We start from the raw sequence: 115,343 nt of genomic DNA, 5'->3' as shown, positions 1-115,343 counted from the left end.
CAGGCAGGATTGACGTGGAGGAGATAACCATCGAGCCGCGCCGTCGCCATCAGGTCGTTAGTCAGCTGCCAAACCCGATCGCGCTCGGCGGTGCGTTCCTGAACGTGCTGCTCCAGCGTCTCGTTCAGCGCGCGCAGCTCCGCCTGGCTGCGTGCGAGTGCGGCATCGGCCCGAACGCGCGCGGTTGTCTCGTTAGTGAAGATGAACAGGCCGGCGATCTCGCCCTGCCCATCGAGAATGCGCGAGTAGGAGAACGTGAACCAAGTGTCCGCCTCCCCGCGATCGGTGTTCAGCTTCCACGGAAGGTCCGTAAAGCGCCGACTGCGCCCGGCGAATGCATCGCGGATGATCGGCTCGGCCTGGTCCCAGGCATCGGCCCAGACGTGGCGAAACGGAGCACCCATCGCCCACTCGAGCCGAGGCCCGAGCAACGGAAAGTAGGTTTCGTTGAAGAAGAAGGTCAGCTCTTCGCGGCCCCAAGCAAGGATCATCGACTCTGGCGAGTTCAGGACCGTGCTGAGCGTCGCCTTGAGAGCTTCCGACCAACCGCCGGGCTCACCTAGGGGGTGATTCGACCAGTCCCGATCGAGGATCAACCGCGTCGCCTCTCCGCCGCCTTCGAGAAAGCGGAGGGGGTGCGGCAAGGAACGCGGCTCGGCAACTGAAAGATCGGTCATGTCGAGGCGACTCTACCTTCCACGGCATCGCTTTAGAATCGCCCAAAACACGTTGGCAGACCAATCGCCTGTACCATCGTTGCTCTGCTATGCAGTCTCGGCAATTGCGAGGGAGAGCCGTCCTCGAGCGTCTTCCTAAGAATAAATGACCCAATTACGGTCATTCGCGACCTGTTCACCGCGTCCCAGCTGCGACCATTCGTTCATTTTAATCTCTGCTATTTGTTCAAGTTGAAGGAGGATCGGTGGCGATGCGGGTTGTGTAAACTTCCATTGAGGTCACCCCAAGCGCCATCGTTTACCAAATCAAAAGATCAGATCCCGAGAAGGCGCCGATATTCCGCCTCGGCGAACCCATAGGTGTCGCCAGCGAGCCGCAGCAGCCGCTCGCGATCGCGGACGATGACACGCCCGCGTACGGAGCGGACAGCCTCATCCTCTTCGAGCTTATGGAGTGCATCGGTTACGCTGCTGCGGCGGACACCGAGCATAAGCCTGAACTCCTCGTGCGTCATGCAGATGTCGTCCTCGCGTACTCGGTCGTGATAGAGCAGGATCCATCGCGCCATCCGTCGCTCGATCGAATGCGCGAGCGACGAGACGATCGTTCTGGACATTTGGGTCATCACCACATCGACGAAGCGGAGCAGAACGGTTCGGATCGCCGGACGTTCGGCCAGTATCCCATTCAAAGCTGCGGCCGACAGCCTCATCGCCGTGCCGTGTTCGGCCCTCATCACCACGTCATGCGACCAGCGCTCGTTGCCAAGTAGCAACTGCCAACCGATGAACCCCTCGCTGCCGACCAGCGCGACCGCGTAGCGGCGGTCGCCCTCGAGCGAGTCGAGTATTGCAGCGATCCCTGTCAACGGGAAGCAGATGCTGTCTGCCGCATCGCCGGCGCGCGCGATCATGTCACCGTTGCGGAACGGCAACAGCTCCAAATGCGGCGCAAGGGCAGCGCGGTCAGCGTCGTCCAGAAGGCATAGCAGCGCATTCGCCTCGCACGGCAACGCGTTGGAACCTGGGGTCAAATCCACCTTCAAAGCCTGATCATCCATGCCGCTGTACATACTTCCGAACCTCGCTGCTCAAACGCCTGCGTCTACTTTCGTACCGAAACGCTGAGGCTCGCCCAATGGTTGGGAAACAGACAGTTACAGGAGGGACCATTGCGCAGAACCATTTCGATGCTGATCGCCGCTTCGACCGCGATGGCGGGCGTTCCAGCGTTCGCCCAGTCGGCGCGCTCGATCACGGCAGCTCCGCCTCCGCCGCCGCCCACGACGTCCGTGCAACCGCCCAAGGCCGCGCCCGACATGCAGGCGGTCCTTGATGCATTGGCGTCGCTCGGTGGAAAGCCGATCGAGACGCTCACGCCTGCGGAGGCCCGTATGCAACCCTCGGCCGCGGACGGAGCAAAGGCGGCGATGCAGAAGAAGGGGATGTCGACCGCGCCCGATCCTGCGGTGACGACGCAGGACCTGCCGTACGGCAGCGATCCCAAGCAGTTCGCGCGCATCTACAAGCCGACGAACGCGCCCGCAGGTGGCAAGCCCATGCCGGTCATCGTCTACTATCACGGTGGTGGCTGGGTCATCGCCAACGTCGGCACCTACGATGCTGCGCCGCGAGCCATGTCCAAGGCACTGAACGCGATCGTCGTCTCTGTGGAATACCGCCACGGACCCGAGTTCAAGTTTCCGGCGCAGCATGATGATGCGGCTGCTGCCTATCGCTGGACGCTGCAGAATGCGGCCAGCTGGGGTGGTGACCCCGCAAGGATCGCGACGGTCGGTGAGAGCGCCGGCGGCAACCTCGCGGTCGCGACCGCGATCTACGCCCGTGACAACGGCCTGACCGCGCCGCGGCACATCGTCTCTGTGTATCCGATCGCGAACAGCAGCATGACGCTACCATCGCGGAAGGATTCGTCGAACGCCAAGCCGCTCAATACCGCGATGCTGCCATGGTTCGGCTACTACTACCAGACGAGTAAGGCCGATGCGCAGGATCCGCGCCTGAACCTTGTCGCGGCGAACCTGCGCGGCCTGCCACCGACGACGATCATCAACGCGCAGATCGATCCGCTGCGCTCGGACGGTGAGACGCTCGCGGCAGCAATGCGCGCGGCGGGTGACAAGGTCGAGCAGAAGACCTTCCCGGGCGTCACCCACGAATTCTTCGGCATGGCCAAGGTGGTGGGCGGTGCGAAGCAGGCGAACGATCTCGCGGTCGCACGGTTGAGAGCGGCGTTCGAGGCACCTGCAGCCCGCCGCTGAACGTGACGGGGGCGGCGTCGAACCGCCGCCCCCTTGCCGGAGAGGACTAACGACCATGACCCAAACCCCCGTCCGCTATTCTCCCGACGTCGAGGACGTGAAACCAGACGAAGCCGAGACGATCATGAAGCTCAACCAGACGTTCGACAAGATTCTGGAAAAAACAGCGGAGGATTATGGTCACGCCGTACGCTCGGTCCACGCCAAGGCGCACGGGTTCCTTCAGGGAACGCTGACCGTCCATGACGGCCTACCCCCCGAACTGGCACAAGGCCTATTCGCGACCGCCGGCCAGCACGAGATCGTCATGCGCTTCTCGACCAACGCGGGCGACATTCTGCCGGACACCATCAGCTTGCCGCGTGGTCTGGCGCTGAAGGTCATGGACGTCGAAGGCGAACGCCTGCCCGGCGCCGACGGACGGACGCAGGACTTCGTCATGGTCAACGGCCCGGTGTTCCAGAACAAGACCGCCGACCAGTTTTTGGGCAACCTGAAGCTCTTGGCCGGCACCACCGACAAGCTCGATGGCACCAAGGAGGCAATGTCCAAGGTTCTGCGCGGTGTGAACACCGTGCTCAGCGCGGTCGGGATTGAAAGCCCGAAGGTGCAGACGCTCGGCGGGGCGCCCAACTCCGATCCGCTCGGCGAGACCTACTTCAGTGTCACGCCGTTCCGCTACGGTGACTACATTGCCAAATTCGCGATCTTCCCCGTGTCCAAGGACCTGGCCGATCAGACCGACACCACGATCGACGCGACTGGCCGGCCGGACGCCCTGCGGGACGTGATCCGGTCAGAGACCCAAGTGCTTGAGATGGAATGGGAACTGCGAGTGCAGCTGTGTCGCGACCTGGAAGAGCAACCGGTCGAGGACCCGACTGTCGAGTGGAAGCAGGCCGATGCGCCGTTCCAGACCGTCGCAACCATTCGGGCAGCCAAGCAGGACAGCCTGACCAAGGACAAGTTTCAGAAGATCAACGAGGAGATGCGCTTCTCGATCTGGACCGGCCTCGCCGCGCACCGGCCGCTCGGAAACATCAACCGGGCACGCAACGAGACCTACCGCCACTCCGCCGACTTCCGCGCTCACGTGAACGGCTGCCCCTACCACGAGCCTGCTGGCGGTCGCGTCTGACCAAGAGGGTGGCGCTCGGTCCCTTGGCGCTGATCGTGAGCAGATCGGCGTGGCGACGAACTGAGCGCTTGATCGTTCTGGAAGCCATCGCGTCGTTGCTTTCGAAGCACAGGTGAGACGGCGGAGCCGACGACACATTCGCGAAACCTTGAACCGCCAGGAGGCTGACAAATGCCGATGATTACCGCTGGCGACCTGAACATGAAGGTGTCGCTTCACGGCGCGGAGGAGGGACAACCGTTGCTCCTCATCCACGGCTGGCCGGATGACGCATCCACGTGGGATCAGGTTGCACCTGCTCTGGCTGCCGAAGGGTTCCGGGTCATCGTCCCGACGTTGCGTGGGTTCGGCGCCACTCGCTTCCAAAGCGACGATGTCTTGCGAACCGGCAACAGCGCGATGTTGGCGATGGACATGATCGCACTCTTGGACGCGATGGGCATCGACCGCTTCGTGGTCGCCGGGCATGATTGGGGATCGAACACCGCCGAGGCCCTGGCCGTCGGGTGGCCCGATCGGGTGGAGCGGATGGCAATGCTGTCGACTCCTCCCCGGCTTGGCGGCATGCCGACACCGCCATTCGAACAGGCCCAGCGGCAATGGTATCATTGGTTCATGGCGACCGCGCGCGGGGCGGAGGTGGTACGTGAAGACCGGCGCGGGTTCACCCATCTGCATTGGGTCAACTGGTCGCCGCCGGGATGGTTCGACGAGGCGACGTTCGAATGTGTCGCTCGGTCGTTCGACAATGCCGACTGGGCCGAGGTGACACTCCACAGCTATCGCGCGCGTTGGGACGAAGCGGAACCCGATGCACGGAGCGTTTGGCTGGAGGACAAGGTCAAGGCGACCAGGACCTTGTCTCTGCCGACGCTCTACATCCACGGCGATGCCGACGGCGTGAACCCTCCCTCGACCGCGGAGGACGTGCGAGCAAAGTTCGCCGGGCCGTTCGCGCGCATCACCATGACCGGGGTCGGCCACTTCCCGCAGCGAGAGAACCCGCAAGCGGTGGTGCGCCACCTCCTTACCCTCTTTGCCGGCAATCCCGCCGCGCTCACCGATGTCACCGATAGGAACCTGTCCATGAAGAAAGCCGCCCCCTATGCCGCCGGGATCGCCGCCATTGGCTTGTTCGCCGCTGCGGCAGCCGGCGTCGCCCACGCGCAGGGACGCAGCGCGCAGCTAACGCAGGTGGCGCAGTTCGACCATCAGGCGACCGGCGTCGCCGTGACCGAGGATGGTCGCCGCTTCGTCAACTTCCCCCGCTGGACCGACGACGCGCCCATCTCGGTTGCCGAGGTGATGAAGGACGGATCCTTACGCCCCTATCCCGACGCGAAGTGGAACAGCTGGCGCAATGCCCGCGCCAACGAGCTGCCGGTCGCCGATTATTTCGTCTGCGTGCAGTCGATCGTACCCGATGGTCACGGCAACCTGTGGGTGCTGGATCCCGGCGCGCCGGGCAACGAGAAGATTCTCGAAGGCGCGCCCAAGCTCGTCCGCATCGATTTGGCATCGAACACGGTGACGAAGACCATCCCGGTTCCCGGCGACGTGGCGTTGCAGGGCACCTACCTCAACGACATCCGCTTCTCGCCCGACGGCAAGACCGGCTACATCACCGACAGCGGCACGCGCGGCGCGATCATCGTCGTAGACCTGGAAAGCGGCAAGAGCCACCGCGCGCTCGACGGCCATCCCTCCACCCAGATCGACAAGACGGTGAAGGTCACGCTCGACGGCAAGCCGCTCGTCCGCCCCGACGGTCGCCAGCCCGCCTTCGCTGCCGATGGCATCGCGATCTCCAAGGATGGCAAGACGCTCTACTATCAGGCGCTGACCGGCAAGACGCTCTACTCGATCGACACCGCCAAGCTGCGGCCGGACATCAGCGAGGCCGACCGGGCGGCAGCGGTGAAGACGGTCGCGCAGACCCACGTCGCTGATGGTCTGTGGATGAGCAAGGCGGGCGTGCTCTACCTGACCTCGCCGACCGATTACGCGATCAAGCGGCTGAACGGAGCGACCGTCGAGACGGTGCTGACCGACCGCCGCCTGCGTTGGCCCGACACCTTCTCGGAAGGCCGTGACGGGACGATGTACGTCACCGCTAGCCATATCCAGGACACCAACTGGTTCACGCCTGGCGCACCGCCGTCGATCAAGACGCAGCTGTTCTCCTTCGCACCCGCCAAGTGATCGGACATCCCATGACCTATCTGCAATACTCGCCCGACATTGAAACACGAGAGCCCGGCGAACAGGAGAGCATCGACGGCATCATCCAGGGCATGACCCAGGAGAGCCAGACAGTCGAGAAGCGTGATGGGCATGCGGTACGGGCTAGCCACGCCAAAAGCACGGCCTGTGTGATCGGCAAGCTCATCGTCGCGCCTGGATTGCCGCCTGAACTCGCACAAGGCCTCTTCGCGGAACCAGGCACGTTCGATGTCGCCGTCCGTTTTGCGCAAGGGCCCGGTGAAAAACTCGGTGATCGCGTCTCGACCCATCGCGGCATGTCGATCAAGGTGTTCGGCGTCGAGGGCGCGAAGCTGCCCGGCCATGACGCGCCGACGCAGGACTTCGTCCTGGCCAGTGGCACGACCTTTCCGGCGGGGACCGCCGCCGGTTTTCTTTCGCAAGCCAAGAAGATCGGCCTGACGGTTCCCATGCCCGAGGGGGTGAAGAGCGCAGCCGCCTCCGTCGCTCGCAACATCAACAAGGTCCTGAACGCCGTCGGCGCCGGTCCAAGCCCGACGCTCGACTTCTATGGCCACCCCTTCAGCCACCCGCTGATCGAGGAATATTTCAGCCAATGTCCGTTGCGCTTCGGCGACCATGTCGCCAAGATCGGGGCCTTTCCCGTTGCCGCCGAGCAACAGGCGCTCGCTGATTGGCAGCTCAACCCACATCAGGACGAGGATGGCTTCCGCCAAGCCACGGTCGATTACTTCGCGGGCAACGATGCGGTGTTCGAGCTTCGGGCGCAGCTATGGACCGATGGCGAGACGCAGCCAATCGAGGACACCTCCGTCGATTGGCCGACGAGCGAGAGCCCGTACCGCACCGTCGCCACGATCCGGCTGCCGCGGCAGTCCGCCTATGGTCCCGACCGCGTCCGCTACTTCGACGAGGTGATGACGTTTCGCCCGGCTCATAGCCTCGAAGTCCATCGCCCGCTGGGCGGTGTGATGCGCGCGCGGCTGCAGGTCTACCAAGCGCTCGGCGATTTTCGCCATCGCGAAAACGGCATCGCCGCTGCGAACACCGCCACCATCCAGGACATTCCAGCCTGAGCTGAACGCCAGTGCTGCTGATGATGAAAGGACAGTTATGAAGCTCGAAAGCAGGAACACCGGTCAGGCGGAGAACGCGTGATGGCGCGCTTTTCCGACAAGGTCATCGTCATCACCGGTGCCGCCTCCGGGATCGGTGAGGGCGTGGCGCGCCGCTTCGCCGAAGAAGGCGCGACGCTGGTGCTGGGCGACATCGACAAGGGTGCGCTCGACGAGCTGGCGGGTGAACTGGGCGGGACGGTCGAGACCCGCGAAACTGACGTGTCCGACCGCGCGGCATGCGAAGCCCTGGTTCAAGCCGCGGTCGACCGCTTCGGTCGAATCGACGTGTTGGTCAACGACGCCGGCGTCGACCATCTGGGCAAGGTGGACGAGGGCAACTTCTCCGAATTCACCAAGGTGATCGAGACTGACCTCTACGGCGTCGTTCACATGAGCCGCGCGGCGATCGCACACTTGCGCCGGTCGAAGGGCTGCATCGTCAACGTCTCGTCGGTGTCCGGACTGGGCGGCGACTGGAATCACAGCTTCTACTGTGCGGCAAAGGGCGCGGTGAGCAATTTCACCCGCGCGCTGGCGATGGACGAGGCGAAGAACGGCGTGCGCGTCAACGCGGTCAACCCGTCGCTCACCTACACCGCGCTGACCGCAGGGATGAAGAAACAGCCCGAGCTGATCGCCAAGTTCGAGGAACGCATCCCGCTCGGGCGCGGCGCCGAGCCTGCCGACATCTCGGGCGCGATCGCGTTTCTCGCCAGCGAGGACGCGCATTTTGTGACGGGCGTGAACCTGCCGGTCGACGGCGGGCTGACCGCATCCAACGGGCAACCGCCGCTGTCGTGACTGTCGGGGCGGGCCATGCGTCCGCCCACTATTCAGGATTGGACCATGCCGCTGGTGCCTGATCCATCACGGGCAAATCGCTCAGGTCGATTGATTCACGTCGCAACAATTTGACCCAGTTTCGGTCGTTCACGCCTGCTCTGCCGCTACCCGTAAGCGGACGTTCGTTCAGGGAGATGCTACGGCCGGGAATGGCCGCCAGCAGACTGTCTGCTTTCAATACAGCGATCACCTGAAGCAGAAACAAAGATGCTGCTGACGCAGTCTACCTTAGCGGATCGCTTGCTGAGTTGCGGCATCAAAGCGACGTTGTAACTTAGCTGGTGTCTGCTACTCTCAACTCCGTTCGAAATCGCACTTCTCCGCGAGCGCAGCGCCCCGGCGGACCAACGCTTCAGCCGGCATCCTCCCGTCGGCCTCCAGGAATCGCAGGGCCATGCCTGGCTCGCAGCTCGCGGTCCCATTTGGCCATGTCGAGGACGTAGGACGAGAACGCGAGCTCGCGGTATCCCATCGAATAGCGCCACTCGCGAGGGTCCAGCGCCGCAAGCTGATCGGTGGCAATCGACGTGGTTCCGAGATAGGCGATCAGGTCAGCGGTCTGGAAGTCGTGGCCGATCCAGAACGACAGGCTGTCCTCGTCCGCGACAATGCGCCCGCTGGTCAGCACATTGATCAGCTCATGGGCCTGGCGGATCGGGTGGCCGTTGAGGCTTGCTCCGTGGAAGACACGGTTCGCGATGACGATGCCGGTGTGCACGTCGCACGGCGCGTCGACCTCCCAGTTGAGCTTCTGGAAGAACGCCACCTGATTGGCCGGGTCGGCAAAGATCTCGCGCCGCTTGTCGAGCTGCTTCCTGGCGCCGCGGATGTGGTCCCAGCTGTTGCGCATCTCGTGGACGGACACCGGATGGTAGGCGTTCTTGCACTCGAGGAGGAAGAGCGACCCGTCGCGCCAAGCAACGACATCCAGTTCCAGCTCCTTGCCGGCGATCTTTGTCTTGAAATCGTTCCGGACCAGGAAGCCGACGGAGCGGAGGGCCTCGGTTACAGCGAGGACCATTCGGTCCCTTGGACCGATGGCGGCGGCACGGAGGCGGTTGGCGACGATCACGTTGCGCACGAGGTTCGAGACGGCGACCACGTGCGGCGCAATCACGTAGTAGCCGCCGGCATCCACGAAAGGGCGGTACTGCAGGTCGAGGTGCGGCTCGCCTATGTCCATGGTCAGAAGCGAGATGATCTCCCGGGACTTGTCCTCGTCGCCAAAGATCAGCCGCATCTGCTCGACCAGGTCGGCGTGTCTGATCACAAGTAGGGTCGAGGTGAGCGTAAGCTCCCCTCGCTCGGCCGGATCCTCTAGGTCAGCCAGACGTCGCTGGTAGGCGCAACTGAGGAAATTGAAGTAGCGCTGCACCTTGAAGATATCCATCGAGGTCACGCGATCGGTGATCGGGAAGATCAGCTCGTCGAATGTGCCGAAGTTGTCGACGTCGAGCGCGAGCATCGTCTGAAGCTCGTCACGGAATAGGTCGTCTCGTCCGAAGAACTGCTCGAATAGCTCGGGCACGGCCGGCAGCTTCAGAACCAACCGGCGCACGGGCTTCTCGAGAATTTCGAGCAGAGTTTGGAAACTGCCGTCGTCGAAGCCGCGATCGATCACGGATCGCATGGAGACAGCCGGATCGGCCTCCTGCAGATAGGTGAACCGGATCATCCCTTGGTTCTGCGCCTGGATGTAGCCGAGACGTATGGAGCGCTCGACGTCGGGATCGATGGAGGAGACCGTGACGGTCTCGCCAGCGTTGTCAGCGCGGTAAGGGAGGCCATCGATGAACAGCTCCGCCTCCCTGAACTTGGTGAGACGGATCGCGGCGACCAGCAGCCGTTCGTAGACTAGCGCGTTCTTGCCCACGGCGTGCGCGTCCACATAGGCGAAGCTGGCGCCATCGACAGGGAACATCGAGGCATAGGTGCGCAGGACCAACGAGGCGGCTTCCGCGTACTCCTCCGAGGAGTAGCGATGGCCGCTCAGGGAGCTCGCCTCGTTGTCGTTCAGCCAGCCATGGTAGAATAGGCTGTTGACCATGACGAACACGGTCTTCAACACCTCGGCGCGGCGCGACCGGATAGTCGCCTCAATCTCCTGCTGCAAAACGAGAGCATTGCCGGCGAGGCGCGAAAGCGCCTCGACCGATTCGAGATACGCGATCCGGTCCGGCGACGCGGCCAGAAGGTCGCGGACACCGAGCGCGGCCTTGGCAACCCTAGCTATCAAAGAACCGCGAAACCCGTAGCGAGAGGCCCGCAGAACCCCATCGCGCCGCACGCAAGCGATCGCGTGATCCGCGTCCATGAAGACCATTGCGAGCGTAGTCGCGATTGCCTCGCGAGGCCGGTCGTCGGCTAGATGGCGCTCAAGCACATCGACGTGCGCCTTGACTTCCGCGGCGAGCGCCTTCGACGTCGGGGGACGCGCTTCAGCGCGCAATAGCGCGACCATCGCGGCCTGGGTCCGGGCGGCGACCAGACGGGCCAACAGATCGGCAACGGGCCGCGGTTTCGACAATTCACGCTCTTTCTACTTGGCGTCGGGGCATGCCGATATGATGCGGATACTCGGGCTCCGCCACGCGAAAATAACCATTGCCGCTCCACATAGTGGCGACGACCGACGTGGCTCAGCAACCGATAGGAGCTGATCTAATCGGCACACAAAGCGACACGGACATTCAGCCGATACATCTCGCTTCCAGAAGGCGCGGGAGGTTCGCACCGCCACTTGCCGTCCAGCCGCCGCGCGGGCAATGAAATCGTAAGAGGGGCAGATGGCATCAGACGAACACGTATCGGTAGCCGTTCAGGACGACTTCGTCGCTCGGCAGACGCGCGCCAAGCCAATCCCCGCCCTTGCGGAACTGATCTGGAACAGTCTGGACGCCGACGCCACGCGGGTTGAAGTGGAACTCGTCTACGGCAGTCTGCTGGGAGGGCTTTCGCGAATCGTCGTGCACGACAACGGAGACGGGTTCTCGCGAGACGAGGCCAAGGGGCTGTTCGGCAACCTCGGCGGGTCTTGGAAGAGGATGACGCGGCGGACCAGGACGGGCGACCGCATGATCCACGGCCAAGAGGGACGCGGCCGCTACAAGGCGTTCTCCCTTGGCGGCATGGCCACTTGGAAAGTATGCTACGCGGCCGAGGGTGGGAACCGGGCGTTCGAGATCCGCATCGCCGAGCACGACCTCACCGACGTCGTGATCACACCGGACGAACCGGCACCGGACCGCACCACGGGCGTGATCGTCGTCATCGACAACCTGCGGCGCGAGTTCCGCTTGTTCGAGACCGACGAGGGCTTCCAGGAGCTCGCGGAGATATTCGCCCTCTATTTGAAGAGCTACAAGGCCGTAAGCATCTCGGTCGGAGGCAACCGGATCGACCCGGACCAGGCCATCCGGTCCGAGGCTTCGATGACGCTAGCCCCGATCACGGCCTCCGACGGTTCGCAGCATGACGCCGAACTTCAGGTGATCGAGTGGCGCGCCGACACCAAGCGGATACTCTACTTGTGCTCCCGTGACGGCTTTCCGCTCGACCAGTTCGAGACCAAGTTCCACGTTCCGGGCTTTTCGTTCTCCGCCTATCTGCGATCGAGTTACGTCGAGCACCTACAGAACGAGGGACGGCTCGGCCTGATCGAGCTCGACCCGCCGCTGTCCGGCGCGATCGAGCGCGCCCGGTCGGGGATCAAGGACTATTTCCGCAACCGCGCCGCAGAGAAGGCACGGACGGTCGTCGACGTATGGAAGGCCGACGAGGTCTATCCATACGAGGGCGAACCCCTGACGACGGTCGAGAAAGCGGAGCGCCAGGTCTTCGACATTGTCGCCGTTCACGTTCAGGAACTGGCACCCGAGATCGGCGAGAGCTCGGCGACTGCGCAGGCGCTCCACCTGCGCATGCTGCGCAACGCCATCGAACGCGGTCCAGAGGAGCTGCAGCTCATCCTGAAGGAGGTGCTTGACCTTCCGCCCAGACAGCATAAGGAGCTCGCCGCGCTTCTCCAGGAGACGAGCCTCACCGCGATCATCACCGCCGCGAAGACGGTCGCCGACCGGCTGAAGTTCATCGCAGCGCTCGAGAGCATCGTCTTCGATCCCGTGACCAAAGGCCGCCTCAAGGAGCGCAGCCAGCTGCACAAGATCCTGGCCGAGAATACCTGGATATTCGGCGAGGAGTATAATCTGTGGGTCAACGACAAGGACCTGCGCAACGTGCTGGTGCGGCACAAGAAGGTCCTCGACCCCTCGCTGCAGATCGACGATCCGGTCAAGGTCTCCGGCCAGAAGCGCGCCATCGTCGATCTGATGTTCTCGCGATCCACACGCCGTCACCGCGCAAATGACATCGAGCACCTCGTCGTCGAACTCAAGGCGCCGAAGGTCAAGATCGGTGCCGACGAGATGAACCAGATCAAGAAGTATGCGCAGGCGGTCAGGGCCGATGACCGGTTCAGCACCGTGAAGGGCATCCGCTGGCACTTCTGGATCGTCTCGAACGGTTACGACGAGATGGCCAAGTACGAGATCGAGGCTGGTCCCGATCCCGAGCGTCGCCTGATCGCCCGGACGGGAGACCATACAGTGGGCATCAAGACCTGGGGCGAGATCATAGAGGAGAACCGCGCCCGGCTGCAGTTCTTCCAGGAGCAAATGCAGCACACCGTCAGCGAGAGCCAGGCGGTCGAGCACCTGCAGGAGAAGTACAGCCGCTTTCTCGAGGGTGTGCTACCGGGCGAAGGTGACAAAGCCGAAGCCGAAGCTGAACGCGACACCGACGGCCAGCCCGGTGAAACAAACATCGAAGCATACGAAGAAACCGATGAGGCGGCAAACGCGCCCCGATAAGTCCTCATCAACGTGAGCGAGGCCGAAGGTGGGTCGGTTGCAGACTGACAGTTCGTAGATGCGGGTTCGGCAAAGCTGTCGCCAACGGGTTGCGATTTGAACTCCTCGCCGACATCGCTCACGGTGGCCGACGGACAGGTCGCACTCAACGGCAACAGCACGACGGCACTGGCGCGAGGCAATGCCGCCGACGATGCTGTGACGTTCGCGCTCGGCACGCCCGGCGGCGCAACACCGGCGATGACCAAGGCCACCCGGTTCGATGTGACCGGCAAGGCGGAAGCGGCGCTGGTCAACAACCAGTCCAACGCCGCTTCGGTGCTTGCGTCCGCGGTCGAAACCGCCGGTATGCCGCTTAATGCGGGAAGCGTGCGCGGATCCTCGATCGGCATCACCGGGAATGAAGCGGCCGCCACCGCCTATGGCAACAGCGCGACCAACGACGGACCGTATCGGGGATCGGTCAGCTGCCGTTCGCCCTGATCGCCAACCTCCAGACCGACAACGGTGCCGTGATCGCGCAGGTGACGGGCTCCGGGTTCAGCGCCCAGCCCGGTCCGGTCATCGGCACCCAGTTCGACATCAGCGGCAACGGCCTCGCGGCGACCGCGGTGGGCAACCCGGCGAGCAGCGCGATCGCTGCCCCCCACTGACGCGGCGCGTTGCTGAGTCTTATTTAAGCCCCCGCGATCCGGTGGCGGGAAAGGCCGTCAGGCTTCCCCGGCGCGGTGGCCTTTCAAGTCTGGCGCGGGCGGCGCGGCCGCAGCGGCTACATGGTCGATCTCATCATATTCCACGACGCGCAACCACAGATCGTCGTCTGACTCGGTTTTGTCCGCGTCCCCCGGGACTACGTCGCTGTTTTCAGCAAATAGCACGATCGCGTCACGACCATTCTTGGTGCTGGAATAGAGTACGCCAAGGACCGGCTCGTCGTCGCCCCCCGATACCGCTGTTCGAAAATACTCGGTGATGACCTGCGTAGGGAGATAATCGACATGGGGTCGGCGCTTCCGATCGATCTGGGCTCGGAAGTCGTCGATGAACGAATGCATGAACATGGCGACCGCGCGATCCTTGGCGAATTCGGGGTCGAAAAGACTCGGGACGTCAGGCGCACGCCGCACATCGAGCACGAGAACGTCTTTCAGCGTCTCGAACCTGGCCGAAGCAAAGCGCGCGTTCTGATCGGCGACTTCGGCAAGGGCGGTGGCCTGGTCGATCGCACCATAGAACATCGGGATCCCGGCCGGGCTCATCCGATTGGGCATGTTAGCCAGCTCGTACGGCGGCGGCCCCATCCGTCTCGGGCTGAAATCATGTTCGCCGACCCCCAACTCCTGCACGCGGAACCACAGCGACCCCACGGCGAGCCTGATGATCAGGCGATGGTCATGGGCGAACCTGCCGATCCGCTCGAGCAACTCGGGAACGTCATAGGCGGCTTCACCCCAGGTCAGATCATGGTCGAGGTCGCGATCCTTGTGCTGGAGGAAGAAAAAGCGCCGACGATGCTTCACGACGTTCTTGAAGGCTTCCCAGCTATTCCCGATCGCCTCGTCATCGGGCGTCCCCAAAGGGTTCAGCAGGCACCAGTCCTGCTCGGGCAGCGCGTCGGCGATGTCCGCCACGAGCGAACAATCATAGTCATTGGGAAGTTCAAGCTCGATATAGGTCTCGAGCAACTCTCGCGCGTCGAACTCGTCCTCCGGAAACATGCGATCCTTGGTCTCGGGATCCTGCGGCAGGATCTGATCGGCGCTCGCATATTCCAGCTCGATCTGCGGGAGCATGAACTCGAGTACCGCCGTAAGCGGTGCGGCGACGACTCCTTTGCCGAGCGCGCCGCAATAATCGCAAGCGTTCGCCACTGCGTTGTCAGCGACCGCCTTTTTTAGGTGCGGGTCGCCGAAGCAGGCGGTGCACACCGTCTTGCCATCGATGTGACTGAGCCTGAGCGACTGGTCTTCCTCCATAATCGCGAGCTCACTGAAATGTCCCATGTCGCATCCATATCCAATGTGTGGTGCTCGATGTGCTCCTTCGACCAAACCGCCGCAATCGCCAAGGGTGCTTGGCGCCCTGTCACGTCTCGGTGCGGCGACGGTGAACGGCTTAGGCGCCACCGTGATCGCTCAAGCGCTCGCCAAGGCGCAGGGCCTCGTTTTCCTTCTGACTTGCCACTAGCGCCGCCTTCAGGTCTTCAATTGCGTCCTTGTCGCCGAGCGCGTGACGTATGTCGTATCGAAGCTCGAGGAACTCGCTGCGAAAATGCTCAGCGGTCAGCCGTCCGAGAGCTGAGTCGATCCAGCGGAGTGCGTCTGCCGGGTTGCCCCGGGCGAGACGGGCGCGCGCCATGAGGCGTTCGATCCATTCGCTGCTGTCCAGATCCTTGCGCGCTCTGAGGATCGCCTCGGCATCCGCCGCTCGCCCCATGTCAATGAGCAACTCGGCTTTTCGCTGGAGGTGAAAGGGCTGCGGGGCGACTTCGGCCGAATAGAAGGCGAGCGCCTGGTTTTGCAGCGCGGCGCGCTCGCCCTTGGGCAGCCGCGATGCCTCGAAGTAGATTTCGCCCCACGAAGCCTTGTCGTTGTCGGAAGACAGCGATTCCGGGGTTGGCCGCGTCAGCCGACTGAAGATGGACTCGAAGAGCTGCGGTTGCTCGGTTGAAAGATACCGACCGATGGCGCCGAAGGTGCGGTATGCCTGCTGGACGCCCATTTCGGCGGCATCGACAATCGTATTGGCGATCACGTTGGCATGTTTGCGGAACAGGTCGGAGCGCCACGCCCCACCGCCCCAAGGCAGACGTTCGACCGCACCAAGGAACACGGAATAGGACACCTCTTCGGTGCCGGCGGATTGGGTGAGGATATCGTCGACAAGGGCGACCGCGCGCGGAGCGGTATCCTTGTTCGTGCGGTAGATGTCGATCAGTTGGAGACGCGTCTCGCTCAAGGGCGCCGGCCCTTTCAGCACCTGCTCGAAAAGCTCGGCAGCCTCGCGTGTTTCGCCGAGGCGCTTCAAAGCCTTGGCCTTGTGGTGCCGCACCTGGGCAGTTTCGAGGTCCGACAAGTCAGGCAAATTTGCGAGCAGGTCGAAGGCGGCGAGCCGCTCGCGCAGCCGTCCCGCCGCGACGTCGTCGCCGTCGGTCTTGTCATGGAGAAAAAGCTGCTCGATCGCTTCGATCACGGCGATGACCGCGAAGAGCGGAGGCTTTGCGGCGCGAAGCCCCTTGGCCTCCTCGACCGGATCGGGAATCAGCTCGGGACGCAACTCACCGGTGTCCCAGACGGCAAACAGCGCATAGCGAAAAATAGCGGGCCGGCTTCCCGACGCCACCAGGCGCTCGAGCTTCTGCAGCATGATCCGGCAGATCGTCCAGAACCGCAGGCCGGGTTCGCCCGCCACCTGAATCAGATACGCTTCGAACAGCCCATCGAGTTCGCGATCGCGCTCGGCGCGGCACCAGGTTCGGGCGCTTAGAGCTCCGAACACGACATCGTGGAGCCGGGCAACTTCCAGCCGGTCGGCTGACATCAAGCCGTTCGTGCGCAGCTTGCGCAATCCGAGCGGCAGGATCGTCGTTTCGAGGAAGTCACGCCCGCAACCGGGTTGTCCTGCCCAGGCGAACACCGAGAGTTCCCGCTCCAGTGCCGGCCACAACCGTCCCAGAAGCCGGTCGGCGAGGCGCTGAGTGCCATCAGCCATTTCGCCGACCGCCTGGCAATCGGCTTCGATCTCGGACCAGCTTGTCCCTTGCCGGACCACCGCATTCATTAAGGCCAGGCTCAACGGATGCCCGTTGACCGTCTGCCAGATGGTCTGAAACACCTCGCCTGGACAGGGTTCGACATCCTGGTTGAGCAGGCTTTTCGCCAACTCTTGCTGCATCAACGGCAACGCATAGGAAGCGGCTGAAGCCTGACGCTGGGTCAGGATGACGTGGGAACCCTGACCGCAAAGTTCGACCAACGCGGGCACGGTCAGCGTCGGGTCGGCATCGTCGATGACGAGCAGACATGCGCGGGTGCGCAGCAGCGCGACGATATTGCGTTGCTCGCCGCCCCGGTCGAGGGGCATGCTGTGAAGTTGCTGGATGCTGGTCACGCCCATACCTTCCAGCCAGATGACAAGATCATAGTCATCTTCGTGGCTGGAAGCATAGGCTACGGAGGCCGCGGATTTTCCAAGCCCGCCCATGCCGCTGATCGCGATGCCGCCATCGGCCTTCAATCTTGCGCTGATCTCCTCATCGACGAGACTGCGCGCCAGATAGGCTCGGTCCGGCAGCGGCGCGAGATTGCTCACGGCCTCCTCGTCGCGGAGTCGCTGCAGTTCCGGGAGATAAGAGGCGAGCCGCCTGACGACGGTATCGCTCACGATGAGCTCGTCGATGAGGCGCTCGGCGATCTCCTCGCTGCCCCAGAGATGCAGGGTGCGACCCTGCATCTGGGGAAGCCTTTGCATCCGCGTTTCGAATGCCTGGGCAATTTGCGGCCGCTTGCGATCGCCCGCCAGGAGGAAGATGTCGGTTGCCGATGGCTTGCTCGCCATCGCTTTCAACAAATCCCCTTTCGCCTTGGACATTTGCCCCCCGAAATAGCCTTTCCGATCGGAATATTCGGCTGCGATACGACCATCGTCGCTGACGGAGTCGACAACGCCAGCCACCGGATAACCGAGCAGGTTGGTACCGGCATGACTCATTGGGACAAGAAGAAGGGCGTCGAGAAATGCTGCTCCGAACTTTTCGAAATCCGCAGAAATATATCCGACCGCTTGGGCGAGCCGGTCGATCTGCGACGCCCTTCTCTTGAGATGTATTCCCATCTGTTTGCAGCCTCATGTTCGGTCCGCCGGCATTTAGCGCCATTATAGGAGCGTTCTATCAGATCGCGACGCAATTGAACGGTTCTCAGACTGGCCATCACCGGCGTCATGCGCGTGCCTCAACGGCGGCTTTTGGGAAATGCTAAGCCGTGGTCGAACGACCGAAGTTGGGGCGCGTAGCTGCCGTCGCGAGCTTTATGAACAAGCGTCCGCTTACGCTATCTGCGTACCCGAAAGCGGACCGGCCGTATTCCACCCAATTACAACGTATGTTTATGAGGAAGGCGACGCACTTTCGGCTGTGCGCCGCCGCTCTCCGGCTCTCTGGTTCCATCGTTCAACGCAACCGAGCTCTTGCCTCGCTGCAAATCAACTAGTCTGATTGTTGAATTGGGCGTTACTTCGTCAGTCCTACGCTCAGCGTTGCGTGAGACGACGCTTTCGTTGCAATTCAGCAGATCCAAGCCACGTCCAACGCCGAAATCACATGTTTCGACATTCCTCCTAAACCCATTTCGCGGTTGCAAAAGCAAGACGATTGTAATGCAAGCACCTTTCCCCGATTAGGGCCGACTTTCTCAGGGAGAGAGGTTGAACTGAAAGGATCGGCATTCACAACACACTCTCCCTCCAACGTCAGGCGCGTGTCGCCCGCTTGGAACGATAGGGTCGCGGCGCGTAGTTGAGGTTCTGCACCCAGGGAAAGCTGGGGCGGCGATGCTTGTTTGCGATATTGGGAATGTCCTGATCAATCGCGCCGGGTGACAGCGCCATGAGGTGCGGATTGGCCAGCGGCTTCATGGTCGGGTTGAGATAGCCGCACTTCAGCACCACGATCTTGAACGCCGTGGGCTCCAACTTCAAATCGCGGAACGCCTCCGCCGCATGATAGGCGCGCCGCTTGGACGACAGGGTCATGGTGATGCCGTCGAATTCGATCACCGCCTCGCGCTCCGCCGGATCGGTAACGGGGTGGAGGTACTTCACCGTTGCGTTCACCTTGACCGGTTTGCTTTCGACCGGATCGAGCGTCGCGCCGACCGAGAGCGGGATCGTCTTGCCGACGCCCGCCGCATAGCAGGCATCGGTCGCCGGCTTGTCGGTCATGCCGCCAAGCAGCACGTTCTTCGCGCCGGCCTTCATAATCGCCTGAAGGAAGTGCGTCTGGTCCGCATTGCCGCCGCCACCGGGATTGTCGCCGCTGTCGGAAATGACGACCGGCTGCGTCTTGGCGGCCATGGCGGTGGCGATCGTCTCCTCGATCGTGCCCGTCGGGCTGCCGAACTTGAACTCTTCGCGCGCATCCCAGTAACGGGCGGCGAGTTCGGCGGCGATGCGGGCCTGCATCGCGGGATCGGTGCCGGTGACGCACACCGACGCCGCCGAGCGCGGCTCGTCCGCCCAGACGTAGCCGACCAGCTGCGACACATCGAGCACGCCGGGCATGCGGTTGTACTCGCTCAGGTCAGCCCACAGTCGCCGGCCAGGATCCCATTCGGTGCTGCTCTGCTCGCCCGCGAGGCCGACCGGAATGGTCGCCCAGACGATGCTTGGCTTGATGCCGTAGCGCAGGCAGTGGGTGAGCATGTCGGTGGCTCGCATTGTATTCTCGACACGGTCGACGTGCGGTGCGGTGCGATAAGCGGTGATGCAGTCGAGATTGTCGACGATCCGCTGGCTGACGTTGCCATGCAGGTCGTAGCTGGCGGAGATCAGGCAGTCGGGGCCGACCACCTGGCGCGTCGCCTCGTACCAATCGCCCTCGGCGTCGTTCATGCCCTCCACGAACATGGCGCCGTGCATCGCGCAATAAACACCATCGAGCGGCAGCATGGCGCGCAGCATGCCGAGATATTCCGCCTTCAGCGTATCATAAGCATCGCGCGCGATCGGGCCGCCGGAGCCCGCGTTCGCCACCAGCGTCGGCATGAACGGCACGTCGTAGCGCTTCAGAAAGGTGAATTGCGGGCTGTCCAGGATCTCCTGCCCGCGCAGCACGCGGAAATTCTCCAGTCGCGACCGGATGCGGCTGTAGGTGCTGCACTCCGACGCAATGCCGCCGATCGCGATGCGCGGCTGCTTCTTGTACGGCGGGATGATCTGCGCGGTGGCCGAGGTCGCCGTCGCGGCAAGCGCGGCGACGGAGGTGGACTTCAGAAAGGAGCGGCGTTCCATGGGGCTAATCCTCCGCGGTTCGTAGGCCAGAAGTAACCGCCGCCGCCCCGATGGTCGAGGCGACGGCGCAAGGGGATCAGAAGGCGGCGCTCAGCGAGGCGGTGATGCCGAACCCGCCGCCGATCGTATAGGTCGGGTTGGAGGCCGGGATCAGCGTCGAGCCGTCCGTGCTGCGCGTCGGCAGCGCGTTGGACGTCACGCCCTGGATGCCGACGAGCTGCTTCTCGTCGGTGATGTTGGTCATGTTGAGCGTAAACTGCGGCTTCTTGATGAAGCCGATCGTATCGAAGCGATAGCCGAGCGAGGCGTTGGCGGTGCCGTAGCCGGGCAGTTCCTGATCGTTCATGAAGGTCGAATACTGCGAGCTGACGTAGCTGCCCTCGACAAGGGCGAAGAGTCGCCCGTTGTCAAAGCGCAGACCAGCCGACCCGACCCATTCGGGGCTGAGTGCCGCGCGCTTGCCCGCCGTCGGCAGGAAGACGCCGCGGGTCGGATAATTGTTCTTGGTTGTGGCCTTCAGATATTGGCCGGATACGTACGGGCTGAAGCCCTTGTACGGTACCAGGCCGATCTCCGCTTCGACGCCGCGTGCGCTCTGATCGCCGACATTCACCGCGAAGCCCACGTTGGTGCCGCCCACGATCTGCGTGCCCTGCACAAGACGATCGGTCAGGTCATAGTTGAACGCTGCGATGGTGAAGTGGACCAGATCGCCGTGGTGGCGAAAACCAATTTCCTGCCCGACTGAATATTCGGGATTGAAGTTGCCCGATGGCGTGCTCGAGGCGATCCCGGTCGCGACGTTGTAGATGTTAATATAGGACGACACCGCTGAGGGCGCGCGAAACGCGGTGGTAATGTCGGCGAAGATCTGGTTGCGATCATCGAAGCTGTAGCGGATCGAAGCCTGCGGCAACGGCTTTGCGCTTAGGCTGTCGGTGCGCATCGCGGTGCCCGGCAGCTCGCTGGTCGCGGTGCGATCGACCCAGACGAACTTGAAGCCGAAGTTGATGAGCAGCTTGTCGTCGGCCAGCTTGCTGGTCATGTCGGCATAGACGCCGTTGACGTTCTGTTCGATGCGCGCGGCGAAGTTGCGCAAAATGCGGCCGTCCTGCAGCGTAACCGACCCGACCTTGCCGAACGTGTCACGCACCGTGCCGTCCACGCTGACCGGCTGGTATGCGGCCTTTTCGGTGTGGACGAAGTGCGAATACCAATAGCCGAGGCGGAACTGGGCGGCGCCGACGTTCCAGCGCAGATAGCTGTTCTGGCCGTAGGTCTTCTGGTCGTAATAGTCGACGTTCATCATCGTCGCGGTGCCGAGCGGCGTCGCCGCGGTAACCGACCCCGGCGTTACGACGGCGCCCGGTGCGACCAGCGGCCCGGTCGGCTCGGTACCGTAGAAGCCGCCCGCCAGGTTGAGGTTGCTCGCCCCGTTGGTGACGCCGTGAGTGTAAAGGTAATAAGGCGTGACGACAGCGTCGAGGCTGTCGGTCAGCGTAAAGGTTGACGGGGCACTGATCGACAGGCTCTGCCGGTCATTGGCGCGCAGGCGGTAATAGGTGTTGCGGCCCGGCGCGTAGGTATCGTCCCACGAGAAATCCTTTCCGAACTCCGCGAACTGCGCCAGCGTCGGATTGCGCGCACCGGCAAAGGAATTGGACTCATTGTACGTCGCGACCAGCGAGATCGTGTCGCCGTTCGCGAATTCCTTCACGAACTTGCTGTCGATGTGGTTGCGATAGGCAACGCCCGGTCCACGCCACGCCTCGTTGTAGGTGCGCGAGCCGGAGACGAAGCCGCGTATGCCGCTGTTGCCGATCTCGCCGGTTTCGAGCCGGAGGAAATAGCGGCGCAGACCGTAATTGCCGATCCCAACCGAAGCGAATGCGCCAGGGGTCATGGGCGGCGAGATCAATTCGGACTGGAGCAGCGCACCGACCGAATTGTAGACGGGCGCGGTGATGTCGGTGGAGCCGCGCGTCAGGTTCAGGACGCCGATATTCTCGCTGTCGGACCATTCGTTGGGAAAGGCGCTGTAGGATAGCTGGTCGCCGATCGGCGCGCCTTCGAAGTTGAAGCCCAGCGACGTCTGACTGAGGCCGCGGATCGACAGGTTGGGCGCGCTGCCGAACGGATCGCCGCTGCCGACCACCACGCCTGGCAGGTTGCGGATCAGGGTGAAGCTGTTGGTAGTGCCGGCCTGCACGTCGATATAGTCGCGGGTCACCGTGCTGCGCAGCTTGGTGCCGGTCTGCACCGACATGAGGCCGCCACCTGGTGTCGCGTTGGTGACGCCGTTGGCCGATCCGCGGCTGCCCGTCACGACGATGTCGCTGTCACCCGCGTCGGCGGTGCCGTCGAAACGCTCGCGCTGCGTGTTGCCCGGGGTCGAGGACCCGGCCTGCTCGGCGGTATTCACGGTCGTTTGCGCAAAGGCCGGCGTGATCGCAACCGTGCCGAGCGCGGTGGCGATCAGCAGGCGCGCGGTGTGGCGAGTCTTCAACATACATTCCCCCTAAAGCGCTAGAACGATGGTGTTTTCCTGCGGTCGTTCGGGCGATCTGCGTCGCCTTTCGGAAAATCGGGTTTCGGATTGTTCAGACGCGGAAAAATCCGCGTCCGGCCGCGATGCTTGCGGCGCCGATGGCCCAGGCCTGGTTCTCCAGGCGCGTAATGGTGAGATCGAGCCGGCGGTGATCGTCGGGCATGACGTTCGCCTCCACCGTCTGGCGCACGACGCGCGCGAAAAGCCCGGTGACGGGCCCGTCCGTCATGCCGATGACCATGCGTTCGGGATCGAGCGATTGGACGATCTGCGCAATGGCGAGGCCCAGAGCGGCCCCTGCCCCGTGCAGGATGTCGATTGCCGCACGCTCGCCGCGATTGGCCGCCGCGTCCAGTGCGGCAAGGCCGCAGTCCAGACCGGCAGCGCGCGCCGCCGCGGCGATGCTGCGCACCGAGGCGAGCGTATCGAGGCACCCGCGCTTGCCACACTGGCATGGCAGGCCGGACGGATCGACCGTGGCATGCGCGATCTCGCCCGCGCCGCCCCTTGCACCGCGGTGCAGTTCGCCGTTGATGATGTGGCCGCAGCCGATGCCGTCGCCGACCGCAATCATCGTCCCCTGGTCGCAGCCGCGCAGCGATCCGAACAGATGCTGGCCGAGCGCGAGCGCGTTGGCGTCATTCTCGACATAGGCCGGCAGACCGGTCGCCGCCGCCACCAGATCGCCGATCGGCACGTCGCGCCAGTCCAGCAGCGTGGAGCGCACGCACGTGCCGGTTGCCGCGTCGACCACGCCCGGCACCGCCAATCCGATGCCGGCAAGTCGATCGAGCGCCTGCGGGTGGCCATCGAACAGCCCCGGGATCGCCGCGGCGATCTCCTCCACAATCGCCTCCGGCGTTGCGCCCTGTGTCAGTTCGGCGGTGGAAAGCACCCCGCCCCGTAGGTCGGTCAGCGTCAGGGTGAACGGCACGGTGGCGAGCGAGACGCCGATAAAGAAGGCGGAGTTTGCCGACAGCTCCAGCCGCACGGAAGGGCGCCCGGCGCCGTACACCATTTCCCCTTCGGCAAGCACACCGCGGTCGATCAGATCGGACGCCAGCGCGGACATGCTCGCCTTGCTGATGCCCAACTGCCGCACCAGCTCTGTCCGGCTCAGCGGGCCGAACTGATTGATGAGGCGCAGGACACTGGCATGGCCGTCGGTCAGCATGGTTGGCGCGCATCCATTAATTCGTGATTCGAACTATCTTAGATCATGTTTGCCTGTTTGTTGCAAGCTTATGACGAGAAAACCGGACGGCACGTAACAAATAGTCTATTTGACAGGCCGGCGTCAGCCCCATTAGCAAAGGCTGTTGGCGGTACCGCCATCAGCACCGCTGGTTAGTTTGCTCTTCGAACCAAGGGCTCGCTGGTGTGGCTTCGCCACGGGGGACCTCATGACGAACGGCAATCAGGCGAGCGGCGCACGATCGCGAACGACCATCGCAATCATTGGCGTCATGTTCTTCATCTTCGGCTTCGTGACGTGGCTGAACGGGCCGCTCATCACCTTCGTCAAATTCGCCTTCACGCTGGACGACGTTTCGGCATTTCTGGTGCCGATGGTGTTCTACATGTCCTACTTCTTCCTGGCGCTACCCGCCGCGTGGCTCCTGCGCCGCACGGGCATGAAGAAGGGCATGACGATCGGTCTGCTGGTCATGGCGCTCGGCGCGGCACTGTTCGGGCAGTTCGCCACCATGCGGGTCTTTCCCGGCGCGCTGACCGGATTGTTCGTAATCGGTGCCGGCCTGTCGATCCTGCAGACCGCGGCCAACCCCTATATCTCCATCGTTGGACCGATCGAAAGCGCGGCGCAGCGGATCGCGGTAATGGGCATCTGCAACAAGGTGGCGGGCATCCTGGCGCCGGTCGTTCTCGGGGTGCTGGTGCTGCGCGGCATCGGCGAACTGGAGGCGCAACTCGGCAGCATTGCCGACCCGGCGGCGCGCGAGGCATTGCTGGAACGCTTTGCCGCGCAGATCCACACCCCCTATATGGCAATGGCCGCGTTGCTGGCGCTGCTTGGCGTCTTCGTGTTCTATTCGCCGCTGCCGGAGATCGTACCGGACGATGCGGCCGGATCGTCAGCCGGAGAGGATCGGCGCGGCCTCGGCGGCTTTCCGCACCTGTGGCTCGGCGTGTTGTGCCTGTTCCTCTATGTGGGCGTGGAGGTGATGGCGGGCGACGCGATCGGCATCTACGGTCAGGCGTTCGGCCTTCCCACGCAACAGACCGCGTTTTTCACGTCGCTGACGCTGGCGGGGATGCTGGCCGGCTATCTCGTCGGCCTGGTGGTGATCCCGCGCTTCGTGTCGCAGGAACGGTATCTCGGGCTGTCGGCGATGCTCGGCATCGGCCTCACGCTATGCGCGTTCGTCACCCGCGATTACGTGTCGGTAGGCTTCGTCGCCGCACTCGGCTTCGCCAATGCCATGATGTGGCCGGCGATCTTCCCGCTGGCCATCCGCGGACTCGGCCGGCACACGGAAACCGGGTCCGCGATAATGATCATGGGCATTTGCGGTGGCGCGATCGTCCCGCAGCTGTTCGCCATCCTGAAGGCACATGCGCCGTTCCAGACCGTGTTCCTGCTGCTGATGGCGCCGGCCTATGCCTATATCCTCTTCTACGCCCTGCGCGGCCATCGCGCCGGCGGGATCGGCAGCGTCCCGGCGATGCGCAGCGATGCCGCGGCCGGCCTGGTTGAAGGTTGAACCGATGGTCGACACGTTGATCGAAATCTGCGTCGACAGCCCGGGCGGCCTGCACGATGCGGTGGCCGGCGGCGCTGACCGGATTGAGCTGTGCGCCGCATTGTCGCTCGGCGGGCTGACGCCGAGCCCAGGGCTTATGGCGCTGGCGCTCGATTGTCCGGTACCGGTACGCGCGATGATCCGCCCGCGGGAAGGCGACTTTCACTACGACGCTGCGGAGCGCGCGGCGATGCTGCGCGACGTGGATGCGGCGCGCGACGCGGGGCTGAGCGGCGTGGTGATCGGCGCGCTGACCCCGGACTGCCAACTGGACGTGCCGCTATTGGAGCAGCTGGTGGCGCGGGCTGCCGACCTTGACGTGACGCTGCACCGTGCGGTGGACCTGTTGGTTGATCCGGTCGCGGCGGTGGCGATCGCGGCACGGCTGGGCATCCGCACCATCCTTACCGCCGGCGGCGCCCCGACCGCGCGCGAGGGCGAGGCCACGATCTCCGCGATGCGGCGGGAGGCGGGCAATCGAGTCGAGATCATGGCGGGAAGCGGGGTGCGCGCCGCCAACGTCGCCACGCTGGTCGCGCGCACCGGCGTTGCCGCGGTGCACGCCTCCGCCTCCAAGCCGCGCGCGCCGTCCGGAAAGGGTGTGGAGATGGGGTTCGAAACGGCATTGGCGCGCGTCACCGACGCTGCCGAGGTCGCCGCGCTGCGCCGTGCGCTGCAACGGCCGCCCGCCCCCCCTACCGCCCGACCCGCCGAACCGCGCGATCCCGCCACAACGCTGATGCACCGCGAGGCCGGCGAGGCGCCGGCGGTGGTGGCGCAGATGCTGGCGCGCAACCGCACCGCGATCGCGCAGGTCGCCGCGCGCCTGCGCGATCGGCCGCCCCCCTTTATCGTCACTTGCGCACGCGGATCGTCCGACCATGCGGCGACCTTCGGCAAATACCTGTTCGAGACACAGGTCGGCGTGCCGGTCGCATCCGCCGCGCCGTCGATCGCCTCCGTCTATGACGCGCCGCTGCGGACCGATGGTGCCTTGTGCCTTGCCATCTCGCAATCGGGACAAAGCCCTGACCTGCTCGCCGCCGCCGCCGCGCACCAGAAGGCGGGCGCGTTCTTGGTCGCGCTGGTCAACGACGAAGGATCGCCATTGGCGGGACTGGCCGACGCCGTGCTGCCGCTGTGCGCCGGACCCGAGCGATCCGTTGCGGCGACCAAATCCTATATCGCGTCGCTAGCGGTGCAGGTCGCGCTGGCCGCGGCATGGCGCGGGAACGCGGCGCTGACGGCGGCGCTGGAGACCCTGCCCGCCAGCATGGCGAAGGCATTCGATCTCGACTGGAGCGCCGCTCTGCCCCCATTGCTGGCGGCCCGAAACCTCTTCGTACTCGGCCGGGGACACAGTTTCGGCATCGCGCAGGAGGCGGCGCTGAAGTTCAAGGAAACCTGTGGCCTGCATGCCGAGGCCTTTTCCGCGGCCGAGGTGCGTCATGGCCCGATGGCGATCGTCGGGCGCGGCTTCCCGGTGCTGGGCTTCGCGACATCCGACCCGACCGGCGACGACGTGCGCGCCGCTAGTACGCAATTCGCCGATCGCGGCGCACTTGCGCTGGTGAGCGATGCGCGTGGTAACGGCATGCTGCCGGCGATCGCAGCCGACCCGGTTCTGGAACCGATCCTGATGGTACAAAGCTTCTACCGGTTCGTGAACGCGCTGGCCGTGGCGCGCGGGGTCGATCCCGACGCGCCGCCGCACCTGAAGAAAGTGACCGAGACACGATGACCGCGACCCTCCTCTTCCGGAACGGCACGGTGGTGCTGGGTAACGGGCGCACGTCGGATCACCTGCATGTGGCGGGCGACCGGGTCGTCGCGCGGCTGGACGGCGCAGCCGACCGGGTGATCGATCTTGCCGGCGGGTGGCTGCTGCCAGGCTTCGTCGACACGCAGGTGAACGGCGGTGGCGGCGTGCTGTTCAACGACGACCCGAGCGTTGCGACCATCGCGCGCATCGGTGCAGCGCATGCCCGGTTCGGCACTACCGCTTTTCTGCCGACGCTGATTTCCGACACACTGGACCGGGTCGACATGGCGATGCGCGCGACCGAGCAGGCTATCGCCGCGGGAGTGCCGGGCGTTGTCGGCATCCACATCGAAGGACCGTTCCTCAACCCCGCGCGCAAGGGCACGCATGACGAGACCCGCTTCGTGCGCCTGAACGCCGACGCGATCCGCCTGCTCGGCAGCCTGAAACACGGCCGCACGATGGTGACGCTGGCACCCGAAATGTGCTCGCCCGCCGACATCCGCGCGCTGGTCGCCGCGGGGGTCATCGTGTCGGCGGGGCATACCGACGCCGATTACGAGACGATGCGCGCAGGCTTTGCCGCAGGGATCACCGGCGTCACCCACCTCTACAATGCCATGTCGCCGCTGCACCACCGGGAACCGGGCGTGGTCGGCGCGACGCTGGAGAACCAGGAAGTGTTTGCCGGGCTGATCGTCGATGGGCGGCATGTCGCGCCGGCGGCACTGCGCGTGGCACTCGCCGCGCGACCACACGACCGCTTCATGCTGGTGACCGATGCCATGTCGACTGTCGGCACCGACGCCGACCATTTCGTGCTGCAAGGCAAGACGATCCGCATCGTCGGCGGCGTGTGCGTGGAGGAGGATGGCACGCTGGCGGGGTCGGCGCTCGACATGGCGACCGCAGTCCGTAACGCCGTCACCATGACGGGCGTGAGCGTCGTCGAAGCCGCCGCCATGGCGGCAACGGCGCCGGCCGCCTTCCTTTCGCTGGATGATCGCGGCCCGTTGCAGCCGGGCGCGCGGGCGGACCTGGCGTGGCTGGACGCCGCGCTAGCGCCTCGCGGTACCTGGATCGGCGGCGTGCCGCTTGCCGCGGCATGACGCACGGCGCTGTTCAAGGAGAGGGTTTGTGAGGCTTTGCGCCGATATTGGCGGATCGTTCGTCGACATGGGGGTGATCGACGCACATGGAGGGATCCACGATCGACAGCGCCATCCCACGCCCGTCGCGGACTGGCCGGCGCTCGTCGCCCTGTTCCGCGACGCGCTGGATCGCCATGCCGCCCGCATCGATCCGTACGCGCCGGTGTGCCTGTCGCTCGCCGGGGTCGTCGATCCGGCCAGTGGCACCATCGCCAGTTCCAACACGCCTAGCGTTCACGGCCGGCGCTTCGACGATTTCGGCGCGGCGCTCGGCCGGCCTGTCTCGATCATCAACGATGCCGACGCCTTCGCGCTGGCGGAAGCGACGCTGGGCGCCGGGCGCGGCCATCGCCGCGTGTTCGGGATCATCCTGGGTACCGGGGTCGGCGGCGGGGTAATCGACGATGGTGCCGTGGTGGTCGACGCGCACGGCATCGGGGGCGAATGGGGACATGGCGAGGTGCTGGTCGATTCGCCGATCGCGCCCGGCAGCGTGCCCGTGTTCGCGTGCGGCTGTGGCCGGCGGGGTTGCCTGGACACGGTCGGCGGCGCGCGCGGCATGGAAAGGCTGCACGCCTTTCTACACCAGGCGCGGGCCACCAGTGTCGAGATTACGGACGGCTGGATCGCTGGTGACGCGGCCTGCACGGCGACCATCGACTATTATACGCGGTTGCTCGCCGGGCCAATCGCCATGTTCCTGAACAGCTTTCCCGCGACGATCGTGCCGATTGGCGGAGGCCTGTCCAATTGCGCGCCGCTGATCGGGCTGATCGACCGGCGCGTGCGCACCGGCATGCTGACGCGGCCGAGCGAGCCGGTCGTGGTATGCACGCGGCTGCGTGACCGTGCCGGCCTGCTAGGCGCGGCGCTCGGCTCCGGCCTTTGTTTGTCGCTGATGGCGGAGGAGCCAACGGAGGGCTGAGGCATCGTGTCCCCGGCTCTGATTCGCGTCGCGACAAGGGGTACCGGCACCTCGTGCAACGTGGGGATCGACATCAACCATGGATTACTCTGCTCGGCCCGGAGCAGGAGGGCAAAGGCTAAATAGTTTGCTGCCTTTGGCCGCCGTAAAGCAAGTGTTCGGTTGAGGTGGTGCGATTCCGGTGAACCGCGAAGCCGAGCACGAAAAACTGCCGAAATCAAATACCTCTTACGCCCGCGTTGAAGCTGCTAAACCGCACAAAGCCTAGATAGGCGCTTCGTTCGTCATACGGGGGTCACAGGATTGATTCCTGTAAGCGGCACCACCTTCTCTCCAGCACTTCGAAGGAGAGGCCGGCGATCGAGCGGCTGTGGCCAGTCTTTCCCGATAGCCACGGCAAATCGCGCCAAAGCGTCGCCGCACCACTTACTTCTGGCTGTGCTCAACGTGTGCTGACCCCAGGCGGCTACAAGCGAGTGCAGCCGGTCCGCTCCTGCTATACTTCCGATGATCAGTGCCGACCAACGCGCTGCTTGCAGCTCAGGCGACGCCCCGCGCGAAAGGCATCATCTTCAGATCCGTCGTGGCTGCCGTAAGTCGCAGCGTAGTCGTGGGCGACTTGCGGACCTTGGTGCAGTCTTGAATGGGCCGATCGGCACGCGGCACACATCGAGCGCTCGCTCCGCCGTCATCAACGATCCGCCTTTGATCCCTTTCAAACAAAGGAACCCAAGCCATGAAGGCCGAGCGCTCTGCTTTTTGAGCGCTGCAGCCCCAGCCGGCGGTTGCGCCGCACAGGGGAGGCATGGCTGCCATTGACGGCAGCGTTTCGCGGCGGGTAGCGATGGGCCTTCCGCAGCCAAAGGAACGCCATGCGACGGTTCAAAGTAGTTCAAGCGCTGCTCGACCTGTACGAGTCGCCTTGCTATCTCGAGATCGGCGTCCAAAACGGCATCACCTTCCATCAAACGCATGCTGCTCGGAAGGTCGCTGTCGATCCCGTCTTCCGGTTCGATGTCGATGCTGCCCGGCAACAACCTGAGAACGCCAACAGCGACTATCATCAGATCCCGAGCGACGAGTATTTCTGCAGTGAGGGAGCGAACGAAGCCTTTGACGTCATCTTTCTGGATGGGCTGCACACCTTCGATCAAACGCTGCGAGACTTCAATAACGCGCTTGGATTGCTAAAGCCGGGCGGGGTCATCCTAATCGACGATACGATGCCGAGCACGTATGCGGCATCCCTACCCGACCAAGGTTTGAGCGCGCGTGTGCGCCGAGCTACGGAGCCGGACAATCGCGCCTGGATGGGCGATGTCTTCCGGCTGGTCTATTTCATTCGCGACTATTTTCCCCAGTATAGCTACGCGACGCTTGAGGATAACCACGGCCAAACGATCGTTTGGAAGTCGCAGCGCATCTCAACCTCCAACCCGCGTAGCGTCGAGGCAATCGCGCGCCTCGAATTTGCCGACATGATAATCCATCGGCGCGAGTTGAACATCGCACAACTGGCGGACGTGCTGCCCGAGCTTATAGCGGCACAGAGCGCCGCTTAAGCACACCCCCGAGTTCGAGTGCCGTAACCGGCACCACCTTCTTTACGGCACGTGAAGCAGGAAAGCGGCGGGAGCTGAAGCGGCAGGGCTTTGGCGACACGGCGCAAACATCGCTGGCGCGGCGAACTAGCCCCTTGCCCCGACCGGCGATGATCGCAAAAGAGGTGCCGCGCGGCCATGCCGGGCTGCTGGCCCTGGAGGAAAAGGACGCTCCGCCTCCCCCTCGTGGCCTTTCCCTGTGACTGCCGGACTTGTTTCATGAACGTCGATCAGTTCGATTTCGATCTACCGCCCGCGCGCATCGCGCTGCGCCCCGCCGCTCCGCGCGATGCGGCGCGCCTGCTCGTGCTCGATAGCGACGGTACCCGCGACCGCACGGTGGCGGATCTGCCGGATGCGCTGCGCCCCGGCGACCTTCTGGTCTTCAACGACACCCGCGTTATCCCGGCGCAGCTCGAGGGTACGCGCGGCGCGGCGAAGATCGGTGCCACACTGCACAAGCGCGAAGGGCCGCGGCGCTGGCGCGCCTTTATCCGCAATGCCAAGCGGCTGCGCGACGGCGATCCGATCGATTTCGGCGCGGGCGTCATGGCGATCGCGTCCGATCGCGCGGAAGACGGCAGCTTCGCGCTCGATTTCGCCGGTGACGAGCCGGTCGAACTGCTGCTGGAGCGCGCCGGGCGCATGCCGCTGCCGCCCTATATCGCCGCCAAGCGCCCGCTCGATGCGCGCGACGCGCAGGATTACCAGACGATGTTCGCGCGTGAGGCCGGCGCGGTGGCTGCGCCGACCGCCGCGCTCCATTTCACGCCCGCGCTGATGGCGGCACTCGATGCGGCCGGCATCGGCCATGCGACGCTGACGCTGCACGTCGGCGCGGGCACGTTCCTCCCCGTCAAGGCGGCCGACACCGACGATCACCAGATGCACGCCGAATGGGGCCGCATCGATCAGGCGACCGCCGATCGGCTGAACGCCGTGCGCCGCGACGGTGGACGGATCATCGCGGTCGGCACCACCTCGTTGCGGCTGATCGAAAGCGCTGCTGGCGAGGACCGCGTGGTACGCCCGTTCGAGGGCGACACGTCGATCTTCATCACCCCCGGCTACCGCTTTCGCGGCATCGACGGCCTGCTCACCAATTTCCACCTGCCGCGCTCCACCTTGTTCATGCTGGTGTCGGCGCTGATGGGGCTGGATCGGATGCAGGCCGCCTACGCCCACGCCGTTCAAAGCGAATACCGCTTCTATTCGTACGGCGACGCCTCCTTGCTGCTTCCCTAGGGGGCGCTCTCGGGGCCTGCATCTGGTGCCGACGGGATCGGCACGGTCGCCGGCGGGACGGTCGGTGCTGCTACCGTCGGCGGAACGGCGGCAGCGTCGCCGGCCTGCACCACGTCGCTTTTGGTGACCGCATAGTTCGGCCGCGCCTTGGCAATGTCCGCCGCCGTCACCAGCGCCTGCTGGATCAGCGCGGCGGTCTGATCCTTTGAAAAGCTCTTGTTCTTCGAAATGGCGCAAATCTGGAACAAGGCCACGTCAAGGAACGTGGCAACGTCGTTGCGGTCCTGCAGCGAGGATACCGCCTCGGTGATCGCCTGCGCCGTCTTCGCATCGACGCTCTGCCCCGATTTGAGCAGCGCCGAAATCCCCGCGCCGCCCGACATGTTTCGCGCCTTTGAGCTTTGCGCGCTCTGGATGCAGGCCGCGTCGCCGCTCGGATAGACGATGGCGGCGACGGCATGCGACGGCCAGGTCAGCACGGTGCCGTTCTTGTCCGTGTTGGTCATGCTGAACTGGCCGGGCACGATCTTGTCCTGGCCGTATTTCCATTCGTACGGCCCGGTTGCGCACGCCGAAAGCGCCAGTCCCGCCGCGATGATGGTGATCGTCCGCATGTTCCCACCCCTTTTCGTCAGTTCCAGCGGAAGCGGTCGCCAGAACAACCGCATCCGGCATCACCCGAAAGGGGGAGGTGAGAGAACGTCTGATCCGTTGCTGATGCAATTGCCCGGTCATGGCGCGGGAACGACGGCGCACCACGCGCGCTCGCTCCATCTGTCAGTCGCCCTCGCAAGCCGCTGGAATGGCGACGCGCAGAACTTATCTTGGCCAGATAATTCGGCTACCGCGTGCCGGCCCTGACTTAGTGGTAGGCGCAACGATCCACCGCAGCGCTAATCAAGGACCTGTAATGTCTCGCGTTTTCGATCGTCGTCAGCTGCTGCACGGCGCCGGCCTCGCCGGTGGCGGCCTGGCCTTGTCGGCGTACATGCCGGCATGGGCGCAGTCGGTATCGCCCGGGGTGATCCGACCGCTGCCGACGGTTTCGGGCGCTGACATCACCTTGCGAGTCGCGCACCAGATGATGATGATCGACGGCCGTACCAGTCACGCCATCGGCATCAACGGCACCGTGCCCGCGCCACTGATCCGGCTGCGCGAGGGACAGAACGTCCGCCTCCATGTCGAAAACACGCTAGACGAGGATACCTCGATCCACTGGCACGGGCTGATCCTGCCGTTCCACATGGATGGCGTGCCCGGCATCAGCTTTCCCGGGATCAAGCCGCGCTCCACCTTCACCTATGAATTTCCGATCCGCCAGTCGGGCACCTATTGGTATCACAGCCATTCGGGGCTGCAGGAGCAGATGGGCCACTATGGGCCGATCGTGATCGACCCCGCCGGCGCCGATCCGGTCGCGTCGGATCGCGAGCATGTGATCGTCCTGTCCGATCACAGCCCGATGCACCCGCACCTGATCTTCAAAAAGCTGAAGCAGCAGGGCGGCTATTTCAATTATCAGAAGCAGACGCTCGCCGGGCTGCTCGCGGGCAAGGACCAGCCCGCCGCCGAGCGCACCCGCTGGGGCGCGATGCGCATGGACCCGGCCGACGTCGCGGACGTGACCGCCAGCACCTACACCTATCTGGTCAACGGCCATGGCCCGCGCAACAATTGGACCGGGCTCTTTCAGCCGGGCGAGCGGGTACGGCTGCGGCTGATCAACGCTTCGGCGATGACGACCTTCAACCTGCGTATCCCCGGCCTGAGGCTAACGGTGGTCGAGGCCGACGGTCTTCCCGTCCAGCCGGTGACAGTGGACGAAATGCAGATCGCGGTTGCCGAAACCTATGACGTCATCGTGCAGCCGCCAGACGACCGCGCCTATACCATCGTCGGCGAAAGCGTCGATCGTTCCGGCATGGCCCGTGCGACGCTCGCCCCACGCGCCGGCATGGTCGCGCCCGTGCCGGCGCTGCGCAAACGCCCGCTCGCCGACATGAAGGACATGGGCATGGGCGCGATGGATCACGGTGACGGCGGGACGACCATGCCCGGTCACGGCGAAATGCACGCGGGCATGGATCACGGCGCGATGACTCATGCATCTCCCGCTCCCGCGCCGGCTCCCGCCTGTGCGCCCGAACACGCCGCCATGGGGCATTGCACCCTCCCCGGCGCACCCGATGCGGGCGCCGTTCCAGCAGGCGGCGCAGGCCATGCCGCGGGTGCGATGGATCATGCGATGCGCGACTTCTCGAACGCGCCCGAAGTAAAGAAGACGCCAACGGTGCAGACCATTTCGCCCATGCCGATGGACCGCATGGGTGATCGCGGTCAGGGACTGGAGGGCGTGCCCCATCGCGTTCTGGTGTATACCGATCTGAAGGCCGTGACGCGCAATCCCGACACGCGCGCGCCCAGCCGCGAGCTGCGCATCCACCTGACCGGCAACATGGAACGCTATATGTGGGCGTTCGACGGCGAGAAGCTTAGCGAGGTGACCGCCCCGATCGCGTTCAGCCAGAACGAGCGGGTTCGCGTCACCCTGGTGAACGACACCATGATGGGTCACCCGATCCACCTGCACGGCCATTACTTCGAGCTGGTCACCGGCCATGGCGATCACGCCCCGCGCAAGCACACGATTCAGGTGCAGCCCGGCGGCACCGCCACCTTTGATCTGACCGCCGATGCGGTGGGCGATTGGGCGTTTCACTGCCATCTGCTCTACCACATGCATGCCGGGATGATGCAGGTCGTCTCCGTCCGTCCCGCTGGTGAGGCCGCCGCATGATCGCGCTCGCCCTCCTCGCGGCAGCCCTGACCACCGGCGACGCGCCAAGCCCCCCGCAGCGTCACGGCGAGCACATGCAGCATCAAGCGCCGGCTGCTGACGCTACGCCGCCCGAGCACCATCCTCCGCAGCCGACCGATGCTCCGGACTCTTCAGCGCATGCGCATCACGCCGGCGCGATGGATGCGCCGAGCCCGGCCGATCCCGCTTGCCCGCCCGAGCATGCGGCCATGGGCCATTGCACGCCGAAACCCGCCGGAACGATGCCGAACGCGGCCGGCCCTCACCCCGCTTCCCCCTTCCCGCCTGCCGTCACTCCGCCCTCACCCGGCAGCGTTCAGCCGACCTACGCCGATCGCATCTGGGGCCACGACGCGATGGCCGCGGCTCGCGCCACCATGCGCCGCGAGCATGGCGGCATGGCTTTTTCGCAGGTCATGCTCGATCTGGCGGAGGTGCAGCTGCGCGGTGGCCGCGACCGCTACCGCTGGGACGGCGCCTTCTGGTATGGCGGCGACATCAATCGCCTGACGCTCAAGACCGAGGGCGACGGGGCCTTCGGCGGCAGCACCGATGCCGAGGTCCAGGCGCTCTACAGCCGCGCGATCGGCCCGTATTTCAACCTGCAGGCCGGCGTCCGTCAGGATATCGCCACTGGCCCCGACCGCACCTACGCCACCGTCGGCGTCGAGGGCCTTGCCCCCTATTGGTTCGACGTCGAAGGCGCGCTGTTCCTGTCCAACAAGGGTGAGCTTTTGGCGCGGATCGAAGGCTATTACGACCAGCGGATCACCCAACGCCTCGTTCTCCAACCGCGCGCAGAGATCAACCTGTCCGCCCAGCGCGTCCCCGTCCGCCAGCTCGGCAGCGGCGTGACCGATGCCGAGCTTGGCCTGCGGCTGCGCTACGAAATCGCGCGAGAGTTCGCCCCCTATGTGGGCATGTCGTGGGAGCGCCAGCTCGGCGGCACTGCCCGTTATGCGCGCTCGGTTGGAGATGACGCCGGTGGCTTCGGCGTCGTCGCCGGTATCCGCGTCTGGTTCTAAGCAGTTAGCAAAAATGCTCACGGTCAACGCCTAACGACTGAGATAAGGCGTATCGCGATCGATTCTCATTAGAGATTGACTCTGATAATCGTTCTCATTAGCCGTCACCCTCAACAAGGACTTGGGGGTTCCATGACAGTGTCTTCAGCGCCGCGGGCGGCATCATTCCTGGCGATATCGTGCGTCGGTTTTCTCGCCACCGCGCCCGCCGCTGCCGAGACGCCATCAGGATCGTCGACCCCGCAGGATCGCACCGCCGCCAACCAGAGCGACGACGAGCGCAATGACATTTTGGTGAACGGCCAGCGCGAACGTAGCGAGCTGCAAGGCGCCAAGGCGATCGCCCCGCTCGTCAACACGCCGCGCTCGGTAGTCGTTCTGCCCAAGGACGTGATCGAGCAGACCGGATCAACCACGCTGGCCGATGCGCTGCGCACCGTGCCCGGCATCACCTTTGGCGCGGCCGAGGGCGGCAATCCGGTCGGCGATCGCCCCTTCATTCGCGGCTTCGATAGCCAGGGTTCGACCTTCGTCGATGGCGTCCGCGATCTGGCCGCGCAGACCCGTGACACCTTCGCGGTCGAGCAGGTGCAGATCGTTCGCGGGTCGGATTCGACGCTCGGCGGGCGCGGCAGCGCCGGCGGCTCGATCAACATCATCACCAAGTCACCGCAAACGACCGACTTCGTTCGCGCCAGCGCCAGCATCGGCAATGCCGACTACAAGCACGCCGCAGTCGACGTGAACCAGTATCTCGGCAACGGCATCGGCGTGCGTGTCGCCGGCATGTGGCACGATCAGGATGTCGCCGGTCGCGACGCCATCTGGTCGCGCCGCTGGGGCGTTGCGCCCTCGATCACCATCGGGCTCGAAAGCGACACGCGGCTGACCCTGTCCTATTACTATCTCGAAACGCATGAGCTGCCCGACGCCGGCATCCCGTACCTCTACACGGTCAACAATCTGCCGGGCACGGGCGAGATCTATGTCGAGCCGGCGATCGGCCGCGTCACCACCATCGCGGGCGTAACCGGCACGGTGAAGCGCGACGCCTTCTACGGCCTGAAGAGCCGCGACTTTCGCGATACCGTCACAAACCAGGCCAGCATGCGCGTCGAGCACGATTTCGGCGGCCTGACGCTGCGCAACACCTCGCGCTTCAGCCACAATCGCCAGGAATATGTGCTGACGCAGCCCGACGATCAGCAGGGCAACGTGTTCGGCACCAACCCTGCCTCGCCGACGACGGCCGGCGGGCTGGTCTGGCGCCGCAGCAACACGCGGCACGGCTATGTCGAGGGGCTGAGCAACCAGACCGATCTGTTCGGCATGTTCTCGACGGGCGCAATCAAGCACAGCATCGCGGCCGGCGTCGAGTTCAGCTGGGAAAAGGCGCGGCGCGGCACCTATGCGGTGGCGAATGGCTCCACGCTGTCGCCGCGCTGCACACCCGATGCGCTCGCCCGGTTCAACTGCACCAGCCTGTTCGATCCCAATCCGAACGATCCCTGGATCAATTACGCAAGCGACGCCTCGAGCGTCGCCACCCCGATCGCCAAGAACCCGTTCAGCACGCAAACGCAGAATGCCGCCCGTACGATGTCGGCCTATGCCTTCGATTCGATCACGATCACGCCAGCGCTGATCCTGAACCTCGGCGCACGCTATGACGATTTCACCTCGAAGCTGACGCCCGGCCAGCCCGCCACCGCTCCGGACACCTTCACCGTCGACCGCAATGACAAGCTGTTCAACTGGCAGGCCGGGCTGATCTTCAAGCCGAGCCGCAATACCTCGCTCTATGCCAGCTACGCCACCGCCGCGACGCCGCCCAACAGCCTGCTCGGCGAGGGGCAGGAGCCGAACGCACTGCCGACCACCTTCACGCCGGCCAATGTCGCGCTGCTCGACAGTCTGAAGGTGGAAAAGACCAAGTCGTACGAAGTCGGCGCCAAGGCCGATCTGTTCAACGAACAGCTCGCCCTCTCGGTCGCCGCATTCCAGACCGACACCAGCAACGCGCGCGTGACCGGTCCGGACGATACCGTGCAGTTCATCGGCAAGCGCCGCATCCGCGGCGTCGAATTCAGCTTCAACGGCAACGTCACGCCATGGTTGTCGCTCTTTGGCGGCTACACGCATCTCGATCCGAAGATCGTCGACGCCGGCTTCACCGCACTTACCGCACCGGCGATCACCGCGGGCGGCGTCACGCTCCAGCCGGCGCAGCGGGTGCTTGTTCCCTCGGCCAGCACCGGGCGGCAGGCGCCGCAAACCGCGCGGGACAGCTTCACCATGTGGGCGAACGTCACGCCCGTCGAAGGATTGTCGATCGGCGGCGGCGCTTTCTACATGAGCCGTGTCTTTGGCGGCTATTCCGATAACCGCCGCGCGACGCAGGATGCGGCCGGCGCCGTGACGGTGACGCCGGCCACCCGCGTCCGCGTCGTGACGGTGCCCGATTACTGGCGCTTCGATGCCCGGCTCGGTTACGCGATCAACGAACACATCGACCTCAGCGTCAACGTGCAGAACCTGACCGACAAGGTCTATTTCCCGCAGGCGTTCACCGCGCATTACGCCAGCATCGCCCCTGGCCGCACCGCCTTTGCCACGCTGGGCGTGAAGTTCTGACCGACCGCCTCGACCAGCTGTCGCCCGACGAGGTGCGCGCCCGCCTCTCCGGTTCGCCGGAGGAGCGGGCGGCGCTTATCCGCACGGGCGCCGAACAGGGCGTGGCGGACGCCCAGGCGGTGTGGGCGCAGATGCTGCTCGACGCGGGCAAGGCATCGGCGGGCTTTGCCTGGTTCAACAAGGCGGCGACGCAGGGGCACCTCATGGCGCTCAACATGGTAGGCCGCTGCTACGATCAGGGCTGGGGCGTGGCGATCGACAAGGACCGCGCCGCCGAATGCTTTCGCCTGGCGGCCGAGCGCGGACTCGACTGGGGCATGTACAATTACGCCACGGCGCTGACGCTCGGCGAAGGCGTCGCGGAGGACAAGGCTGCCGCGCTCGGCTGGTTTGAACGGGCCGCCGCGCTCGGCAATGCCAAGGCGATCAACTATGTCGGCAGCTTCCACGAGGACGGATGGGTGATCGCGCGAGACATGGCCAAGGCCGCCGAATGCTACGCCCGCGCGGCAGCCGGCGGTGACTTCCGCGGTGCCTTCAACCACGCCCGCATGCTGATCGCGGCGGACTGCCTGGACGAGGCGCGCGCGTGGCTAGCGCAATGCGCCCAAAGTGCCACACCGGCATTTCGCCGCAAGGCTGCGGCCTGGCTCGCCACCTCTCCCCACCCCGCCCTAGCCGAGGTGCTGCATGTCGAAACGGCAGATTGCGAAGTGGTGCCTTAGACCGCTTCCGCCATCAGCGCCTTGGCCTCCGCGCCGTTCCACTCCATCGCCCCGCTCACCCGCCAGAGCTCGCGCCCCTCGGCGTCCAGCATGATCGTGGTCGGCAGGTTCACCTTGTACGACAGGCTGAGGCCAAGATCAGGGTCGACATAGGGCGCGAGATTCGCAAGCTTGCGCTCGGCGAAGAACGGCGCGACCTTTTCGCGCTGCATGTCCTGGCTGATCGCAACCACGCGCACCTTGCCCTTCATGGCCTCGGCCGCCGCATCCAGGCTCGGCATCTCCTTGATGCAAGGTGCGCACCACGTCGCCCACAGGTTCACGAGCGTCGGCTGGCCGCGAAACGCGGCAAGCGTGATCTTCTTGCCCGCCGGATCGTAGAAGGACACGTCCGGCGCGGCCTCCCCCTTGTGCGATCGGTCGACCTTGCCGGCGGGCGTCGCCGCGTTGCCCGCCCCCGGAGTGACCTCGTCCGACGTCACCTCATCGGGCGCTGCGACGTTTGCTTGCTCCGGCGCAGGCGTTTGCCTATCGCAAGCCGCGGCCGTCAGTGCGGCCGCAAGGAGAAAGACGGTTCCCGAGCGCGATGGCATGAGCGATTCCAACCAGATGTGGGGCGGTCGGTTTGCCGAAGGCCCGGCCGCGGTGATGCGCGAGATAAATGCCTCCATCCCCTTCGACAAGCGAATGTGGCGGCAGGACCTGCGCGGCAGCCAGGCGCATGTCGCGATGCTGGCCGAGCAGGGCATCGTCGACCGCGACGACGCTGCCGCAATCGCGCGTGGGCTGGAACAGGTCGCCGCGCATTACGAGGCGAACGGCGTCGCCGAAGATCTGACGCTCGAAGACATCCACATGCAGACCGAGGCGCGGCTCGCCGAGGCGATCGGGCCGGTCGCCGGCCGCCTGCACACGGCGCGCAGCCGCAACGACCAGGTCGCCACCGACTTCCGCCTTTGGGTGCGCGACGCGATCGACGAGAGCGTTGCCGCCCTGGTCGCGTTGCAGAAGGCGCTGCTTGCCCGCGCGGAAGAGCATGCCGACAGCGTGATGCCCGGCTTTACGCACCTGCAATCGGCGCAGCCCGTGACGCTTGGCCACCACCTGATGGCCTATGTCGAAATGGCGCGCCGCGACGTTGGCCGCTTCACCGACGCGCGCGCCCGCATGAACCTGTCGCCGCTCGGCTCGGCCGCGCTAGCCGGCACCGGCTTTCCCGTCGACCGCCACGCCACCGCGGCCGCGCTCGGCTTCGACGGGCCGACGCGCAACTCGCTCGATGCGGTATCCGACCGGGATTTCGCAATCGAATATCTCACCTGCGCCGCGCAATGCGCGCTGCACCTGTCACGGCTGGCCGAGGAGTTCGTTCTCTGGGCCTCGCAGCCGTTCGGCTTTGTGTCGTTGAGCGATCAATGGTCGACCGGCAGCTCGATCATGCCGCAAAAGCGCAATCCCGACGCGGCCGAGCTGGTCCGCGGCCATGCCGGCCGGATCACCGGCTGCCTTGTCAGCCTGATGGTGACGATGAAGGGGCTGCCGCTCGCCTATTCGAAGGACATGCAGGATGACAAGCCGCCGGTCTTCGAATGCCACGACCTGCTCGGCCTGTGCCTCGCCGCGATGACCGGCATGGTGGAAAGCGCGACCTTCCGCACCGACCGGATGCGCGGCCTGGCGCAGAGCGGCTTTTCGACCGCGACCGATCTGGCCGACTGGCTGGTGCGCGAGGCCGGGGTGCCCTTCCGCGAGGCTCATCATATCACCGGAAAGGCCGTTTCCCGCGCAGAAGCGGCCGGTGTGCGTCTGGACGAATTGCCGATCGGCGACCTGGTCGCGATCGACAGCCGGATCGACGCGCGGGTGTTTGACGTGCTTTCGGTGGATGCTTCGGTCGCCAGCCGCACCAGCTTCGGCGGCACCGCCCCCGACAATGTGCGCGCCGCCATCCGCGAAGCGCGCGAGGCGCTGTCGTGAAGGCCGCCGTCCTCCTGCTCGGTCTGCTGCTGGCCGGCTGCGGCGCCTCGCGCGAGCTTAAGCCAGCTGAGGGCAAGCAACTGCCGGTTGCGCCTTATGGCGCCACCGCGACGCCGACCCCAAGCGACCTGCTTCAGGCAGAGCCGCAGGCCCGTCCGGGCCGCAGCGACGAACTGCTCCGCAACTCCGAGGAGCGGCGCAGCGACGAATTCGACCTCCCGCCAAGGTAATCAATGGACCATTTCGCACTCGTCAACGGCGAGCTTCACTGTGAAGCCGTTCCCCTGTCCCGCATCGCCGCGGAAGTGGGAACGCCTGTTTACGTCTATTCGGCCAATACGTTGCGCCGCCAGGCACAGCGCTTCCGCGACGGGCTGAAACCGGCGGGGCGCGTGCATCTCGCCTACGCGATCAAGGCGAACCCGAATATCGCCGTGCTGAACGTGCTGGCACGCGAGGGCTATGGCGCGGACGTCGTCTCCGGCGGTGAAATGGCGCGCGCGCTGGCCGCTGGGATGCCCGCCCACGACATCGTGTTTTCGGGCGTGGGCAAAACGCGCGCCGAGCTGACCAAGGGCATCGAAGCCGGTATCGGACAGTTCAATATCGAGCTGGAAGAGGAAGGCGTCGTCCTGGCGCAACTGGCCGCCGCCCGCGGCACCAAGGCGCGCGCCGTGCTGCGCGTGAACCCGGATGTGGACGCCGGCACCCACGCCAAGATCTCGACCGGCAAGCGCGAAAACAAGTTCGGCGTGCCGATCGACGAAGCCGCCGGCATCTTCGCGCGCCTGTCACAGCTCGACGGCCTGGAGCTGCGCGGCGTCGCCATCCACATCGGCAGCCAGCTGCTCGACATTTCGCCGCTCGAAGCCGCCTATACGCGGGTTGGCGCGCTGGTCGCGGAACTGCGCGCGGCCGGGCACACGATCACTCACGTCGATCTGGGTGGAGGCCTCGGGGTCAACTACAAGACCGGCGACGTGCCGCCCGATCCGGCGGATTTCGGCGCCATGGTGGCGCGCGTGACGCGCGACTGGGACGTCACCTTGATGTTCGAGCCAGGCCGGGTGATCGCGGGTAATGCCGGCGTGTTGGTGACCGAGGTGATCTGGGTGAAGCCCGGCGTCACCAACCCATACGTCATCGTTGACGCCGCAATGAACGACCTGGCCCGCCCTGCCCTTTACGATGCCTGGCACGATTTTCAGGCTGTCCGGCCGAGCGGCGAGCGGATGGTCGCCAGCATCGCCGGGCCGGTCTGCGAAACCGGCGACACCTTCGCGCGCGACCGCGAGATCGATGCCGTGAAGTCCGGCGACCTCGCGATCTTCCGCACCGCCGGCGCTTATGGCGCCACCATGGCGTCGACCTACAATTCGCGCCCGCTGGTGCCAGAGGTTCTGGTGGATGGCGACCGCTACGCCGTGGTTGCCGATCGTATCGCCGCCGAGACGATCCTCGCCGCGGAGCGCGTGCCGGACTGGCTGTGAGCCTGCACAGCCTGCCCATCTTCGTGCGGCTGCAAGGCCGCCACGTGATCCTGGTAGGCGTCGGCGAAGCGGCCGATGCGAAGCGGCGGCTGCTGGAGCGCGCCGGTGCGATCGTTGTCGGGGAGAATATCGGGGAGAGCGCGGCTCGGCTGGCCATCGTCGTGGACGATGACGCGGCGGTCGCGCGGCTCAAGGCGCGCGGCGTGCTGGTGAACGCGGTGGACCGCCCCGAGCTGTGCGATTTCACGTTGCCGGCAATCGTCGATCGCGCGCCGGTGCTGGTGGCGATCGGCACCGGCGGCGCTTCGGCCGGCCTCGCCGCAGCGCTGCGGCAGCGGCTTGAGGCCCTGCTCCCCGCAAGCCTCGGCCGCCTCGCCGACGCACTATTTGCCGCGCGTCCGGCGTGGCGGGCGCGCTATCCTGAAGCGGGTGCCCGACGCCGGGCGATTGCCGCCGCGCTCGCGCCCGGTGGCACTTATGATCCTCTGCAGCCGGCCAGCCTGCTTGGCACCCCGCCGGAACAGGATGGCGTTGCCGAGAGTAACGTCGTTTCGATGACCTTGCACTCCCGCGACCCTGACGACCTCACGCTGCGCCAGGCGCGGCTGCTCGCCAATGCCGACTGTGTCACGCATGCCGCCGACGTACCTGCCGCGATCCTCAACCGCGCGCGGGCCGACGCCGATCGCATCGCCTGCGACACGCCACCCGCCGGGCTGTCGGGGCTGGTTGTCGACGTGAGAATGGCGTGACCGGTTTCGCCTTTCAAATCAGCGACCAAGTCGCCAAAAGCCTTCCGGTAAAGGGGGCGATTTCTGGTGGTGCGGGGATGGTTTGGGTGCACCTGACCACGACCGCCGAGCATGCGCAGAACTGGCTGCGCGGTGAAGCCGGGCTGCCCGACTACATCGTCGATCCGCTGACCGCACAGGAAACGCGGCCGCGGTGCGATGCCTTTGATGAGGGGGCGTTCGTCAACCTTCGCGGGCGGACGGAGGAGGAGCTGGATCCGTCCGACATGCTCGCGTCGGTGCGCATCTGGGCGGAAAAGGGCCGCGTTATTTCGGTGACGCGCAAGCATTTGCTGGCGATCGACGCGGTGAAACGGGAGGTGGAAAGCGGCCGCGTCCGCGATCCCGGCGACATCATCACAGCCTTCGCCGGGGCGATAACGGCCGATCTAGACCCCGTCGTGGCCGACCTCGGCGACAGCCTCGACGATTGCGAGCAACAGCTCGACGCCGCCCGCGCCTTCGCGCTTCGCCGCAGCGTGACACAGGTGCGCGTGGAGGCGATCAACTATCGCCGCTTTCTCAATCCGCAGCGGGCAGCACTGGAAAAGCTTGCCGCCCTGCCCGGCGACTGGCTCGGCGCGGACGACCGCGCGCACCTTGCTGCTGCCGCCGACCGCGCGGCGCGCATGGCGGAGGAGGTGGAGGCGATCCGCGAGCGCGCCAGCCTGATCCACGAAACGCTGACCGACCTGCGCGCCGAGCAGCTCGACCAGCGCGGCCTGATCATCTCGATCGCCGCCATGGTGTTCCTGCCGCTCACCTTCATTACCGGCCTCTATGGCATGAACGTGAAGGGCCTGTGGCTGGCCGACGCGCCCTGGGCGTTCGACGCGATCGTCGGCTTGTGCGTCGTGATCGCCGTCGCCGTCACCGGATGGTTCGTCGCGCGCCACTGGCTGCGCTGACGCGGGCTGATCAGGCGGCGCGCGCCATTTTCCACGCGTCGGCGATTTCCGAGATCGTATCCGCTACCTGGCGGAACGGTGCGCCGTCCTGGCCCAGGCTCGCGTCGATCACCTGCTTGCGCGCGCCCGCATAGACGCGCGCCAGCGTGGTCGAGACCGGGCCGCCCCGTTCGAAATCGAGATTGGCCTCCAGCGCGAAGAGGATCGCGGTGGCGCGGGTCACCCGCTCGCTCTTCACGGCATATTTCTTGTGCTCCGCCGCCCAGGCCGCGACGCGCAGCGCGAGGCACAGCTCCTCGTAGAGCAATTGCACCAGCGCCGGGCCGTCCGCATTGGCGGTACGGCCGGCGAGGTCGATCTGGCGGTACGTCTGCGCAGGATCGCGCGACAGGACGGATGCGTACGCCATCAGTTGTTACCGTTCGTCCACGCCTTGATCTGGTTTTCCATGAACGTCTGCGTGGATTTGTACGCCGCCACGCGCGCGTTCATCGACGCGAATTGCTGCGTCAGCCGCGTGGTCATCTTCTCCTGCTGCGTGGTCAGCCGGTCCTGCTGTTCGGTAAGGTCGCTCTTGGCCTGATTGTACCGCGTGGCCGAGGCGCCGAGCCCGTACAGCGTGCTGGTGGCATTCAGCTTGATCGAGTTCAGCGCGGAAAGCACGCCCGAGCCATCGGACGAATTGGAGAACATAGCCTCGATGGCACCGGGATGATCGGCGATCGCCTTGCTCAAGGTGGCGCTGTTCACCGACAGCGTCCCATCACGGTTCGTCAGCACGCCAAGCTGCGCCAGCGTGCGCGGCTGATCCGCAGCGCCGCCCGGCAGCAGATCGCGCAGCGACAGTCCCTTCAGGCTGCGCATCATGTTCTGCGCGCCGGTGTCGCCGCGCAGGTCGCCGGTGATCGGATCGGTCTGCTTCTGCAATTCGCCCAGCAGCAGATTGTATGTGTAGACGAAATCCTCGACCGCACTGGTCAGTGCCTTGGTCGGCACTGAGGAGGACAGCGACACGGGCGTCGTTGAAGTGCCCGTGAGGTCCAGCTTCACGCCCTCGACCAGATCGCTGATGCTGTTGCTCGCACGCTCCACGGTGATGCCGTCGACCGACAGCACCGCGTTGCCGGCCTTGCCGGTGACGTTCATGCCGGCGGCGTTCGGGCCGACGTTGAACTGCGACAGCGTGCCTGAAGGATCGCTGGTCGCCTCCAGCGTAAACGCCTTGGCCGACCCGGTCTCGCCGCGCAGCGACAGAAAGGCGCGGCCATCGGCATCGGTGACGACCGAGGCAGTAACGCCGGCCTGCTTCTTGTTGATCGCGGCCGCGATGCTGGTGAGCGACCCATCGGTGATGTCGATCGCGATCGTGTCCTCGGCGCCGTCGCCATCGGCATCGGTGCCGGTGATGCCGGTCATCGCGCCGCCCGCATCGTAGCTGGCCGTGCCGAGCTTCAGCGTGAACGTGCCCGAGCCGATCACCTCGCTCTTGCTGGCGACGCTGTTGACCGACACCGCCGTTTGCGCGGTTGCGAGCCGATCGACGCGGATGCTGGCGGTCATGCCCGTCAGCTTCGCGCCCGAGATCGGCGTGGCGGTGAGCACCGACGCGTTGCTGCTGACCGGCTGCGACTGGAGCGTCCCGCCCTTCACCAGCGTATCGAGCGCGGCGGCGAAATCGGTGATCGCGCTTTTCAGCGTCGAAACGCCCGACAGTTGCGCGGTCAGCTTGTCCGACTTGGCGGTGAGTGCGGCGTTCTTGGACGCGAACTGCGCCTGGACGAGGCCGGTCACCAGCGCGTCGGTATCGACGCCCGATCCGGTGTTGAGCGAGGTGAGCAGCGCGCTCGCGGCGGACTTGGTGACGCTGGTGGTGGTCGTACCCGCCGCGGAGGTGCTGGAAACATCGGTCATGACACGAATAGAAACGACCGAAGCTGCGGAAGATTTAGCCCCTCACGGCAAGCGGCACTTAATTCAGCGCCGCTCCGTTTTCGTCGAAGCGCGCGCCCACCGGCACGTCGACCGCGGGCAGCGGCGCGCTGCCGCCCATTTGCGCGTTGAGCCCAAAGACGAACGCCAGCACCGTCGCGATCGCCATGTAGAGATCGTCGCGCACCTCCTGGTTCTCGCGGCTGGTGTAGTAGATCGCACGCGCGAGCATCGGGTATTCGAGGATCGGCACCGCCATGTCGCCGGCGATCTCGCGAATGGCGAGCGCGGTCGCGCCGCGCCCCTTGGCGACCACCACCGGCACCTGATCGCGTCCGCGATCGTAGCGCAGCGCAACCGCGAAGTGCGTCGGGTTGGTCAGCACCACATGCGCCTCACCCACCGCACGGCGCGTGGAACGCGAGAGCATGGCGTGCTGGCGCGATCGGATCTGCGCCTTGACCTCGGGATTGCCTTCGCTCTCCTTGTGCTCGTCCTTCTGCTCCTGCTTCGACATGAGCAGCTTCTTCATGCGCTGGAACATCTGCAGCGGCACGTCGATCATCGCGATCGCGACCAGCCCCATCGACATGACGATCATCAACGTGGTGAGTGTGCCGCCGAGCGCGCTGACCGCGGCCTCGATGTTCGCCCGCGCAAGGCCAAGCGTGGTGCGCGCCGAACTCATCAGCAGCCAGGCGCCGATCGAGCCGAGCAGCGCCACCTTCAGCAAGGATTTGCCGAGCTCGATCCAGCCGTTCATGCCGAAGATGCGCTTCAGCCCGGAGGCGGGATTGATGCGATTGCCCTTGGGCGCGAGCAGCCCGGCGTTGAACTGAAGCGAGCCGAGCGCGGCCGAACTGGCGACGCCCGCCGCCATCACGATCGCGAACAGGGTGCCGAATGCGGGAAGCAGCTTCCACCCGGCGGCGGCCAGCGGGCGGAACGGCTGGAAATCCTCCACGTCGCTGCGCGTGAACTGAAAGCTTTCGGCCATCACGCCCTTGCAGGCGGCGATCAGCATCGGGCCGAAGAAGACGAGCCACGCCACGCCGGCGAGCGCGACCAGCGCGGTCGCGAACTCGCGCGATTTGAGAACGTCACCCTTTTTCCGCGCGTCCTTGAGACGCTTGGGTGTCGGGGCTTCTGTCTTTTCGCCGAACTCGTCAGCCAAGTACCAGGCTCCGTGCCGCTTCCAGGCCCTCGCGTACGACGACCAGCATGTAATCTCCCATCGCCGGGAAGGCTGCTGCCATCGCGATCACGCCGACCGCCAGGCTGGCCGGCAGACCGATCGAGAACAGATTCAGCGCCGGTGCCGACCGCGAGATCATACCGACCACGAGATTAAGGCAGAGTAAAAGAAAGCCGACCGGGAGCGCGAGCAGCAGCCCGGCGAAAAAGGCGTAGCCGCCGAACAGCGCGATGTCGCGCAGCTGCTCGGGCGCCATCCAGGCGGCGCCCGGCGGCAGCGCGGTGTAGCTGCGCGCGACGGTATCGACGAGTACGAGGTGCCCGTCGATCGACAGGAACAAAAGCGTCAGCAGGATCGAAAGGAACTGGCCGATCGCGGGCGACGAGCGCCCGGAGTTCGGATCGATCATGTTGGCAAAGCCGATCCCCATCGATCCGCCGATCAACTCGCCGGCGATCAGCGGCGCGGCAAAGGCGATCTGGAGGATGAAGCCGAGCGCCAGGCCCACCAGCGCCTCGGCGGCGATCGACAGGAAGGTCGCGACCGCGAACACCTGCGGCGGGGGCGTGATGTCGTGCATGCCGAGCACCAGCACGCCGATCGCGCCGGCCAGCACCACGCGCACCTGAAGCGGCACGGAGACGTTGCCGAACACGGGCGCGGCGACGAACGCCGCCCCCACGCGCACCATCACGAACAGGAGCGCCCATAATTGCGGCTCGATCGAGAGGCCGAAGCCCAGCATCGTAGCCTAGCGGACCAGATCGGGAATACGCTCGAAGATCGAGACGGTGAAATCGCTGATGAGCCCCAGGATCATCGCGCCGAAGATCACCAGCGACAGGCCGACCACGATCAGCTTGGGCACGAAGCTCAAGGTCTGTTCCTGGATCGAGGTTGCCGCCTGGATCATGCCCAGGATCAGGCCGGAGACGAGCGCGGGGATCAGGATGGGCGCGGCGGCGAGCGCCAGCACCCAGAGCGTCTGGTTTGCGACGGTGAGGAAATAATCGGCGTCGACCATGATCCCTAACCCGCGAAACTGTTGGCGAGGCTGCCCATGGTCAGCGCCCAGCCGTCGACCAGGACGAACAGCAAGAGCTTGAACGGCAGCGAGATGATCGTCGGGCTGAGCATCGCCATGCCAAGCGCCATCAGCACCGTCGCGACGACGAGATCGATGACGAGGAACGGCAGGAAGATAAGGAAGCCGATCTGGAATGCGGTCTTGAGCTCGCTGGTGACAAAGGCGGGCAGCAGCACCGAAAAGGGGATGTCATTGGGGCTCGCGTACGGCCCGGACTTTGCCATTTCGGCGAACATCGTCACGTCCTTCACCCGCGTCTGCTTGGCCATGAAGGCATGGAGTGGGGCGCCGGCGGTCTTGATCAGATCGGTGCCGCCCATCTGCCCCGCCGCATAGGGCTGGATCGCGGTGGTGTTGATCTGGCTGATGACGGGCGCCATCACGAAGAACGACAGAAACAGGCTGAGGCCGATCAGCACCTGATTGGGCGGGGTCTGCTGCAGGCCCATCGCCTGGCGCAGGATCGACAGCACGATGATGATCCGCGTGAAGCTGGTCATCATCAGCAGGATGCCCGGCAGGATGCTGAGCAGGCCCATGATGATGAGCACTTGCAGCGACAGCGACATCGAGCCCGAGCCGTTCTGCCCGCCACCTAGCTGGCCGAGCGCGCGGTCCACCGCGTCACCGGCGCCGGGCGCGGCGGGTGCGGCTTGCGCGAAGGCGGGCATGGCGACCAGCACCGCCACGATGAAGGCGAAGGCGATCAGCAGCGCCTTGCTCCAAGAAAAGGAGGCCGGGCGGCTGTCGGCGGCGTCGCGGAACAGCGCGGGGCCGTTGCCCATCCGGGTGACGCTCACGAAAAGGTCCTCGGCGCCTCGGCACGGTCGACCAGCGTGACGCCGCCGCGCCCGACCGAAACCAGCAGGCGCTTGCCCTCGAACTCGACCACCGCGAGCTTCAGGCCCGGCGAGATCATCATCGTTTCCTTGACGGCGATGAGGCGCATGTCGGCGCGGCCCGGCATGCGGGTTTCCAGCTTGCGCCAGAGATAGAGGCAGCCGATCATCAGTCCGCAGACGAGCGGCAGCAGCACGATCAGCTTCAGAATGTACGACCACATCATGGCGGTGGATCAGCTGCGCTTGTCGGGGTTGACGAGCTCGGTCATGCGCACGCCGAAACGGTCGCCCACCGTCACCACCTCGCCGCGGCCGATCAGCGTGCCGTTGACGAAGACGTCGAGCAGTTCGTTGGCCTGGCGATCGAGCTCGATCACGCTGGATTCGCCCAGCGCCAGCAGTTCGCGCAGCGTCAGCTGGGTGGAGCCGATCTCCACCGTCAGCTTCACGTCGACGTCCTGCAACAAGCGGAAGTTCGCGGCGAGGGCGCCGTCGCCCAGATCCTTTGGCGGAAAGCCGCCGCTCATGTCGTTCACTGGGTCAATCCTTCGAGAGAGGCGAGCGAGGTCAGTTTGATCGCGGCATGGCCGTTCGACGTGCCGACGGTGCCGCTGCCCAGGCGATCGTTGCCGACCATCACCGGCACGTCCTGGCCGAAGCTGATCGGGATCACGTCACCGGTCTGGAGCGACATCAGCTTGGACAGCCGGATCGTCGGCTCGGCGAGAACCGAGCGGACCGGAAAGCGGACGTTCATCGCCGCGCGGGTGAGCGCGGTCTGCCAGGCGGCATCCTCGGCAGCGGCCTTGGCCACCACCTTGCCGGTCAGCGCGGTGCCGTGCGGCTTCAGCGCGGACACCGGATAGACGAGGTCGATAAACGAGGGCTTCGCACTGCCCGGCGCAATGCCGAAGCGCGTGACGATCAGCGCATCGTCACCGTCGAAATTGGACAGCATGGAGGCGTTCGCCTCGCACCGCCCGACCGTGAACGTGACGCGCGCCAGCGGCTCCCACGCGGCGGTGAGCGGCTGCGCGATCATCTGCCCGAGCCGCGCCACCATCGCCTCGGCGGCCGGCGAGAATTCCGCCGGCATCTCGGCCGGCGCGGCCCCGGTGCCACCAAAGAACAGGTCAAGCAGTTCCAGCACGAAGCCGCCGTCGAGCACCAGCAACGCGGTGCGATCGTCCATGCCCAGCGGCAGCCAGGCGGTCAGCCGATCGGGGCGCTCCGCGCGATAATCGGAAAAGCGCTGCACCGCGAGCGGCTCAGCCCAGGCCCGCACCTCCTCGCGCAGCAACGGCTCGAACACGCCGCGCATGCCCCGCGCCAGTCGCGCGGAGAGATGCTGCAACGTGTGCAGGTCGCCGAACGGATTGAGCTTCGCCTGACCGAGGCCGCCCGTCTGGACGGCCTGCGGACGGGCGCGCTCTCGCCGTTCGCGAGGAAGATCTGGCTTGGCGTTAACCATAGAAGGTCACTGAACAACAAAATTGGTAAAGTAGACGTTACCAACGCCGCCAAAGCCCTCTTTCTGTTCCAGCGTTTTGTTGATCGCGACGGTCAGCCGCTTGGCCAGCGCCGCCTTCCCCTGCGAGGAAAACACCTGATCCTCGGTGGTGTCGCCCAGCGCCATCAGGATCGCCGAGCGGATCGCGATATCGTTGGTCTTGATGTTCTGGATGACCGTGTCGTCGTACGGCGTGGAGATCGCGACGCCGACCTGGATGAAGTGCACCGAATCCTGAAGATTCGCGGTAAACTCCTTTTCCAACGCGAAATAATTGGAGGCGTAGCGCTCGCCGCCGTCGCCCGCGGGCGTCGGCTTGCCCTCGTGCGACGATGCCTCACCCTCGCCGCCGCCACCGTGACCGCCGCCCGATTCGCCGTCCTCGCCGGCCCGCTTCTGCTCGCTCTTGGGCACCAGCTTGGGCTTCGGCGGGCCTTCCTCATGCGCCGCGCCGCCGCCGACTAGGCCCGAGCCGGCGGCATAAAGCCCCGCGCCGACGCCGCCGCCGATCAGCACCGCGCCGCCGGCCGCGATCACCAGGATCTTGCCCAGCTTGCCCTTCTTCTTCTTGGGCGGCGAATCGGCCGCGTCCTTTTTCTCGTCACTCACTGCTCAACGCCCCTTGCGGTTCATGCGATTCGTTCGTCGGCCACGCCGACCGCGTCCGATGACGCGGGCTGGCTATACCGATGGGAGGAAAGCGGCACCGACGCCGGCGCGCGCTGCCCCTGCGATTGCTGCTGCTGCTGCTGCTGACTAGGATCACCGCCGGCCTGCGCGGACAGCTTCAGGCCCTTTGCCTCGGCCAGCTCGGCCAGTTTCGGCTGCGCGTCGGCCAGCAGCTGGCGCGTCTCGGCCTGCTGCGCGTTGAAGTGGACGGCAACGCCATCACCCTCGCGGCGCAGCGACACGTCGATGGTGCCGAGCTTGTCGGGTACCAGGCGGATGCTGGTATCCGCCGCGTCCAGCGCGTCGCGCATCATCTCGATGCGCTCGATCATCTTGGCCGGCCAGGTCGCGCGCGCCATGTCGAGCGCGGCGTGGCGACTTTGCTCGACCGCGGCTTGCGGCGTCAGCTCGGCCGTCGGCGCGAGGCCGGCGATCATCGCGTCGCTCGCCTCGCCACGACGCTCGTCTCGCGCGGCGCGATGAATGGCGGCGGCGAACATCTGCGCGGCGGGCGCGACCTGCCGTACCTGTACCGGCAGCTCGACCTGCACAGGCGCCTTCACGCTCGGCGGCAGGTGGTTCATCGCGATAGCTTCGGCGCGGTCAGGCTTGCCTTGGCCGTTCGCTTCAGCGCCGACGGAAAGCGCCGGTGCACCTGAAGCAGGTTGCGCCTGCGCCGCAATGTTTGGCGTCACCGATAGCTGAGTGGGCGCTGGACCACCGTCCGGCGCGGCGGGCGGCGCAAGCGAGAAGGCCGGTGCGGCGACATTCTGCGACGACGCCGGCATGGCACCGACCGGTTGCTGCGCAGGAAAGCCATTCGAGGGCGTCGTACCCGGTGCGAGCGGCGGCAACCCGGCTGCTGGCGTCAGAACCGCCGCGCCCTCGGGCGCCGCACCGACGGGCGCGGAGAGCGTCACCTCGCCCTCACCCGCCGCGCTGGCGCCCGCCGCTACCGCCAGCGGGATTGCCGACGTGATCGTCGGCTGCGCGCCGGCGCTCACCGGCGCAGGCGGCGGACAGGTGACCAGCCAAGTCGGCGGCGCGATCCAGCCGCCAGGCTGCACGACATCGCTGCCGTCGTCGTCCTTGCCGGGGCTTGCCGGCAAGCCGTTGCCGCCCTCGCCGTCATCTTGCCGCGGCGACACCGGCGCCAGATTCCCCGGCAGCAGGACCACGCCGCGCTCGCCGCCAGCCGCGCCCGGCTGGCGCGGCATCACGGGCGCGACTGGACCCGGCACGAGCGCCGCCCCGTCGTCGTCGCCGTCTTCCCCCGGCTGGCGCGGCATGACAGGCGCGACAATGCCGGTCAGCGACACCGCAGGATCGTTGCCGCCTGCCGTGCCGGGTTGTTGCGACATCACCGGCGTCACGGATGCGGGGAAATGCGGCGCGAGACCCTGCTCAGTGGTGACACCTGGCTGCTGCGGCATCACCGGTGCCACGAATCCGGGAAGACGGGGCGCAAGACCGTTGTCGATAACGACGCCCGGCTGCTGCGGCATCACCGGCGCCACCGGCCCCGTCAAAAGCGCGGCAAAGCCGCTTTCGCCATGCGCGCCGGGCTGGCGCGGCGTTACCGGTGCAACATGCCCCGGCAGCGGCGCCACCTGCCCCTTGCGCGGTGCGGCCTTGCCCGGCGCGCCGCCAGGATGCCCGGCGGCGAGGGTATCGGTAAAGCTGGTCAGCGTTGGCATCATGGCAGCGATCTGCGTCTCGTCACGTTATTCGACGAGCAATCAGCAAGGATCGTGCCGAATTCCCTGCTTGATCGGCCGGGTGGGCGGCGCGTCCTGTAGCGCGCGGATCGCGCGCAGCGCGGCCTCCGCCTCGCCACGCGCGATCAGCTTTTCCACCGCGGTCTGGTCGCGCTTGGCCGAACGGGTCGCCTCGGCGGCGCGGGTCGCCTCGGCAGCGGCGTTGCGCACGCGATTCGCGATCACCTCGGCATTGCGGTGCAGCTTTTCGCGATAATGCGCCATGGCGGCGAACGAGACGGCGGCGCCGCTCCCCTCCCCCGGCGCCACCGCCGATGCGAGCTGCGCGATCCGCTGCGACAATGCGGTTTCGCTCGCCACCTGCTCGTGCGCGCGCGTTTCTTCCGCGCGGGCGAGGCCGAGCTGCAGCGTGCGCACGCGGTGGATGCGCTGGAGCTTCTTGTTATCCATCGCCGAACACGCCGGTAAGCTCGGTCACCGCATCGTCGAGCGAGACGCTGGCATCCGAATCCTGCCGGATGAACTCCATGACGGCGGGGTGGTAGGCGATGGCGGCGTCGATCGCGGGATCGGCGCCGGCGCGATAGGCGCCCATCAGCACGAGATCGCGGTTTTCCTCATAGGTCGCCAGGTGCCGGCGCAGCACGCGCGCGGCCTGGATGTGCGGCTTCACCGCAATGTCGGTCATCACGCGGCTGACCGACTTGGACACGTCGATTGCTGGATAGACGGCATGTTCGGCCAGCGCGCGGCTCAGCACGATATGCCCGTCGAGGATCGAGCGGGCGGAATCGACCACCGGGTCGTTGCCGTCGTCTCCGTCGGCCAGCACGGTATAGATGGCGGTGATCGCGCCGCCGGTGTTCACGTCGGTGCCCGCGCGCTCGATCAGGTTCGGCAGCATGGCAATGGCGGACGGCGGATAGCCGCGCGCCGAGGCGGGCTCGCCCAGCGCCAGCCCGATCTCGCGCCCGGCGTGCGCCACGCGGGTGAGCGAATCCATGATGAGGAGGACGTTCTTGCCCTCGTCACGGAATGCCTCGGCGATCGCGGTCGCCCGCAGCGCGCCGCGGATGCGCAGCACGGGCGAGTGATTGGCGGGAACGGCAACGACGACCGAGCGCGCACGCGCCTCACCCGCGACCTTGGTTTCTAGGAAGTCGGCGACCTCGCGGCTGCGCTCGCCGATCAGGCCGATGACGATCACGTCGGCCTTGGCCGCGCGCACCATCATGCCGAGCAGCACCGACTTGCCGACGCCCGAGCCGGCCATGATGCCGACGCGCTGGCCCTTGCCGATGGTGAGAAGCCCGTTGATCGCGCGCACGCCGACGTCGAGCGGCTCCAGCACGCGGCCGCGATCGAGCGGGGATTGCAGCTTGCCGGCAAGCGGCCAGCGCGTAGCACCGCGGATCGGCCCCAGCCCGTCGATCGGATTGCCCGCGCCGTCGACCACCCGGCCGAGCAGCGCCGCGCCCACCTCCGCCTCGCCCGGCGCCCCGGTCGGACGAACCGGCATCTGCGGCAGCAGCGCGGCGGGGCCGCCAAGGTTCATCAGCAGCGTGCGCCCGTTGCGAAAGCCGATCACCTCCGCCTCGACGCCCACGCCTGCGTCGCCGATGCGGCAAACGGTGCCGACCGGCAGCGTCAGGCCCACCGCTTCCATCAACAGGCCGTCATACGACGCGAGCCGGCCGGCGACCTTTGGCGCCGGGCGGAAATCGGCATTGCCCAGCGATTCAAGATAATCGGCGGTGAAGCGGTTGAGCATCGGGGATCCTGGCAAGCCGGCGTCGGCGGGTATGCCCGCCGCCAGCGAAGGAATGATCAGAGGGCGGGAACGGCCACCTTGTCGAGCGCGCCGGTGAGCTGTTCGAGCCACAGGTCGGGGCCATCCTCGACGATGGTCGAGGCAGCCTCCAGCACGAACGAGCCACGCGCGAGCGTCGCGTCGCCGACCGGGAAGATCGTCTCGGGCAACCGGCCCGCGAGCAATGCCACGTCGTCGGGGTGGACGCGCAGAATGGCGCTTTCCGCCTGGTCGGCGAGCAGGTCGGCCGCAGCCTCCACCCGACCGGCAAGCAGGTCGGCGGCGATGCCGGTCTGCCCAATCAGCCCGCTGACAAGGTGCAGCACCGTCTGGCGCAGCTGCCGCGCGATCCGCTCGCGATCGACCCGCTCGTCGGATTGCAGCGCAGCGGCGATGTTCTCGATCAATGCCAGATCACGCGCCGCAGCGGCCTGCCCCTCCGCCTGCGCGGCAGCAAGACCGGCGTCGAAGCCCGCCTGATAGGCATCGGCCAGTGGATCGACGACGGGCGCTTCCGCCATTGCGGCGGCGAGCGGATCGACGATCGGCGCTTCCGCCACCGGCGCCGGCTCGGGGGTCAGATGCGGCTGCGGCGCGGCGGCGAACGCTTCCTCGATCCGCGCGATCAGGTCGCCCGGCGAGAAGCCCGCGGGGCGCGCCGCGAACGAACGCTGCAGCCGGACCGCCGCATCGTCCTGACGCGGGGCGAAGCCGGCGACGAAAACATTTGCCGCTGCCTCAGACATAATCGTCCTCGCCCCCACCCATCATGATCGTGCCGTCCTTGGCGAGATTGCGTGCGATGCTGATGATCGCCTTTTGCGCGTCGAGCACTTCCGACAGGCGCATCGGGCCGCGGGCCTCCATCTCGTCGCGGATGCCGTCGGCGGCGCGCGCCGACATGCAGCCGAGGAAGCGTCCGCGTGCCGCCTCGTCCACGCCCTTCAGCGCGCGGGTCAGCAGATCGCTGTCGACGTTGCGGATCAGCGCCCCCAGATTCTTGTCGTCCATGTCGAGCAGGTTGTCGAAGACGAACATCGCCTCCTCGATCTGCTTTGCCGTTTCCTTGTCCAGCTTGAACAGCTTGGGCATGACGCGCTGCTCGGTTGCCTTGCGCGCACCTTGCAGGATCTTGGCCGCCTCGCGCGTGCCGCCCAGTTTCACCTGCGTGCCCTGCGCGGCGCTGATCGTGCGGCTGCCGATCATGGTCTTCAGCGTCTCGACCGCCTCGGGCGTGATCGGGCCCAGCTTTGCGATGCGGTGCAGGATCTCGGGCTGCGCAGCGTCGGGCAGCAGCTCCAGCACCTGCGCGCCGACCGCGGGATCGAGATTGGCGATCAGCAGCGCCGCGACCTGCGGATGCTCCTTTTCTATCATCGCCGCGATGTCGGTCGCGTCGAGCCAGTCGAGCAGGTCGATCTCGCACGCCGCCTCGGGCGGGGTGATGCGGGCGAGCACGCTTTCGGCCTTTTCCTGCCCCAGCGCGCGATGCATCACCGCCTCCACCTTGGGCTTGGGGTCGAAGGTGATGCCGGTCCGCTCGCGCGCGCGGCCGACGAAATCGTCGAGCACGCCCTCCACGTCGGACTCGCTGACGTCGGCGACGGTGTACATCGCGCGGCCAAGCTCGCGCACCTCGTCGGGCTCCAGCTTCTGGAGGATCGCCGCGGCCTCGTCTTCTCCGACCAGCATCATCAGCACCGCGGCACGCTCCGTGCCGGAAAAGGTGCGCAGCGCCAGTTCGCTCACTGGGCGGTCGCCTTCATCATGTCACGCACGGCGAGCGCGGCACGGGCGGGGTTGTCGCGGGTGAAGCCGCGTACCTTGCCGATGCGCTCGTCATAATTGCGGCTTGCGTCGATCTCGTCGAGCGTGACCGGCGGCGCGACGGCGATCTCGCCGCGGGCGTCGCCTTCCGCGCCATCCTCGTCGCCACCCATCGGGCGGCCGAGCGCCGGACGCGGGCCCTCGGCTTCTTCCTTCTTCTTCATCAGCGCCTTGGCGAGCGGGCGCACGCCGAGCAGCAGCACGAGCAGCGCGATGACGATGGCGGTGACGTTGCGCGCGATCACCGGCAGCCAGCTGTTGTCGTACCAGGCCGGGCCGTCGCTCTCGTCGGCTTCGCCGGCGAACTTGCGGCTGATCACCGTCACCTGGTCGTTGCGCGACTGATCGAAGCCAACCGCGGAGCGCACCAGCTCGTTGATCTGGTTGATCTCGGCGGCAGTGCGCTTGCCCTTCTCGGGCTCGCGCAGCAGCACCGCGACCGACAGGCGCTTGACCGCGCCGGGCGCCGCGCGCGTGACGGAAACTTCGCGGCCAAGATCATAGGAACGCGCGAACTGATCCGACTGCTTGTTCGCATCGGGCGCAGGGCCGCCGGCGACCGGCTGACCCGGCGCCACCGGCTGACCGTTCGCACCCGTCGCGGCCTGCGGCTGCTGAAGCGCCGCGGCGGGCGGCGGCGTGTTGCTGAGCGCACCGGGGATGCCACCGGGCGCCTGGTTGCCGGGCGCCTGATTGCCGGTCCAATTGCCGGTTTCGGCGCGCAGCGCACCTTCCTTGTCGTAGCTTTCGCGGGTCGCCTGCGTCTCGTCCATGTTGACGTCGGCCTGCACCTCGGCGGTGAAGTTGCCGGCGCCGACCAGCGGGGTCAGCAGCTGCATCAGCTGCTGGCGATACTTTTCCTCGACCTGGCGTTGCAGCGCGATGCGCTGTTCGGTGCCGCTCTGGCCCATGCCGCCGGGCTTGGAGAGAAGGCCACCCATCTGGTCGACGATCGTCACCGCTTCGGGCTTCATGCCGGGCACGGACGAGGCGACGAGGTTGATGATCGACTGGACCTGCGCCTCGCTGAGCGCACGGCCGCCCTGCAGCTTCACCACCACGGAGGCGCTGGGCTGCGCATTGTCGCGCACGAACACGCTCGATTCCGGCATGGCGAGGTGCACGCGCGCCTCGGTGACGACGTCGATCTCCTGGATCGAACGCGCCAGCTCGGTCTCGCGCGCCTGGCGCAGCCGCTCGCCCTCGACGGCGCGGCTGACGCCCATCGGCAGCTGGTCGAGGATTGCATAACCGCCCGGCGCCGCTTTCGGCAGGCCTTGCCCTGCGAGCAGCAGGCGGGCGCGGGAATAATCCTCCTCGTTCACCGTCACCGCGTCGGTCGCGTCGTCGATATGGCTGTCGATGCTCGCGGCGGACAGCGCCTGGGTGACCGCCGCCTTGTCCGCGTCGGGCAGGCCCGAATACAGCATCTTCTGCGGCGGCGTGGACAACGCCGACCAGGCAAGCGCCGACGCGCCGATCAGGCTGACCATCAGCGCCATCGGCCCCGCGCGGCGCACGGCGGGCTGTGCGAACACGCCCTGGATCTGCCGCAGCGGATTGGCGAAGCGTTCCGGGATCACCGGGTTCGAGGGAGCGAGTGCGTTTGCCATATCAGACCGGCATGCTCATGATGTCCTTGTACGCGGACAGGATCTTGTTGCGGACTTGCAGCGTCGCCTCGAAGCCGACGGAGGCTTCCTGGCGGGCGAGCATCACCTTGGCGATGTCTACCGTTTCGCCGCGCTCATAGGCTTCGGACAGCGCCGATGCCTTTTGCGTCTGGGTGTTGACCGATTGGAGCGCGTTTTCCATCGTCGCGGCGAAGCTGCCGGCCTGCTGCACGCCGGACGTCGGCGCCGCGTCGGTTGCGGCAACGCTTGCATTCGCGCGGCTCAGCGCGGCGTTGCGTTCCAGGATCTGGGCACGCAGCGCCATCACCCGGTCGATCCCGCCTACACCACCAACACCATTCATGCCGTCAGTCTCCGATCATGCGGCGCGGCGATCTCCTCGCCCTGTTCACGCGCCTTCGCGAGACGGTAACGCAAGGTTCGTTCCGAAATGCCGAGACGGCGGGCAGTTTCGATACGATTTCCGCCACAGGCCTTCAAAGTCTCGCGAATGGCGGCAAATTCAGACAGTTGGACGACTGCGCCGAGCGTGTTGGCACCGGGTGCCGCGGGCTCGTTGGCGAATACGCCGGGGCGCGGCGCAGGCGCGCGATCGAACAGGATGTGCTCGGCCTCGATCGTGTCGCCGCCGCAGAACAGCATGGCCCGCTGGATGACGTTTTCCAGCTCGCGCACGTTGCCGGGCCAATCGTGCTGGGTGAGCTTGGCGATCGCCTCGTGCGAGGGCCAGGGCACCACCGCGCGATTGCCGGCATGGCGCAGGATCATGGTCGCGGCGAGCGCCGGCACGTCCTGCGCCCGATCGGCCAGCGAGCGGGTGGTGAGCGGAAACACCGACAGGCGATAATAAAGGTCGGAGCGGAAGCGGCCGGCGGCGACTTCCTCCTGCAGATCGCGATTGGCGCAGGCGACGACGCGCACGTCGATCGGGATCGGGTGCGTCGCGCCGATCGGCACCACCTCCCGCTCCTGCAGCACCCGCAGCAGCTTGGCCTGGAGCGGCAGCGGCATTTCCGCCACTTCGTCGAGCACGATCGTGCCGCCGTTCGCCGCGCGGAAGAAGCCGTCACCGCCGGCCGATGCGCCGGTGAAGCTGCCCTTCACATGACCGAACAGCATCGCCTCCAGCATGGTTTCAGGCAGCGCGGCGCAGTTGATCGCGATGAACGGCCCGTCGCGGCGCGAGGAATTGCGGTGGATCGCGCGGGCCAGCACTTCCTTGCCGGTGCCGGTCGGCCCGTTGATCAGGACGGTGATGTCCGCCTCGGCCACCCGCTCGGCCAGCGCGAACAGCGCCAGGCTCTCGGGATCGGCCGCGGTCGGCAGCTCCGGGCCGCCGGCGAGTGCGCGCACAAAGGCGTTGCCGATCACGGCGTCTTCATGCCCGAAGGTCAGACGCGCCGGCGCGCCATCGCGGAACGGGATCACCTCGCGCGCGCCGCGTGCGAGCACCACCGTGCGCGCGGGCACGGGCGACGTTTCGCCCTCGGCGACCAGCCACGCGGTGTCCGCGTTGGGCCGGCCAGCGGGTGCCGTCGTGCCGAAGCCCTGGGCGCGCAGCGACGACACCAGAGCAACATGACCATCAGCAACCGTTACGGACGGAACAATCGAGCGCATTCTTAATCCCCTGCGATTGATTCCCTCCATATGGGTGCAGTGGTTAACGGCCTGTTTAACCGGCAAGCTGCCGGCCACTTTTTGCCGCAGTGATGCCGGGTTACGACAAACCGGGGGGGCTCCGGCTGATCGGGCTTTTGCCTGCCGTGGCAAGGGTTTGCCGGATGAGCGGCAAATTCCGGCTAAAACTTGCCGGGCGGCTGCCGTTTGAGGTGGCGACGGATCGACACCCGCAAGGGGACCTGCGGTTTCGTCGATTGTTTCGGAGACCTCACATGACCGTTATCGCCTCGAACACCTCGGCACTGCGCGCCGCCAACGCTTCCACCAGCGCGAGCAAGAGCCTGTCGGCCGCCATGGAGCGCCTGTCGACCGGCAAGCGCATCAACTCCGCCAAGGACGACGCCGCCGGCCTCGCGATCAGCAGCTCGATGACCGCGCAGATCAAGGGCATGAACCAGGGCATCCGCAACGCCAACGACGGCATCAGCCTGGCGCAGACCGCCGAAGGCGCGCTGGACGAGGTCGGCAACATGCTGCAGCGCATGCGCGAGCTTCAGGTGCAAAAGGACAACGGCACCTATTCGACCGACGACAAGGCGAACATCAAGCTCGAGCAGGACGCGCTCGCCACGCAGATCACCAACATCCTGAAGGACACCGAGTTCAACGGCACCAAGCTGTTTGACGGCTCCACCGCCACCACCCCGGCAGCCGGCACCAACGGTTCGGTGAAGATCCAGGCGGGCGCCAACGCCTCCGACGCGATCACCGTGTCGCTTGAGCGTCTGACCGACGCCGCCGCCATCACCAACGTCGCCGGCGCGACGGCGGTCAACGCGACGGCCGATCTCGCCAAGTTCGACACCGCGATCGACAAGATCGCCAGCGTCCGCGCCGGCCTTGGCGCCTCGCAGAACCGGCTGGAGAGCGCGGTGAACAACCTCACCAGCAACGCGACCAACCTGTCGGACGCACGCAGCCGCATCGAGGATGCGGACTTCTCCACCGAATCGACCAACCTCGCCAAGGCGCAGATCCTGAGCCAGGCATCGACCGCAATGCTGAGCCAGGCGAACCAGTCGCAGCAGGGCGTGATGCGCCTGCTCGGCTGATCCGGCGGACGGCGCCGACGCCCTACCCGTCACAGGGAGCGGCGCCGTCGCCCACGACCGATCGTTTGGGCGATAGGAAGCCCCGGCAGCCGCACGGTTGCCGGGGCTTTTTGCTTGATTGCGACACGCGTCTGCCGGCGACCGGCATTTTGCAAAGTTTTTCCTAAAGTCCGTCCCGCATCGGCCGTTTGCAGGGCTGGTATCCGGATCTTCGCCACGGGGGCGGTGCAGGATGCCGGATTTTGGAGACATTCAGTGACCGTCATCGGAAGCAACATCTCGTCGCTGCGCGCGACGAACGCATCGACCAAGGCGCAGGACATGCTGTCCACCGCCATGGAGCGCCTGTCGACCGGCAAGCGCATCAACTCGGCCAAGGACGACGCCGCCGGCCTCGCCATCGCCAGCTCGATGACCGCGCAGATCAAGGGCATGAACCAGGGCATCCGCAACGCCAACGACGGCATTTCGATGGCGCAGACGGCAGAAGGCGCGCTCGACGAAGTCACCAACATGCTGCAGCGCATGCGCGAGCTGACCGTGCAGTCGAAGAACGGCACCTATTCGGCCGATGACAAGACCAACATCAAGTCCGAGATGGATGCGCTGAAGGGTCAGATCGGCTCCGTGCTGAGCAACACCGAGTTCAACGGCGTGAAGCTGTTCACCGCGGCGAACGATGTGAAGATCCAGGCCGGCGCGAATGCCAGCGATTCGATCACGCTCAGCCTCACCGCGCTCAACACCGGCACCGACGACATCGTCACCGCGCTGGCGGTGAACGTGTCCAACGCCGACACCGGCACGGCGGGCACCGACGATTACCTCACCAAGTTCGACAATGCGCTGGACCTCGTCGCCGAAAAGCGCGCAGGCCTCGGCGCCGTGCAGAACCGGCTGGAAAGCGCGGTCAACAACCTGACCAGCAACTCGACCAACCTGTCCGACGCGCGCAGCCGCATCGAGGATGCGGACTTCTCGGCGGAATCGACCAACCTCGCCAAGGCGCAGATCCTCAGCCAGGCATCGACCGCGATGCTCAGCCAGGCGAACCAGTCGCAGCAGGGCGTGCTGAAGCTGCTCGGCTAACGCCGCCAGCGGCTCCGGCCCCGCCCCCGTCACAGGGGATCGGAGCCGACATTCACGCAACGGGCCTCGGCGACCGATCCGGTTGCCGGGGCCTTTTGCATTCCGGCGACGTGGGCGCGCACGATTTCTCTAAAAGATGCGGCGGAACAGTCGTTTGATGCTGCGGGTGGCTCGGCCAATCGCCTGGGGGCGCGGCCCGCCAGAGATCATTCGGAGTTCGATCAATGACCGTTATCGGAAGCAACATTTCCTCGCTGCGCGCCAGCAACGCATCGACCAAGGCGCAGGACGCGCTCTCCACCGCGATGGAGCGCCTGTCGACCGGCAAGCGCATCAACTCGGCCAAGGACGACGCCGCCGGCCTCGCCATCGCCAGCTCGATGACCGCGCAGATCCGCGGCATGAACCAGGGCATCCGCAACGCCAACGACGGCATCAGCCTGGCGCAGACCGCCGAAGGCGCGCTGGACGAGGTGAGCAACATGCTTCAGCGCATGCGCGAGCTGACCGTGCAGTCCGAGAACGGCACCTATTCGGCCGACGACAAGCAGAACATCTATGCCGAGCAGAATGCGCTCGCCGACCAGATCCGCTCGGTTCTGACCAACACCGAATTCAACGGCACCGCGCTGTTCAAGGGCAACGGCACCGCCGGCACCGCGAAGTCGGTGACGATCCAGGCCGGCGCGAACGCCAGCGACACGGTTTCGATCAGCATCGACGACCTGACCGAGAATGACTCGGCGAACAACGCGCTGGCCGCGATCGTCGATCTCGACACGACCAAGGCGGGCATGGCGGGCGATTCCAACCCGGCCGATCCCGCCGACCTCGAAGTGCCGACGCTCGACCAGTTCGACGCCGCGATCCAGCAGGTCGCCACCGTGCGCGCGGGCCTCGGTGCTTCGCAGAACCGGCTGGAGAGCGCGGTCAACAACCTGACCAGCAACGCAACCAACCTGTCGGATGCACGCAGCCGCATCGAGGACGCGGACTTCTCGGCGGAATCGACCAACCTCGCCAAGGCGCAGATCCTGTCGCAGGCGTCCACCGCGATGCTCAGCCAGGCGAACCAGTCGCAGCAGGGCGTGCTGAAGCTGCTCGGCTAACGCCGCCAGCGGCTCCGGCCCCGCCCCCGATCCGGGGGTCGGAGCCGTCACATAGTAAAAGGCCCCGGCAACCATTGGTCGCCGGGGCCTTTTATTCGCGCGTCGGCAGCGCGCCTTACATGCGGTTGAGCATGTCGATGTGGTGCTGCACCACCGGCGCGACCTTGCCCGCGACCATCTTCAGCGGCGCGGCGGTGCCGGTCTGTGCATAGCTCTTGTGCAGCGCGAGCGCCTTCTGGTGCGCGGCCTTCTGCTGGGTCAGGTACACCTGATCGCGCGTGGCGGCGGGTGCCGCACGCAGTTCCGCGATCATGCGCGTCTGATCGGGCATCAGCGCCGGCGGCTGCGGCGTGATGCCGGCCTGCTTGGCGGCGGCCTTCACCTCGTTGGTGCTCTTGGTGTGATCGGTGATCATCATCTGCGCGAACTGGCGCACCTTGGGGTTCTTGGTCGATCCCATGACGAGCTGGCTCGACGTGCGCTCATACAGGTCGCCGGCGCCCGCCTTGGCGACATAGTCGGCTGGTGAGGTCGCCTGGGCAAGAGCCGGCCCGGCCACCATGATCGAAGCAACGATCGCGAAACTCGGCAATGCTTTCACTAGCCTTCTCCTTTATCCCGTCGGTGCAGCGCGAATGTTATTGGCTTGCGACCGAGATAAGGGCCAAACAGAGGCTCGGCAGGCTAGTTCCGTCAGCAATTGTCATTGCTGATGTGGATCAAACACTTTCCGGTTAATCTTACGGAAGAACGCGATAATCGATCGGCTTGAAGCTGCCGCCGTTCGAGGAATAGGCCGAACAGGCGGTTAGGCCGATGACAAGGTCCATCGCAGCGCGGAACACGATCTTGTCGCCCGCCTTGCTGATCGGCGGCAACACCTCGAGCTTCCCGGTCTCGCCGTTCACCGGCACGTTCATGAAGCAGTTGAACGCGCACGGGATCATGTCCTCGGTCACGCCATAGGGCGCCAGCGCCTCGGCCAGATTGCCGAAGCAGCCGCGGTGCAGCGGCTTGTCGGGATAGAAATGGCGAAACGTGTCGTAGCTGCACGGCGTCAGCAGGAAATCGTGACGGCCGACATCGTCCGCGACGATCTCCAGCATCGGGCGCGAGCGATTGGAATAGAGCGTGTGGCCGGTCGTCAGATAGATCGTCTCGGCATAATCGAACGTGCGCCCCGACGAGATCGCCTCGCCCACATCATCGGCGTTGAAGGCTAGCAGGTCGGACACCTGAACCCCCATCGGATCGATCACTTCCAGCGTGGCGCCCTTGGGCAGGCGAAAGGCCGTGCCGCTGCGTTCGGGAATACGGATGGCGTCAGTCATTCTGGCCCTGGTAATGGAAGGGGCAGCTCCAGCCATCCTCGACGATGCGGCCGCTATATTGCCGCGCCTCGCTCGACTCGCCGTGGCGCGACAGCATCGGGTTGCGCGATCCGGCGAGCGCCTCGTCGCGCACCAGGATCTTCTCGCGCATGCTCTCGTATAGACCGTCGGCGCGCAGCGTCTCGAACTGGTCGTGCAAGTTGAAGACCAAAGTCGGCTTGGCGAAGCGGCGCGCCGGGCGGCTGGCATTGGGGTGCAGCCCGACGACGAAGAACGCCTCCCCGCCGAAACTCAGCGAAAAATGCGTATCGGCCGGATCGGGGCTGACGCGCGTGTCATATTCCTGTCCGCGCCACACGTCCTTGTCGCTGAGCGACTGGACGCGCTTCCATAAGGACTGCTCGAATTCCGCCTCGGTCAGCTCGGTGGGACCGTCGAAGACCACCGCGAAGCTGCGATACAGCGCCGGCTCCTCGCGATAGGCCGCGGCAAAGCGCATCAGCCCGTCGTGAATGCGAAGATCGTCCCAGCCGCTGTCGATGCGATTGCACGCCAGGACGTTGAGCGTCCCCTTGGCGAGCGCCGCCTTGGCGCCGACGCAGGGGAACAGCCGGTCCTGAACATGCGCCTGGAGCAGGCGTTCGAAACGGTCCTGGTCCTCATGGCGCCAGGGGAACAAAGGGGTGAGAGGCGCTGGCATTGGGTCGGAAATACGCGCGGGTGGCGCGGTACGTTCCCCGCTAACTGCTTGATCCAGATTACGTTGCCCGCAGCATCGCCTTTTTCAGCTTGGCCTGCGCCGCGCTCTTGATCTGGCAAACGCGGGCCGCGCCGACCCCCAGCACCGCCCCGATCTCCTCGAGATTCAGCTCTTCCACATGATAAAGCTGGATCACCATCTGATCGCGTTCGGGCAGCGAGGCGATCGCGGCGATCAGCCGGTCGCGCACCTGCCCTTCGGCCAATTGCTCGAACGCGTTGGGCTCGTCGCTGGCGAACCAGGGCTGGTCGTCGGCATAGACTTCGTCGATCGAATCGAACTGTACCGCCTCGGCAGTCGCATAGTCCGACCGCAGCTTGGCGACGCTGATCTCCAGCGTGGCGGCGATCTCGACCTCGGTCGGCGCCCGACCGCTGGCACTGGTCAGCGACTTGATCGCGCGTTGATACTCGCGCCGCCGCTTGATCGCGCCGCGCGTCATCGCGGCATGGCGGCGCAGCTCGTCGATCATCGCGCCGCGCAGGCGCGTCGAGAGATATTGCTTGAACGTCACCTGGCCGCGATCCTCGAACGATCCCGCCGCCTCGACGAGCGCGACGAGGCCGACCTGCACCAGATCCTCCACCTCGACCGCGGTGGAAACGCTGCCGTGGACATGCCACGCCAGCCGGCGGACGAGCGGCAGGTGCTCGCGCACCAGCGCGCCTTCGTCGCGCGCGCGGCTGCGCGGCGTGTAGGTGAGCGGCGTGCCGCGCTCGAACTGCGCCTGCTGGGGCATCGCGCTCATGCCGCCACCGCCATCTGCGGCTGGCCGCCGATGACGGGATGCGTGTCGTTCGCGCCGATCACGGCGACGACCTCCACGGCCTTGTCCTCGGGGACTTCGAAGAAGCTCATAACGGGGGTGTCCGGCAGACAGGTTTTGACCAACTTGCGGATCGCGACGCGGATCGCGGGTTGCACGACGAGCGCAAAGGGTTTGGCCTCGGCGATCATCGGCTGCGCGGCGCGCTGCAGCGCATCGACGATGCGGCGGCCGAGTTCGGGCTCGACGACATGGCGGCGCGACGGGTCGGAGCGCATCGCCTGGCCGAGCAGCCCTTCGAGCCCACCCTCCAGCGTCATCACGCGCAGCGGCTCGCGCACGCCGCACAGCTTCTGGATGATCAGCGGGCCCAGCTCCGGGCGGATCAGCTCGACGATTTCTTCGGCATCCTGCGTGCGCTGCGCCACCACCGCGATGGCGGCGGCGATGCGGCGGAATTCCTTCAGCGTAATGCCTTCGTTGAGCAGCGCCTTCAGCACGCTGGTGAGCGTGGTGAGCGAGAGCGGCGACGGGCACATCGAGGCGACGAGCTGCGGGTTGCGCTCCTTCAGCCCGTCGAGCAGCGCCTGCACCTCGTCCGCGCCCAGCATGTCGGCAGCGTTCTGGCCCAGCGCATGGTTGAGATGCGTCGCGATCACGGTGCCGCTGTCGACCACCAGATAGCCCGCGCCCGTGGCGGCATCGGCATCGCCCGGCGCGATCCAGGTCGCGTCGAGGCCAAAGGTCGGATCCTTCGCCTTCTTGCCCTGCAGCTCGCCAAAGCCGGTGCCGGTGTCGAGCGCCAGCATCTCGTCCGGCGACACCTGGTCCTCGCCGACGACGACACCGCCGACCAGCAGGCGATAGGTGTAGGGCGCCAGGTTGATATCGTCGCGCACCTTCACCTGCGGCACGACGAAGCCCAGTTCCTTCGACAGCTGGCGGCGCACGCCGGTGATCCGGCCCATCAGTGGCGCGCCCTTGCGCTCGTCGACCAGCGGCACGAGGCCGTAGCCGATGTCGAGATTGACCAGCATGCCGTCGGTCACTTCCTCCCAGCCGATGCGCGACTGGTCGACCGGCTCGGGTGCGGGCGCCGCTTCGACCGGCGCGGGGCGCTGCGCGATCTGGTTGAGCTTCCACGCGGCGAACCCGGCAATGCCGGCGGCCGGCAGCAGGATGAGGTGCGGCATGCCGGGCAGCACGCCGAGCAGGCCAAGGATGCCGGCCACCGGCGTCCAGGTGCGCGGGGATCCGAACTGGCTGCCGATCTGGCCGGCAAGGTCCTTTTCGCTCGACACGCGGGTGACGATCGCGGCAGCGGCGATGGAGAGCATCAGCGACGGCAGCTGCGCGACCAGCGCGTCGCCGATCGCCAGCAGGGTATAGCCCTTGGCCGCGTCCGCGATCGACATGCCGTGGCTGACCGGCCCCAGGATCAGGCCGCCGATGATGTTCGCCGCCAGGATCAGGATCGCGGCGATCGCGTCGCCCTTCACGAACTTCGACGAACCGTCCATCGAGCCGTAGAAATCTGCCTCGGTGGACACTTCGACGCGGCGCTTCTTGGCTTCGTCGGGGGTGATGAGGCCGGCGTTCAGATCGGCGTCGATCGCCATCTGCTTGCCGGGCAGCGCGTCCAGGGTGAAACGCGCCGACACTTCGGAGACGCGCCCTGCACCCTTGGTCACCACGATCAGGTTGATGATCATCAGGATCGCGAAGACGAAGATGCCGACGATATAGTCGCCGCCGATCAGGAAGCTGCCGAACGCCTCGATCACATGGCCGGCCGCCGCCTCGCCCTCATGCCCATGCACCAGCACGACGCGCGTCGAGGCGACGTTGAGGCCGAGGCGGAACAGCGTGGTGAAGAGAAGCACCGTCGGGAAGGACGAGAAATCGAGCGGCTTTTGCGCGTTCAGCGCGACCATCAGCACCGCGAGGCTGATCGCGATATTGGCGACAAAGAAGACGTCGAGCAGGAATGCCGGGATCGGCACGACCATGACGAGCACCAGCAGCAGGATCGCGGCCGGCAGCGCCGCCTGGCGCGAATTGGCGAGCAGCTTCACTCGATCAGCCCCCCATGCTCGCGAGCATCATGTACGCCAGCCGGGCATTGTCGGGCGACGGGCGGAGCAGATTGGCCGTCTGCACGCGCGCCGCGGGATTGTTCCGGGCGATCGCGGCGGTGGCCCAGCTCATCGCATCCGACGCGGACTGGTTCGCGCCGGTGATGACGGTCGCGCCCTCCATGTCGAGCATCTGCGCGGCGAATTGCAGACGCGGCAATTCGTTGCCGGCATTGCCGGTGTTGCCGGCAGGCCCGGCGCCGTCGCCCAGCTTCGCGCCGAACCGCTCGTACACGTCAGACAGCGAACGCGCCGAACCGTCGCGATTGAAGAACACGTTGCGATTGGCGCCGGCGGCGGCGGGGAACATGCTGGCGGCGGCGCGATCGGGCGCGGCCTGCATCGCCTTCAGGAATTGCTTGGCGCCGCCCAGCCCCAGGAAATGCGCCATATAAAGATCGGTGCCGGTCGCGCTGCGGCCAAGGCTCGCCTCCAGTGCGTCCTTGTTGTCCGAGGCATGCTCGGCCGCCATCAGCGAGGCGGCTTCGGGATTGTTGCGCAGGTCGAGGATGGCGCGGCGCAGGCCGGGATCGCTGACGCTGAGGCGGCCCGACGACGTGCGCTGAATGCCGTCGGCGGCCCAGCCCATGCCGTGCTTCGCGCCGTGATCCTTCATCACCGCGAGCCAGCTCTGCTCGATGAATTGATACAGGCCGCTGGCCGACGAGGTGCGGGCGCGCGCGGACGCGTTGAACCCGCTTTCGACCTTGGCCTGACCCATCAGGTAGTCGAAATCGATACCGGTGCGGGCGGCAGCCTGCTGGATTGCGGACTGGACCCGGCCGGCGGTGGAATAGACGGCGTTGACGGTCATCGTTGCTGTGCGCACTTCCCTGTTCTTCAGGGAGCCATCAGCAAGGGCCGTGCCAGATCAGCAGAGGGAACGAGGCTGCGCGAGGTAGATGGCGTGCCGGGCCGCAGCCCGGCGATCAGCGCATCAGGCGTAGGCGACGGCACCCGGGCGATAGGCATTGCCGCCCTCGCCGGTCAGAAGTTGCAGGCGGCGGCGAACATTTGCCGCCATCAGGTTCACGTAGATGCGGCAGGTGTCGTTCAGCCGGTTGGCCTCGTCCGCCAGCTCGCGCAGCTCGGGACCGGCCGGCCCTTCGCCCAGCCCGCGCAACGTGTCGATCGCGACCAGTTTTGCCGAGGTGGCCTTTTCCAGACCCGCGACGTCGTTGGTCTTCAACGCCGTGATTTCCTGGTGCAGCGTGTCGATCACGCGGATGAGGGCATCACGCCTGGTCATGCGACATCCATTCGTAGCGCGCCGCGATCAGCGTGTCGGCGATGGTGGTTGGGGACAACGGATACTCGCCCTTGGCGATCGCCTGCTTGATCCGCTCCACCCGCGCCGTATCGACCGGCGCCGCGGCGGCAAGCTGCGCCGCCACGGTCGGCGCCTGCGCCGCCTGCGGCTGCTTCGTCACCGACTTGGCGGCGGCCAGCGTGCCGACCCGCGATACGGCTCCAATCTTTCGATCCAGGGGCCTCTGCCCGATTGAGTCGACCATCTTCACACCTGCTACGCCTCGATCCCACCGGGTTAAACGGCAGGGTGGCGCAGGGCTTTAGGACTTTTTTCACTCAACCCACCCCGGCAGTGTCGCACGGCCGGGCGCCATGGCGATCGCCTGCACCGGCATCTTGCTCCCATCGACGCGCACCATCAGGCGCTGGCCCTCGGTGGCGTCCGCCATGGCGACGCCTTCGCGCGTGATCGAAAAGCCATCCGAGCCCGCCTCGATCATCAGGGGATCGCCGCGCTTGATGATCTTTTCCGCCGCAACTGGCGCTGCCGCAGCCGCGCTCGCCACGGCAATGCCGGGCGATTGCGCCGGCTTTCGGATCGGCACGAACACGCGCCATTCCGGCCCGGCACACGAGACGACCACCGCGTCATGCGCGTCGGTGCGCCACGACAAGGCGACGGTGGGGCATTGCTTCAGCCGCAGCCGCGAATCGATCGCCGCGCGGGCGCCGCCATCCTCGCCGATCGGCCGGCCGGTGAAGCCGGCCACGACCTTGTCGAGCGCGGCGGTATCCTGATGCGGGGCGGCAGCGGCGGCAAGCGCCAGGGCGAACGCGATCACTGTGGTTCTCCGGTGAAGGCAAGGGTGACGACCACGTGGCGGCGCGCGGGCCGCTCACTGGTCTGGATAAGAAGGCGGTTACCGGGCACCACGGGAGCGAGCGCCACCGCCACCGCGCGGGCGCGATCGGCGGCAAGCACCGCCGCGCTGCCGGTCGCCGGGTCGACGTCGCCGGGCGAGCCATCGACGGCAGCGGTGATACGCAACGAGACACGCGGGTCGCGCGCGGCCTCCTCAGCCCAGGCGCGCAGGCTGGCGACCGATTGCGCCGGCACCGCGGAGCCGCGGCGGAAGTCGAACACGCCGGCCGCGGCGATCGGCAGCGCGTCGCTTAGGTCGCTGTCATCCTTCGGCGCGGACGGTGCGCCGAAGCCGGCGCGGATACCCTCGGCCAGCTTCTCGCGGTCAAGCGACTGATTGGCCTGCAACAGCACGAAAAAGCCGACCAGCAGCAAGGCGAGATCCGCCAGCGTGACAAGCCACAGCGGCCGCCCCTCGCGGGCGGGTGGAAAACCGTCAACGGCGCACGGATCGGCAGCGGTCATGCCGCCTCGCTCGCTTCGTGGATCGCCCGCACGGTGGCGGAGCGCGGCTGCTCGCGGGCGGCAAGCGCGACGAGTGGCGCAAGCAGGCGCTGGCGCTCGAACGCCTCCACCCGCGCCGCGGCGCGCAGGCGGCTCGCGATCGGCAGGGCAACGAGGTTGGCGAGCAAGGCGCCGTACAGCGTGGCGAGAAGCGCCACCGCCATCGCGCCGCCGATCGCCTGCGGATCGGTCATCTGCACGAACATCGCGACCAGCCCGACGAGGGTGCCGACCATCCCCATCGCCGGCGCGGCCTCGGCCATGCCGGCCCAGACGTCGGCGGCGGCGCAATGCCGCTCGATCCGCGCCAGCCGCAACTGACGCAGCTGATCGCCGACGGCTTCCGCGCTGCGCCCGTCGACGATGTCCGCGATCGCCGCCGCCACGTCGCGATCGGCGATCACCGACTTGTCGAGCGCCAGCGGGCCATGCCGACGCGCAATCCGGCCAAGCGACGTGATCTGTTCCAGCAGCGGATCGGCAGAGAAACGGCGGCGCGGCAAGGTGCGCAGCGCCGCCAGCGCGCGGCCGAGATCGGCCGCCGGCGTGCGCAGGATCGCGGACACCAGCGTACCGCCGCCGACCAGCGCCAGTGCCACAGGGTCGAGAAACGTGCCGAAGTTCATGCGCAGGCAAGTGCAAGCGCCGGGCCAGTTTGCTCGGCGTTGCGCGTGGCCGAGGCGGCACAAGCCTCCACCATCGTCATGCCGGGCTCGTCCCGGCATCCACGGTGCCACGAACGCACGGGTGCCGAGTGCGCGAAAACGGTGGCCCCGGCACAAGGCCGAGGTGACGGGTGGCTGCTACAATGGCGCCCTAGCCTGCCCCACCCGGCAACACTTGCCGGCCGCCCGGCAAATGCTTGCCGCCCTGCCCTGCCGCCACCGGCAACCTGCCCCGGCAGCGCCACTTGGCACATCAATTGCGACGGCTCTCGCGCACAGCAGGTGCGGGAGATTTTCGGCCCATGGCCAGCAACAGTCTTTTCGGGGTTCACGGCGCGGCGCTCGAGGTGCGGGCGCAGCGCATGAACGTGCTCGCGTCCAATATCGCCAATGCCTCGACGCCGAACTTCAAGGCGAAGGACATCGATTTTACCCAGGCGCTCGCCTCGGTGGAGCGGCAGGGCGGCGTGGATGCGGCGATGCTGTACCGCGTGCCGGATTCGCCCTCGATGGACGGCAACACGGTGGAGCTCAGCAAGGAGCAGACCGCCTTTGCCGAAAACGCCGTGCAGTATCAGACGACGCTCTCGTTCCTGAACGGGCGCATCAATCAGCTCACGCGCGCGCTCAAGGGAGAATAAGCCGTGGCGAACCAGCCCCTTTCGATCTTCCAGGTCGCGGGCCGCGCAATGTCCGCGCAGCTCGTGCGGATGAACACGACCGCCTCGAACCTCGCCAATGCCGGCGCGGTCACCGGCTCGTCGGAAACCGCCTATCGCAGCATGAAGCCGGTGTTCCGCACCCAGTTCGACCAGGCGAGCGGCATGGCCACCGTCGATGTCGAGCGCGTCGTCACCGCAGGCGAGGATCCGGTCAAGATCCGCGATCCGAACAACCCGATGGCCGACAAGGATGGCTATGTTTACCAGTCCGCCGTCGACGAAACGCGCGAGCTGGTCGACATGATGGAAACCGCGCGATCGTATCAGAACAACGTGGAGGTGATGAACACCGCCAAGTCGCTGATCGTCGACACGCTGAAGCTGGGGCGCTGATAGATGGCGACCTCCTTTGACGCGACCATCGGCAACCTTGGTCTTTCCACCGCCAACACCGCGGCGAAGAACGCGGCCAAGTCCCCCACCATGGGGCAGGCCGATTTCCTGAAGCTGATGACGGCGCAGATGAAGAACCAGGATCCGTTCGATCCGGTCGACAACACGCAGATGGTTGCGCAGATGGCGCAATTCTCCTCGCTCGCCGGCATCACCGAAATGTCGTCGACGCTGAAGGCGATCGCCGACAAGCTGGGCGCCACGAGCACGCAGGATGCCGTCAGCTATGTCGGGCGCACCGTGCTGACACCGGGCAATGTCGCGTATGGCCGCGCCGCGGGCGGGATCGCCGGCGCGATCGAGCTTGGCGCGGATGCGAGCAACGTCACCGTGTCCATTTCCGATGCGAACGGCCAGCTGCTGCACACCGCCGATCTCGGCGCGCAAAAGGCCGGCACGGTCAGCTACGATTGGGATGGCAAGGCGGCCGGCGGCGTCGACGCGGGCGCTGGCCCCTTCACCGTCAGCGTCAGCGCCAATGACGGCAGCCGCTCGGTTGCCGCCAACGGCCTCGTCTGGGCGCCGGTCACCTCGGTTGCCACCACCAGCGGCACCGCCGTCCTCACCTTGCCGGGGATCGGCGAGGTTCCCGCCTCCGCCGTTCGCCAGATCGGCTGACCTCTCCCTTCCCCCGACCTTTCCCGTTTTCAGGAGTTTCCCACCATGTCCTTCTACACCTCGCTTTCCGGTCTCCAGGCTGCGCAGACCGACATGTCGACGATCTCGCACAACCTCGCCAACGTCTCGACCAACGGCTTCAAGAAGAGCCGCAGCGAGTTCACCGACATCATGGCGTCGAACTTCACCAGCGATCCGCGCCGCCTGACCGGCTCGGGCGCGGCGCTGGCGCAGAACAAGCAGATGTTCGGCGCGGGCAGCCTGGTGACGACCGGCTCGTCGCTCGACCTCGCGATCGCCGGCGACGGTTTCTTCCCGGTGAAGACCACCGCGGCGGGCGGCTCGACGATCGCCTATACCCGCAACGGCAGCTTCGGCGTCGATCCCAACCGCTTCATCACCGACGCGCAGGGCAGCCGGCTGCAGGCCTATGCCGTGGAAACCGACGGCACGGTGCCGGGCAAGGGCACGCTCACCGACGTGCAGGTGCCGATGACCAGCGGCACCGCCAAGGCGACCGGCGCGGTGACGCTGAAGGCCGCGCTGAACAGCGGCGCGACCGGCACCGACGTCGATTTCAGCCGCACCGATCCGTCGACCTACACCAGCGCGACCAGCACCACGGTGTATGACGACATGGGCAATGCCCAGACGCTGACCAACTATTTCGTCCGCAAGCCGGCCGAGTCTGCCACCGACGGCACCGAGCTGAAGTCGAGCGACTGGACCGTCTACAGCTACATCGGCGATTCCGAAGCGAACGAAGGCAACGGCACGCCGCTGTCGTTCGATGCTGAGGGCAATCTGATCAGCGGCAATGGCGCGACGCTCAATTTCGAGGGCGTCGGCACCGCCGGCGCGCGCACCGTCACGCTGGACCTCACCGGCACCACCGCGGCCAAGCAGCCGTTCGCCATCGCCTCGCGCTCGCAGGATGGCCAGGCGCTGGGCGAGTTCGCCGGCATCACGGTCGACAGCGCGGGCGTCATCACCGCCAGCTATTCGAATGGCGACGCGGTGAAGCTGGGCAAGGTGGCGCTGGCGAACTTCGTCAACCCGACCGGCCTGCGCCAGAACGGCGGGCAATATTGGAGCGCCACCGGCCTTTCGGGCACCGCCACGATGGGCGGCGCCAACGAAAGCGGCTTCGGCAAGCTGATGTCGGGCACGATCGAGGGATCGAACGTCGACATCACCGAGGAACTGGTCGAGCTGATCGCGGCGCAGCGCAATTTCCAGGCGAACGCCAAGGCGCTCGATACCTCCAGCCAGATCTCGCAGACGATCTTCAACATCCGCGCCTAATCTGGCCTGACTCTTGCTGTGTTCCGTTTGCGCTTCGGCGTGAACGGAACACCTTTGGATCGATCGAACCATGGACAAGCTGGTCTATACGGCGGCAACCGGCCTCAAGGCGCACATGGCGGCGCAGGCCGCGATCGCCAACAACATGGCAAACGCCTCCACGACCGGCTTTCGCGCCGATCGCGTGGTGTTCGACCGGATCGAGCTGAAGGGCGGCGGCGCGCGGTTCGAGGCGCGCGCGCCCGCTTCGCAGGAAGTGACGGACGCCGACCGCAGCGTCGGCGCGCTGGTCCAGACCGGCCGCAACCTCGACGTGGCGCTGACCGACAGCGATACATGGCTGACGGTGCAGGCGCCCGACGGGACCGAAGCCTATACGCGCCGCGGCGACCTGACCGTCACCGCATCGGGCACGTTGCAGACCGGCGACGGCTATCTGGTGATGGGGTCGGGGGGCCCGATCACCATCCCGCCTTATAGCTCGCTGTCGATCGGATCGGACGGCGGGATCTCCATCGTGCCGCAGGGCGGCGCGGCGACCGACGCCACGGTCGTCGACAAGCTGAAGCTGGTGTCGGACAAGGGTTCGGCGACGGTGAAGGGCCTCGACAATCTGATGCATGTGCGCGGCGGCGGGGTGCTGCCGGAAAACATGGACGCAAAGGTCGCGTCGGGCACGCTCGAACAAAGCAACGTCAACATGACGCAGGTGCTGGTCGACATGATCGAGAACCAGCGCAGCTACGAGGTCCAGGCGAACCTCCTGAAGGAAGCCAAGACCATGGACGAAGGCGCCGCCTCCGTCATGCGGATGCCCGGCTGATCACCTGCACGATTTGTAAGGAACGAACGACATGACCACCGCCGCCATGCACATCGCGCGCACCGGGCTCGACGCCCAGGATACGCGCATGCGGGTGATCTCGAACAACCTCGCGAACGTGAACACCACCGGGTACAAGCGCGATCGCGCCTCGTTCGAGACTTTGAGCTATCAGGTGATCACCGCGCCGGGCGCGCAGTCGACGCAGGAAACGAAATACGCCACGGGCCTGAACCTCGGCACCGGCGTGCGCGTGCAGGCCAATGCGCGGATCGATACGCAAGGCTCGCTCAACACCACCGGCAACAGCCTCGACATGGCGCTGGACGGCGACGGCTATTTCCAGGTGCAGCTGCCCGGCGGCCAGCTCGGCTACACCCGTGCGGGCAATTTCTCGCGTTCGCCCGAGGGGCTGCTGATCACCAGCGAAGGCTATCAGGTAATGCCGGGCATCAACGTGCCCGAAAATGCCACCGCGATCACCATCGGCATGGACGGCACGGTGTCCGCCACGATCCCGGGGCAGGCGGAGGCATCGAACCTCGGCCAGATCCAGGTGGCGAGCTTCCCGAACACCGCCGGCCTGCAATCGATCGGCGACAACTATCTGGTCGAAACGGCAGCGTCGGGCACCGCCAACATGGGCGTGCCGGGCGAGGACGGCCGCGGCAAGATCCGCCAGGGCATGCTGGAGGCGTCGAACGTCAACGTCGTCGAGGAGCTGGTCGACATGATCGAGACGCAGCGCGCGTACGAGGTCAATTCCAAGATGATCTCGGCCACCGACGACATGCTCAAATACGTCAACCAGAACATCTGATGCGGGATCGGACGATGCGTGTGCTCGCTCTTGGCGCGGTGGCGCTGCTGGTCGCCGCACCGGCGCAGGCCGGGCTGTTCGGCAAAAAGGCGCCGGCGGAGGATTTCACCGCCGTGCATCCGCAGCCGCTGCCCCCTGCCCTGCCGCCGGCGACCGGCGCGATCTTCCAGGTGGCGGACGGCTATGCCGCGCTGCACGAGGGCTGGCGCGCGCGCCGCGTCGGCGACCCGCTGACGATCGTGCTGGTGGAGCGGACTGCTGCGTCCAAATCCTCAACCTCCAAGCTCGACTCGGGTGGCGGCTTCGGCCTGACCCCGCCGACGACCGGGCCGTTGAACCTGTTCAACACGACCGACGCCAGCGTCAGCGGCAATCGCAACTTCAACGGCGTCGGCACCGCCGGCCAGGCCAACTCGCTGTCGGGCGAAATCTCGGTGACGGTGGCGGCGGTCTATCCCAACGGCACGATGCTGGTGCAGGGGCAGAAGCGCGTCACGCTCAACCGCGGCGACGAATTCATCCAGATCAAGGGGCTGGTGCGCACCGCCGACGTCGACCGCGACAATCGCGTCGCCTCGACCCGCGTTGCCGATGCGCAGATCGCCTACACCGGCAAGGGCGACGTCGCGCGCGCCGGCCGCCAGGGCTGGCTCAGCCGCTTCTTCCAGGTGGTCAGCCCGTTCTGATGGCGCGGCCACTTAGCCTCGCTTTAACCATCTTGCCTCACACCCGAGCATCATGACCATGTTCCGCACCCTTCTCGCCTGCCTTGCTGCCATCGTGGTCGCCACGACGCCTGCCACGGCCGACCGGATCAAGGATCTCGGCGGCTTTCAGGGCATCCGCTCGAACCAGCTGACCGGCTACGGCGTGGTCGTCGGCCTGCCCGGCACGGGCGATGACAATCTCGAATATACCGTGCAGTCGATGAAGGCGGTCGCCTCGCGCTTCGGGCTGCAGCTGCCGCCCAACGCCAATCAGGGGCTGAAGAACGCCGCGGTGGTGATGATCACCGCCGAGCTGCCGGCCTTTGCCAAGCCCGGCCAGCGAATCGACATCACCGTGTCTTCGATGGGCAAGGCCAAGTCCTTGCGCGGTGGCAGCCTCATCATGGCGCCGCTGCTGGGCGCGGACGGGCAGATCTACGCCATGGCGCAGGGCAACCTCGCCGTCGGCGGCCTCGGCGCGGAGGGCAAGGACGGCTCGCAGATCGTGGTCAACACGCCCTCCACGGGCCGTATCCCCGAAGGCGCCACCGTGGAGCGCGCGGTCGCGACCGGTTTCGCCGACGCGCCCAACCTCACCTTCAATCTCCAGCGCGCCGATTTCACCACCGCGCAGAATGTCGCCGCTGCGATCAACCAGAAGCTGGGCTTCGGCGTGGCGCAGGCGGTCGACGCCGTCTCGGTCGCGGTCCGCGCTCCGGTCGGCGCCGACGTGCGCGCGACGCTCATGTCGACGATCGAGAACCTCGACGTGACCACGGCCGAGCCACCCGCCAAGGTGATCGTCAACGCACGGTCGGGCACCGTGGTGATCAACTCCGCCGTCCGTGTCGGCCCCGCCGCCGTTACCCACGGCAAGCTGACGGTGCGCATCGACGAGAATCAGCGCATCAGCCAGCCCGCGCCGTTCAGCCAGGGGCAGACCGCGCGCGAGCAGAAGTCGGGCGTCGCGGTGGAGGAAGAGCATCGCCCGATGTTCCTTCTCGCCCCCGGCCCGAAGCTGGCCGACATCGTAAAGGCGGTGAACGCGATCGGCGCCTCGCCGGCCGATCTGGTGGCGATCCTGGAGGCGCTGAAGGAAGCCGGCGCGCTCAAGGCCGAGTTGATCGTCCTGTGACCGGGTCAGCTGTAACCGGGCCGGCGCCCAGCGGGCAGATCAGCGGCGCGACCGGCATCGATTCGGGCCTGAAGCGCACCGCCACCCGCGACAATCTGAAGGCCGCGGGCCAGCAGTTCGAATCGGTCTTCACCTCCATGATGCTGAAATCGATGCGCGCGGCGAAGCTCGCCGACCCGCTGTTCGACAGCCAGGCGATCGACACCTTCCGCGACATGCAGGACCAGAAACTGGTGCAGCAGATGGCCGAGCACACGCCGCTCGGCATCGGCAAGGCGATGACCGACTTCCTGTCGCGTGGCCTTTCGGCAACGCCGCCGGAAAATCAGCAAGCCACTGCACAGCCGGGTAAAAACGGAGACGCTTCTCAATCCGGTCTTAACCAACCCACGGGCATCTAAGCCGGGTGAGCGACCTTCTTTCCATCGGCGCGTCGGGTATCCGCGCGAATCAGACCGCCCTTGGCGTGGTGTCGGAAAACATCGCGAACGCCGGGGTGACCGGCTATTCGCGCCGCACCGTGTCGACGGCAGAGGTGGTCAGCCTCGGCAAGACCGGCGGCGTGGCGCAGGGCTATGGCGTGTTCGTCACCGGCGTCACCCGCGCGGCCGATCAGTTCAAGGCGGCGGCCGTGCGCACCGCCGGCGCCGATCTCGCGCGCACCGAAGCGGGCGGCGTATGGCTGGATCGCGTGCAGTCCGCGCTGACCGGCGCGGGGCTCGACAGCCGTCTTTCCGCCTTCTTCAACGCCGCAAAGGGCGTCGCGGCCGATCCCACCGCCACCGCCCCGCGCGCCACCATGATCGAACAGGCGCGCTCGCTCGCCAGCGCGTTCAGCAGCACGGGCGCGGCGCTGAACCAGGCAACTGCCGAGCTGGACGCAACCGCCGATCAGTCGGTGGCCGATCTCAACAGCCTGTCGGCCGCGCTTGCGAAAGTGAACGATGGCCTCGGCCGCGTCGGCGCCAACACCACCGGCGCGGCGAACCTCGCCGATCAGCGCGACGACATTCTCGAAAAGATGAGCCAGCTGGTCGACGTGACTGCCAGCTTCGATGCCGCGGGGCGCGCCACCGTGCGCGCCGGCACCGGTAGCGGCGCCATGCTGGTCAGCGGCACGCAGGTCGCAACCGTCAGCTATGCCCGCAACGCCGAAGGCACCGTGGCGCTCGCCGTGCAGAACGGCACGGACGTCTCGATGCTGGCGCCGGGCGGCGGCACGCTCGGCGGGATCGTCGACGGGGCGCAGCGGATCGCCGCCGCGCGCACCTCATTGGCCGAGATGGCGACGAGCTTCGTGGCCGGCGTCAATGACGTGCAGACCGGCGGACAGACGCTGGACGGCGCGGGTGGCCAGCCGCTTTTCGCAGCCGGCGCCTCGCCGACCGACATCACGCTGGTGATGGACGATCCGCGCGGCATCGCCGCGGCGCGGCCCGGCGAGGGCACGCGCGGCAACGGCAATCTCGCCGCACTCGAAACCTTGCGCGGCGCCGCCGGGTTCGAAGGAAACCTCGGCGCGCTCGTCGCCAACAATGCCGCCGCGATCCAGGCGCGCGGCGTGGTGGGCGATGCGCAGGCCGCGATCCACGATGCCGCGATCATGGCGCGTGACGCGATCTCCGGCGTCGATCTCGATCGCGAGGCGGTGGACCTGCTGCGCTTCCAGCAGGCGTATCAGGCGTCGAGCAAGGTGATCTCGATCGCGCGCGACACCTTCCAGACGCTGCTGGATATCCGCTGATGACCACCAACGTTTCCACCGGGCTGTTCTACAGCCGGTCCACCGCGTCGATGCAGAAGCTGCAGGCGCAGTTCGACCGGCTGAACGAACAGGTTTCCACCGGCAAGAAGCTGCTGGCGCCGTCGGACGACAGCGTCGGCTATCAGCGGTTGCAGGTGATCAACCGCGCCAACGCCGATGGCGTGCAGGATGCCGCCAATGTGACGCTGGCGCAGGCCAGCCTCCAGCAGGCGGGCAGCACGCTGTCGCAGATGACCGAGCGGCTGCAGCGCGCCTCCGAGCTGGTGCTGCAGGGCAAGAACGGCACGAATTCGGATACGGCCAAGGCGGCGATCGCCACCGAACTGGAGGGCATTCTCCAGTCAATCGTGACGCTCGCGAACGCCAAGGACGCGCGCGGCATGCCGATGTTCGGCGGCAAGGATATTGGCGCGGCGGTGACGCCGGGCGCCGCCGGCGCGCTGGGCTTTGCCGAGGGCAAGGCGGCGGCGATGCCGCTCGGCGACGGGCAGCGCGTCGAGGTGACGGTCAACGCCAAGGAATTCCTGGCGACCAAGGACGGGGCCGATCTCGGCAGCGCGATTACCGCGATGGTCGCGGCGCTGCGCGCGGGCGAGGCGCTGCCGGAAGATGCGGCGGATACGCTGGGCACGGTGGCCGATCAGGTCGTCGCGACCCAAGCCTCGCTGGGTGCGCGCGAAGTCCGCGTCGACCTTTTCGCCGCGCAGCTGAAAACCGCGGCGGACGACCGCGAGGTGCTGCGCGCCGGCATCGAGGATGCCGACCCGACCGAAACGATCGTTCAGCTGCAAAAGACCATGACGATCCTTCAGGCGACGCAGGCGAGCTTTTCCAAGCTCTCCAGCCTCTCGTTGTTCGACTATCTTCGATAGTGCCGCCCGCAGCCGGTCAGCCGGCGGCGATTAAACCCTAAAAATCCTGTCCTTTCGGTCGTTTGATGGATCGGACACGACGTATTTTCCGGGGATAAGCATGTTCGCCGCCATCGGCCTTGTTGTTCTCATTGCCATGGTTTTCGGCGGCTTTGCCTTCACGGGCGGCGCGCTTGGCCCCGTGTTGCATGCGCTCCCGCACGAGATGCTGATCATCGGCGGCGCCGCGGCCGGCGCGCTGATCATGGGCAATTCGGGCAAGGAGCTGAAGGCGATGGGCGGCGGCCTCGCCAAGGTGTTCAAGGGCCCGAAGTACAAGAAGCAGGATTATCTCGACGTCATCTTTCTCGTCAGCAAGCTGATGAAGATGCTGCGCATGGACGGCCCCATCGCGCTGGAGCCGCATGTCGAGGATCCCAAGTCCTCCGCGGTGTTCACCGAATATCCCAAGCTCGTCGCCGATCACACGCTGGTGAACCTGATCGCCGACACGCTGCGCCTCGTCGTCGTTTCCTCGGGCACGCTCGACGTGCACGCGGTCGAGGATGTGATGGATAACGCCATCAAGACGCACCATCACGAGGTGGAAGGGCCGCATACGACGCTGTCCTCGCTCGCCGATGCGCTGCCCGCGCTGGGCATCGTCGCCGCCGTGCTGGGTGTCGTGAAGACCATGGGCTCGATCGACCAGCCCCCCGCCATCCTGGGCGGCATGATCGGCTCCGCGCTGGTCGGCACGTTCCTTGGCGTGCTGCTCGCCTATGGCATCGTCAGCCCGCTCGCCTCGCGGCTGAAGCAGGTGATCGATGCCGATGCCGCGATCTATCACGTGGTGAAGCAGATCATCATCGCCTCGCTCCACGGCCACCCGCAGCCGCTGGTGATCGAGGCCGCCCGCTCGGGCATCGCCCACACCAACCAGCCCGGCTTTGCCGAGGTGTTCGACGGCCTCAGGGGCAAATAAGTGGCCGCGCGCGCGCCCCACGGTAGCAACCAGCCCCCGAAGATCATCGTCAAGAAGGTCTATATCGAGGGTCACGGCGGCCATCACGGCGGCGCGTGGAAGGTCGCCTATGCCGATTTCGTGACCGCCATGATGGCGTTCTTCCTGCTGATGTGGCTGCTCGGCGCCACCACCGAAAAGCAGCGCAAGGGCGTCGCGGACTATTTCGCGCCGACCATCCTCAACACCAAGTCGCTCGGCATCGGCGGCTCGGGGCTGCTCGGCGGCCAGTCGGTGACGTCCGACCAGAAGACCGGGCCCAACGACGGCAATTCGCGCATGCCGACCATCGTGTCGAAAGCGGAAGGGTCGGGCGGCACGCAGATGGGCACCGGCAAGAAGGGATCGCTGCGCAGCCCGGATTCGATAGCGGCGGAGGATCGCAAGAACTTCGCGAAGCTGAAGGAAAAGGTCGAGCGCCAGCTGCGCGAGCGCAAGTCGCTTGCCGCGCTGGCCAAGCACATCCGCTTCACCATGACGCCCAACGGCATGCGCATCGACCTGGTGGACGACGCGAACTATTCGATGTTCGCGCTCGGCACCACGACGCTGGAAAAGGACGCGTCCGCGCTGATCGGCATGGTGGCCGAGGGCATCCGCGCGACCGCCAATCCGATCATGATCCGCGGCCATACCGACAGCCTGCCCTATGGCGACCCGCGCGCGATGAACAACTGGATGCTGGGCACCGCGCGCGCCGAGGCGACCCGCCGGCGACTGGCGCAGGGCGGCATCCCCGAACAGCGCTTCTACCGCATCGAGGGCGTGGCCGATCGCGAACCGATGATCACCGCCGATCCGATGGACCCGCGCAATCGCCGGGTCGCCATTACCCTTCTGTATCGCGAAGGCGCATTCGGGCAGTAAAACCGCCAAAATGAATATTTTGCCGCGCGTGTGAGATACTTGGCGCGGGCCACGGCAACGTTTAGGGGGTGAAGTCTTGTCCCGGGGGGGATGTGTGATTTCACCAGTGTTTTCACGGCCGATTGTTGCAAGGCCGGTATTCCTGAGGGCAGCACGGGCGCAGGCCGCGGCAACGCTTCTGGCGGGCGCGGCGCTTGCCTGCTTGCCCGGCCTTGCGGCCAACGCGCAGGGCACCGCCCCAGCGGCTCAAATCCCGGCCCAGACCCCGCCACCGGCGACCCAGCCCCCGCCACCGGCGGCTCAGAATCCGGCACCCACAGCCGCCGCGCCGCTCCTGCCCGGCCATACCGGTAATCCGATGGCCATCCGCGCCGAGGATGATCCGCTCCTCGCCCTCACCCGCCGCACCGCGCCCGTTGAAACGCTGCAGCGCATCGTCGAGGAGACGCTTGCCCGCAATCCCGAAGCGACCGAGGCCGAGGCGAACCGCGATCAGGCCGATGCCGCGCTGGGCGAGGCCAAATCGGTGCGCCGCCCCACTGTCGACGTCACCATCACCAGCTATGCGGTGCTCTCGCGCAACTTCGGCAACAATCCGGAGAACGTGATCGAACAGGCGCGCCCCGGTCGGCGTACCGATCAGCTGCTGACGGTCGATCAGCTGCTGCTCGACGGCGGGGCCGCCAACGCGCGGATCGGCGCCGCGCGCAACCGGCTGAACGCCGCCGAGACCGACATTCTCGGCGCGCAGGACCGGATCGCGCTCACCACCTTGTCGTCCTGGTACGACGTCTTCACCTATCGCGCGCTGGTCGCGCTCGCCACGTCCTTTGCCGACAGCCAGCGCGAATTGCGCGCGATGGTGGAGGAGCGCATCCGCCGCGGCGCATCGGCCGAGGCGGATATCGCGCGCGTCGACAGCTATATCGCCTCCGCCGACGCGCGGCTCGCCCGCTTCCGCCGGCTGGAGGCGCAGGCCGCCGCACGCTTCGAATCGCTGACCGGCACGCCCCCACCGCCGGGGCTCGCGCGCGCGCCGTTCATCGGCCAGGCGACGGTGAGCAAGGATCTGGCGGTCGCACGCGCCGTCGACGTGCCGGCGGTCCGCTCGGCGCGGGCGTCGGCGGATGCCGCGCGCGCCGACGCTCGCGCCGCCCGCGCCGATCGGCTCCCGACGCTCAGCGCCGGCATCGATTCGGGCCGCTACGGCATCTACGAAACGCCGCGCGACTATGACGTGCGCGCCCGGCTCACCCTGCGGCAGCGCCTGTGGGGTGGGATCGAGCAGCGCGATCAGCAGGCGCAGGCACGCGCGCGCTCGGCCGAGGCACGCGCCGACCGCATCTCGATCGAGGCCGCGCGCGATGCGGAGATCGCCTGGTCCGACGTGCAGGCGCTGGAGGAGCAGCGCCGCGCGCTGGAGGCGACCTATTTCGCCAGCCGCCGCTCGCGCGACACCATTGCGGAGCGGTTCCGCGTCGCCTCCGGCACCTTGTTCGACGTGATCGGCGCGGAAGACAGCTATTTCGAAACGGCGGTCGGCTATCTCCAGGCCGTCACCGAGCTCGACGCCTCGCGCTACGTCCTGCTTTCGCGCACGGGGCAATTGCTGCCCACCCTCGGCATCACCGATCCATCCCAAGGACGCCAGCCATGAGCGACCATACGCTCGTCCCCGATCCCAAGAAGCGTTTTGCGCCCTGGCTGCTCGAGCCGATGCTCGAGAACAAGCAGACCTATATCAAGGTCGCGGCCGCCGCGGTGCTGATCAACATCTTCGCGCTGGTGACGTCGCTGTTCTCGATGGTCGTCTATGACCGCGTGATCCCCAACAATGCCATGTCCAGCCTCGTCGCGCTGTCGATCGGCTTCGGCATCGTCATCGTCTTCGATTTCGTGCTGAAGATGCTGCGGTCGTATTTCGTCGACATCGCCGGCGCCGACATCGACCTTCAGGTCGGCGACCGGGTGTTCCGCAAGCTGCTGGCGATCCGGCTCGATCACAAAAAGGGTTCGACCGGCGCGCTGGCCGGCCTGATGCGAGAGCTGGAGGCCCTGCGCGATTTCTTCGCCTCAGCCACCATGTCCGCGCTGGTCGACCTGCCGTTCCTGATCCTGACGGTGGCGGTGATCTGGGCGATCGGCGGCAAGGTGGTGATCGTCCTTCTGGTCATCATCCCGGTCGTGCTGCTCACCGCCTGGGCGAGCAATCCGGCGCTGGAACGGCTCACCGCGCGCACGCTGCGCGAAGGGCTGTCGAAGCAGTCGGTGCTGGTGGAAACGATCGGCGGGATGGAAACGGTAAAGGCGTCGGGCGCCGGCCCGATGCTCACGCGCCGCTGGCTGAGCGCGGTGCGCCAGCAATCCGAATCCTCGCTGCGCCAGCGGCTGATCTCCAGCATCGCGATCACCGTCGCCGGCTCGGCCAGCACGATCAGCTATGCCGGGGTGGTGATCGTCGGCGTGAACCTGATCGCGGCGCGCGAGCTGACCTCGGGCGGCCTCATCGCCTGCTCGCTGCTGGCCGGCCGCGCGATCGCGCCGTTGGCGACGATCTCGCAGTTGCTCGGCCGCCTGTCCGCCACGCGCACCGCCTATCGCCAGATCAACGCCATGATGGAGCAGCCGAGCGAAGGGCCGGCGGGCGAGCCGCTGCAGATCGCCGCGCTCAACGGCAAGATCGAGTTCCGCAACGTCAGCTTCCGCTATCCCGGCGCGTCGGAGCCGGCGCTGCAAAGCGTGTCGTTCAGCATCGAGCCGGGCGAGCGCGTGGCGCTGCTCGGCCGGGTCGGCTCGGGCAAGTCCACGGTCACCCGCCTGATCCTCGGCCTCTATCCGCCGGCCGACGGCCTGGTGATGATCGACGGCACCGACCTGCGCCAGCTCGATCCCGCCACGCTGCGCGCACAGATGGGCGTGGCGATGCAGGACAGCGTGCTGATGACCGGCAGCGTGCGCGAGAACATCATGCTCGGCCGCCCCGGCATCGACGATACCGAGATGCTGCGCGCCGCCACCCTGTCCGGCACGCACCAGTTCATGGGTCAGATCGCCAACGGCTACGACCTCAAGCTCGCCGATCGCGGCGAGGGGCTCTCGGGCGGCCAGCGCCAGTCGATCGCGATCGCCCGCGCGCTCGCCGGCAAGCCGCCGATGCTGATCTTCGACGAACCCTCCGCCAGTATGGACACGCAGACCGAACAGGCGCTGATCGAGCGGCTGCAAAGCGAGGTGCAGGGGCGCACCATGGTGCTCGTCACGCACCGCCCGCCCTTGCTTCAGCTCGTCCAGCGCATCATCGTGATGGAGCGCGGCCAGATCGCGATGGATGGCCCGCGCGACAAGGTTATGCAGCAACTCACCCGGCCAAAGGTGGCCTGATCCATGTCCGAGCTTTCCACCACCCCCGTCCCCCAGCCCGCTGCTGCTGCCGCCACCGCCACGCCGCTCACCAGCCCGCCGGTGCCCGGCGAGCAGACCCGGCTGGAGGAGATCGCCGAGCGGATCAAACCGCGCCAGGCGTCGAACCTGCTGCTGTGGTCGATCCTCGCCTTTTTCGTGATCTTCGTCGTCTGGGCGTCTTGGGCGACGCTTGACCGCACCGTGCGCGGCTCGGGCCGGGTCATCGCCAGCTCGCAATTGCAGACCGTCTCCAATCTCGAAGGCGGCGTGGTGCAGGAAATCCTGGTGCGCACCGGGCAGATGGTGAACGCCGGCCAGCCTCTGGTCCGGCTCGATCCGACTGCGACGGGCGGCGAGCTCGGTTCGGGCGAGGCGCAGACCGCCGCGCTGCAGGTGAAGATCGCGCGGCTGAAGGCCGAGGTGCTCGGCCGCGAGCCGGTCTATCCGGCCGCCACCAACGCCGCGGTGGCCGAGCAGATCGAGATCGAGAAGGCGCTGCACGCCGCGCGCATGCAGGAACTCGCCGGCATCACCGGCTCCTATGGCGCCCGCGGCGTGCAGGCGAACCGCGCCGTGGCCGAGGCGCAATCCGCGCTGAGCGCCCGGCAGAGCGCCCGCGAGGCGCGCGCGGCCGAGCTCGCCACCATGCGCCCCCTGGTGGAGAAGGGCATCGAGCCGCGCCTGTCGCTCACCCAATCGGAAAGCGCCGCCAGCGTCGCCGCCAGCGAGGCCGCGCAGGCCAGTGCTTCGCTCGCGCGCGCGCAGGCGGGCGTCACCGAAGCCAATGCGAGCCTCGCGCAGGCTCGCCAGGACTGGCGCGCGCGGGCCGCGGACGAACTGGCCAAGGCGCAGGCGGATCTCGCCGCCCGCGCCTCCACCCTCCCCGCGCTCGCCGCACGGGTGGAGCGCACTATTGTGCGCGCGCCGCTCGCCGGCCGCATCAACCGCGTGCTGGTGACCACCGTCGGCGCGGCGATCTCGCCGGGCGCACCGATCGCCGAAATCTCGCCGTCGCGCGACACCCTGCTGGTCGAGGCGCGCATCCGGCCGGAGGACATCGCCCGCGTGCGCACCGGCCAGCACGCCCGCATCAACATCACCGCCTATGACAGCTCGATCTACGGCTGGATCGACGGCAAGGTGGAGTCGATCTCGCCCGATGCGATCGTCGATGAACGCGCGCAGATGAGCTATTACAACGTCTTCGTGCGCACCGACACTAAGGGGCTGCTCGATCGCCGCACGGGCAAGCTGCTGCCGATCGGCACCGGCATGACGGCGGAGATCAACCTGCTCGGCGATCCGCGCACGGTGATGCAATACATCCTGACGCCGATCACCCGCCTGTCCGAACGCGCCTTCCGCGAATGACGCTGCGCCGCGCCGCCCGGCCATAGGGCTAGTGCAGCGCGGCTTGGCCCCATGACTTTCGTCATCCCGGCCTTGTGCCGGGATCCACTGTTCCGCTCGATCAACAGCTTAGAGCGTGCGGCGCGGTGGATGCCGGGACCAGCCCGGCATGACGGCGTGAGTGTCGCAGCGGCCCCGCCGTTGATCTCGGCCAAAAGAAGCTTCAACCGGCCTAGGTCGGCTCCTAAGCCACCATCTCCGCCAGGCTGCGCACCGTGCGCACGTTGCGCGCGGTCCAGATGCCAGTCGCCGGGCCGACCGCCATCTTCGATCGCCCCGCCCCGTCCCCGAAATACAGCCAAAGCGCCTCGCCCTGCTGCACCACCCGCTCGTTCTCGCCGGCGCGCGCCTGCAGCGCGCTCACGTGCGCATCACTCGCCGGCTGCTTGCCGATGCACAGCATCACCAGATTGGGCGCACGCTCGCTCTCTTCCACGAAGGGATTGGCGTCGAGATAGCCGCGCCACTGCGCCGCCGATCGCACCACCACGTCGACCGCAAAGCCGAAACGCTCGGCGATCAGCCGCTCGAGCGCCTGCTCCACCGCCTCCGGCGGCTGATCGCTGGCGAGCACCAGATTGCCGCTCGCCAGATGGGTGCGCACCTCGCCATAGCCGGCCCCCGTCGCCAGCGCGCGCAGCTCGGCCATCGGCACGCGGCGATGCCCGCCGACGTTGATCCCGCGCAGCAGGGCGATGTGCTTGCCCACCGCCACCTTACGGCTCGTCGCGATAGATCGCCACGGTTGGCGCGCTGCCGGCGCTCACCCGCCCGCGGTACATGCCCGGCGTGTTGTAGCTCCAGGCGGTCGCGCCCGACGGCGTGTTGACGATCACCCCGCCGTCGCCGCCCATCGCGCCAACCTCCGCCATCACCGTGTCGGCCGCGACCTGCGGGCTCTCGCCCTTGAAGCGGATGCGCGCGCAGATCTCGTGCGCCACGCCCTCGCGGATGAAATATTCGCCCGATCCGGTGGCTGAAACCGCGCAGGCGCGATCGTCGGCATAGGTGCCCGCGCCGATTACGGGCGCGTCGCCGATCCGGCCCCAGCGCTTGCCCGTAATGCCCCCGGTGGAGGTCGCCGCCGAGACATGGCCGTTCGCATCGCGCGCCACCGCGCCGACGGTGCCGTATTTGTGGTCCACGTCGATCGCCGACAGCTTCTTGGCCTTTAGCGTCTCCAGCTGCTGCCGCCGCTCGGGCGTCGCGAACCAGCTCGCGTCCGCCTGTTCCAGCTTCTGTTCGCGCGAGAACGCATCGGCCCCGGTCCCGGCGAGGAACACATGATCGCTCTTCTCCATCACCGCGCGCGCCAGGCTCACCGGATGGCGCGTCGCGGTGACGCCAGCGACGGCGCCCGCCGCGCGGGTGCGCCCGTCCATTATCGCTGCGTCCATCTCGTTGCGCCCCTCCCAGGTGAAGACCGCGCCGCGCCCGGCGTTGAAATGCGGATCGTCCTCCAGCACGTGGATCGTCGCCTCGACGGCATCCATCGCGCTGCCGCCCTTCTCCAGCACCGCCGACCCCGCCTTCAGCGCCTGGTTCAGCGCCGCGCGGATCGCCTTGTCCTGCTCGGGCGACAGCTTGTCGCGCTCGATCACCCCCGCCCCGCCATGGATCGCGAGCGACCAGCGCGGTGTCTCCTGCGCGACCGCGGGTGTGGCGAGAAGGGCGGCGAGCAATGGCAGGATCAGGCGCATGATAATCCTTTTAGGTTCAAACAATCGCGGGGCGGGAATCGGGAATGTCGGCGCGCTTGCGATGGAGCCGCAGGCCGATCAGCGGGCGCAGCCACGCCACCCGCCGCCCGCCGAGGTAGAAGGCCCAGCAGCCCGCCACCGTCGCCACCACCAGGATGATGAAGTCGAGCACCAGCGGCAGGCGCGCGAGCAGCAGCCAGTACGCCACCACCACGATGATCGTCTGGTGGATGATGTAGAACGGAAACACCGCCTCGGTCAGCATCGGGCGCCAGCGATGGTCGCGGTTCCAGAACGTCTCCGCCACGCCGATCAGCGCCGCGATCGTCATCCATCCCTGCACCCCGCGCGCCAGGCTGAAGATCGTGCCGAACGGCCGCGGCGTCACGCGATAGCCGGCAAAGACGATCTGGATCGTCGCGACGGTGAGGAACGCCAGCAGCGCGGCGAGCGCCGTCACCTTCCACCAGCGCGCAAAGGTCGCGATCATCCGCTCGCTGCCGGCCATCGCGTAGCCCAGCACGACCATCGGGAAATAGGAGGCGTGCGCCACCCAGTCGCCCCACATCTCATGCGTCTCGCGCGCACCGGGGAACAGCACCCCGCTCACCAGCATCAGCCACGCCATCGGCAGGATCAGCGCGCCCACCCCGCCGAACAGCCGATCGAACAGCCGCTGCGCCGCGGCCTTCACACCCCGCGGCGTCACCGTCAGAACGACGGTGAACAGCAATGTGTAAACCCACAGATAGGCGACGAACCACAGGTGGTTCCACGTCGGCAGGAAGATGCCGTCCAGCCGCGCAAAGGCGAAATAGTCGCTCGTCCAGAATGCCGGAAAGCCGCGCGCATAGCCGTGCTGCGTCACCAGCTCGACCCAGGATTGCGGCGGCACGATCACCGCCATGCCGAAGACGAGCGGAATCAGCAGCCGCGCGGTGCGGTTGCGGATGAACGGCCACGGCCCCGTGTGGCGCACGAACAGCGCGCGGCTGGCGTAGCCAGAGACGAGGAACAGCAGCGACAGCCGCCACGGGTTCGACAGCATCATCGGCACCGTCACCCATTGCTCGGCGGCGAGCTTCGCGTGAAACCCCCACGGCACGAACACCATGCCGATATGGTAGAGGATCAGGATCGCGAAGGCTCCGATGCGAAGCCAGTCGAGGCCAAAGTGCCGCTGCATCACTGCGCGCCTAGCAGATACCCGCCCGGGGAGATACGGCTACGCCAGTTGCCGCACCGGCGCGGGTCGCGCGGGCGCCAGGCCGATCAGCGGGCGCAGCCAGGCGATGTCGCGCCCGATCAGGTAACAGGCAGCGCAGGCCGCGACCGTCGCGCTCAGCAGGAACACGAATCCGGCCCCTGCCCTCAGACCCGCCGCCGGCGCTGCCCAGGCCAGCACCACCAGCACCGGATGATGGACGATGTACGCCGGGAACACCGCTTCGGCGAGCGACGCGCGCAGCCGGTGATCGCGGTTGAGCACCGTATCCGCCAGCCGCAGCAGCGAAACGATCACGCCCCACGCCATCGCCAGCCGCGCCGCGCGGTCCGCCGCCATCATCGCATGGCCGGGAACGGCGGCGCCCTGGTAGTGCAGTTCCACCCAGGTCACGACAAGCGCGCTCGCCGCTGCGATCATCGCCGCGCCGCGCCAATGGCGTGCTATTCCCCGCCACAAGGCCGGCGCGCCGCCCAGCGCAAAGCCGAACAGGAACAGCGGCAGGTTCACCGCATGGCCCGACCAGTCGGTGAACAGCCCCTGCGTTTCGGGCACCACGAACATCAGCGCGATCTTCGCGCCCGCCAGCACCAGGATCGGCAGCCAGACGATCCGATGCCCCACCGACAGCCATGCCGCCGCGCGATCGATCCAGCCCGCGCCACCGGCCTTCAGCAGCGCCGCGAGCACCATGGTATACGCCCACAGGTAGACGACGAACCACATATGCTCCCAGGTCGGGAAGCTGCGTCCGTAATGGACGATCGGGCTCCAGTAATCGCCCAGCCAATAGGCCGCGAGCCCGTCCGGGTCGCCCGCCAGCCGCACGCGCACCCACAATTCGGGCGGCAGCAGCACCAGCATGGCAAAGGCGAGCGGCACCAGGAGTCGCAGGCTGCGCTGATGCGCGAATTCGCCAAGCGACGGCATCCGCGCGAGCAGCCGGCGCGTGGCAAAGCCCGACACGACGAACAGGAGGAGAATGCGCCACGGCGTCAGCAGCGCCATCGGCACGATCAGCGCCGGAAAGGTCTGCGGCCATTTCACCACCCATGGCCACGGCGCGAACACCATCGCCACATGATAGACGATCAGCAGCGCGAACGCGCCGATCCGCAGCCAATCAAGCCCATAATGACGCATGGCGGGCACGGACCTGTCCATTGCCCGCCGCTATAGCAGCATCATCCGTAACGAAAGGTTGCCGGCTTACGCCGCCGCCCGCTTCATCCGCAGCGCGCCAAGGAAATCCCGCTTCCCGATCTTCATGCCCTGCGCGCGCAGGATCCCGTAGGCGGTGGTGGCGTGGAAATAGAAATTGGGCTGCGAGAAGGAGAGCAGGAACTGCCCGCCGGTGAACGGCATCCGCATCTCGCCCATCGAGAATTGCGTGTCCTTGTCGGCCAGCGCGTCGAACTCGGCCCGGTCGATCCCCTCCAACGCCGCGATCGCGCCGCGGATCCGCTCGTGCAGGCCGGCGAAGTCGGTCGGCCACGGCGCCATGCTGGGCGAGAAATTGCCCCCGCGCACGCCCTCGATCGCGGCCATCGAATGCTCCGCCACCGATTTCACCTGATACCCGAACGGCAGCATGTCGGGCGCGAGCCGCGCGTCGATCAGCTCGGCCGGGCTCCTGCCCTTTTCCGCCGCAAACGCCTCCGCCTTGTCCAGCAGGCGGTCGATCGCGCCCAGGATCTGGATGTTCGACGGGATTACCGCATCGTACAGCGAAAGTGTCATCGTCCTGCCCCACGTTTCGTTTATAACTGCGACACGCTATATCGACGGCAAAGCCGATAGGAAGCCCCCCATGTCCCTACGCCCCTGGCGTGATATCCACCGCCGCGCGAGCCGCCAGATCATGGTCGGCAACGTGCCCGTCGGCGGCGACGCACCCGTCACCGTCCAGACGATGACCAATACGCCGACCGACGACGCACGCGCGACGATCGACCAGATCCGCCGCTGCGAGGATGCCGGCGTCGACATCATCCGCGTCAGCTGCCCCGACGTCGAATCCACCGCCGCGCTAAAGCAGATCGTGCGCGCCTCGCGCGTGCCGATCGTTGCCGACATCCATTTCCACTACAAGCGCGCGCTCGAGGCGGCGGACGCCGGCGCCGCGTGCCTGCGCATCAACCCGGGCAACATCGGCTCGGCCGACCGCGTCAACGAAGTGGTCAACGCCGCCAAGGCGAACGGCTGCGCGATCCGCATCGGGGTCAACGCCGGCAGCCTCGAAAAGGACCTGCTCGAAAAATATGGCGAGCCCTGCCCCGAGGCTTTGGTCGAATCGGCGCTCGATCACATCAAGCTGCTGCAGGACCGCGACTTTCACGAGTTCAAGGTCGCGGTAAAGGCGTCGGACGTGTTCCTCGCCGTCGCCGCCTATCAACAGCTCGCCGAGGCGGTGGATTGCCCGCTGCACCTTGGCATCACCGAGGCGGGCGGCTTCGTCGGCGGCACGGTGAAGAGCGCGATCGGCATTGGCTCGCTCCTCTGGTACGGCATCGGCGACACGATCCGCGTCTCGCTCTCGGCCGAGCCCGAAGAAGAGGTCCGCGTCGGGTTCGAGATCCTGAAATCGCTCGGCATCCGCAACCGCGGCGTGCGCGTCGTCAGCTGCCCGAGCTGCGCGCGGCAGGGCTTTGACGTGATCCGCACCGTGCAGACGCTGGAGGAACGGCTCCAGCACATCCGCACCCCCATGTCGCTCTCCGTGCTCGGCTGCGTCGTCAACGGCCCGGGCGAAGCGCGCGAGACCGACATCGGGCTCACCGGCGGCGGCAACGGCAAGCACATGGTGTACCTGTCGGGCATTACCGACCATGTCGTGCAGGACGAAGGCATGATCGACCACATCGTCCGCCTGGTCGAGGCCAAGGCCGCCGAGATCGAAGCGGCTTCAGAGGCGACAAAGGTCGCCGCCGAGTAAAAAGCCGCGCACCGAATCAAGACCGTCATGCCGGCCTCGTGCCGGCATCCACTCTTCCGCGAGCACAACAGGCGTTGAACAAGCGGCACGGTGGATGCCAGGACCAGTCCGGCACGAGGCGCACTACGCCCTCAATGCGGCACGACGCCCAGCTCTACCCCCGTCTTGTCGTGCAGCGCAAAGCGGTCAATCAAATCGGCGCTCGCGCGATTATAGCCGATCACCTCGACCACCGACCCATCGCGCCGCAGCCGCGCGACGATCTTGTCGAGCGCGCCAACACCCGAAATGTCCCAGAAATGCGCCGCCGACACGTCGATCGTCACCGCGCGGCCGTCTTCGGCTGCGAACGCCCGCGTGAAGCGATCGACCGAGGCGAAGAAGATCTCGCCGCTCACCAGATAGCGCACGCGATCGCCGTCCTCGTCGCGCACCACTGCGAACATCCGCCGCACCTTGCCCGCGAAGAAGATGCCCGACAGCAGCACGCCCGCCAGCACGCCCTGCGCCAGATCATGCGTCGCCACCACCACCGCGACCGTCACCAGCATCACCGCTGACGACGTCGGCGGATGGCGGCGCAGGTTCGGGATCGAATTCCAGCTGAACGTCCCGATCGACACCATGATCATCACCGCGACCAGCGCCGGCATCGGGATGCGCCCCACGATCGGCCCGAGCACCGCCAGCAGGAACAGCAGAAACGCGCCGGCGATAAAGGTCGACAGCCGCGTGCGCCCGCCCGACGTCACGTTGATCACCGACTGGCCGATCATCGCGCAGCCGCCCATGCCGCCGACCAGCGCCGCGACCATGTTGGCGCCGCCCTGCCCCATGCACTCGCGCCGCTTGTCGCTGTCGGTATCGGTCATGTCGTCGACGATCTGCGCCGTCAGCAGCGATTCCAGCAGCCCCACCGCCGCCATGGTCAGCGAATAGGGCAGGATGATCCGCAGCGTGTCGAGCGTCAGCGGCACGTTGGGCCAGGCCAGGCTCGGCAGCCCCTCGGGCAGGCGCCCCATCTCGCCCACCGTCCGCACCGGCAGGCCGATCGCGATGCTGGCGATCGCCAGCACGACGATCGCCACCAGTGGCGACGGCACTGCCTTCGTCACGCGCGGCAGCAGGTAGATGATCGCCAGCCCCGCCGCGACCATCGCATAGGTATGCCACGTCACACCGGTCAGCTGCGGCAGCTGCGCCATGAAGATCAGGATCGCCAGCGCGTTGACGAAGCCGGTGATGACCGATCGCGAGACGAACTGCATCAGCAGGTCGAGCCGCAGCAGCCCCGCGGCGATCTGGATCACGCCCATCAGGATGGTCGCGGCAAAGAGATACGGCACACCATGATCGCGCACCAGCGGGATCACCACCACCGCAACGGCAGCGGTGGCGGCGGAGATCATCGCCGGCCGCCCGCCAAGGAACGAGATGACGATGGCGATCGCCACCGAGGCATACAGGCCGACGCTGGGATCAACCCCGGCGATGATCGAAAATCCGATCGCCTCGGGGATCAGCGCCAGCGCGACGACGATGCCGGCCAGCGCCTCGCGCCGCACATCGCCGGCGCCAGCGAACCATTCAGTTCGGAAACGAGAAAGCATGAATAGTGGAAACCTGTTGAACGCAACACAGACAGCCGCGCGCAGCAGAAGGCAGGCGGCAGAACAATCAGATCTGTGCAGGTTGCCCGGCGGATCAGCGGCCGGGATAGCCACCCGGGCTTGCACCGGGTCCATGCGAATGCGCGCCTCATAGTCAAAGATGGTGCCTTTGCGCAAGTCGCCGCCATGCCGGGCCCATCCCGGCATAACGAGGCCACCGCGAATTGCTCCCGCCGCCCCACCAACCGCGTCATCCCGGCCTTGTGCCGGGATCCACTGTTCCACACACTCAACACCTAAGGATCTGCGGCACGGTGGATGCCGGGACCAGCCCGGCATGACGCGATGCACTCCGCAGAAGTCTCGCAGAACAAACCACGCCCTTTCAGCCCGCTGAATAACAATCCGCACAGTTGAAACCGCCCCGGCCATCCGGTAGGCCAAAATCCAACAAGGAGAGCGCCGGTCACCTCCAGTCGCGTCTCCGCTTTTTTGCAGGAGCAGACCCCATGACCCTCCGCCGCGCCGCCATCGTCGCCCCGATCCGCACCGCCGTCGGCAAGTTCGGCGGCAGCCTCTCCTCGCTCACCGCGGGCCAGCTTGGCGCCACGATCCTGAAGGCGCTGATGGAGCGCACCAAGATCGATCCGAGCCGCGTCGACGACGTCGTCTTTGCGCAAGGGTACGGCAATGGCGAGGCACCGGCGATCGGCCACTGGGCATGGCTCGCCGCCGGCCTGCCGATCGAGGTGCCCGGCTATCAGCTCGATCGCCGCTGCGGCTCCGGCCTTCAGGCCGTGATCGACGCCGCGATGATGGTGCAGACCGGCGTCAGCGACGTCGTCGTCGCCGGCGGCTGCGAGAGCATGTCCAACGTCGAGCACTACACCACCGACATCCGCAAGGGCGTGCGCGCCGGCAACCTCACCATCCACGATCGCCTCACCCGCGGCCGCCTCATGTCGCAGCCGGTCGAGCGGTTCGGCGTGATCAGCGGCATGATCGAGACGGCCGAGAATCTCGCCAAGGATTACGGCATCAGCCGCGAGGAGGCCGACGCCTATGCGGTCCGCTCGCACCAGCGCGCCACCGCCGCCTGGGAAAAGGGCCTGTTCGCCGACGAGCTCGTCCCCGTCTCGGTACCGCAGAAGAAGGGCGAGGCGATCGTCTTCGACCGCGACGAGGGCTACCGCCCCGACGCGACGCTGGAATCGCTCGGCAAATTGCGCGCACTCGAAGGCGGCGTCGTCACGGCCGGCAATGCCAGCCAGCAGAATGACGCCGCCGCCGCCTGCCTCGTCGTCGCCGAGGACAAGTTGGAGGAACTGGGTCTGGAGCCGATCGCCTGGTTCCACAGCTGGGCCGCCGCCGGCTGCGATCCCTCGCGCATGGGCATCGGGCCGGTGCCCGCGGTCGAGCGGCTGTTCGCGCGCAACGGCCTCGGCTGGGACGATATAAACCTCGTCGAGCTGAACGAGGCGTTCGCGCCACAGGTGCTCGCCGTCCTCAAGGGTTGGGGCTGGAGCAAGGACGACAGCCGGAACGACATCCTCAACGTCAACGGCTCGGGCATTTCGCTCGGTCACCCGATCGGCGCCACCGGCGGCCGCATCCTCGCCAATCTGACGCGCGAACTCGTCCGCCGCGACGGCCGCTACGGGCTGGAGACGATGTGCATCGGCGGCGGCCAGGGCATCGCCGCGGTCTTCGAGCGCGCCTGATGCTGAGGGCGGCACTGGCGGCGGCGCAACGCTATCGCGACGACGCCCGTGCCGCCCTCGCGGCCCGGCTCGATGCCGCGCCGATCGACAGCGAGCAGCGCGCCGCCCACGGTTTCGCCTGGGTCGCCACGACAGTCGCAGCGCTGGAGGCGGTGGCCGACTGGGCGGATCGCAACTCAGGGGACGTTAACGCCCTCGTCGCCCGCCTCGCCTTCGGGGAAAGCATCGCCCAGCTCGTCGGTGGCCTGCCGATGGGCCAGAACGAGCTGTTCCGCCCCGCCGACCTCGGCCTCGCCGCCGCCGCCCGCACGCTGGCGGCCGCCTGCGCCGACCTCCTCGACCACGACGCCGCCGCCGACCGCCGCGCGCTGGTCGATCGGCTCGCCGCCGGCGAATGGCCCAGCGAAACGCTCCACGACACGGAGCTGGACGCGATCCGCGACCAGTTCCGCCGCTTCACCGATACGGAAGTCCTGCCGCACGCGCACGGCTGGCATCTCGCCAACGATCTGATCCCCGACGCGACGGTCGCGCGCATGGCCGACCTCGGCACGTTCGGCGTCTGCATCCCCGACACTTACGGCGGCCTCGGCCTGTCGAAACTCGTCATGTGCATCGTCACCGAGGAATTGTCGCGCGGCTGGATCGGCGCCGGCTCGCTTGGCACCCGCTCGGAAATCGCCGGTGAGCTGATCGCCGGCTCGGGCACGGAGGCGCAAAAGGCCGAATGGTTGCCCCGCATCGCCAGCGGCGAGGTGCTGCCCACCGCCGTCTTCACCGAACCCGATGTCGGCAGCGACCTCGGCTCGCTCCAGACCCGCGCCCGCCGCGATGGTGATAGCTGGCGGATCGACGGCGCCAAGACGTGGATCACCCACGCCAGCCGTTCCGACCTCATGACCCTCCTCGCCCGCACGCTGCCGGATGCAAAGGGCTATGCCGGCCTCTCGATGCTGCTCGTCCCCAAACCGCGCGGCACCGATGGCGATCCCTTCCCCGCCTCCGGCATGTCGGGCAGCGAGATCCATGTGCTCGGCTATCGAGGGATGCGCGAATATGCGCTTTCCTTCGACGGCATGGCCGCCCCCGCCGACGCGCTGCTCGGCGGCGAGGAGGGTCAGGGGTTCAAGCAGCTGATGCGCACCTTCGAGGGCGCCCGCATCCAGACCGCCGCGCGCGCCGTCGGCGTCGCTCGCCGCGCGCTCGAGCTTGGCCTGAGCTACGCGCTCGATCGCAAGCAGTTCGGCCGCGCGATCATCCACTTCCCGCGCGTCGCCGACAAACTCGCGATGAGCCTCGTCGATCTCATCGCCGCGCGCGAGCTCACCTATGCCGCCGCCCGCGCCAAGGATTCGGGCAAGCGCTGCGATATCGAAGCCGGCATGGCCAAGCTGCTCGCCGCCCGCGCCGCGTGGAGCAATGCCGATGCCAGCCTCCAGATCCACGGCGGCAACGGCTATGCGCTGGAATTCGAGATCAGCCGCATCCTGTGCGACGCGCGCATCCTCAACATCTTCGAAGGTGCGGCGGAAATCCAGGCGCAGGTGATCGCCCGCGGCCTGGTCGCGGCACGCAACTGACACGCCTCTTGCCTCCGGCCCGCTGATCGCGCCAAGACGGCGCGGCCGTGCAGATCAAGCGCCTTCGCCTTTCGGGTTTCAAGAGTTTCGTCGATCCCGCCGACCTGCGCATCGAGCCGGGGCTGACCGGCGTCGTCGGCCCCAACGGCTGCGGCAAGTCCAACCTGCTCGAGGCGCTGCGCTGGACCATGGGCGAGAATAGCGCGAAATCGATGCGCGGCGCCGGCATGGAGGACGTGATCTTCGCCGGCACCGCCACCCGCCCCCCGCGCGACTTCGCCGAGGTGTCGCTCCTCGCCGAAGTGAACGGCGAGGAAACAGAGGTGGTCCGCCGCATCGAGCGCGGCGCCGGCAGTGCTTATCGCATCGACGGCAAGGATGTGCGCGCCAAGGACGTGTCGCTGCTGTTCGCCGATGCCGCGACCGGCGCGCATTCGCCGGCGCTCGTCAGCCAGGGCCGGATCAGCGCGGTGATCGCCGCCAAGCCCGCCGACCGCCGCGCCATGCTGGAGGAAGCCGCCGGCATCGCGGGCTTGCACGTCCGCCGCCGCGACGCCGAGCAGAAATTGCGCGCGACCGAGGCCAATCTCCTGCGGCTGGACGAAGTGATCTCCGATCAGGAGACACGCGCCGCCGCGCTCCGCCGGCAGGCGCGGCAGGCGGAAAGATACCGCCTCCTTTCCACCCAGATCCGCGTTGCCGAGGCGCGCATGATCTTCACCCGCTGGCGCGAAGCAGCAGCCGCCGCCGATCTGGCCAAGGCTGAAGCGGCGGCGGCCGAGGTGCGCGTGAGCGAGGCCAATCTTCTCCAGCAACAGGCCGCGACCGCGCAGGCCAAGGCCACCGAAACGCTCGCCGCCGCACGCGCCGCCGCCCTCGCCGCGCGTGACCAGAGCAGCGAGATCGCCCACCAGCTCGCCACCCTTCGCGCCGAGGAACAGGCCACCAGCCGCCGCCTCGCCGAGCTCGCCCAGGCCGCCGCCCGCATCGCCGACGACCGCACCCGCGAAGGCGCCCTCGCCCATGACGCCGCCGAAGCACTCACCCGGCTCGATGCCGAGCGCAAGGGGCTGGAAGCCGCCATCGCAGCCGCCACCGCCGACCTCCCCACTCGCGACACCGCACTCGCCGACGCCGAACGCCACGCCCGCGACGCCGAAGTCGCGCTCGCCCAGGCGCTGGCCCGACAAGCCGCCGAAGCCGCCGACGCCCGCGTCGCCCATGCCGCCGCCACCGCCGCCCGCACCCGCCTCGACCGCGCCGAGCGCGAGGCGGCGCAGGTCGCGCAGCAACGCGCCGCGCTCGGTGACGCCGCCCCACACGAACGCGATCGCGACACCGCCGCCGCCAAGCTCGCCGCCGCGCTCCAGCAGGCCGACGCCGCTCGCTCAGCCCAGGCCGAAGCCGAAGCAGCGGAACGCGCCGCCCTCACCGCCCGCGACGCCGCGCAGGCATCCCGCGCCGCCGCCCGCGCCGATCTCGCCGCGCTCGACAGCGAGGCCGCCGCGCTGCGCCGCGCCACCGAGCGCAAGGGCCGCGATCGCCTGCTCGATCACGTCCGCGCTGCCCCCGGCTACGAACGCGCGCTCGCCGCCGCACTGGGCGACGATCTTGAGGTTGGTCTCGACAAGCAAGCCAATGCCTATTGGTCGGATCCCGCCGCCGCGAGTGAAGGTACAAGCGCGTCGTCCGATCGCCTCATCCACCACGTCACCGCGCCACCACTTCTCGCTCCCCGGCTCGCGCACATCATCGTCCTCGACACCGACGACCAGCGCCCGCTCGCGCCCGGCGACCGCCTCGTGACCCGCGCCGGTCAGCTCCGCCGCTGGGACGGCTATGTTGCGAAGCAAAGCGGCGCTGCGGCCGCCGAGCGGCTCGAACGGCTGAACCGCCTTGCCGCAATCGACACGGCGCGCCCTGCCGCCGACGCGCGGGTGCAGGCCGCCGAGGCTGATCTCGCCCGCGAAGAAGCGACGATCGCTAATGCGCGCACCGCCGCCCGCACCGCCCGCGAACAACTCGCCCGCGCCGACGCTGCCGCGCGCGACGCCCGCACCCGGCAGGACCGCGCCGCCGCGCAGATCGAACGACTGGCGGGGCTGCGCGCTGACCTCGACGCCCGCGCCGCCCGAACCGTCGCCGAGCGCGACGAGGCGGCACGCGATCATCAAGCCGCCGCCGCATCGCTCGCCGCGCTGCCCGAAACCAGCGCCACCGCCGCCAGCGTCACCACGCTCCAGCGCGAGGCGGAGCACCGGCGCACTGCCGTCGCGGAGGCACGCGCCGCGCGTGCCGCGACCGAGCGCGCCGGGGAAGACGCGCGCGCGCGCCTCGCCGCAGCACAGGCCGATGTGAAGAGCTGGCGCGCCCGGGCCGGTGACGCCGCCCGCCGAATCGCCGACATGGGCAAGCGCGAGGCGGAGATTGCCGCAGAGACCGTCGCCATCGCCGCGCGCCCTGACGAACTCGCCGCCGCCATTGCCGATGCCGACGCCGCGCATGAGGCAGCCCGGCGAACCGCAGAGGAACTGGCCACCGCCGAGCGCGCCACCGCATCCGCCCTTCGCCAGAGCGAGGAGGCCGCCCGCCGCGCTGGCGAAGCACTGGCCGAAGCACGCGAGGCGCGCGCCGGTTCCTCCGCGCGCGCCGAGAACCAGGAGCTTCGCCGCGTCGAGCTTGGCCGCGTGTCGGGCGAACGGTTTGAATGTCCCGCCCCCGTTCTTCCCGGGAAGATCGGCTTCGACAGTGCCGCCGTTGGCGCGCCGCAGGAGGAAACCGCCGCTCACGACAAGCTGATGCGCGACCGCGAGCGGATCGGACCGGTGAATCTCGTCGCCGAACAGGAGCTTGCCGAGTTGGAGGCCGGCGCGAGCGGCAATGCCGCCGAACGCGCGGAGCTGGGCCTCGCCGTCAACCGCCTGCGCGGTTCGATCGGCACGCTGAACCGCGAAGGTCGTCAACGGCTCCTCGCTGCGTTCGAGGCGGTAAACGGTCATTTCAGCCGCCTTTTCACCACGCTCTTCAACGGCGGACAGGCGCATCTCGAATTGATCGATTCAGACGATCCGCTGGAGGCGGGGCTGGAGATCATGGCGCAGCCGCCCGGCAAGCGGCTCCAGTCGCTCACCCTGCTGTCGGGCGGCGAACAGGCGCTGACCGCCGTTGCGCTCATCTTCGGGCTGTTCCTCACCAATCCCGCGCCAATCTGCGTGCTGGACGAGGTCGATGCACCGCTCGACGACGCGAATATCGAGCGTTTCTGCGACCTGCTCGACCGGATGAGCCGTGAGACGCAAACGCGCTACCTTATCGTCACGCACAATGCGGTCACGATGAGCCGGATGCACCGCCTGTTCGGAGTCACCATGATCGAGCGCGGCGTCAGCCGGCTGGTGTCGGTCGACCTTCAAGCCGCGGAGACGTTGCTCGCCGCGGAGTGACCAACGGCGCGACCATCCATTCAGGCGCCGGGTGGCGCACAATATCGACGACCATCCACAGCATCGCCGCCGCGCGGAACGCCGCAGCCAGCGCGATATGCTCCTGCGTTACCCCCATACCTGCGCCGCCGGGCGAGGCGAAGAACCAGAATTCGGCCCAATAGGCCGCCAGGTCGCCGACCACGAACCACGCCACCGGCCACAGCCGGCGCGACGTGAGCAGCAGGAACGGGTAGAGCCACAGGTCGAACTGCGGCGAATAGACCTTGTTGGTCAGCAGGAACCAGGCGAGCACCGGGGTGAACAGCACCCACAGCGCGTCGCCATGCCGCCGCCAGCCGATGAGTACGATCGCCGCCGCACCACCGGCGAAGATGACGAACGACCACAGGTTGCGCGTGGCGATGTCGCTGGCCCACCACCCTTGCGTCGCCATGATTTCCCACACCGCCGCCGCCGTGCCGCCGCGTTCGCGGCTGAAGGTGTAGAACTCGCTCCAATTATCGAAGGCGCGCAGCGCGATGGGCGCGTTGAGCATCGCCCAGAATGCGATCGCCACCAACGCGAGCAGGGCGGCCGATCCGATGCGTCGCAACCAGCCGTCACCGCTGCGGAATAGCGCCTTTAGGCCAAGCAGCGGCAGCAGCAGGACGGGAAACAGCTTCGCCGCCGTACCGATCGCCGCCAGTGCCGCGGCGCTCATCGCTTCGTCCCGCCGCGCCGCCAGAAAGGCCGCGACCGCCAGTGCGACCGCCAGCATGTCCCAATTATGCCCCAGGTACAGGATCAGCGGCGGCGCTCCCGCCCAGCACCAGCGCCGCACAATAGGAACCCGCGCGCGCTCCATAAGCCACAGCACGGCGAAGGCGAGCGCCGCGTTGACCATCGAAACCACCAGCAGGAAATCGAATGCGTCCCCGCGCGTGCCCCCGATCGTGCGCACCACCATCCCTTCCAGCCAGATCAGCGCGCCCGTCAGCACCGGATATTCGATTCGCGCCTCCAGGTAAGGCAGCTGCCCAGCTGCGACGCCGCGCAGCCCCCAGAATGGCAAGGCATCCGAATAGCAGCCGGTGATATATTGCTCGTCGCCCGTCCACGAGGCGCCGCAATGCGCCTTGAACAGCCAGCCCGCGACACAGGTGGCGAGCAGCAGCAGGTAAGGGCCGACCGTGTCGAACCGACGCAGATTCATGATGGGGCGATAGCGATGGATTGTGACAGCGTCGATCGCAGGTCGACATCGGGCAGTGCGGAACTTATATAGAACAGATGGCGCAGCTCGATGTCAGGCAAAAGCTGGAAATTCTTGCAGATGCAGCAAAATATGATGCGTCATGCGCCTCATCGGGCACGGCCAAGCGCAACTCGCGCGATGGTAAGGGGCTCGGCTCGACTGAGGGTATGGGCATCTGCCACGCTTATGCCCCCGACGGTCGTTGCATCAGCCTGTTGAAGATCCTGCTAACCAACAGCTGCATCTTCGACTGCCATTATTGCATCAACCGCAAGAGCTCCAACGTCCGCCGCGCGCGCTTCACGGCGAAGGAGGTGGTGAACCTCACCCTGTCGTTCTACCGCCGCAACTATATCGAGGGGCTGTTCCTCTCGTCGGGCATCATCGGCTCGTCCAATTATACGATGGAGCAGCTGGTCGAGGTCGCGCGCAGCTTGCGCGAGGATCACCATTTCCGCGGCTATATCCACCTAAAGACCATCCCCGACGCCGATCCCGAGCTGATCCACCAGGCTGGACTCTATGCCGACCGCATGTCGATCAACGTCGAGCTGCCGACCGTCGGTGGTCTGAAGCGGCTTGCGCCGGAAAAGGACAATGGTCGCATCGAAGGCGCGATGGGCGGGCTCAAATCGTCAATCATCGACACGCGCGACGCCAAGAAGCGCTACAAGTCTGCGCCGACCTTCGCCCCCGCCGGCCAGTCGACGCAGATGATCGTCGGGGCGGATGCGGCGACCGACGGCGATATCGTCACCAAGGCCGCGACGCTGTACAATCGGTTCGAGCTGCGCCGCGTCTATTATTCGGCGTTCAGCCCAATTCCCGACGCGTCCGCCGTGCTGCCGCTCCAGCGCCCGCCGCTGATGCGCGAGCACCGGCTGTACCAGTCCGACTGGCTGATGCGCTTCTACGGCTTCCAACCCAAGGAGGTGCTCGCCGCGGCAGACGATGCAACGGGCATGCTCCCGCTCGACATCGATCCCAAACTCGCCTGGGCACTCAAGTTCCGCGACACCTTCCCCGTCGACGTGAACCGCGCACCAAAGGAACTGCTGCTGCGCGTACCGGGCCTCGGCACCAAGGCGGTGGCCAACATCCTGACCAGCCGGCGCTGGCGCAAGCTGCGGCTTGACGATGTCGCGCGGCTGACGGTGTCGATCGCCAAGATCCGGCCGTTCATCGTAGCGGAGGATTGGCGCCCTGTCGCGCTGACCGACAAGGCGGAGCTGAAGCCGCTGGTCGCCCCAAAAAAGCAGCAGCTGGAGCTGTTCGCCGCCTGACCGTCAGGCCACAACCGGCTTGCGCGCACGGGCGCGCGCCGCACGCAAGCCGTCCCACGCGAACAGCGCGCATCCCGCCCAGATCAGCCCGAACACGAGGAGGTGCAACGGCCGCAGCGGCTCGCCGAACACTGCTACCGCAACGATGAACTGGAGCGTGGGCGCGAGATATTGCAGCAGGCCGAGCGTCGAATAGGGCAGCCGCCGCGCGGCCTCGGCGAACATCAGCAGCGGCGCCGCAGTGACGATACCGAGCGCCACCAGCTTGGCGTTGAGCACCGCGTCACCGCCGAATGCGCCGCCGCCACCCTCCGCCATTATGAGCAGATAGATCAGCGACGGCGGGGTCAGCAGCGCCGTCTCGATGGTCAGTCCGCCCAGCGAGTCGATCGCGACCATCTTGCGCACCAGCCCATAGAAACCGAACGACAGCGCCAGCGTCAGCGATATCCACAAGGTCTCGATCGCGCCAATCGCCATTGCGATGACGCCGACCGCGGCAACGGCGATCGCCACCCCCTGCCACCGCCGGAGCCGCTCGCCCAGCACCGCAACGCCTAGGGCCACGTTGACGAGCGGGTTGATGAAATAACCAAGGCTCGCCGCCAGTGTCTGGTGGTTATTCACCGCCCAAATGTAGATTAGCCAGTTGGTCGCGATCAGCAGCGCACTCGCCGCCAGCATCGCCATCGTCCGCCCGGTCACCGCCGCGCGCACCGCCGGCCAGCGCCGCAGCGCCGTCACCACGATCAGCAGCAGCGCCAGCGACCACACCACGCGATGCGCCAGCACCTCCAGCGCAGGCACCCCGCCCAGCCAGCGGAAATACAGCGGCAGGACACCCCAGATCGCATATGCGCCCAACCCCAGCAGGAGCCCGCCGCGCGCGGCATTGTTGGTCACGGCGGCGGCGCTCCCGGACGTGTCAGCGTTCGTTGAGGTAATAACGGTCGATCGCGGACAGATCGTCGGCCAGTTCGTAGACGATCGGCTGACCGGTGGGGATCTCCAATCCGGTGATCTCGTCGTCCGGAATGTTCGACAGGTGCTTCACCAGCGCGCGCAGCGAATTGCCGTGCGCGGAGATCAGCACGCGCTGCCCGTCCTTCAGCGCAGGGGCGATGCGCTCTTCCCAATACGGCAGGACGCGCGCAATCGTGTCCTTCAGGCTTTCGGTGGCGGGCACGTCGATGCCGGCATAGCGGCGGTCGTTCGCGACGTCATAGTCGCTGCCGGCCTCGGACACGGGCGGCGGTATGTCGAAGCTGCGGCGCCAGATGTGCACCTGTTCGTCGCCGTGCTTGGCCGCGGTCTCCGCCTTGTTGAGGCCGGTCAGCCCGCCATAATGCCGCTCGTTCAGCCGCCAATGCTTCTCCGTCGGCAGCCACAGGCGGCCCATCGCCTCCAGCGCGAGGTTCAGCGTCTTGATCGCACGGGTCTGGAGCGAGGTGAACGTCTGGTCGAAGTCCAGCCCCTTGGCCGCCATCAGTTCGCCCGCCGCGCGCGCCTCCGCCGCACCCTTTTCGGTCACGTCGACGTCCCACCAGCCGGTGAAGCGATTTTCCAGGTTCCAGGCGGACTGCCCGTGGCGGATCAGGACGAGCTTTGGCATCGGTGTCTCCCGTTAGCGCTCGGTAGAAGCGCGCTCGGCGCGCTGATAGGGAGAAGTTCGCCCGTTCAGCAAGCGCGCACGGTAACCAGCGCTCCAGGAGGTACAGATGGCAATTGTCCGGCAGACCCTGATCTACGACGGCCCCGGCGGCCCGTTCGAAGGCGTGATCGCTTGGGAGGACGAGGTGGAGACGCCGCGCCCCGGCGTGCTGGTCTGCCCCAACATCCTGGGCCAGAAGGAATCGGACAACCAGAAGGCGGAGGATCTCGCCAAGCTCGGCTATGTCGCGCTCGCCTGCGACGTCTTCGGCCAGGGCAGGCGCAAGACGCGCGATAGCGACAACGTTTCCGAATATATGGACGTGCTGAACGCCGATCGTGCGCTGCTTCGCGAGCGGCTGTCCGCATCGCTGGACGCGCTTCGCGGGTTCGCCGCCGTCGATCCGGCCCGCGTGGCGGCGATCGGCTTCTGCTTCGGCGGCAAGTGCGTGCTCGACATGGCGCGCAGCGGGCTGCCGATCCTTGGCGGCGTCAGCTTCCACGGCGTGTACGATCAACCCGATTACGCCAACGTGTCACCGATCGCGGCGAAGCTGCTGGTGTGCCACGGCTGGGAAGACCCGCTCTGCCCGCCCGACACGATGGTCGCGCTCGGTCGCGAACTGACCGAGGGGCAGGCTGACTGGCAGATCCACGCCTATGGCAATGCCGGCCACGCCTTCACCGATGCCGGCATGCCGCAGACGTCCGATCGCACCTTCGGCCACGAGGAGCGCGCCGATCGCCGCAGCTGGAAGGCGATGAGCGACTTCCTCGCGGAACTGTTCGTCTAAGCCAAGCGAGCGGCGGCCATTCGTTGGCCGCCCAACCTCCGTCGGAACGAAGACGCCGCTATTGTGCGGCGTCGCGATCCTTGCTGGCGACATCCCCGGGCAAGGCCCAGTGCAGGTCTTCCTTGCCGAGCACCCGACCGTCGTGACTCAACACCGCCACCTCCTGGATGGGGCAATTGTCACGAGCATCGACCAGGATCGGAAAGGCGGGCGATCCGGTTTCCCACCGTTCGCCCCATTGCCGCAGCGCAACCATGGTGGGAAGCAGCGCATACCCCTTGTCGGTGAGGCAGTAAGCGATCTTGCGGCGGTCCTCGGCTAGCGACTGTCGCTCCATGATGCCGTGATCCACGAAGCGCGCCAGCCGATTCGCCAGAATGTTGCGCGCGATCCCCAGTTCGGACTGGAACTCCTCGAAGTGGCGCAAGCCATTGAAGGCAGCGCGCAGGATCAGGAACGCCCAGCGCTCGCCCATCGTCTCAAGTGCGGCGGGAAGACTGCATTCACCCAATTGTTCCCGCAACTTGTCCATCAACGCTCCTTTGAACACGAGGGTAGCGGATAGCGACCCGGAGGCCGAACACAAAATAAACGTTGCGATCTGCAACTCGCACATGCGAGTTTTCTATTGAAACTCGCATGTGCGGCATCTAGGTGGAACGCATTAGGTTTTCGGGAGTGTTCTTCCATGATTCGCATCCTCGCTAGGTCGGTTATTGCCTCCGCGGCGATCCTTGCATCCGCCGGCGTTTCGGCAGGCCCGCGCGACACTTATGTTGCGACACCGGCCAGTGCGCCGACCAAGAGCTTCCTCATCACCCGTGACACGCAGTGGCAGGTCCGTGATGGCGCCTATGTCGTCACCAATGCACCCGTGCGTGAAATGATCGCTTGTCAGCTGGTGGCGCGCAGCGCTGGCACGCTCACCGCCTTTGCGGTGAATGGCGAAGCGTTCGACGGCGCGGCGCTGGACGCGTGCAACGCAAAGGCGAAGGGTGGCAAGGCGATGGCGGCGAAGGCCGACGTCTCCTCGGCACCCGCTAACTGATCGGCACTCCCGCCGATAAACGGAAGAGGGCCTGCATCGCATGGTGCGGGCCCTTTTTGTTGCCCGCTCCTTTTTTGTTGCAAAGCATGTCGCGCCTGCTCAGATCCTGAGCTGTGCTGCGGCAATATGAACTTGTAGACCGGGTCCTTGATTACGACCCGCATGCCGACGAGGCGCTGCTCAATCGCGCCTATGTCTTTTCTGTCAACGCGCATGGGACGCAGAAGCGCGCGAGCGGCGACCCGTATTTCAGCCACCCGATCGAGGTGGCCGGAATCCTGACCGAACTGCACCTCGATGACGAGACGATCGCCACTGCGATCCTGCATGACACGGTGGAGGATACGGTCGCCACGAGCGACCAGATCCAGCAATTGTTCGGCGACAATGTCGCCCGGCTGGTTGAGGGCGTCACCAAGCTCAGCAAGATCGAGGCGCAGACAGAAAGCGAGCGCGCAGCGGAGAACCTGCGCAAATTCCTGCTCGCGATGTCCGGCGACATTCGCGTGTTGCTGGTGAAGCTTGCCGATCGTCTTCACAACATGCGCACCCTCCACTTCATCAAATCGGAGGAGAAGCGTCGCCGCATCGCGCGTGAGACGATGGATATCTATGCGCCGCTCGCCGAGCGGATCGGCATGTACGAGTTCATGAACGAGATGCAGACGCTCGCGTTTCAGCAGTTGGAACCCGAAGCCTATGTCTCGATCACGCGCCGGCTGGAGCAACTGAAGGCTGGCGGCGGCGACCGCATCACGAAAATCGCGTCGGGGCTGAAGCTGCTGCTTTCCCGCCACGGCGTGGATGTGGAGGTGACGGGTCGGGAGAAGCATCCGTACAGCATCTGGCGCAAGATGCAGGAGCGGCACATCAGCTTTGAGCAATTGTCCGATATCATGGCGTTCCGCGCGATCGTGAAGACCGAGAACGATTGCTACGCCGCCCTTGGCCACATCCATCGCCGCTGGCCGATGGTACCGGGGCGGTTCAAGGATTACATCTCCACGCCCAAGCGCAACGGCTATCGCTCGCTGCACACCTCGGTGATCCATGCCGAGAACCAGCGCGTCGAAATACAGATCCGCACCGAGGAGATGCATGCGGAGGCCGAGTTCGGCCTGGCGGCGCACTGGGCCTACAAGCAGGGCGCTCGGGTCAGCCCGCAGACGCAGCACAGCTGGATCGCCGATCTGGTTGAAATTCTGGACACCGCCGGCAGCCCGGAAGAGCTGCTGGAGCACACTCGCATGGCAATGTACCAGGACCGCATCTTCGCCTTCACGCCGAAGGGCGAGCTGATCCAGCTGCCCAAAGGCGCGACGCCGATCGACTTCGCCTATGCCGTTCACACCGATCTTGGCGATCAGGCGGTGGGCGCCAAGATCAACGGCCGTGTCGTGCCGCTGCGCACGGTGATCGAGAACGGCGATCAGGTGCAGGTGCTGCGGTCCAAGGCGCAGACACCGCAGCCCAACTGGCTGAACTTCGCCATTACCGGCAAGGCGCTGGCGGCCATTCGCCGGCATTTGCGGCAGGTGGAGCGCGAGCAGACCATCGCGCTCGGCCGGAAGCTTTACGACGACATCGTTGCACGCCTGCCCGCCCCGCTCGGCGTGGATGCGCTTACCCATGCTTTGAAGCGCGTAAAACTCGCCGACGAGGCCGCGCTGATGCAGGCGATCGCCCGCCGCACCATCACGGACGCACAGATGATGGAGGCACTGATGCCCGGCTCGGCCGGCGCCGATGTGGCGCAGGCGCCGCCGCAGTCCTCCGCTATCTCGATCGACGGACTAGCGCCGGGCGTCGCCTACGAGCTTGGCGACTGCTGTCATCCGGTGCCGGGCGACCGGATCATCGGCTTGCGTCGCCCCGATGCGTCGATCGAGGTGCACCGGATCGATTGCCCGACGCTTGCCGATCTGGCCGACCGGTCCGAGGAAGAAACCGACTGGCTCGATCTCAAATGGGGGAACGAGACCGAAGGCGCCACTGCCCGTATCGCCGTAGAGGTGAAGAACGAGCCCGGCGCGCTCGGCGTACTGGCGACGATCATCGGTCAGCACAAGGCAAACATCATCAACCTGCGCCTCGACACGCGCGACACGCAGTTTCACACCAACGTGATCGACGTCGAGGTGCATGACGCTCACCAGTTGATGCGTCTGTTGTCGGCGTTGCGGGCCGCGGACGCGGTAAATTCGGTGGAGCGGGTCTGACCAAATGATCGCGGCGTGAGCGGCGACAATGATCGTCGCGCAGCTGCGCCACTTGCGGCATCGCTGCTGCCATGACTAGGATCGTGCCATCTTCTCAGTGAAAGGCACAAGCCCTTGGATCGCCGTACCTTCCTTGCCTCTGCCAGCGCCGCTTCCGCCTTCGCGCTGGTACCAGAAGCCTTGCGCGCACAGACCGCTTCCCTTGCTCCTGCCAATCCGGCCGACGCGAAGCTGAACGCCCTTTTCGACAAAATATTCGCCCAGACGCTGCAGCGTTCGCCCGAACTCGCCACCTCGCTGGGCATGGATAAGGGCCCGAATGCGGCGCTCAAGCATCAGCTGTCGGATAACTCCGCTGCCGGAAAGGCCGCGGCGCGCGCCGATCTGAAGCAGGCGATCGCATCGGTGCAGGCGGTGGATTCCGCCCCGCTCTCGGCACGCTCGAAGCTGGACCGTGAGGTTGTGCTGTATTCGCTCGAAACGCGGGCCGTTCCGTACGACCGCTTCAAGCTCGACGGGGTGCAGCGCCCTTTCACCATCTTTCAGCAGGGCGGCAGCTATTTCTCGACACCCGATTTCCTGAATTCGGCGCACACCATCAACAATACCGACGATTGCGAAGCCTACCTCGACCGGCTCGGCGCGTTCGCCAAGCGGCTGGATCAGGACACGGCGGATCAGCGCGAAGAAGCCGCGCGCGGCTATCTGGCACCAGACTTCTCGCTCGACCTGACGCTGCTGCAGATGGCGAAGCTCCGCTCGCCTGCGCCGGCCGAGAGCGGGCTTGCGCAGTCGGTGGCGAAGCGTGCCGCTGCGAAAAACATAGCCGGCGATTGGCAGGCCCGCGCCGCACGGATCGTGCAGGCGGAGGTTTATCCCGCACTCGATCGACAGATCGCGCTGATGAAGTCGCTGCGGCCGACCGCACGCAGCTCGGCAGGTATCTGGGACGTGCCGCGCGGCGATGAAATTTATGCCGCCGCGCTGGAGCAGGCGACCACCACCAAGTTCACGCCGGAGGAGGTCCACCAGATGGGCCTCGACCAGGTACGCGAGATTTCGGCGCAGCTCGACGCCATCCTGAAGAAGCAGGGTCTGACCAAGGGCAATGTGGGCGAGCGGCTGAACCAGCTTAACGTACGCGCCGATCAGCTGTACCCGGATACGCCGGAAGGGCGCGCCGCGCTGATCCGCAGCCTGAACGAGGGTAATGCGGCAATGACGGCGAAGCTCGGCCAAGCCTTCATCAACCCGCCAAACGAGCCGCTGAATATCCAGGCGGTTCCTGTCGAGATCCAGGACGGTGCGTCGAACGGCTATTACAGCCGCGCCGCGCTCGATGGGTCGCGCCCGGCGATCTACTGGATTAACTTGAAGAACGTGGGCGACTGGCCGAAATATTCGCTGCCAAGCCTTACCTATCATGAGGGTGTGCCCGGCCATCACCTGCAGATCTCGATCGCGCAGAAATCGCCGCAGCCGCTGCTGCGTAACCTCAGCTTCTTCAGCGCCTATTCCGAAGGCTGGGCGCTGTACGCCGAAAGCGTCGCGGACGAGCTTGGCGGCTATGCCGATGATCTGGAGCGCGCCGGCTTTCTGCAAAGCTACCTGTTCCGCGCCGCACGGCTGGTGATCGACACGGGACTCCACACCAAGCGGTGGACGCGCGATCAGGCGACCAACTACATGGTCGAGACCGTCGGCTTCGCGCAACCTCGCTCGCAGCGCGAGGTCGAGCGGTACTGCACCCAGCCGGGCCAGGCGTGCAGCTACAAGGTGGGTCACGCCGCCTGGGTGCGGGCGCGCGAGCGGGCGCAGCAGATCCGCGGCGACCGCTTCGACCTGAAGCAGTTCCACGAGGTTCTGCGCTATGGCGCAGTGCCACTGACGATCCTGGAACGGCTGGTGGAGGAGCAGGCGCGCGCCTAATTGCGCAACTTCCACGTGATTTCGAGCGGGACGGTCTGTAGATCGCAGCGATCATGCACCGTCCCGCCCTTTCCATTGTCGTGCCCTGCTACAACGAAGCAGCGACCCTGCCCGTGCTCCACCAGCGGGTCTCGGCCGCCGCTAAGGCGGCGGTGGGCGACGATCACGAGATCATCTTTATCAACGACGGCTCGCGCGATGCCAGCTGGCCGATCATGCAGCAGCTGGCATCCGCCGATCCGCGCGTGGCGGCGATCAACCTGTCACGCAATCACGGCCACCAGCTGGCACTGACCGCCGGTCTTGACCTGTGCTCGGGCGAGCAGATCCTGATCATCGATGCCGATTTGCAGGATCCGCCCGAACTGGTGACCGAGATGCGTGCGACGATGGCGCGCGAGGGCGCCGACGTGGTCTTCGCCGTCAGGCGCAAGCGGGCGGGCGAAACGCTCTTCAAGAAGGCGACCGCCGCCGCCTTTTACCGCGTGCTCGATCGCCTGACCGATACGCCCATTCCGCTCGATACCGGCGACTTTCGCCTGATGACGCGACGTGCGCTCGATGCGCTGCTCGCGCTACCCGAACAGGCGCGCTTCATTCGCGGCATGGTCGCCTGGATCGGCTTCCGCCAGGTGCCCTTCCCCTACGACCGCGCCGAGCGCCATGCCGGCGAGACCAATTATCCGCTCTCGCGCATGCTGCGCCTCGCCTTTGATGCGGTGACCGGCTTTTCCACCGCGCCGCTGCGCTTCGCCAGTCATGCGTCGGTCGCGCTCGCCGGCGCATCGCTGCTGCTGCTGGTGTATATCCTGTGGGGATATTTCGAGGGCGACCCTGTGCAGGGCTGGACCTCCACCATGCTGGTCGTGACGGTGCTCAGCGCGGTGCAGATGTTCGTGCTGGGCATGATCGGTGAATATATCGGCCGGCTGTACATCGAATCGAAGCGGCGGCCGTTGTATTTGGTCGCCGACATCGCGGGCACGGTCCACAGCCGGGCGACGCTTGGTTTCCAGGCCGCTGCGACGCGCGTACGTGAGGCCGACCTGGTGGACGACACCCGCGCCTGAACCCGGCGCGGGCGGTCTTTCAGGCCGGCTCGGCGAGCGTCAGGATCGAGACGCCCGGCGGCATCGGCAAGCGCCCGACGAGGTGGCGTTCGGCGCGAAAGATCGCTTCGAACAGCTTGTTAACGGGCGCTGGTGGCGGCGTATCGTCGCTGTCGTCGCGACCGGTGATCCGGCCGGCGAGCCGGGCACCGGCAGCAAGTGGGAACAGCAACGAGTTGAAATAGCCGAGCTTGCGCGGACGCAGCCCGGCCTGTTCGATCGCCGCATTCAAAGTGGCCTTGGAATAGCGGCGGTGGTGATGATTCACCACATCATGCGCGCTCCACATCCACTGATGCGCGGGCACCGTAATCAGGATCTTGCCGCCGGGCGCCAGCCGCTCACGCATGGCACGCAGCGCGGCCACGTCATCCTCGATATGCTCCACCACATCGAGCACCGCAATCAGATCATAGCTCGCCTTTGGCACGCCGGAGAGCGCCGGCAACGGCGCCTCACCCACCGCCTTGCCGAGGCGCAGACTGGCAACCTCGCGCGCCGCAGGATCGATCTCGATGGCATCCACAGTGCCGAAACGGGCGAGCATCGGCAGATTGTGCCCCGTGCCGCAGCCGATCTCCAGAATGCGCGCCTGCTCGGGCAGCGCAGCCTCGCGCGTCAGATAATCGGAGAGAATATCGCGGCGGGCACGATACCACCAATGGGTGGAATCATGCTCGGCCATGCGATCGTAAACACGGCGGTCCATATCAGGCGAATACCCACAAACGATTGAGTGCAAAGGTAACAAGCGGCGTCACCAGGGCGATCGGCACCAGCGGCCACCACCACGCGCCGGCCAGCATGGCGTCATCGGTCAGCAGCCATACCCAGAAGGTGTTGAGCGCAAAGCTGACCAGCGAGACCGCAAAGAACTTGGGCATCGAGCTTTTCGCATCGGCCCCGTGGCCGCGAAAGCTCCAGCGGCTGTGCAGCACATAGCCCGAGCCCATCGCCACCAGATAGCCGCAGATGTTCGCCACCTGCTCCGAGGTGATCTTGAACGCGGCGAGAGGGGAATAGACCATGGCGTAGCAGAGCGTCGCCAGTCCGCCGGCGATTCCGAAGCGGACAAGCTGCCAAAAAGTGTCGCGCATCGCCGATGCGTCTCGATTGCGGAGTGCGTCCACGCCTTGCCCTTTGTGCCGCCTTGGCTAGAGGCGGGCGCCACGTACAGCCCGACCGGGGCTGCGCCTGTCCTTGCCCTGCCCTTTTCCTTGGCCGACGGGAAGGGGTGCCAGCGGCAAGCCAGAGCGAACCAACGATTTCGAACGGCGTCTAGTCCGCCGGCGTCGGCGAGGGAAGCCCGTGAACGATCAACTGCAATCACTCGGGCGCGACCTCGATCGGCACTGGATCAAGCTGACCACGATCGCCTGGGTGGTGATCACGATCTTCTACGTCTGGCAGCGCTGGGCGGCGATCCACTGGCTGTCGCTGGGCGATACCGACGACAACATGCGGCTGATGCAGGTTCGGGCGCTGCTCGACGGGCAGGGCTGGTATGATCTGCGCAACTATCGGCTGAACCCGCCGCAGGGCTTCAACATTCACTGGTCGCGCATCGTGGATCTGCCGATTGCCGGGCTGATCCTGCTGCTTCGCCCTTTCGTGGGCGTAGCGGAGGCGGAGAAGCTGGCATGCGGGATTGCGCCGCTGCTTCCGCTTGGCGTGGTGCTGGTGGCGCTGGGCGCGACGGTTCGGCGGCTGGTAGCGCCGCTCGCCTGGCCGCTCGCGATCGTGTTCATGTTGAGCTCCACCAACGCACTCCTGATGTTCATGCCCGATCGCATCGACCATCACGGCTGGCAGCTTGCGATGCTGAGCGTGACGGTGGCCGGATTGTGCGATCCGAAGCAAGCGCGCGGCGGCGCGCTGGTTGGGCTGGCGAGCGCGACCTCGCTCGCCATCGGTTTGGAAATGCTGCCCTATTGCGTGATGGCAGGCGCCATCATCGCCTTGCGTTGGGTGTGGGATGCCGATGATCGCGCGCGGCTGATGAGCTATG

The 115,343-nt window shown here is 66.5% G+C and carries 106 protein-coding genes and 1 other annotated feature (2 of these 107 running past the window's edge); of the genes, 53 read left to right on the top strand and 53 right to left on the bottom strand.

What is annotated here, in order from left to right; genetic code table 11:
* The 3 genes from SPDO_RS06480 to SPDO_RS17150 form a co-directional block, all read right to left on the bottom strand.
* Positions 1-677, bottom strand: partial view of a hybrid sensor histidine kinase/response regulator gene (locus tag SPDO_RS06480; protein WP_088366656.1) — the start only. The gene continues 1,408 nt to the left of window position 1, outside the view; 677 of the gene's 2,085 nt are visible here — the first part of the coding sequence; its start codon is at positions 675-677; its stop codon lies beyond the left edge, outside the window.
* A gap of 314 nt (positions 678-991) precedes the next feature.
* On the bottom strand, positions 992-1,738 hold the full coding sequence (locus SPDO_RS06475) for a Crp/Fnr family transcriptional regulator (RefSeq protein WP_158212158.1): 747 nt from the start codon (positions 1,736-1,738) through the stop codon (positions 992-994).
* A gap of 44 nt (positions 1,739-1,782) precedes the next feature.
* Positions 1,783-1,998: a hypothetical protein gene (locus SPDO_RS17150; protein WP_245829252.1), complete on the bottom strand. Its 216-nt coding sequence runs from the start codon at positions 1,996-1,998 to the stop codon at positions 1,783-1,785.
* Here SPDO_RS17150 and SPDO_RS06470 point away from each other — a divergent pair.
* The 5 genes from SPDO_RS06470 (at position 1,997) to budC (ending at position 8,239) form a co-directional block, all read left to right on the top strand.
* Positions 1,997-2,959 (top strand): alpha/beta hydrolase, encoded by a 963-nt coding sequence (locus SPDO_RS06470; protein ID WP_245829249.1) that lies wholly within the window; start codon positions 1,997-1,999, stop codon positions 2,957-2,959. The two genes, SPDO_RS17150 and SPDO_RS06470, sit on opposite strands and share 2 nt — an antisense overlap.
* A 55-nt stretch (positions 2,960-3,014) precedes the next feature.
* Positions 3,015-4,097, top strand: coding sequence for a catalase family protein (locus SPDO_RS06465; protein ID WP_088366653.1), 1,083 nt, complete (start codon positions 3,015-3,017; stop codon positions 4,095-4,097).
* Positions 4,098-4,268: 171 nt separating this feature from the next.
* On the top strand, positions 4,269-6,299 hold the full coding sequence (locus tag SPDO_RS06460) for an alpha/beta fold hydrolase (RefSeq protein ID WP_088366652.1): 2,031 nt from the start codon (positions 4,269-4,271) through the stop codon (positions 6,297-6,299).
* 11 nt (positions 6,300-6,310) lie between these two features.
* Positions 6,311-7,396 (top strand): catalase family protein, encoded by a 1,086-nt coding sequence (locus tag SPDO_RS06455; protein WP_088367015.1) that lies wholly within the window; start codon positions 6,311-6,313, stop codon positions 7,394-7,396.
* Positions 7,397-7,477: 81 nt separating this feature from the next.
* Positions 7,478-8,239, top strand: a complete 762-nt coding sequence (gene budC, locus SPDO_RS06450; protein ID WP_088366651.1) for a meso-2,3-butanediol dehydrogenase — start codon at positions 7,478-7,480, stop codon at positions 8,237-8,239.
* Between the two features lie 28 nt (positions 8,240-8,267).
* On the opposite strand, the gene SPDO_RS16660 is transcribed toward budC, so the two are convergent.
* The gene (locus SPDO_RS16660; RefSeq protein ID WP_143559596.1) at positions 8,268-8,471 is read right to left on the bottom strand and encodes a hypothetical protein; all 204 of its coding nucleotides are present in this window, start codon (positions 8,469-8,471) and stop codon (positions 8,268-8,270) included.
* A gap of 162 nt (positions 8,472-8,633) precedes the next feature.
* Positions 8,634-10,808 carry a hypothetical protein gene (locus SPDO_RS06445; protein WP_143559595.1) on the bottom strand — a complete coding sequence of 725 codons (2,175 nt, stop codon included), beginning with the start codon at positions 10,806-10,808 and terminating at the stop codon, positions 8,634-8,636.
* Between the two features lie 259 nt (positions 10,809-11,067).
* On the opposite strand from SPDO_RS06445, the gene SPDO_RS06440 reads away from it, so the two are divergent.
* From SPDO_RS06440 to SPDO_RS16810, 3 genes are all read left to right on the top strand, one after another.
* The gene (locus SPDO_RS06440) at positions 11,068-13,149 is read left to right on the top strand and encodes an ATP-binding protein (RefSeq protein ID WP_088366649.1); all 2,082 of its coding nucleotides are present in this window, start codon (positions 11,068-11,070) and stop codon (positions 13,147-13,149) included.
* 123 nt (positions 13,150-13,272) lie between these two features.
* Positions 13,273-13,632: a hypothetical protein gene (locus SPDO_RS06435; protein WP_088366648.1), complete on the top strand. Its 360-nt coding sequence runs from the start codon at positions 13,273-13,275 to the stop codon at positions 13,630-13,632.
* 29 nt (positions 13,633-13,661) lie between these two features.
* Positions 13,662-13,802 carry a hypothetical protein gene (locus SPDO_RS16810; protein WP_158212157.1) on the top strand — a complete coding sequence of 47 codons (141 nt, stop codon included), beginning with the start codon at positions 13,662-13,664 and terminating at the stop codon, positions 13,800-13,802.
* A gap of 57 nt (positions 13,803-13,859) precedes the next feature.
* Here the strand turns inward: SPDO_RS16810 and SPDO_RS06430 are convergent, their stop codons facing one another.
* From SPDO_RS06430 to SPDO_RS06410, 5 genes are all read right to left on the bottom strand, one after another.
* Positions 13,860-15,152, bottom strand: coding sequence for a HEPN-associated N-terminal domain-containing protein (locus tag SPDO_RS06430; protein WP_088366647.1), 1,293 nt, complete (start codon positions 15,150-15,152; stop codon positions 13,860-13,862).
* 112 nt (positions 15,153-15,264) lie between these two features.
* Positions 15,265-17,982, bottom strand: a complete 2,718-nt coding sequence (locus tag SPDO_RS06425) for an NB-ARC domain-containing protein (protein WP_143559594.1) — start codon at positions 17,980-17,982, stop codon at positions 15,265-15,267.
* Between the two features lie 636 nt (positions 17,983-18,618).
* The gene (locus SPDO_RS06420) at positions 18,619-20,157 is read right to left on the bottom strand and encodes a M81 family metallopeptidase (protein WP_088366645.1); all 1,539 of its coding nucleotides are present in this window, start codon (positions 20,155-20,157) and stop codon (positions 18,619-18,621) included.
* Positions 20,158-20,233: 76 nt separating this feature from the next.
* On the bottom strand, positions 20,234-22,666 hold the full coding sequence (locus SPDO_RS06415) for a TonB-dependent receptor (protein WP_088366644.1): 2,433 nt from the start codon (positions 22,664-22,666) through the stop codon (positions 20,234-20,236).
* Positions 22,667-22,757: 91 nt separating this feature from the next.
* Positions 22,758-23,879 carry an ROK family transcriptional regulator gene (locus tag SPDO_RS06410; protein WP_088366643.1) on the bottom strand — a complete coding sequence of 374 codons (1,122 nt, stop codon included), beginning with the start codon at positions 23,877-23,879 and terminating at the stop codon, positions 22,758-22,760.
* A gap of 229 nt (positions 23,880-24,108) precedes the next feature.
* Here SPDO_RS06410 and SPDO_RS06405 point away from each other — a divergent pair, with 229 nt between their 5' ends.
* The 6 genes from SPDO_RS06405 (at position 24,109) to queA (ending at position 32,151) form a co-directional block, all read left to right on the top strand.
* Complete coding sequence (locus SPDO_RS06405) at positions 24,109-25,428, top strand: sugar MFS transporter (protein ID WP_088366642.1); 1,320 nt, start codon at positions 24,109-24,111, stop codon at positions 25,426-25,428.
* Between the two features lie 4 nt (positions 25,429-25,432).
* A complete protein-coding gene (locus tag SPDO_RS17315; RefSeq protein ID WP_158212156.1) occupies positions 25,433-27,208 on the top strand; it encodes a copper homeostasis protein CutC in 1,776 nt (591 codons plus the stop codon).
* The gene (gene nagA / locus SPDO_RS06395) at positions 27,205-28,338 is read left to right on the top strand and encodes an N-acetylglucosamine-6-phosphate deacetylase (protein WP_088366640.1); all 1,134 of its coding nucleotides are present in this window, start codon (positions 27,205-27,207) and stop codon (positions 28,336-28,338) included. The genes SPDO_RS17315 and nagA overlap by 4 nt, the downstream gene beginning before the upstream one ends.
* Before the next feature lie 28 nt (positions 28,339-28,366).
* Positions 28,367-29,305: an ROK family protein gene (locus tag SPDO_RS06390; RefSeq protein WP_143559593.1), complete on the top strand. Its 939-nt coding sequence runs from the start codon at positions 28,367-28,369 to the stop codon at positions 29,303-29,305.
* A gap of 872 nt (positions 29,306-30,177) precedes the next feature.
* Positions 30,178-30,867, top strand: coding sequence for a class I SAM-dependent methyltransferase (locus SPDO_RS06385; protein ID WP_088366638.1), 690 nt, complete (start codon positions 30,178-30,180; stop codon positions 30,865-30,867).
* Positions 30,868-31,125: 258 nt separating this feature from the next.
* Positions 31,126-32,151: a tRNA preQ1(34) S-adenosylmethionine ribosyltransferase-isomerase QueA gene (gene queA, locus SPDO_RS06380; protein ID WP_088366637.1), complete on the top strand. Its 1,026-nt coding sequence runs from the start codon at positions 31,126-31,128 to the stop codon at positions 32,149-32,151.
* On the opposite strand, the gene SPDO_RS06375 is transcribed toward queA, so the two are convergent.
* Entirely contained in the window at positions 32,148-32,765 is a 618-nt protein-coding gene (locus SPDO_RS06375; protein WP_088366636.1) for a hypothetical protein, read from the bottom strand. The genes queA and SPDO_RS06375 overlap by 4 nt on opposite strands.
* A gap of 296 nt (positions 32,766-33,061) precedes the next feature.
* On the opposite strand from SPDO_RS06375, the gene SPDO_RS06370 reads away from it, so the two are divergent.
* From SPDO_RS06370 to SPDO_RS06355, 4 genes are all read left to right on the top strand, one after another.
* The gene (locus tag SPDO_RS06370) at positions 33,062-34,951 is read left to right on the top strand and encodes a copper resistance system multicopper oxidase (protein WP_088366635.1); all 1,890 of its coding nucleotides are present in this window, start codon (positions 33,062-33,064) and stop codon (positions 34,949-34,951) included.
* The gene (locus tag SPDO_RS06365; RefSeq protein WP_245829246.1) at positions 34,948-35,997 is read left to right on the top strand and encodes a copper resistance protein B; all 1,050 of its coding nucleotides are present in this window, start codon (positions 34,948-34,950) and stop codon (positions 35,995-35,997) included. The genes SPDO_RS06370 and SPDO_RS06365 overlap by 4 nt, the downstream gene beginning before the upstream one ends.
* A 132-nt stretch (positions 35,998-36,129) precedes the next feature.
* Positions 36,130-38,631, top strand: a complete 2,502-nt coding sequence (locus SPDO_RS06360) for a TonB-dependent receptor (protein ID WP_088366634.1) — start codon at positions 36,130-36,132, stop codon at positions 38,629-38,631.
* 32 nt (positions 38,632-38,663) lie between these two features.
* Positions 38,664-39,356 carry a tetratricopeptide repeat protein gene (locus tag SPDO_RS06355; RefSeq protein WP_245829243.1) on the top strand — a complete coding sequence of 231 codons (693 nt, stop codon included), beginning with the start codon at positions 38,664-38,666 and terminating at the stop codon, positions 39,354-39,356.
* Here SPDO_RS06355 and SPDO_RS06350 read toward each other — a convergent pair.
* Positions 39,353-39,838: a TlpA family protein disulfide reductase gene (locus SPDO_RS06350; RefSeq protein WP_342746658.1), complete on the bottom strand. Its 486-nt coding sequence runs from the start codon at positions 39,836-39,838 to the stop codon at positions 39,353-39,355. The two genes, SPDO_RS06355 and SPDO_RS06350, sit on opposite strands and share 4 nt — an antisense overlap.
* 127 nt (positions 39,839-39,965) lie before the next feature.
* Between SPDO_RS06350 and argH the strand changes: the two genes are divergently transcribed.
* From argH to SPDO_RS06325, 5 genes are read left to right on the top strand one after another with little or no spacing between them, the layout of a single operon-like run.
* Positions 39,966-41,333 (top strand): argininosuccinate lyase, encoded by a 1,368-nt coding sequence (gene argH, locus SPDO_RS06345; RefSeq protein WP_088367013.1) that lies wholly within the window; start codon positions 39,966-39,968, stop codon positions 41,331-41,333.
* A complete protein-coding gene (locus SPDO_RS06340) occupies positions 41,330-41,563 on the top strand; it encodes a hypothetical protein (protein WP_088366631.1) in 234 nt (77 codons plus the stop codon). The genes argH and SPDO_RS06340 overlap by 4 nt, the downstream gene beginning before the upstream one ends.
* Before the next feature lie 3 nt (positions 41,564-41,566).
* Positions 41,567-42,823: a diaminopimelate decarboxylase gene (gene lysA, locus SPDO_RS06335; protein WP_088366630.1), complete on the top strand. Its 1,257-nt coding sequence runs from the start codon at positions 41,567-41,569 to the stop codon at positions 42,821-42,823.
* A gap of 2 nt (positions 42,824-42,825) precedes the next feature.
* Positions 42,826-43,575, top strand: coding sequence for a precorrin-2 dehydrogenase/sirohydrochlorin ferrochelatase family protein (locus tag SPDO_RS06330; protein ID WP_088367012.1), 750 nt, complete (start codon positions 42,826-42,828; stop codon positions 43,573-43,575).
* Positions 43,572-44,522 (top strand): CorA family divalent cation transporter, encoded by a 951-nt coding sequence (locus SPDO_RS06325; RefSeq protein ID WP_088366629.1) that lies wholly within the window; start codon positions 43,572-43,574, stop codon positions 44,520-44,522. The genes SPDO_RS06330 and SPDO_RS06325 overlap by 4 nt, the downstream gene beginning before the upstream one ends.
* 10 nt (positions 44,523-44,532) lie before the next feature.
* Here the strand turns inward: SPDO_RS06325 and SPDO_RS06320 are convergent, their stop codons facing one another.
* From SPDO_RS06320 to SPDO_RS06235, 18 genes are read right to left on the bottom strand one after another with little or no spacing between them, the layout of a single operon-like run.
* Entirely contained in the window at positions 44,533-44,931 is a 399-nt protein-coding gene (locus tag SPDO_RS06320) for a flagellar export chaperone FliS (protein ID WP_088366628.1), read from the bottom strand.
* A complete protein-coding gene (fliD, locus tag SPDO_RS06315) occupies positions 44,931-46,433 on the bottom strand; it encodes a flagellar filament capping protein FliD (protein ID WP_088366627.1) in 1,503 nt (500 codons plus the stop codon). Before fliD ends, SPDO_RS06320 begins: the two co-directional genes overlap by 1 nt.
* A gap of 58 nt (positions 46,434-46,491) precedes the next feature.
* Complete coding sequence (locus tag SPDO_RS06310; RefSeq protein WP_088366626.1) at positions 46,492-47,625, bottom strand: EscU/YscU/HrcU family type III secretion system export apparatus switch protein; 1,134 nt, start codon at positions 47,623-47,625, stop codon at positions 46,492-46,494.
* Positions 47,618-48,391, bottom strand: coding sequence for a flagellar biosynthetic protein FliR (gene fliR, locus SPDO_RS06305; protein WP_088366625.1), 774 nt, complete (start codon positions 48,389-48,391; stop codon positions 47,618-47,620). The genes SPDO_RS06310 and fliR overlap by 8 nt, the downstream gene beginning before the upstream one ends.
* Positions 48,392-48,397: 6 nt before the next feature.
* Entirely contained in the window at positions 48,398-48,670 is a 273-nt protein-coding gene (fliQ, locus tag SPDO_RS06300; RefSeq protein WP_088333447.1) for a flagellar biosynthesis protein FliQ, read from the bottom strand.
* Positions 48,671-48,675: 5 nt separating this feature from the next.
* The gene (fliP, locus tag SPDO_RS06295) at positions 48,676-49,518 is read right to left on the bottom strand and encodes a flagellar type III secretion system pore protein FliP (RefSeq protein WP_088366624.1); all 843 of its coding nucleotides are present in this window, start codon (positions 49,516-49,518) and stop codon (positions 48,676-48,678) included.
* A gap of 11 nt (positions 49,519-49,529) precedes the next feature.
* Positions 49,530-49,799 carry a flagellar biosynthetic protein FliO gene (locus tag SPDO_RS06290; protein WP_088366623.1) on the bottom strand — a complete coding sequence of 90 codons (270 nt, stop codon included), beginning with the start codon at positions 49,797-49,799 and terminating at the stop codon, positions 49,530-49,532.
* Between the two features lie 9 nt (positions 49,800-49,808).
* On the bottom strand, positions 49,809-50,111 hold the full coding sequence (fliN, locus tag SPDO_RS06285; protein WP_211280009.1) for a flagellar motor switch protein FliN: 303 nt from the start codon (positions 50,109-50,111) through the stop codon (positions 49,809-49,811).
* Positions 50,108-51,046, bottom strand: coding sequence for a flagellar motor switch protein FliM (locus tag SPDO_RS06280; protein WP_088366622.1), 939 nt, complete (start codon positions 51,044-51,046; stop codon positions 50,108-50,110). Before SPDO_RS06280 ends, fliN begins: the two co-directional genes overlap by 4 nt.
* Positions 51,047-51,052: 6 nt before the next feature.
* Positions 51,053-51,694 (bottom strand): flagellar basal body-associated FliL family protein, encoded by a 642-nt coding sequence (locus SPDO_RS06275; RefSeq protein ID WP_088366621.1) that lies wholly within the window; start codon positions 51,692-51,694, stop codon positions 51,053-51,055.
* A 20-nt stretch (positions 51,695-51,714) separates the two neighbouring features.
* Positions 51,715-53,454: a flagellar hook-length control protein FliK gene (locus SPDO_RS06270; RefSeq protein WP_088366620.1), complete on the bottom strand. Its 1,740-nt coding sequence runs from the start codon at positions 53,452-53,454 to the stop codon at positions 51,715-51,717.
* A 39-nt stretch (positions 53,455-53,493) separates the two neighbouring features.
* On the bottom strand, positions 53,494-53,922 hold the full coding sequence (locus SPDO_RS06265; protein WP_088366619.1) for a hypothetical protein: 429 nt from the start codon (positions 53,920-53,922) through the stop codon (positions 53,494-53,496).
* The gene (locus SPDO_RS06260; RefSeq protein ID WP_088366618.1) at positions 53,915-55,243 is read right to left on the bottom strand and encodes a FliI/YscN family ATPase; all 1,329 of its coding nucleotides are present in this window, start codon (positions 55,241-55,243) and stop codon (positions 53,915-53,917) included. The genes SPDO_RS06265 and SPDO_RS06260 overlap by 8 nt, the downstream gene beginning before the upstream one ends.
* Positions 55,244-55,299: 56 nt before the next feature.
* The gene (locus SPDO_RS06255; RefSeq protein WP_088366617.1) at positions 55,300-56,028 is read right to left on the bottom strand and encodes a FliH/SctL family protein; all 729 of its coding nucleotides are present in this window, start codon (positions 56,026-56,028) and stop codon (positions 55,300-55,302) included.
* The gene (gene fliG / locus SPDO_RS06250) at positions 56,021-57,031 is read right to left on the bottom strand and encodes a flagellar motor switch protein FliG (RefSeq protein WP_088366616.1); all 1,011 of its coding nucleotides are present in this window, start codon (positions 57,029-57,031) and stop codon (positions 56,021-56,023) included. Before fliG ends, SPDO_RS06255 begins: the two co-directional genes overlap by 8 nt.
* Positions 57,028-58,722: a flagellar basal-body MS-ring/collar protein FliF gene (gene fliF / locus SPDO_RS06245; RefSeq protein WP_088366615.1), complete on the bottom strand. Its 1,695-nt coding sequence runs from the start codon at positions 58,720-58,722 to the stop codon at positions 57,028-57,030. Before fliF ends, fliG begins: the two co-directional genes overlap by 4 nt.
* A gap of 1 nt (position 58,723) precedes the next feature.
* The gene (fliE, locus tag SPDO_RS06240; protein ID WP_088366614.1) at positions 58,724-59,086 is read right to left on the bottom strand and encodes a flagellar hook-basal body complex protein FliE; all 363 of its coding nucleotides are present in this window, start codon (positions 59,084-59,086) and stop codon (positions 58,724-58,726) included.
* Positions 59,083-60,363: a sigma-54 interaction domain-containing protein gene (locus SPDO_RS06235; RefSeq protein WP_088366613.1), complete on the bottom strand. Its 1,281-nt coding sequence runs from the start codon at positions 60,361-60,363 to the stop codon at positions 59,083-59,085. Before SPDO_RS06235 ends, fliE begins: the two co-directional genes overlap by 4 nt.
* Before the next feature lie 275 nt (positions 60,364-60,638).
* Here SPDO_RS06235 and SPDO_RS06230 point away from each other — a divergent pair, with 275 nt between their 5' ends.
* The 3 genes from SPDO_RS06230 (at position 60,639) to SPDO_RS06220 (ending at position 63,676) form a co-directional block, all read left to right on the top strand.
* Complete coding sequence (locus SPDO_RS06230) at positions 60,639-61,478, top strand: flagellin N-terminal helical domain-containing protein (RefSeq protein WP_088366612.1); 840 nt, start codon at positions 60,639-60,641, stop codon at positions 61,476-61,478.
* A gap of 255 nt (positions 61,479-61,733) precedes the next feature.
* A complete protein-coding gene (locus tag SPDO_RS06225) occupies positions 61,734-62,567 on the top strand; it encodes a flagellin N-terminal helical domain-containing protein (protein ID WP_088366611.1) in 834 nt (277 codons plus the stop codon).
* Between the two features lie 224 nt (positions 62,568-62,791).
* Entirely contained in the window at positions 62,792-63,676 is an 885-nt protein-coding gene (locus SPDO_RS06220) for a flagellin N-terminal helical domain-containing protein (protein WP_088366610.1), read from the top strand.
* Positions 63,677-63,791: 115 nt separating this feature from the next.
* On the opposite strand, the gene SPDO_RS06215 is transcribed toward SPDO_RS06220, so the two are convergent.
* The 11 genes from SPDO_RS06215 to SPDO_RS06165 all read right to left on the bottom strand — a co-directional run bounded on the left by SPDO_RS06215 (position 63,792) and on the right by SPDO_RS06165 (position 71,971).
* Positions 63,792-64,277 (bottom strand): DUF4142 domain-containing protein, encoded by a 486-nt coding sequence (locus SPDO_RS06215; RefSeq protein ID WP_245829239.1) that lies wholly within the window; start codon positions 64,275-64,277, stop codon positions 63,792-63,794.
* 139 nt (positions 64,278-64,416) lie between these two features.
* On the bottom strand, positions 64,417-65,007 hold the full coding sequence (locus SPDO_RS06210; RefSeq protein WP_088366609.1) for a DUF1989 domain-containing protein: 591 nt from the start codon (positions 65,005-65,007) through the stop codon (positions 64,417-64,419).
* On the bottom strand, positions 65,000-65,707 hold the full coding sequence (gene gntA / locus SPDO_RS06205; RefSeq protein ID WP_088366608.1) for a guanitoxin biosynthesis heme-dependent pre-guanitoxin N-hydroxylase GntA: 708 nt from the start codon (positions 65,705-65,707) through the stop codon (positions 65,000-65,002). Before gntA ends, SPDO_RS06210 begins: the two co-directional genes overlap by 8 nt.
* Positions 65,708-65,765: 58 nt before the next feature.
* Positions 65,766-66,515 (bottom strand): sigma-70 family RNA polymerase sigma factor, encoded by a 750-nt coding sequence (locus tag SPDO_RS06200; protein WP_088366607.1) that lies wholly within the window; start codon positions 66,513-66,515, stop codon positions 65,766-65,768.
* Complete coding sequence (gene flhA, locus SPDO_RS06195) at positions 66,512-68,608, bottom strand: flagellar biosynthesis protein FlhA (RefSeq protein WP_088366606.1); 2,097 nt, start codon at positions 68,606-68,608, stop codon at positions 66,512-66,514. The genes SPDO_RS06200 and flhA overlap by 4 nt, the downstream gene beginning before the upstream one ends.
* Positions 68,609-68,612: 4 nt before the next feature.
* Positions 68,613-69,482, bottom strand: coding sequence for a transglycosylase SLT domain-containing protein (locus tag SPDO_RS06190; RefSeq protein WP_088366605.1), 870 nt, complete (start codon positions 69,480-69,482; stop codon positions 68,613-68,615).
* A 123-nt stretch (positions 69,483-69,605) separates the two neighbouring features.
* The gene (locus SPDO_RS06185) at positions 69,606-69,917 is read right to left on the bottom strand and encodes a flagellar protein FlgN (protein WP_088366604.1); all 312 of its coding nucleotides are present in this window, start codon (positions 69,915-69,917) and stop codon (positions 69,606-69,608) included.
* Positions 69,904-70,182, bottom strand: a complete 279-nt coding sequence (gene flgM / locus SPDO_RS06180; protein WP_088367009.1) for a flagellar biosynthesis anti-sigma factor FlgM — start codon at positions 70,180-70,182, stop codon at positions 69,904-69,906. Before flgM ends, SPDO_RS06185 begins: the two co-directional genes overlap by 14 nt.
* Before the next feature lie 69 nt (positions 70,183-70,251).
* A complete protein-coding gene (locus tag SPDO_RS06175) occupies positions 70,252-70,761 on the bottom strand; it encodes a flagella basal body P-ring formation protein FlgA (protein WP_088366603.1) in 510 nt (169 codons plus the stop codon).
* The gene (locus tag SPDO_RS06170; protein WP_245829236.1) at positions 70,758-71,306 is read right to left on the bottom strand and encodes a flagellar motor protein MotB; all 549 of its coding nucleotides are present in this window, start codon (positions 71,304-71,306) and stop codon (positions 70,758-70,760) included. The genes SPDO_RS06175 and SPDO_RS06170 overlap by 4 nt, the downstream gene beginning before the upstream one ends.
* Positions 71,303-71,971, bottom strand: coding sequence for a motility protein A (locus SPDO_RS06165; RefSeq protein ID WP_088366602.1), 669 nt, complete (start codon positions 71,969-71,971; stop codon positions 71,303-71,305). Before SPDO_RS06165 ends, SPDO_RS06170 begins: the two co-directional genes overlap by 4 nt.
* Before the next feature lie 341 nt (positions 71,972-72,312).
* Between SPDO_RS06165 and SPDO_RS06160 the strand changes: the two genes are divergently transcribed.
* The 16 genes from SPDO_RS06160 (at position 72,313) to SPDO_RS06085 (ending at position 87,813) form a co-directional block, all read left to right on the top strand.
* Positions 72,313-72,651, top strand: coding sequence for a flagellar basal body rod protein FlgB (locus SPDO_RS06160; RefSeq protein ID WP_088366601.1), 339 nt, complete (start codon positions 72,313-72,315; stop codon positions 72,649-72,651).
* 3 nt (positions 72,652-72,654) lie between these two features.
* The gene (flgC, locus tag SPDO_RS06155) at positions 72,655-73,065 is read left to right on the top strand and encodes a flagellar basal body rod protein FlgC (protein ID WP_088366600.1); all 411 of its coding nucleotides are present in this window, start codon (positions 72,655-72,657) and stop codon (positions 73,063-73,065) included.
* A 3-nt stretch (positions 73,066-73,068) separates the two neighbouring features.
* A complete protein-coding gene (locus tag SPDO_RS06150) occupies positions 73,069-73,743 on the top strand; it encodes a flagellar hook assembly protein FlgD (protein WP_088366599.1) in 675 nt (224 codons plus the stop codon).
* Positions 73,744-73,788: 45 nt separating this feature from the next.
* Positions 73,789-75,048 (top strand): flagellar hook protein FlgE, encoded by a 1,260-nt coding sequence (locus SPDO_RS06145; protein ID WP_088366598.1) that lies wholly within the window; start codon positions 73,789-73,791, stop codon positions 75,046-75,048.
* Positions 75,049-75,118: 70 nt separating this feature from the next.
* Positions 75,119-75,871: a flagellar basal body rod protein FlgF gene (locus SPDO_RS06140; protein WP_088366597.1), complete on the top strand. Its 753-nt coding sequence runs from the start codon at positions 75,119-75,121 to the stop codon at positions 75,869-75,871.
* A gap of 31 nt (positions 75,872-75,902) precedes the next feature.
* On the top strand, positions 75,903-76,691 hold the full coding sequence (gene flgG / locus SPDO_RS06135; RefSeq protein ID WP_088366596.1) for a flagellar basal-body rod protein FlgG: 789 nt from the start codon (positions 75,903-75,905) through the stop codon (positions 76,689-76,691).
* Positions 76,692-76,705: 14 nt separating this feature from the next.
* Positions 76,706-77,377 (top strand): flagellar basal body L-ring protein FlgH, encoded by a 672-nt coding sequence (locus SPDO_RS06130; protein ID WP_245829233.1) that lies wholly within the window; start codon positions 76,706-76,708, stop codon positions 77,375-77,377.
* Positions 77,378-77,435: 58 nt separating this feature from the next.
* The gene (locus tag SPDO_RS06125; RefSeq protein ID WP_088367007.1) at positions 77,436-78,533 is read left to right on the top strand and encodes a flagellar basal body P-ring protein FlgI; all 1,098 of its coding nucleotides are present in this window, start codon (positions 77,436-77,438) and stop codon (positions 78,531-78,533) included.
* Positions 78,530-78,934, top strand: a complete 405-nt coding sequence (locus SPDO_RS06120; RefSeq protein WP_088366594.1) for a rod-binding protein — start codon at positions 78,530-78,532, stop codon at positions 78,932-78,934. Before SPDO_RS06125 ends, SPDO_RS06120 begins: the two co-directional genes overlap by 4 nt.
* A gap of 5 nt (positions 78,935-78,939) precedes the next feature.
* On the top strand, positions 78,940-80,277 hold the full coding sequence (gene flgK / locus SPDO_RS06115; RefSeq protein WP_088366593.1) for a flagellar hook-associated protein FlgK: 1,338 nt from the start codon (positions 78,940-78,942) through the stop codon (positions 80,275-80,277).
* Positions 80,277-81,170 carry a flagellin N-terminal helical domain-containing protein gene (locus tag SPDO_RS06110; RefSeq protein WP_088366592.1) on the top strand — a complete coding sequence of 298 codons (894 nt, stop codon included), beginning with the start codon at positions 80,277-80,279 and terminating at the stop codon, positions 81,168-81,170. Before flgK ends, SPDO_RS06110 begins: the two co-directional genes overlap by 1 nt.
* A gap of 100 nt (positions 81,171-81,270) precedes the next feature.
* Positions 81,271-82,134: a flagellar motor stator protein MotA gene (gene motA, locus SPDO_RS06105; protein ID WP_088366591.1), complete on the top strand. Its 864-nt coding sequence runs from the start codon at positions 81,271-81,273 to the stop codon at positions 82,132-82,134.
* Positions 82,135-83,040 (top strand): flagellar motor protein MotB, encoded by a 906-nt coding sequence (locus SPDO_RS06100; RefSeq protein ID WP_088366590.1) that lies wholly within the window; start codon positions 82,135-82,137, stop codon positions 83,038-83,040.
* 358 nt (positions 83,041-83,398) lie between these two features.
* Positions 83,399-84,697, top strand: a complete 1,299-nt coding sequence (locus SPDO_RS06095) for a TolC family protein (RefSeq protein WP_088366589.1) — start codon at positions 83,399-83,401, stop codon at positions 84,695-84,697.
* Positions 84,694-86,421, top strand: coding sequence for a type I secretion system permease/ATPase (locus SPDO_RS06090; protein WP_088366588.1), 1,728 nt, complete (start codon positions 84,694-84,696; stop codon positions 86,419-86,421). Before SPDO_RS06095 ends, SPDO_RS06090 begins: the two co-directional genes overlap by 4 nt.
* A gap of 3 nt (positions 86,422-86,424) precedes the next feature.
* Positions 86,425-87,813, top strand: a complete 1,389-nt coding sequence (locus SPDO_RS06085; RefSeq protein ID WP_088366587.1) for an HlyD family type I secretion periplasmic adaptor subunit — start codon at positions 86,425-86,427, stop codon at positions 87,811-87,813.
* 223 nt (positions 87,814-88,036) lie between these two features.
* Here the strand turns inward: SPDO_RS06085 and SPDO_RS06080 are convergent, their stop codons facing one another.
* The 5 genes from SPDO_RS06080 to SPDO_RS06060 are packed head-to-tail and all read right to left on the bottom strand — an operon-like array spanning position 88,037 to position 92,517.
* A complete protein-coding gene (locus tag SPDO_RS06080) occupies positions 88,037-88,567 on the bottom strand; it encodes a DUF1697 domain-containing protein (RefSeq protein WP_158212155.1) in 531 nt (176 codons plus the stop codon).
* Position 88,568: 1 nt separating this feature from the next.
* On the bottom strand, positions 88,569-89,552 hold the full coding sequence (locus tag SPDO_RS06075; protein WP_088366585.1) for an isoaspartyl peptidase/L-asparaginase family protein: 984 nt from the start codon (positions 89,550-89,552) through the stop codon (positions 88,569-88,571).
* A gap of 16 nt (positions 89,553-89,568) precedes the next feature.
* Positions 89,569-90,738: an acyltransferase family protein gene (locus SPDO_RS06070; RefSeq protein WP_088366584.1), complete on the bottom strand. Its 1,170-nt coding sequence runs from the start codon at positions 90,736-90,738 to the stop codon at positions 89,569-89,571.
* Between the two features lie 39 nt (positions 90,739-90,777).
* Positions 90,778-91,941 (bottom strand): acyltransferase family protein, encoded by a 1,164-nt coding sequence (locus tag SPDO_RS06065; RefSeq protein WP_088366583.1) that lies wholly within the window; start codon positions 91,939-91,941, stop codon positions 90,778-90,780.
* A gap of 45 nt (positions 91,942-91,986) precedes the next feature.
* Positions 91,987-92,517 carry a DUF1993 domain-containing protein gene (locus tag SPDO_RS06060; protein WP_088366582.1) on the bottom strand — a complete coding sequence of 177 codons (531 nt, stop codon included), beginning with the start codon at positions 92,515-92,517 and terminating at the stop codon, positions 91,987-91,989.
* 70 nt (positions 92,518-92,587) lie between these two features.
* Here SPDO_RS06060 and ispG point away from each other — a divergent pair, with 70 nt between their 5' ends.
* On the top strand, positions 92,588-93,712 hold the full coding sequence (ispG, locus tag SPDO_RS06055; RefSeq protein WP_088366581.1) for a flavodoxin-dependent (E)-4-hydroxy-3-methylbut-2-enyl-diphosphate synthase: 1,125 nt from the start codon (positions 92,588-92,590) through the stop codon (positions 93,710-93,712).
* A 131-nt stretch (positions 93,713-93,843) separates the two neighbouring features.
* Here the strand turns inward: ispG and SPDO_RS06050 are convergent, their stop codons facing one another.
* Positions 93,844-95,322 carry a SulP family inorganic anion transporter gene (locus SPDO_RS06050; protein ID WP_211280008.1) on the bottom strand — a complete coding sequence of 493 codons (1,479 nt, stop codon included), beginning with the start codon at positions 95,320-95,322 and terminating at the stop codon, positions 93,844-93,846.
* A gap of 80 nt (positions 95,323-95,402) precedes the next feature.
* Positions 95,403-95,458 (bottom strand) — a sequence feature (sul1 is cis-regulatory element that is thought to sense ions involved in sulfur or methionine metabolism; They are found in Alphaproteobacteria).
* Positions 95,459-95,831: 373 nt separating this feature from the next.
* On the opposite strand from SPDO_RS06050, the gene SPDO_RS06045 reads away from it, so the two are divergent.
* The 3 genes from SPDO_RS06045 to smc are packed head-to-tail and all read left to right on the top strand — an operon-like array spanning position 95,832 to position 102,066.
* A complete protein-coding gene (locus SPDO_RS06045; RefSeq protein ID WP_088366579.1) occupies positions 95,832-97,043 on the top strand; it encodes an acetyl-CoA C-acetyltransferase in 1,212 nt (403 codons plus the stop codon).
* Positions 97,043-98,623: an acyl-CoA dehydrogenase family protein gene (locus SPDO_RS06040; RefSeq protein ID WP_088366578.1), complete on the top strand. Its 1,581-nt coding sequence runs from the start codon at positions 97,043-97,045 to the stop codon at positions 98,621-98,623. The genes SPDO_RS06045 and SPDO_RS06040 overlap by 1 nt, the downstream gene beginning before the upstream one ends.
* 47 nt (positions 98,624-98,670) lie before the next feature.
* A complete protein-coding gene (smc, locus tag SPDO_RS06035; protein WP_088366577.1) occupies positions 98,671-102,066 on the top strand; it encodes a chromosome segregation protein SMC in 3,396 nt (1,131 codons plus the stop codon).
* Here the strand turns inward: smc and SPDO_RS06030 are convergent.
* Entirely contained in the window at positions 102,008-103,261 is a 1,254-nt protein-coding gene (locus tag SPDO_RS06030) for a hypothetical protein (RefSeq protein WP_245829229.1), read from the bottom strand. The genes smc and SPDO_RS06030 overlap by 59 nt on opposite strands.
* A 77-nt stretch (positions 103,262-103,338) precedes the next feature.
* Between SPDO_RS06030 and SPDO_RS06025 the strand changes: the two genes are divergently transcribed.
* A complete protein-coding gene (locus SPDO_RS06025; protein WP_088366576.1) occupies positions 103,339-104,586 on the top strand; it encodes a putative DNA modification/repair radical SAM protein in 1,248 nt (415 codons plus the stop codon).
* Positions 104,587-104,589: 3 nt separating this feature from the next.
* Here SPDO_RS06025 and rarD read toward each other — a convergent pair whose 3' ends face one another.
* Together rarD and gpmA are read right to left on the bottom strand one after the other, a co-directional pair.
* Entirely contained in the window at positions 104,590-105,489 is a 900-nt protein-coding gene (gene rarD, locus SPDO_RS06020; RefSeq protein ID WP_088366575.1) for an EamA family transporter RarD, read from the bottom strand.
* A gap of 22 nt (positions 105,490-105,511) precedes the next feature.
* On the bottom strand, positions 105,512-106,198 hold the full coding sequence (gpmA, locus tag SPDO_RS06015; RefSeq protein WP_088366574.1) for a 2,3-diphosphoglycerate-dependent phosphoglycerate mutase: 687 nt from the start codon (positions 106,196-106,198) through the stop codon (positions 105,512-105,514).
* Between the two features lie 106 nt (positions 106,199-106,304).
* On the opposite strand from gpmA, the gene SPDO_RS06010 reads away from it, so the two are divergent.
* Entirely contained in the window at positions 106,305-107,030 is a 726-nt protein-coding gene (locus SPDO_RS06010) for a dienelactone hydrolase family protein (protein ID WP_088366573.1), read from the top strand.
* A 58-nt stretch (positions 107,031-107,088) separates the two neighbouring features.
* Here the strand turns inward: SPDO_RS06010 and SPDO_RS06005 are convergent, their stop codons facing one another.
* On the bottom strand, positions 107,089-107,562 hold the full coding sequence (locus tag SPDO_RS06005) for a winged helix-turn-helix transcriptional regulator (RefSeq protein WP_088366572.1): 474 nt from the start codon (positions 107,560-107,562) through the stop codon (positions 107,089-107,091).
* Between the two features lie 156 nt (positions 107,563-107,718).
* Here SPDO_RS06005 and SPDO_RS06000 point away from each other — a divergent pair, with 156 nt between their 5' ends.
* The 4 genes from SPDO_RS06000 (at position 107,719) to SPDO_RS05985 (ending at position 113,296) form a co-directional block, all read left to right on the top strand.
* Positions 107,719-108,078: a CC_3452 family protein gene (locus SPDO_RS06000; RefSeq protein ID WP_088366571.1), complete on the top strand. Its 360-nt coding sequence runs from the start codon at positions 107,719-107,721 to the stop codon at positions 108,076-108,078.
* Between the two features lie 113 nt (positions 108,079-108,191).
* The gene (locus SPDO_RS05995; RefSeq protein WP_088366570.1) at positions 108,192-110,297 is read left to right on the top strand and encodes a RelA/SpoT family protein; all 2,106 of its coding nucleotides are present in this window, start codon (positions 108,192-108,194) and stop codon (positions 110,295-110,297) included.
* Positions 110,298-110,411: 114 nt separating this feature from the next.
* Positions 110,412-112,226 carry a DUF885 domain-containing protein gene (locus SPDO_RS05990; protein ID WP_088366569.1) on the top strand — a complete coding sequence of 605 codons (1,815 nt, stop codon included), beginning with the start codon at positions 110,412-110,414 and terminating at the stop codon, positions 112,224-112,226.
* Between the two features lie 53 nt (positions 112,227-112,279).
* On the top strand, positions 112,280-113,296 hold the full coding sequence (locus SPDO_RS05985) for a glycosyltransferase family 2 protein (protein ID WP_088366568.1): 1,017 nt from the start codon (positions 112,280-112,282) through the stop codon (positions 113,294-113,296).
* Between the two features lie 19 nt (positions 113,297-113,315).
* On the opposite strand, the gene SPDO_RS05980 is transcribed toward SPDO_RS05985, so the two are convergent.
* Together SPDO_RS05980 and SPDO_RS05975 are read right to left on the bottom strand one after the other, a co-directional pair.
* Entirely contained in the window at positions 113,316-114,044 is a 729-nt protein-coding gene (locus tag SPDO_RS05980; protein ID WP_088366567.1) for a class I SAM-dependent methyltransferase, read from the bottom strand.
* A gap of 1 nt (position 114,045) precedes the next feature.
* Complete coding sequence (locus SPDO_RS05975; protein WP_088366566.1) at positions 114,046-114,432, bottom strand: GtrA family protein; 387 nt, start codon at positions 114,430-114,432, stop codon at positions 114,046-114,048.
* A 211-nt stretch (positions 114,433-114,643) separates the two neighbouring features.
* Here SPDO_RS05975 and SPDO_RS05970 point away from each other — a divergent pair, with 211 nt between their 5' ends.
* Positions 114,644-115,343, top strand: the start of a protein-coding gene (locus SPDO_RS05970; protein WP_088366565.1) for a hypothetical protein. It continues 1,091 nt past the right edge of the window; 700 of the gene's 1,791 nt are visible here — the first part of the coding sequence; it begins with the start codon at positions 114,644-114,646; its stop codon lies beyond the right edge, outside the window.

Origin of the sequence: Sphingomonas dokdonensis (genome assembly GCF_002197685.1) — a bacterium.
In the GTDB taxonomy this organism is placed as follows: Bacteria; Pseudomonadota; Alphaproteobacteria; order Sphingomonadales; family Sphingomonadaceae; genus Sphingomonas; species Sphingomonas dokdonensis.
This window is presented reverse-complemented; position numbering and strand designations above follow the sequence as displayed.

Coding starts and splice junctions, on each gene's coding strand:
- SPDO_RS06475 (WP_158212158.1), bottom strand. CDS start 1,738: ATGGATGATCAGGCTTTGAAGGTGGATTTGACCCCAGGTTCCAACGCG.
- SPDO_RS06470 (WP_245829249.1), top strand. CDS start 1,997: ATGCAGGCGGTCCTTGATGCATTGGCGTCGCTCGGTGGAAAGCCGATC.
- SPDO_RS17150 (WP_245829252.1), bottom strand. CDS start 1,998: ATGTCGGGCGCGGCCTTGGGCGGTTGCACGGACGTCGTGGGCGGCGGC.
- SPDO_RS06465 (WP_088366653.1), top strand. CDS start 3,015: ATGACCCAAACCCCCGTCCGCTATTCTCCCGACGTCGAGGACGTGAAA.
- SPDO_RS06460 (WP_088366652.1), top strand. CDS start 4,269: ATGCCGATGATTACCGCTGGCGACCTGAACATGAAGGTGTCGCTTCAC.
- SPDO_RS06455 (WP_088367015.1), top strand. CDS start 6,311: ATGACCTATCTGCAATACTCGCCCGACATTGAAACACGAGAGCCCGGC.
- budC (WP_088366651.1), top strand. CDS start 7,478: ATGGCGCGCTTTTCCGACAAGGTCATCGTCATCACCGGTGCCGCCTCC.
- SPDO_RS06440 (WP_088366649.1), top strand. CDS start 11,068: ATGGCATCAGACGAACACGTATCGGTAGCCGTTCAGGACGACTTCGTC.
- SPDO_RS06430 (WP_088366647.1), bottom strand. CDS start 15,152: ATGGGACATTTCAGTGAGCTCGCGATTATGGAGGAAGACCAGTCGCTC.
- SPDO_RS06425 (WP_143559594.1), bottom strand. CDS start 17,982: ATGGGAATACATCTCAAGAGAAGGGCGTCGCAGATCGACCGGCTCGCC.
- SPDO_RS06420 (WP_088366645.1), bottom strand. CDS start 20,157: ATGGAACGCCGCTCCTTTCTGAAGTCCACCTCCGTCGCCGCGCTTGCC.
- SPDO_RS06415 (WP_088366644.1), bottom strand. CDS start 22,666: ATGTTGAAGACTCGCCACACCGCGCGCCTGCTGATCGCCACCGCGCTC.
- SPDO_RS06410 (WP_088366643.1), bottom strand. CDS start 23,879: ATGCTGACCGACGGCCATGCCAGTGTCCTGCGCCTCATCAATCAGTTC.
- SPDO_RS06405 (WP_088366642.1), top strand. CDS start 24,109: ATGACGAACGGCAATCAGGCGAGCGGCGCACGATCGCGAACGACCATC.
- SPDO_RS17315 (WP_158212156.1), top strand. CDS start 25,433: ATGGTCGACACGTTGATCGAAATCTGCGTCGACAGCCCGGGCGGCCTG.
- nagA (WP_088366640.1), top strand. CDS start 27,205: ATGACCGCGACCCTCCTCTTCCGGAACGGCACGGTGGTGCTGGGTAAC.
- SPDO_RS06385 (WP_088366638.1), top strand. CDS start 30,178: ATGCGACGGTTCAAAGTAGTTCAAGCGCTGCTCGACCTGTACGAGTCG.
- queA (WP_088366637.1), top strand. CDS start 31,126: ATGAACGTCGATCAGTTCGATTTCGATCTACCGCCCGCGCGCATCGCG.
- SPDO_RS06375 (WP_088366636.1), bottom strand. CDS start 32,765: ATGCGGACGATCACCATCATCGCGGCGGGACTGGCGCTTTCGGCGTGC.
- SPDO_RS06370 (WP_088366635.1), top strand. CDS start 33,062: ATGTCTCGCGTTTTCGATCGTCGTCAGCTGCTGCACGGCGCCGGCCTC.
- SPDO_RS06365 (WP_245829246.1), top strand. CDS start 34,948: ATGATCGCGCTCGCCCTCCTCGCGGCAGCCCTGACCACCGGCGACGCG.
- SPDO_RS06360 (WP_088366634.1), top strand. CDS start 36,130: ATGACAGTGTCTTCAGCGCCGCGGGCGGCATCATTCCTGGCGATATCG.
- argH (WP_088367013.1), top strand. CDS start 39,966: ATGTGGGGCGGTCGGTTTGCCGAAGGCCCGGCCGCGGTGATGCGCGAG.
- lysA (WP_088366630.1), top strand. CDS start 41,567: ATGGACCATTTCGCACTCGTCAACGGCGAGCTTCACTGTGAAGCCGTT.
- SPDO_RS06320 (WP_088366628.1), bottom strand. CDS start 44,931: ATGGCGTACGCATCCGTCCTGTCGCGCGATCCTGCGCAGACGTACCGC.
- fliD (WP_088366627.1), bottom strand. CDS start 46,433: ATGACCGATGTTTCCAGCACCTCCGCGGCGGGTACGACCACCACCAGC.
- fliR (WP_088366625.1), bottom strand. CDS start 48,391: ATGCTGGGCTTCGGCCTCTCGATCGAGCCGCAATTATGGGCGCTCCTG.
- fliQ (WP_088333447.1), bottom strand. CDS start 48,670: ATGGTCGACGCCGATTATTTCCTCACCGTCGCAAACCAGACGCTCTGG.
- fliP (WP_088366624.1), bottom strand. CDS start 49,518: ATGGGCAACGGCCCCGCGCTGTTCCGCGACGCCGCCGACAGCCGCCCG.
- SPDO_RS06290 (WP_088366623.1), bottom strand. CDS start 49,799: ATGATGTGGTCGTACATTCTGAAGCTGATCGTGCTGCTGCCGCTCGTC.
- SPDO_RS06280 (WP_088366622.1), bottom strand. CDS start 51,046: ATGGTTAACGCCAAGCCAGATCTTCCTCGCGAACGGCGAGAGCGCGCC.
- SPDO_RS06270 (WP_088366620.1), bottom strand. CDS start 53,454: ATGATGCCAACGCTGACCAGCTTTACCGATACCCTCGCCGCCGGGCAT.
- SPDO_RS06265 (WP_088366619.1), bottom strand. CDS start 53,922: ATGGATAACAAGAAGCTCCAGCGCATCCACCGCGTGCGCACGCTGCAG.
- SPDO_RS06260 (WP_088366618.1), bottom strand. CDS start 55,243: ATGCTCAACCGCTTCACCGCCGATTATCTTGAATCGCTGGGCAATGCC.
- SPDO_RS06255 (WP_088366617.1), bottom strand. CDS start 56,028: ATGTCTGAGGCAGCGGCAAATGTTTTCGTCGCCGGCTTCGCCCCGCGT.
- fliF (WP_088366615.1), bottom strand. CDS start 58,722: ATGGCAAACGCACTCGCTCCCTCGAACCCGGTGATCCCGGAACGCTTC.
- fliE (WP_088366614.1), bottom strand. CDS start 59,086: ATGAATGGTGTTGGTGGTGTAGGCGGGATCGACCGGGTGATGGCGCTG.
- SPDO_RS06235 (WP_088366613.1), bottom strand. CDS start 60,363: ATGCGCTCGATTGTTCCGTCCGTAACGGTTGCTGATGGTCATGTTGCT.
- SPDO_RS06230 (WP_088366612.1), top strand. CDS start 60,639: ATGACCGTTATCGCCTCGAACACCTCGGCACTGCGCGCCGCCAACGCT.
- SPDO_RS06220 (WP_088366610.1), top strand. CDS start 62,792: ATGACCGTTATCGGAAGCAACATTTCCTCGCTGCGCGCCAGCAACGCA.
- SPDO_RS06210 (WP_088366609.1), bottom strand. CDS start 65,007: ATGACTGACGCCATCCGTATTCCCGAACGCAGCGGCACGGCCTTTCGC.
- gntA (WP_088366608.1), bottom strand. CDS start 65,707: ATGCCAGCGCCTCTCACCCCTTTGTTCCCCTGGCGCCATGAGGACCAG.
- SPDO_RS06200 (WP_088366607.1), bottom strand. CDS start 66,515: ATGAGCGCGATGCCCCAGCAGGCGCAGTTCGAGCGCGGCACGCCGCTC.
- SPDO_RS06190 (WP_088366605.1), bottom strand. CDS start 69,482: ATGACCGTCAACGCCGTCTATTCCACCGCCGGCCGGGTCCAGTCCGCA.
- SPDO_RS06185 (WP_088366604.1), bottom strand. CDS start 69,917: ATGACCAGGCGTGATGCCCTCATCCGCGTGATCGACACGCTGCACCAG.
- flgM (WP_088367009.1), bottom strand. CDS start 70,182: ATGGTCGACTCAATCGGGCAGAGGCCCCTGGATCGAAAGATTGGAGCC.
- SPDO_RS06170 (WP_245829236.1), bottom strand. CDS start 71,306: ATGACCGCTGCCGATCCGTGCGCCGTTGACGGTTTTCCACCCGCCCGC.
- SPDO_RS06165 (WP_088366602.1), bottom strand. CDS start 71,971: ATGAACTTCGGCACGTTTCTCGACCCTGTGGCACTGGCGCTGGTCGGC.
- SPDO_RS06160 (WP_088366601.1), top strand. CDS start 72,313: ATGGCCAGCAACAGTCTTTTCGGGGTTCACGGCGCGGCGCTCGAGGTG.
- SPDO_RS06150 (WP_088366599.1), top strand. CDS start 73,069: ATGGCGACCTCCTTTGACGCGACCATCGGCAACCTTGGTCTTTCCACC.
- SPDO_RS06145 (WP_088366598.1), top strand. CDS start 73,789: ATGTCCTTCTACACCTCGCTTTCCGGTCTCCAGGCTGCGCAGACCGAC.
- SPDO_RS06140 (WP_088366597.1), top strand. CDS start 75,119: ATGGACAAGCTGGTCTATACGGCGGCAACCGGCCTCAAGGCGCACATG.
- flgG (WP_088366596.1), top strand. CDS start 75,903: ATGACCACCGCCGCCATGCACATCGCGCGCACCGGGCTCGACGCCCAG.
- SPDO_RS06130 (WP_245829233.1), top strand. CDS start 76,706: ATGCGTGTGCTCGCTCTTGGCGCGGTGGCGCTGCTGGTCGCCGCACCG.
- SPDO_RS06125 (WP_088367007.1), top strand. CDS start 77,436: ATGTTCCGCACCCTTCTCGCCTGCCTTGCTGCCATCGTGGTCGCCACG.
- SPDO_RS06110 (WP_088366592.1), top strand. CDS start 80,277: ATGACCACCAACGTTTCCACCGGGCTGTTCTACAGCCGGTCCACCGCG.
- motA (WP_088366591.1), top strand. CDS start 81,271: ATGTTCGCCGCCATCGGCCTTGTTGTTCTCATTGCCATGGTTTTCGGC.
- SPDO_RS06095 (WP_088366589.1), top strand. CDS start 83,399: ATGGCCATCCGCGCCGAGGATGATCCGCTCCTCGCCCTCACCCGCCGC.
- SPDO_RS06090 (WP_088366588.1), top strand. CDS start 84,694: ATGAGCGACCATACGCTCGTCCCCGATCCCAAGAAGCGTTTTGCGCCC.
- SPDO_RS06085 (WP_088366587.1), top strand. CDS start 86,425: ATGTCCGAGCTTTCCACCACCCCCGTCCCCCAGCCCGCTGCTGCTGCC.
- SPDO_RS06075 (WP_088366585.1), bottom strand. CDS start 89,552: ATGCGCCTGATCCTGCCATTGCTCGCCGCCCTTCTCGCCACACCCGCG.
- SPDO_RS06070 (WP_088366584.1), bottom strand. CDS start 90,738: ATGCAGCGGCACTTTGGCCTCGACTGGCTTCGCATCGGAGCCTTCGCG.
- SPDO_RS06065 (WP_088366583.1), bottom strand. CDS start 91,941: ATGGACAGGTCCGTGCCCGCCATGCGTCATTATGGGCTTGATTGGCTG.
- SPDO_RS06060 (WP_088366582.1), bottom strand. CDS start 92,517: ATGACACTTTCGCTGTACGATGCGGTAATCCCGTCGAACATCCAGATC.
- ispG (WP_088366581.1), top strand. CDS start 92,588: ATGTCCCTACGCCCCTGGCGTGATATCCACCGCCGCGCGAGCCGCCAG.
- SPDO_RS06050 (WP_211280008.1), bottom strand. CDS start 95,322: ATGCTTTCTCGTTTCCGAACTGAATGGTTCGCTGGCGCCGGCGATGTG.
- SPDO_RS06045 (WP_088366579.1), top strand. CDS start 95,832: ATGACCCTCCGCCGCGCCGCCATCGTCGCCCCGATCCGCACCGCCGTC.
- SPDO_RS06040 (WP_088366578.1), top strand. CDS start 97,043: ATGCTGAGGGCGGCACTGGCGGCGGCGCAACGCTATCGCGACGACGCC.
- SPDO_RS06030 (WP_245829229.1), bottom strand. CDS start 103,261: ATGAATCTGCGTCGGTTCGACACGGTCGGCCCTTACCTGCTGCTGCTC.
- SPDO_RS06025 (WP_088366576.1), top strand. CDS start 103,339: ATGGCGCAGCTCGATGTCAGGCAAAAGCTGGAAATTCTTGCAGATGCA.
- gpmA (WP_088366574.1), bottom strand. CDS start 106,198: ATGCCAAAGCTCGTCCTGATCCGCCACGGGCAGTCCGCCTGGAACCTG.
- SPDO_RS06010 (WP_088366573.1), top strand. CDS start 106,305: ATGGCAATTGTCCGGCAGACCCTGATCTACGACGGCCCCGGCGGCCCG.
- SPDO_RS06005 (WP_088366572.1), bottom strand. CDS start 107,562: ATGGACAAGTTGCGGGAACAATTGGGTGAATGCAGTCTTCCCGCCGCA.
- SPDO_RS06000 (WP_088366571.1), top strand. CDS start 107,719: ATGATTCGCATCCTCGCTAGGTCGGTTATTGCCTCCGCGGCGATCCTT.
- SPDO_RS05985 (WP_088366568.1), top strand. CDS start 112,280: ATGCACCGTCCCGCCCTTTCCATTGTCGTGCCCTGCTACAACGAAGCA.
- SPDO_RS05980 (WP_088366567.1), bottom strand. CDS start 114,044: ATGGACCGCCGTGTTTACGATCGCATGGCCGAGCATGATTCCACCCAT.
- SPDO_RS05975 (WP_088366566.1), bottom strand. CDS start 114,432: ATGCGCGACACTTTTTGGCAGCTTGTCCGCTTCGGAATCGCCGGCGGA.